The sequence below is a fragment of the Halomonas sp. DN3 genome (assembly GCF_024137905.1).
Lineage (GTDB): Bacteria > Pseudomonadota > Gammaproteobacteria > Pseudomonadales > Halomonadaceae > Halomonas > Halomonas litopenaei.
Genome location: NZ_CP099965.1, coordinates 1,553,925 through 1,669,267, shown reverse-complemented (window position 1 = coordinate 1,669,267; position 115,343 = coordinate 1,553,925). Strand labels below are relative to the sequence as shown.

At 62.5% G+C, this 115,343-nt stretch carries 96 protein-coding genes, 3 rRNA genes, 1 other RNA gene and 2 riboswitches (2 of these 102 cut by a window edge); of the genes, 32 read left to right on the top strand and 68 right to left on the bottom strand.

What is annotated here, in order from left to right; all coding sequences use genetic code 11:
- The 3 genes from NKF27_RS07385 to NKF27_RS07375 form a co-directional block, all read right to left on the bottom strand.
- Positions 1-734 carry the 5' portion of an acetyl-CoA carboxylase biotin carboxylase subunit gene (locus NKF27_RS07385; protein ID WP_253555925.1) on the bottom strand. 655 nt of this gene lie to the left of the window's left edge, so 734 of the gene's 1,389 nt are visible here — the first part of the coding sequence; the start codon lies at positions 732-734; its stop codon lies off the left edge, out of view.
- Positions 731-988, bottom strand: a complete 258-nt coding sequence (locus tag NKF27_RS07380) for an acetyl-CoA carboxylase (protein WP_045993215.1) — start codon at positions 986-988, stop codon at positions 731-733. Before NKF27_RS07380 ends, NKF27_RS07385 begins: the two co-directional genes overlap by 4 nt.
- Before the next feature lie 81 nt (positions 989-1,069).
- The gene (locus NKF27_RS07375; protein WP_253555924.1) at positions 1,070-1,825 is read right to left on the bottom strand and encodes a 5-oxoprolinase subunit PxpA; all 756 of its coding nucleotides are present in this window, start codon (positions 1,823-1,825) and stop codon (positions 1,070-1,072) included.
- 132 nt (positions 1,826-1,957) lie between these two features.
- On the opposite strand from NKF27_RS07375, the gene NKF27_RS07370 reads away from it, so the two are divergent.
- Complete coding sequence (locus NKF27_RS07370) at positions 1,958-2,866, top strand: LysR substrate-binding domain-containing protein (RefSeq protein WP_045993213.1); 909 nt, start codon at positions 1,958-1,960, stop codon at positions 2,864-2,866.
- A gap of 95 nt (positions 2,867-2,961) precedes the next feature.
- Here the strand turns inward: NKF27_RS07370 and NKF27_RS07365 are convergent, their stop codons facing one another.
- From NKF27_RS07365 to dnaX, 6 genes are all read right to left on the bottom strand, one after another.
- Positions 2,962-3,420: a YcgN family cysteine cluster protein gene (locus NKF27_RS07365; RefSeq protein ID WP_253555923.1), complete on the bottom strand. Its 459-nt coding sequence runs from the start codon at positions 3,418-3,420 to the stop codon at positions 2,962-2,964.
- A gap of 4 nt (positions 3,421-3,424) precedes the next feature.
- On the bottom strand, positions 3,425-3,718 hold the full coding sequence (locus tag NKF27_RS07360) for a YcgL domain-containing protein (RefSeq protein WP_045993267.1): 294 nt from the start codon (positions 3,716-3,718) through the stop codon (positions 3,425-3,427).
- 126 nt (positions 3,719-3,844) lie between these two features.
- Positions 3,845-4,978 carry a ribonuclease D gene (gene rnd, locus NKF27_RS07355; protein WP_045993211.1) on the bottom strand — a complete coding sequence of 378 codons (1,134 nt, stop codon included), beginning with the start codon at positions 4,976-4,978 and terminating at the stop codon, positions 3,845-3,847.
- 36 nt (positions 4,979-5,014) lie between these two features.
- Positions 5,015-5,620: a recombination mediator RecR gene (gene recR / locus NKF27_RS07350; RefSeq protein ID WP_045993210.1), complete on the bottom strand. Its 606-nt coding sequence runs from the start codon at positions 5,618-5,620 to the stop codon at positions 5,015-5,017.
- A 92-nt stretch (positions 5,621-5,712) separates the two neighbouring features.
- Positions 5,713-6,039, bottom strand: coding sequence for a YbaB/EbfC family nucleoid-associated protein (locus tag NKF27_RS07345; RefSeq protein ID WP_045993209.1), 327 nt, complete (start codon positions 6,037-6,039; stop codon positions 5,713-5,715).
- A gap of 39 nt (positions 6,040-6,078) precedes the next feature.
- Positions 6,079-8,406, bottom strand: a complete 2,328-nt coding sequence (dnaX, locus tag NKF27_RS07340) for a DNA polymerase III subunit gamma/tau (RefSeq protein ID WP_253555922.1) — start codon at positions 8,404-8,406, stop codon at positions 6,079-6,081.
- Positions 8,407-8,687: 281 nt separating this feature from the next.
- Here dnaX and NKF27_RS07335 point away from each other — a divergent pair, with 281 nt between their 5' ends.
- Entirely contained in the window at positions 8,688-9,965 is a 1,278-nt protein-coding gene (locus tag NKF27_RS07335; RefSeq protein ID WP_253555921.1) for a hypothetical protein, read from the top strand.
- Positions 9,966-9,983: 18 nt separating this feature from the next.
- Here NKF27_RS07335 and NKF27_RS07330 read toward each other — a convergent pair whose 3' ends face one another.
- From NKF27_RS07330 to NKF27_RS07315, 4 genes are all read right to left on the bottom strand, one after another.
- A complete protein-coding gene (locus NKF27_RS07330) occupies positions 9,984-11,015 on the bottom strand; it encodes a histone deacetylase family protein (RefSeq protein ID WP_253555920.1) in 1,032 nt (343 codons plus the stop codon).
- A 209-nt stretch (positions 11,016-11,224) separates the two neighbouring features.
- Positions 11,225-11,968 carry a tellurite resistance TerB family protein gene (locus NKF27_RS07325; protein ID WP_253555919.1) on the bottom strand — a complete coding sequence of 248 codons (744 nt, stop codon included), beginning with the start codon at positions 11,966-11,968 and terminating at the stop codon, positions 11,225-11,227.
- A gap of 249 nt (positions 11,969-12,217) precedes the next feature.
- On the bottom strand, positions 12,218-13,588 hold the full coding sequence (locus NKF27_RS07320) for an NAD-dependent succinate-semialdehyde dehydrogenase (protein ID WP_253555918.1): 1,371 nt from the start codon (positions 13,586-13,588) through the stop codon (positions 12,218-12,220).
- Between the two features lie 172 nt (positions 13,589-13,760).
- Complete coding sequence (locus NKF27_RS07315; protein ID WP_253555917.1) at positions 13,761-14,786, bottom strand: aldo/keto reductase; 1,026 nt, start codon at positions 14,784-14,786, stop codon at positions 13,761-13,763.
- A gap of 222 nt (positions 14,787-15,008) precedes the next feature.
- Between NKF27_RS07315 and NKF27_RS07310 the strand changes: the two genes are divergently transcribed.
- A complete protein-coding gene (locus NKF27_RS07310) occupies positions 15,009-15,971 on the top strand; it encodes a hypothetical protein (RefSeq protein ID WP_253555916.1) in 963 nt (320 codons plus the stop codon).
- A gap of 816 nt (positions 15,972-16,787) precedes the next feature.
- On the opposite strand, the gene NKF27_RS07305 is transcribed toward NKF27_RS07310, so the two are convergent.
- From NKF27_RS07305 to ffs, 5 genes are all read right to left on the bottom strand, one after another.
- Positions 16,788-17,258, bottom strand: coding sequence for a hypothetical protein (locus tag NKF27_RS07305; RefSeq protein WP_253555915.1), 471 nt, complete (start codon positions 17,256-17,258; stop codon positions 16,788-16,790).
- A 265-nt stretch (positions 17,259-17,523) separates the two neighbouring features.
- Positions 17,524-18,018 carry a hypothetical protein gene (locus NKF27_RS07300; RefSeq protein ID WP_253555913.1) on the bottom strand — a complete coding sequence of 165 codons (495 nt, stop codon included), beginning with the start codon at positions 18,016-18,018 and terminating at the stop codon, positions 17,524-17,526.
- A gap of 742 nt (positions 18,019-18,760) precedes the next feature.
- Positions 18,761-19,882: a PAAR domain-containing protein gene (locus NKF27_RS07295; protein ID WP_253555912.1), complete on the bottom strand. Its 1,122-nt coding sequence runs from the start codon at positions 19,880-19,882 to the stop codon at positions 18,761-18,763.
- A gap of 315 nt (positions 19,883-20,197) precedes the next feature.
- Positions 20,198-20,614: a DUF6538 domain-containing protein gene (locus NKF27_RS21235; RefSeq protein ID WP_367399256.1), complete on the bottom strand. Its 417-nt coding sequence runs from the start codon at positions 20,612-20,614 to the stop codon at positions 20,198-20,200.
- Between the two features lie 96 nt (positions 20,615-20,710).
- An RNA gene (gene ffs / locus NKF27_RS07290) (signal recognition particle sRNA small type) lies at positions 20,711-20,807 on the bottom strand.
- 324 nt (positions 20,808-21,131) lie between these two features.
- Between ffs and NKF27_RS07285 the strand changes: the two genes are divergently transcribed.
- Both NKF27_RS07285 and NKF27_RS07280 read left to right on the top strand, forming a co-directional pair.
- Positions 21,132-22,355 (top strand): acetyl-CoA carboxylase biotin carboxylase subunit family protein, encoded by a 1,224-nt coding sequence (locus NKF27_RS07285; RefSeq protein WP_253555910.1) that lies wholly within the window; start codon positions 21,132-21,134, stop codon positions 22,353-22,355.
- Between the two features lie 207 nt (positions 22,356-22,562).
- The gene (locus NKF27_RS07280) at positions 22,563-24,584 is read left to right on the top strand and encodes a hypothetical protein (protein ID WP_253555909.1); all 2,022 of its coding nucleotides are present in this window, start codon (positions 22,563-22,565) and stop codon (positions 24,582-24,584) included.
- 253 nt (positions 24,585-24,837) lie between these two features.
- Here the strand turns inward: NKF27_RS07280 and NKF27_RS07275 are convergent, their stop codons facing one another.
- The 9 genes from NKF27_RS07275 to NKF27_RS21230 form a co-directional block, all read right to left on the bottom strand.
- Positions 24,838-25,401: a GNAT family N-acetyltransferase gene (locus tag NKF27_RS07275; RefSeq protein ID WP_253555908.1), complete on the bottom strand. Its 564-nt coding sequence runs from the start codon at positions 25,399-25,401 to the stop codon at positions 24,838-24,840.
- A gap of 83 nt (positions 25,402-25,484) precedes the next feature.
- Positions 25,485-25,937, bottom strand: coding sequence for a VOC family protein (locus NKF27_RS07270; RefSeq protein ID WP_253555907.1), 453 nt, complete (start codon positions 25,935-25,937; stop codon positions 25,485-25,487).
- A gap of 882 nt (positions 25,938-26,819) precedes the next feature.
- A complete protein-coding gene (locus NKF27_RS07265) occupies positions 26,820-27,305 on the bottom strand; it encodes a GNAT family N-acetyltransferase (protein ID WP_253555906.1) in 486 nt (161 codons plus the stop codon).
- A gap of 540 nt (positions 27,306-27,845) precedes the next feature.
- Complete coding sequence (locus NKF27_RS07260; protein WP_253555905.1) at positions 27,846-28,256, bottom strand: VOC family protein; 411 nt, start codon at positions 28,254-28,256, stop codon at positions 27,846-27,848.
- 166 nt (positions 28,257-28,422) lie between these two features.
- Positions 28,423-28,815 (bottom strand): GFA family protein, encoded by a 393-nt coding sequence (locus tag NKF27_RS07255; protein WP_253555904.1) that lies wholly within the window; start codon positions 28,813-28,815, stop codon positions 28,423-28,425.
- Between the two features lie 119 nt (positions 28,816-28,934).
- Positions 28,935-29,342, bottom strand: coding sequence for a DMP19 family protein (locus NKF27_RS07250; RefSeq protein WP_253555903.1), 408 nt, complete (start codon positions 29,340-29,342; stop codon positions 28,935-28,937).
- Positions 29,343-29,402: 60 nt separating this feature from the next.
- Positions 29,403-30,008, bottom strand: coding sequence for a zinc ribbon domain-containing protein (locus NKF27_RS07245; RefSeq protein WP_253555901.1), 606 nt, complete (start codon positions 30,006-30,008; stop codon positions 29,403-29,405).
- Positions 30,009-30,104: 96 nt separating this feature from the next.
- Entirely contained in the window at positions 30,105-31,298 is a 1,194-nt protein-coding gene (locus NKF27_RS07240; RefSeq protein WP_253555900.1) for a hypothetical protein, read from the bottom strand.
- A 111-nt stretch (positions 31,299-31,409) separates the two neighbouring features.
- On the bottom strand, positions 31,410-31,715 hold the full coding sequence (locus NKF27_RS21230) for a GNAT family N-acetyltransferase (RefSeq protein WP_367399255.1): 306 nt from the start codon (positions 31,713-31,715) through the stop codon (positions 31,410-31,412).
- A 1,203-nt stretch (positions 31,716-32,918) separates the two neighbouring features.
- Here NKF27_RS21230 and NKF27_RS07235 point away from each other — a divergent pair.
- Entirely contained in the window at positions 32,919-33,677 is a 759-nt protein-coding gene (locus tag NKF27_RS07235) for a TlyA family RNA methyltransferase (RefSeq protein ID WP_222569277.1), read from the top strand.
- 130 nt (positions 33,678-33,807) lie between these two features.
- Here NKF27_RS07235 and mscK read toward each other — a convergent pair whose 3' ends face one another.
- Positions 33,808-37,212 (bottom strand): mechanosensitive channel MscK, encoded by a 3,405-nt coding sequence (gene mscK, locus NKF27_RS07230; RefSeq protein ID WP_253555899.1) that lies wholly within the window; start codon positions 37,210-37,212, stop codon positions 33,808-33,810.
- Positions 37,213-37,393: 181 nt separating this feature from the next.
- On the opposite strand from mscK, the gene NKF27_RS07225 reads away from it, so the two are divergent.
- The 5 genes from NKF27_RS07225 (at position 37,394) to NKF27_RS07205 (ending at position 40,724) form a co-directional block, all read left to right on the top strand.
- Complete coding sequence (locus NKF27_RS07225) at positions 37,394-38,518, top strand: phospholipase A (RefSeq protein ID WP_253555898.1); 1,125 nt, start codon at positions 37,394-37,396, stop codon at positions 38,516-38,518.
- Positions 38,519-38,654: 136 nt separating this feature from the next.
- Positions 38,655-39,044, top strand: coding sequence for a YqjD family protein (locus NKF27_RS07220; RefSeq protein WP_045993309.1), 390 nt, complete (start codon positions 38,655-38,657; stop codon positions 39,042-39,044).
- Entirely contained in the window at positions 39,044-39,460 is a 417-nt protein-coding gene (locus NKF27_RS07215) for a phage holin family protein (RefSeq protein WP_253555897.1), read from the top strand. Before NKF27_RS07220 ends, NKF27_RS07215 begins: the two co-directional genes overlap by 1 nt.
- A 38-nt stretch (positions 39,461-39,498) precedes the next feature.
- Positions 39,499-39,798, top strand: coding sequence for a YqjK-like family protein (locus NKF27_RS07210; RefSeq protein WP_045993311.1), 300 nt, complete (start codon positions 39,499-39,501; stop codon positions 39,796-39,798).
- 191 nt (positions 39,799-39,989) lie between these two features.
- Positions 39,990-40,724, top strand: a complete 735-nt coding sequence (locus NKF27_RS07205; protein ID WP_253555896.1) for a ParA family protein — start codon at positions 39,990-39,992, stop codon at positions 40,722-40,724.
- A 62-nt stretch (positions 40,725-40,786) separates the two neighbouring features.
- On the opposite strand, the gene NKF27_RS07200 is transcribed toward NKF27_RS07205, so the two are convergent.
- The 6 genes from NKF27_RS07200 to NKF27_RS07175 all read right to left on the bottom strand — a co-directional run bounded on the left by NKF27_RS07200 (position 40,787) and on the right by NKF27_RS07175 (position 49,315).
- Positions 40,787-41,803, bottom strand: a complete 1,017-nt coding sequence (locus tag NKF27_RS07200; protein ID WP_253555895.1) for a CHAD domain-containing protein — start codon at positions 41,801-41,803, stop codon at positions 40,787-40,789.
- Between the two features lie 53 nt (positions 41,804-41,856).
- On the bottom strand, positions 41,857-43,806 hold the full coding sequence (locus NKF27_RS07195) for a VWA domain-containing protein (RefSeq protein WP_253555894.1): 1,950 nt from the start codon (positions 43,804-43,806) through the stop codon (positions 41,857-41,859).
- A 206-nt stretch (positions 43,807-44,012) separates the two neighbouring features.
- Positions 44,013-44,576, bottom strand: coding sequence for an RNA polymerase sigma factor (locus tag NKF27_RS07190; protein ID WP_253555892.1), 564 nt, complete (start codon positions 44,574-44,576; stop codon positions 44,013-44,015).
- A gap of 224 nt (positions 44,577-44,800) precedes the next feature.
- Complete coding sequence (locus tag NKF27_RS07185) at positions 44,801-46,855, bottom strand: TRAP transporter fused permease subunit (RefSeq protein ID WP_253556428.1); 2,055 nt, start codon at positions 46,853-46,855, stop codon at positions 44,801-44,803.
- A gap of 229 nt (positions 46,856-47,084) precedes the next feature.
- On the bottom strand, positions 47,085-48,062 hold the full coding sequence (locus NKF27_RS07180) for a TAXI family TRAP transporter solute-binding subunit (protein WP_045993315.1): 978 nt from the start codon (positions 48,060-48,062) through the stop codon (positions 47,085-47,087).
- Between the two features lie 188 nt (positions 48,063-48,250).
- Positions 48,251-49,315, bottom strand: a complete 1,065-nt coding sequence (locus NKF27_RS07175; RefSeq protein ID WP_045993316.1) for a tartrate dehydrogenase — start codon at positions 49,313-49,315, stop codon at positions 48,251-48,253.
- A 124-nt stretch (positions 49,316-49,439) separates the two neighbouring features.
- Between NKF27_RS07175 and NKF27_RS07170 the strand changes: the two genes are divergently transcribed.
- The gene (locus NKF27_RS07170; protein WP_253555891.1) at positions 49,440-50,342 is read left to right on the top strand and encodes a LysR family transcriptional regulator; all 903 of its coding nucleotides are present in this window, start codon (positions 49,440-49,442) and stop codon (positions 50,340-50,342) included.
- Positions 50,343-50,361: 19 nt separating this feature from the next.
- Here the strand turns inward: NKF27_RS07170 and NKF27_RS07165 are convergent, their stop codons facing one another.
- On the bottom strand, positions 50,362-51,537 hold the full coding sequence (locus tag NKF27_RS07165) for an NAD(P)/FAD-dependent oxidoreductase (protein WP_253555889.1): 1,176 nt from the start codon (positions 51,535-51,537) through the stop codon (positions 50,362-50,364).
- 435 nt (positions 51,538-51,972) lie between these two features.
- On the opposite strand from NKF27_RS07165, the gene NKF27_RS07160 reads away from it, so the two are divergent.
- Positions 51,973-53,097 (top strand): efflux RND transporter periplasmic adaptor subunit, encoded by a 1,125-nt coding sequence (locus NKF27_RS07160; protein ID WP_253555887.1) that lies wholly within the window; start codon positions 51,973-51,975, stop codon positions 53,095-53,097.
- Positions 53,097-56,210 carry an efflux RND transporter permease subunit gene (locus NKF27_RS07155; protein ID WP_222569267.1) on the top strand — a complete coding sequence of 1,038 codons (3,114 nt, stop codon included), beginning with the start codon at positions 53,097-53,099 and terminating at the stop codon, positions 56,208-56,210. Before NKF27_RS07160 ends, NKF27_RS07155 begins: the two co-directional genes overlap by 1 nt.
- 24 nt (positions 56,211-56,234) lie before the next feature.
- On the opposite strand, the gene NKF27_RS07150 is transcribed toward NKF27_RS07155, so the two are convergent.
- The 5 genes from NKF27_RS07150 to NKF27_RS07130 all read right to left on the bottom strand — a co-directional run bounded on the left by NKF27_RS07150 (position 56,235) and on the right by NKF27_RS07130 (position 60,845).
- A complete protein-coding gene (locus tag NKF27_RS07150) occupies positions 56,235-57,242 on the bottom strand; it encodes an ArsA family ATPase (RefSeq protein ID WP_253555885.1) in 1,008 nt (335 codons plus the stop codon).
- 112 nt (positions 57,243-57,354) lie between these two features.
- Positions 57,355-57,621: a cory-CC-star protein gene (locus NKF27_RS07145; protein WP_253556426.1), complete on the bottom strand. Its 267-nt coding sequence runs from the start codon at positions 57,619-57,621 to the stop codon at positions 57,355-57,357.
- 17 nt (positions 57,622-57,638) lie between these two features.
- Complete coding sequence (locus tag NKF27_RS07140) at positions 57,639-59,312, bottom strand: carbon starvation protein A (RefSeq protein WP_253555884.1); 1,674 nt, start codon at positions 59,310-59,312, stop codon at positions 57,639-57,641.
- Between the two features lie 172 nt (positions 59,313-59,484).
- Positions 59,485-59,976: a VOC family protein gene (locus NKF27_RS07135; protein WP_253555883.1), complete on the bottom strand. Its 492-nt coding sequence runs from the start codon at positions 59,974-59,976 to the stop codon at positions 59,485-59,487.
- A 338-nt stretch (positions 59,977-60,314) separates the two neighbouring features.
- Positions 60,315-60,845 (bottom strand): hypothetical protein, encoded by a 531-nt coding sequence (locus NKF27_RS07130; protein ID WP_253555882.1) that lies wholly within the window; start codon positions 60,843-60,845, stop codon positions 60,315-60,317.
- A gap of 281 nt (positions 60,846-61,126) precedes the next feature.
- Between NKF27_RS07130 and NKF27_RS07125 the strand changes: the two genes are divergently transcribed.
- Complete coding sequence (locus tag NKF27_RS07125; protein WP_045993324.1) at positions 61,127-61,558, top strand: STAS/SEC14 domain-containing protein; 432 nt, start codon at positions 61,127-61,129, stop codon at positions 61,556-61,558.
- A gap of 21 nt (positions 61,559-61,579) precedes the next feature.
- On the opposite strand, the gene NKF27_RS07120 is transcribed toward NKF27_RS07125, so the two are convergent.
- The 7 genes from NKF27_RS07120 to NKF27_RS07090 all read right to left on the bottom strand — a co-directional run bounded on the left by NKF27_RS07120 (position 61,580) and on the right by NKF27_RS07090 (position 69,177).
- Positions 61,580-62,818: an alpha-hydroxy acid oxidase gene (locus tag NKF27_RS07120; RefSeq protein ID WP_253555881.1), complete on the bottom strand. Its 1,239-nt coding sequence runs from the start codon at positions 62,816-62,818 to the stop codon at positions 61,580-61,582.
- On the bottom strand, positions 62,815-63,837 hold the full coding sequence (locus NKF27_RS07115) for a D-glycerate dehydrogenase (RefSeq protein ID WP_253555880.1): 1,023 nt from the start codon (positions 63,835-63,837) through the stop codon (positions 62,815-62,817). The genes NKF27_RS07120 and NKF27_RS07115 overlap by 4 nt, the downstream gene beginning before the upstream one ends.
- Positions 63,830-64,771 (bottom strand): dihydrodipicolinate synthase family protein, encoded by a 942-nt coding sequence (locus NKF27_RS07110; RefSeq protein WP_253555879.1) that lies wholly within the window; start codon positions 64,769-64,771, stop codon positions 63,830-63,832. Before NKF27_RS07110 ends, NKF27_RS07115 begins: the two co-directional genes overlap by 8 nt.
- A 58-nt stretch (positions 64,772-64,829) precedes the next feature.
- Positions 64,830-65,951 carry a mandelate racemase/muconate lactonizing enzyme family protein gene (locus NKF27_RS07105; protein WP_253555878.1) on the bottom strand — a complete coding sequence of 374 codons (1,122 nt, stop codon included), beginning with the start codon at positions 65,949-65,951 and terminating at the stop codon, positions 64,830-64,832.
- Positions 65,952-66,050: 99 nt separating this feature from the next.
- A complete protein-coding gene (locus NKF27_RS07100) occupies positions 66,051-67,559 on the bottom strand; it encodes a tripartite tricarboxylate transporter permease (RefSeq protein ID WP_045993329.1) in 1,509 nt (502 codons plus the stop codon).
- 79 nt (positions 67,560-67,638) lie between these two features.
- Positions 67,639-68,148 (bottom strand): tripartite tricarboxylate transporter TctB family protein, encoded by a 510-nt coding sequence (locus NKF27_RS07095; protein ID WP_253555877.1) that lies wholly within the window; start codon positions 68,146-68,148, stop codon positions 67,639-67,641.
- Positions 68,149-68,205: 57 nt separating this feature from the next.
- A complete protein-coding gene (locus tag NKF27_RS07090; protein ID WP_108447593.1) occupies positions 68,206-69,177 on the bottom strand; it encodes a tripartite tricarboxylate transporter substrate binding protein in 972 nt (323 codons plus the stop codon).
- A gap of 290 nt (positions 69,178-69,467) precedes the next feature.
- On the opposite strand from NKF27_RS07090, the gene NKF27_RS07085 reads away from it, so the two are divergent.
- Together NKF27_RS07085 and NKF27_RS07080 are read left to right on the top strand one after the other, a co-directional pair.
- Positions 69,468-71,222 carry an IlvD/Edd family dehydratase gene (locus tag NKF27_RS07085; RefSeq protein WP_253555875.1) on the top strand — a complete coding sequence of 585 codons (1,755 nt, stop codon included), beginning with the start codon at positions 69,468-69,470 and terminating at the stop codon, positions 71,220-71,222.
- Between the two features lie 107 nt (positions 71,223-71,329).
- Positions 71,330-72,022 (top strand): GntR family transcriptional regulator, encoded by a 693-nt coding sequence (locus NKF27_RS07080; protein WP_253555874.1) that lies wholly within the window; start codon positions 71,330-71,332, stop codon positions 72,020-72,022.
- A gap of 146 nt (positions 72,023-72,168) precedes the next feature.
- Here NKF27_RS07080 and NKF27_RS07075 read toward each other — a convergent pair whose 3' ends face one another.
- Positions 72,169-72,846, bottom strand: coding sequence for a GntR family transcriptional regulator (locus NKF27_RS07075; RefSeq protein ID WP_045993333.1), 678 nt, complete (start codon positions 72,844-72,846; stop codon positions 72,169-72,171).
- Positions 72,847-73,103: 257 nt separating this feature from the next.
- On the opposite strand from NKF27_RS07075, the gene NKF27_RS07070 reads away from it, so the two are divergent.
- The 5 genes from NKF27_RS07070 to NKF27_RS07050 all read left to right on the top strand — a co-directional run bounded on the left by NKF27_RS07070 (position 73,104) and on the right by NKF27_RS07050 (position 78,462).
- A complete protein-coding gene (locus tag NKF27_RS07070; protein ID WP_253555873.1) occupies positions 73,104-74,558 on the top strand; it encodes a Na+/H+ antiporter NhaC family protein in 1,455 nt (484 codons plus the stop codon).
- A gap of 238 nt (positions 74,559-74,796) precedes the next feature.
- Positions 74,797-76,458, top strand: coding sequence for a gamma-glutamyltransferase family protein (locus NKF27_RS07065; protein WP_253555872.1), 1,662 nt, complete (start codon positions 74,797-74,799; stop codon positions 76,456-76,458).
- A 3-nt stretch (positions 76,459-76,461) separates the two neighbouring features.
- The gene (locus NKF27_RS07060; protein WP_253555871.1) at positions 76,462-77,028 is read left to right on the top strand and encodes a chromate transporter; all 567 of its coding nucleotides are present in this window, start codon (positions 76,462-76,464) and stop codon (positions 77,026-77,028) included.
- Positions 77,028-77,558, top strand: a complete 531-nt coding sequence (locus NKF27_RS07055; RefSeq protein WP_045993337.1) for a chromate transporter — start codon at positions 77,028-77,030, stop codon at positions 77,556-77,558. The genes NKF27_RS07060 and NKF27_RS07055 overlap by 1 nt, the downstream gene beginning before the upstream one ends.
- A gap of 94 nt (positions 77,559-77,652) precedes the next feature.
- Positions 77,653-78,462 (top strand): transporter substrate-binding domain-containing protein, encoded by an 810-nt coding sequence (locus tag NKF27_RS07050; RefSeq protein WP_253555870.1) that lies wholly within the window; start codon positions 77,653-77,655, stop codon positions 78,460-78,462.
- Positions 78,463-78,588: 126 nt separating this feature from the next.
- Here the strand turns inward: NKF27_RS07050 and NKF27_RS07045 are convergent, their stop codons facing one another.
- On the bottom strand, positions 78,589-79,554 hold the full coding sequence (locus tag NKF27_RS07045) for an oxidoreductase (RefSeq protein WP_253555869.1): 966 nt from the start codon (positions 79,552-79,554) through the stop codon (positions 78,589-78,591).
- Between the two features lie 380 nt (positions 79,555-79,934).
- Here NKF27_RS07045 and NKF27_RS07040 point away from each other — a divergent pair, with 380 nt between their 5' ends.
- Both NKF27_RS07040 and cysK read left to right on the top strand, forming a co-directional pair.
- The gene (locus NKF27_RS07040; RefSeq protein ID WP_045993340.1) at positions 79,935-80,882 is read left to right on the top strand and encodes an alpha/beta fold hydrolase; all 948 of its coding nucleotides are present in this window, start codon (positions 79,935-79,937) and stop codon (positions 80,880-80,882) included.
- Between the two features lie 279 nt (positions 80,883-81,161).
- Entirely contained in the window at positions 81,162-82,133 is a 972-nt protein-coding gene (cysK, locus tag NKF27_RS07035) for a cysteine synthase A (protein WP_045993341.1), read from the top strand.
- 113 nt (positions 82,134-82,246) lie between these two features.
- On the opposite strand, the gene NKF27_RS07030 is transcribed toward cysK, so the two are convergent.
- Positions 82,247-83,098 (bottom strand): SDR family oxidoreductase, encoded by an 852-nt coding sequence (locus NKF27_RS07030; protein ID WP_253555868.1) that lies wholly within the window; start codon positions 83,096-83,098, stop codon positions 82,247-82,249.
- Between the two features lie 308 nt (positions 83,099-83,406).
- Between NKF27_RS07030 and NKF27_RS07025 the strand changes: the two genes are divergently transcribed.
- The gene (locus tag NKF27_RS07025) at positions 83,407-85,380 is read left to right on the top strand and encodes an acyl CoA:acetate/3-ketoacid CoA transferase (RefSeq protein WP_253555867.1); all 1,974 of its coding nucleotides are present in this window, start codon (positions 83,407-83,409) and stop codon (positions 85,378-85,380) included.
- 100 nt (positions 85,381-85,480) lie between these two features.
- Here NKF27_RS07025 and NKF27_RS07020 read toward each other — a convergent pair whose 3' ends face one another.
- The 8 genes from NKF27_RS07020 to rhmD all read right to left on the bottom strand — a co-directional run bounded on the left by NKF27_RS07020 (position 85,481) and on the right by rhmD (position 93,561).
- On the bottom strand, positions 85,481-85,921 hold the full coding sequence (locus tag NKF27_RS07020) for a hemerythrin domain-containing protein (protein ID WP_253555865.1): 441 nt from the start codon (positions 85,919-85,921) through the stop codon (positions 85,481-85,483).
- A gap of 182 nt (positions 85,922-86,103) precedes the next feature.
- Positions 86,104-87,795, bottom strand: coding sequence for a hypothetical protein (locus NKF27_RS07015; protein ID WP_253555863.1), 1,692 nt, complete (start codon positions 87,793-87,795; stop codon positions 86,104-86,106).
- 125 nt (positions 87,796-87,920) lie between these two features.
- Complete coding sequence (gene aldA / locus NKF27_RS07010) at positions 87,921-89,357, bottom strand: aldehyde dehydrogenase (protein WP_253555862.1); 1,437 nt, start codon at positions 89,355-89,357, stop codon at positions 87,921-87,923.
- A gap of 52 nt (positions 89,358-89,409) precedes the next feature.
- The gene (locus NKF27_RS07005) at positions 89,410-90,219 is read right to left on the bottom strand and encodes an aldolase/citrate lyase family protein (protein ID WP_253555861.1); all 810 of its coding nucleotides are present in this window, start codon (positions 90,217-90,219) and stop codon (positions 89,410-89,412) included.
- A 63-nt stretch (positions 90,220-90,282) separates the two neighbouring features.
- Positions 90,283-91,053, bottom strand: a complete 771-nt coding sequence (locus NKF27_RS07000) for an SDR family NAD(P)-dependent oxidoreductase (RefSeq protein ID WP_253555860.1) — start codon at positions 91,051-91,053, stop codon at positions 90,283-90,285.
- A 66-nt stretch (positions 91,054-91,119) separates the two neighbouring features.
- The gene (locus NKF27_RS06995) at positions 91,120-92,016 is read right to left on the bottom strand and encodes an amidohydrolase (protein ID WP_253555859.1); all 897 of its coding nucleotides are present in this window, start codon (positions 92,014-92,016) and stop codon (positions 91,120-91,122) included.
- Positions 92,013-92,342: an L-rhamnose mutarotase gene (gene rhaM, locus NKF27_RS06990; protein ID WP_253555858.1), complete on the bottom strand. Its 330-nt coding sequence runs from the start codon at positions 92,340-92,342 to the stop codon at positions 92,013-92,015. The genes NKF27_RS06995 and rhaM overlap by 4 nt, the downstream gene beginning before the upstream one ends.
- Before the next feature lie 34 nt (positions 92,343-92,376).
- Positions 92,377-93,561 (bottom strand): L-rhamnonate dehydratase, encoded by a 1,185-nt coding sequence (gene rhmD / locus NKF27_RS06985; protein WP_213230559.1) that lies wholly within the window; start codon positions 93,559-93,561, stop codon positions 92,377-92,379.
- Between the two features lie 394 nt (positions 93,562-93,955).
- Between rhmD and NKF27_RS06980 the strand changes: the two genes are divergently transcribed.
- Together NKF27_RS06980 and NKF27_RS06975 are read left to right on the top strand one after the other, a co-directional pair.
- Positions 93,956-94,906 carry a LysR family transcriptional regulator gene (locus NKF27_RS06980; protein ID WP_108132574.1) on the top strand — a complete coding sequence of 317 codons (951 nt, stop codon included), beginning with the start codon at positions 93,956-93,958 and terminating at the stop codon, positions 94,904-94,906.
- 303 nt (positions 94,907-95,209) lie between these two features.
- Positions 95,210-96,289 (top strand): cytochrome c, encoded by a 1,080-nt coding sequence (locus tag NKF27_RS06975; RefSeq protein ID WP_253555857.1) that lies wholly within the window; start codon positions 95,210-95,212, stop codon positions 96,287-96,289.
- Here NKF27_RS06975 and NKF27_RS06970 read toward each other — a convergent pair.
- From NKF27_RS06970 to NKF27_RS06940, 7 genes are all read right to left on the bottom strand, one after another.
- Positions 96,276-96,764 carry a DUF2938 family protein gene (locus NKF27_RS06970; RefSeq protein WP_253555856.1) on the bottom strand — a complete coding sequence of 163 codons (489 nt, stop codon included), beginning with the start codon at positions 96,762-96,764 and terminating at the stop codon, positions 96,276-96,278. The two genes, NKF27_RS06975 and NKF27_RS06970, sit on opposite strands and share 14 nt — an antisense overlap.
- A 168-nt stretch (positions 96,765-96,932) precedes the next feature.
- Positions 96,933-98,111 (bottom strand): PLP-dependent aspartate aminotransferase family protein, encoded by a 1,179-nt coding sequence (locus tag NKF27_RS06965; protein WP_253555854.1) that lies wholly within the window; start codon positions 98,109-98,111, stop codon positions 96,933-96,935.
- Between the two features lie 240 nt (positions 98,112-98,351).
- Positions 98,352-99,230: an MBL fold metallo-hydrolase gene (locus NKF27_RS06960; protein WP_253555852.1), complete on the bottom strand. Its 879-nt coding sequence runs from the start codon at positions 99,228-99,230 to the stop codon at positions 98,352-98,354.
- A 419-nt stretch (positions 99,231-99,649) separates the two neighbouring features.
- Positions 99,650-99,765, bottom strand: a 5S ribosomal RNA gene (gene rrf, locus NKF27_RS06955).
- 95 nt (positions 99,766-99,860) lie between these two features.
- Positions 99,861-102,748, bottom strand: a 23S ribosomal RNA gene (locus tag NKF27_RS06950).
- A gap of 240 nt (positions 102,749-102,988) precedes the next feature.
- A 16S ribosomal RNA gene (locus NKF27_RS06945) occupies positions 102,989-104,526 on the bottom strand.
- The 16S, 23S and 5S rRNA genes sit together here, the layout of an rRNA operon.
- Before the next feature lie 767 nt (positions 104,527-105,293).
- On the bottom strand, positions 105,294-107,003 hold the full coding sequence (locus tag NKF27_RS06940; RefSeq protein ID WP_253555851.1) for a diguanylate cyclase: 1,710 nt from the start codon (positions 107,001-107,003) through the stop codon (positions 105,294-105,296).
- A 171-nt stretch (positions 107,004-107,174) separates the two neighbouring features.
- Between NKF27_RS06940 and NKF27_RS06935 the strand changes: the two genes are divergently transcribed.
- Positions 107,175-107,963 carry a hypothetical protein gene (locus NKF27_RS06935; protein ID WP_253555850.1) on the top strand — a complete coding sequence of 263 codons (789 nt, stop codon included), beginning with the start codon at positions 107,175-107,177 and terminating at the stop codon, positions 107,961-107,963.
- Between the two features lie 59 nt (positions 107,964-108,022).
- A riboswitch (TPP riboswitch) is annotated at positions 108,023-108,125 on the top strand.
- 80 nt (positions 108,126-108,205) lie between these two features.
- Positions 108,206-109,651 (top strand): sodium:solute symporter family protein, encoded by a 1,446-nt coding sequence (locus NKF27_RS06930; protein ID WP_108449909.1) that lies wholly within the window; start codon positions 108,206-108,208, stop codon positions 109,649-109,651.
- Between the two features lie 115 nt (positions 109,652-109,766).
- Here NKF27_RS06930 and NKF27_RS06925 read toward each other — a convergent pair whose 3' ends face one another.
- The 3 genes from NKF27_RS06925 to NKF27_RS06915 all read right to left on the bottom strand — a co-directional run bounded on the left by NKF27_RS06925 (position 109,767) and on the right by NKF27_RS06915 (position 112,784).
- The gene (locus NKF27_RS06925; RefSeq protein WP_253555849.1) at positions 109,767-111,047 is read right to left on the bottom strand and encodes an LLM class flavin-dependent oxidoreductase; all 1,281 of its coding nucleotides are present in this window, start codon (positions 111,045-111,047) and stop codon (positions 109,767-109,769) included.
- An 8-nt stretch (positions 111,048-111,055) separates the two neighbouring features.
- Positions 111,056-111,865: a 3-oxoacyl-ACP reductase gene (locus NKF27_RS06920; RefSeq protein ID WP_253555848.1), complete on the bottom strand. Its 810-nt coding sequence runs from the start codon at positions 111,863-111,865 to the stop codon at positions 111,056-111,058.
- A 47-nt stretch (positions 111,866-111,912) separates the two neighbouring features.
- A riboswitch (TPP riboswitch) is annotated at positions 111,913-112,011 on the bottom strand.
- A gap of 98 nt (positions 112,012-112,109) precedes the next feature.
- Positions 112,110-112,784: an SOS response-associated peptidase gene (locus NKF27_RS06915; protein ID WP_222569108.1), complete on the bottom strand. Its 675-nt coding sequence runs from the start codon at positions 112,782-112,784 to the stop codon at positions 112,110-112,112.
- 164 nt (positions 112,785-112,948) lie between these two features.
- On the opposite strand from NKF27_RS06915, the gene NKF27_RS06910 reads away from it, so the two are divergent.
- The 3 genes in view from NKF27_RS06910 to NKF27_RS06900 are tightly spaced (each overlapping or abutting the next) and all read left to right on the top strand, a layout consistent with a single transcriptional unit that may run on beyond the window.
- Positions 112,949-113,692: a thermostable hemolysin gene (locus NKF27_RS06910; RefSeq protein WP_222569109.1), complete on the top strand. Its 744-nt coding sequence runs from the start codon at positions 112,949-112,951 to the stop codon at positions 113,690-113,692.
- Positions 113,685-115,319 (top strand): AMP-binding protein, encoded by a 1,635-nt coding sequence (locus tag NKF27_RS06905; RefSeq protein WP_253555847.1) that lies wholly within the window; start codon positions 113,685-113,687, stop codon positions 115,317-115,319. The genes NKF27_RS06910 and NKF27_RS06905 overlap by 8 nt, the downstream gene beginning before the upstream one ends.
- Positions 115,316-115,343 carry the start of a TenA family transcriptional regulator gene (locus NKF27_RS06900; protein ID WP_108131729.1) on the top strand. The gene runs 743 nt beyond the window's last position, so 28 of the gene's 771 nt are visible here — the first part of the coding sequence; the start codon lies at positions 115,316-115,318; its stop codon lies beyond the right edge, outside the window. The genes NKF27_RS06905 and NKF27_RS06900 overlap by 4 nt, the downstream gene beginning before the upstream one ends.

Sequence of the window (115,343 nt, the reverse complement as noted above, 5' to 3'; positions counted from 1 at the left end):
GGCGATGGGCTTTCCTCGAACACCTTCTGGCGCCGTCGCTGCAACGAGCACTCGCGCTCGTACAGGTGCACCGCGCGCTCACCATCGGCCAGGATCTGCACCTCGATATGTCGTGCACGCTCGATAAAACGCTCGAGATAGACGCTGTCATCGCCGAAGGCGGCTCGCGCCTCGCTCTGGGCCAGCGGCAGCTGGGCGCGGAGTTCCGCCTCGTCGGCAGCGGTGCGAATGCCGCGCCCGCCACCGCCGGCGGCGGCCTTGATCAGCAGTGGATAGCCGACCTCGAGTGCGACCTTCACCGCCTCCTCCACGTCGGCCACCGCCGACGGCGACCCCGGCACCACCGGAACACCTGCGGCCAGTGCGGTGCGCCTGGCCTCGGCCTTGTTGCCCATGCGCTCGATCAGTTCGGCGTCGGGGCCGACGAAGATCATGCCGGCCTCGACCACATGGCGCGCGAAGTCGGCGCTCTCCGACAGGAAGCCGTAGCCGGGATGGACCGCCTCGGCACCGACTTCCCGGGCTGCCGCCAGGATCGCCTCGATGTTCAGATAGCTCTTGGCGGCCTGGGCCGGGCCGATACATACCGCCTCATCGGCCAGTTTGACCGCCAGGCTGTCGGCGTCGGCCTCACTGTGGGTGACGATGCTGGTCAGGCCGAGTTCGCGGGCGGCGCGCACCACCCGCACGGCGATCTCACCGCGATTGACGATCAACAGACGGGTCGCATTCATGCCTCGCCCTCCGAAACGTCGATGACCAGGATGTCCTGACCGGCTTCCAGCACATCGCCGTCATCCACCTCGATGGACGCGATCTGGCCTGTCACCTCGGCCTTGAGTTCGCAGAACTGCTTCATCACTTCGAGCAGGCCGATGGTGTCGCCGGCCTGGACGCTATCACCCGGGGACACGAAGGCCTCGGCCTCGGGCGAGGGACGGCGATAGAAGACGCCGGGAAAGGGGGCTTGCTGTGTTTGCTGGGACATGAGGTCTCTCGCTTGTCATTGGAATTGGTTTGCGCTGAACACGATCAAGGTGAAGATGGCTGTGGCCAGGCGGCCGCAGGCTCAGGGAGCCTTGAGCTCGATGCTGGCATCGGCCAGCCGGCGGCGGATGGCGTCGAGCATCTCCAGCGCCCCGGGGGAATCGCTGTGCAGACACACCGACTGAAAGCTGACCGGTACACGCTTGCCGCTGGCGGTCTCGACCACGCCCTCGCGGGCCGCCAGCAGCACCTTCTCGGCCACCGTTTCGGGGTCGAGGCGCTGCACCTGCCGGACAAAGACGATGGAACCCTGATCGTCGTAGTCACGATCGGCGTAGAACTCGTGGACGCGCTGGATGCCTTCGGCCTCGGCGACGCGATCGATCACCGACCCTGCCAGGCAGTAGATCGGCAGATTGGCGTCGATGGTCATCAGTGCGCGACATAGCGCCGTGGCGAAGCCCTCGTCCCTGGCCGCGTGCATGAACAGGGCCCCGTGAAGCTTCAGGTGATGAAGGCCTAGGCCCTCCCGGGCGGCCAGTTCGCGCAGGGCGCCGAGCTGATAGATGACGTCATTGACCAGCTCATCGGCGGCGGCGTGAATATGCCGGCGACCAAAGCCGACCAGGTCGCGAAATCCGGGATGGGCCCCCACCGCGACACCGTGCTTCGCCGCCTGCTGCAGGCTATGGGACATGATGGTGGGATCGCCGGCGTGGAAGCCGGTGGCGATATTGGCGGAACTGATGCCGGCCATGATGCGATCGTCGATGTCTCCGCCGATGCGCCAGGCGCCGAATCCCTCCCCCATGTCGGCATTGAGGTCCAGTGTTGTCATTGTGGGTCTCCTCGCGGGTGTTCCATCGTTGTATATGAGAGACGCCACTGATTGGAAATACCAATTCTTGTTTGGCATTATCAAAAAATCCGAATAACAGGCTCGAACAACAGAACTTGAGGGAGATGTCACATGGCGCGCAGTCCTTCCCTTCGCAAGCTGCGCTACTTCGTGGCGGTGGCGGAAAGCGGCAAGGTGACCCAGGCCGCGGTGGACCTGAACGTGTCCCAGTCGTCGATCACCACTGGGGTGCGGGAAATCGAGGACGAGCTGGGCGTCAAGCTGTTCGACCGACAGGCCCAGGGCATGGTGCTGACCCGCGAAGGCACCCGCTTTCTCGACCGGGTCAGACACGTCTTCCAGGCGGTGGACGAGGCCTTCGACTCGACCCGGGTGCACTCGCCGACGCTGGAGGGACGCCTCGATCTGGCCATGAGCTATACCGTGGCGGGTTACTTTCTTCCGCCGCTGCTGGCACAGTTTCAACGTCGCTATCCCGGTGTGACGGTACGCCTGCACGAGGCCTCGAGGCCGACGATCCAGGCCGGCCTGCTCGGCGGCCGCTTCGATCTGGCCATCATGCTGATCTCCAACCTTGAACCGGGTGCCCCGCTGGCCCAGCACCTGCTGATCCGATCGCCCCGCCGCCTGTGGGTCGCCAGCCACCACCCTCTTCACGGCAGGCGCGACGTTGGCCTGGCCGACGTCGCCCGCGAGCCCTATATCATGCTCAACGTCGACGAGGCCGAGCAGACCGCACTGCGCTACTGGGCACCATCGGGACTCGGTCCACAGACCCTGTTCAGCACATCCTCGGTGGAAGCGGTGCGCTCCCTTGTCGCCAGCGGCTCGGGCGTCAGCATCCTGTCGGACATGGTCTATCGGCCCTGGTCGCTGGAGGGCCGACGCATCGAGCACATCGACCTGGCCGACCCCATCCCGACCATGGACGTGGGCTTCGCCTGGGACCGCAAGAGAGCACTGTCGCCGCCGGCCCAAGCGTTTCGCGACGCCCTGATCGAGGCCATGGCGGCGGGCTGACGGCACGCCAGGTACCAGGGGCATGCCACAACGCAAGCGACCTCCCGAAGGAGGTCGCTATCAGAGATTGCAGGTGGCGTTGCCACAAGAGGCGTTCAGCCCTCGACCGGGATCACTGCGATGATGTGGTCCTCGAGGTCGGCCTCGTCCACCTCGGTCTCGGGGATGGCGAAGCTGCGCACGCTGATACCCTTGCGGTGGACCCGCTCGGGATCACCGCAGATCAGATGGTGCCAGCCGGCGAGCTTTCGTCCCTCGGCCAGCCGTCGGTAGGCGCAGGAGTGCGGCAACCACTTGAACTGGTGGGCGAGCTCGGGCGTCAGTTGGGTGCAGTCCGGCACCTTGGCGAGGCGATTGTCATAGTCGCTGCAGCGGCAGCTGTGGGTATCGAGCAGCCGGCAGGACAGGCCCAGCACCGCCAGATCGCCGGTGTCCTCGTCCTCGAGCTTGCGCAGGCAGCACTGGCCGCAGCCATCGCACAGCGCCTCCCATTCCTGCTGGGTCAGCTCATCGAGCGAGTAGCGCTCCCAGAAACGTTCTCTCAGCTCGGCCATGACGTCAGTAGCGGGCTTCGGTGGGGGTGCGATACAGGTCCAGCAGATACTCGTCCTTGGCCGGCGGCATCTGAAAATAGAACCCCTTTTCCTCGATCGCCGCCATCACCTCGGCGCCGCTGGCGCGCGCCAGCGCCTTGTCGGCGGTGAGGATCATGGTCATCACCGATACCGGCGTGCCGAAGCGCTCCATCAGCGCTTCGGGGACCCGCTTGAGCCCCTCGCGCTTGTCCACGTAGAGATACATCTCGTCCTTGCGCGAGCTCTTGAATATCTCGCACAGCATCTTGCCCTGCATCGTCGTCATGTCGGTCTCATCGGGCGCCACCTGGGCTGCCCTGTCGGTCTGGTGGGCGTCCTTTCGATTCATCGGACGCCTCGTCGTTGCTGTTAGTGTTTCGTCAGCCTGGTCGAGTCCTTCTTTCTAGCCGGCTTGGGCCAACTCCCCCAGGGCTCCTTCAAGGCGCTCATTAAGTCGTTCGCCACGCCAGCCACTGGGCAGCGGCAGCGGCTGGTTGCGCAGGCTGGCGGTGACCAGGGCTTCCAGCTCACGCCGGCGCAGCAGCACTTCGGGGGCGACGCCCAGCGACTCGGCGTCGAGATTGACCACCTTCTTGAGCGCCTTCATGCGCGCCTTGAACGGCGGCAAGGTTGGTGCCAGTGGCGCAGGTGCGAGCTCCGAGACCTCTCGGTGGGCGGCCTGCTTGACCATCGCCAAGAGGGTGTCGCCCTCTCGCTTGATCAGGGTCGGCTTGACGCCCTCCACCGCCGCCAGGTCATGACGGTTGGCCGGCATCTTCTCGGCGATGGCGTAGAGCACACGATCCTGAATCACCCAGTTGCGCGGCAGGTCCCTGGCCCGGGCCTCGCCCTCGCGCCAGGTGGTCATCAGGCGGTAGGCCTCGACCTGACGCGGGGCCAGCCGCCATAGCTGACGCTGGCGCAGGTACCACTGGCCGTCGCTTTCGCTGGAGCGCTGCGACTGGGCCACCAGGTCGGTACAGTCCTCCAGCACCCACTCGAGTCGACCGTGGCGCTCCAGCGACTCACGCTGGTGCTGCCACACCATCAGCAGGTAGACCACGTCCAGCGCCGCGTAGCTCAGCTGGGAATCGCTCAGGGGGCGCTCCAGCCAGTTCGAACGGGTCTCTTCCTTGGGCAGCGTCTCGCCCACCCAGAACTCCACCAGCCGCTGGTAGCCCATGGCGGCGTCTTCGCCCAAGAGCCCCTGGGCCACCTGGGTGTCGACCAGCGGCGTCGGCGCGACCCCGGCCCAGTGGCCGAATACCTCGAGGTCCTCGCTGCTGGCGTGCAGCAGCTTCAAGGCGTCATTGGTCAGCAGTTGCCGGCAACGCTCGGTGCAGGCGACCTCCAGCGGGTCGATCAGATAGGTGGCGTCGCCACCGTAGATCTGGATCAGTGCGGGAACCGGGTGAAAGGTCTTCTCGCGAAAGAACTCCGTGTCCAGCGCCAGTACCGGTGCCTGGGACAGCGCCTGGCAGGCGTCGTCGAGAGCGTCGGCGCTATCGATCCATCGAATATCAGGGATTACAGGCATTCAAGCATCCATTTGAGGCAACAACGTTCGCCCGACTTATTCACTGTCGAAGGGCAGGCGACCGGAAAAGGCGCGGCTCAAGGTCCCGCCGTCGACGTACTCGAGCTCACCCCCCATGGGAACACCATAGGCCAGACGCGACAGACGTGCACCGTGGCGCTGGATCTGGGTGGCGATATAGTGGGCGGTGGCTTCGCCTTCCACGGTGGGATTGGTCGCCAGCACCACCTCTTCGATCAGGCCCTCTTCCATCAGGGTCTCGAGCTGATCGAGACCGATGTCCTCGGGCCCGATACCGTCCAGAGGCGACAGGTGGCCGTGCAGCACGAAGTAACGTCCCTGAAAGCCGCCGGCCTCCTCGATGGCCAGCATATCCGCCGGCGACTCGACCACACACAGCAGGCTGTCGTCCCGACGCGCGCTCTGACATAGCCCGCACAGCGGCTCTTCGGTCAGGGTCCGGCAGCGCTGGCAGTAGCCTACCCTCTCGACCGCCTCACGCATCACCTCGGCCAGACGCTGGCCGCCTTCACGCTGGCGCTCCAGCAGGTGCATGGCCATGCGCTGGGCGGTCTTGGGCCCGACGCCCGGCAGCACGCGCAGTGCGTCCATCAATTGCTCGACCAGGGGAGAAAAACTCATGGGCAAACTCGTCCAGCGCCGGGCAAACACTGCGTCCGGCGGATACACTCTCGCCCAGGCCAGTCGCTGGCCCGGGTCGCGTCAGGGTCGGCTCAGAACGGCATCTTGAAGCCGGGCGGCAGGTTGAGGCCCGAGGTCACCTCTTCCATCTTGGCCTTGGAGCTGGTCTCGACCTTGCGCACGGCGTCGTTGACCGCAGCGGCCAGCAAGTCCTCGAGCAGTTCCTTGTCCTCTTCCATCACCGACGGGTCGATCTCGACCTTGCTGACGTCATGGCGGCCGTTCATGGTCACCTTGACCATGCCGGCGCCGGCTTCACCCAGCACCTCGGCCTTGGCGATTTCTTCCTGGACCCGCTGCATCTTGTCCTGCATTTCCTGGGCCTGCTTCATCAGGTTACCCATTCCACCTTTCATCATGGTCCGATCCTCTCGTTTTAAACTGTCAGGCACAGACGCTCAGCGTCTGGCCTTGCGGGTCTCGCCGGCGGGGGTCACGGTGGACTCCACCAGCCTGGCGCCGAATGTCTGCTGCAATTGTTGAATATGGGGATCACGCTTCAAGGCCTCAACCGCTTCGGCGTGGCGTTCCGCTGCCAGGCGTTCGGCCATCTGCCGCGGAGTCTCGACGCTGGTGTCGAGCTGACGCACCTCGATCTCGAGTCGACGGGGATACCCCAGGGCCTCGAGGGCATCGCGAATCCGGTTCTGGTGAACCTCGGCGTTCATCGCCGATTGCGACGGGTCCAGATGCAGATGTAGCCGTTCACCGTCGTCGGCGGCCACCACGCAGTGGGCGGCAAGGTTACGGGTCAGGCCCGACACGCCAAGATCATCGAAGTGGGCCAGCCAGGCGCTGTGAGTCAGCGCCCCTGTCGGCATCGCGGTAGTCTCGCCAGCGGCGGGCTCTGCGGCGTGCTGCTGGTGCTGCGAGGCCTCGTCGACCATCGCCTCGGCCGCCCTCTCCTCGACCTCGACGTCGGGCTCAAGGCTTGGCTCGGGGCTGGGCTCTGGGCTTGGCTCTGGGCTTGGCCCTGGGCTTGGCTCAGGGCTGGGCTCTTCGCTACTCGCTTCGCTCCCGGCGACCGCAGGCGTTTCGGCCAGGTGCGACTCAACCGGGTGCGGTTCGGTCGGGAGCGGCGGGTCCTGTGTGGACGCCATCGCTTGCCCGGCCTGGGCCTGGGCCTGGGCCTCGGCGGACGGCGTCTCGGCCGGGCCGACCGGCTCGTTCGAGGCGGTCGGTGCCGGCTCGCTGGCGACGGCGGTGGGCGCCTCAGCGCCCGGCGTAGGGTCCTCGGGAGCACCGCCCTCCCAGGGCGGCGGCACGTCACTGGCGTGGTTGTTCGCACGATAGTCGGCTTCGCCGCCACTATCATCGCGACTGTCTGGCACTTCACCCGGCATGGGCGCTGGCCCATCGACGGGCGCCGGCGCGGCATCGACACTGGCCTCGACCGGCGCCGCCGTCTGCGCCTGGGTCTCGGACGGGGATGGCGCCCCAGGCTCGGGCTGTGGTTCAGGCTGCGGTGCGGGCTGAACGTGAGACTGGGCTTGGGTCTGGCCTTGTGTCTTGACTTCGGGCTGCGGTTCGCTCCGAGAGTCGGGCTGCGCGGCAGACGGTGAACCTTCCTGCACCGCTGCCTCGCCGCGCATCGGCAACGGCGTCCGGGCGGGCCTGGGCACGCCCTGGGGACGAAACGCCAGCATCCGCAGCAGAGTCATTTCCAGGGCGGTACGCAGGTCCGGGGCGTGGGCCATGTCGGCACGCCCCTGCACCCCGATCTGATAGTAGAGCTGCACGTCCTCGGCGGCGAAGCGTCCGGCCAGTTCAAGCAGCGCCTGACGGTCGCCGTGGCCGTTGTCCAACGCCGACGGCACCATCTGTCCGATCGCCAGGCGGTGCAGCACCGCCGTCAGGTCATCGAGCACCGCACCGAAGTCAGGGCCCTGCTCGGCCAGACTCGCCACCTCCTGGAGCAGGCGCGCGGCGTCCACCTCGGCCAGCGCCTCGATCAGCGCCAGCACGTGGCGATGGTCGAGGGTACCGAGCATGGCGGCGACGTCGGCGTGGCGAACCTCACCCTGGCCGAAGGCGATCGACTGGTCGGTCAGACTCATGGCGTCACGCATGGAGCCGGCGGCGGCCTTGCCCAGCAGCCACAGCGCAGACTCCTCGAAGGGCACCTGCTCGGCCTCCAGCACCTTGGACAGGTGGCCGACGATACGCTCGGGCGGCATATGCTTGAGGGTAAACTGCAGGCAGCGCGACAGCACCGTCGGCGGCAGCTTCTGCGGATCGGTGGTCGCCAGCAGGAACTTCACATGGGGCGGCGGCTCTTCCAGGGTCTTCAGCAGCGCATTGAAACTGCTGGTGGAGAGCATGTGCACCTCATCGATGAGGTACACCTTGTAGCGGCCCTGGGTCGGCGCGTACTGGACGTTGTCGAGCAGCTCGCGGGTGTCTTCGACCTTGGTCCGAGAGGCGGCGTCGACCTCGATCAGGTCGACGAAGCGGCCCTGGTCGATGGACTGACAGCTATCGCAACGGCCACAGGGGGTCGAGGTCACGCCGTCGTCACCTTCCCCCTTGTCGGTGCAATTGAGGCACTTGGCCAGGATACGCGCCAGGGTCGTCTTGCCGACACCTCGGGTCCCGGTGAACAGGTAGGCATGGTGCAGGCGGCCCTGGTCCAGGGCATTGACCAACGCCCGCTGGACATGCTCCTGCCCCACCAGTTCATGGAAGGTGCGAGGCCGCCATTTGCGGGCCAGTACCTGATAGCTCATTGAACGTTCTTTCCTGCGGCTGGGCTTTGGGCCAGGCGACCCGCTGAGACAACGCGGCGGGAGCGAGGCGGCGTGGCGGTCACGCGACGGTGTTTCCCGCCCGATGGTCGTGGCATTCTACCGGGTGGGGCCTTGGGCGCAAAGGCCAAGGGGGTTCACGCCGTTGAAGCGGCACCTCACACCTGTGCGCCCGTCTGGCGTTGCTCGCATCCGCCACTGGTGAGAGGTACCCGCAGCCAACCGACGGTCGCGTCCCGCCTTCCATTGCCACAGGACCCTTCATGTCTGACTCCGCGCCCACCTCCTCTGAGACGCCCCCCACCTCGAAGCGACGGCTTTCGCCCTCACGGCGGCTGAAGGTGCTGCTGACGCTGGCCATCGTCGCGGTGATGGCGCTGTCCTGGCTCGATGTGCTCGACCATGCGACCCAGCGCCAGGTCGAGGGTGCCACTACCCAGGCGCTGCTCGCCTTCGCTGCCGCCCGCGGGCTCAATGCGGGCATCTCGGTGCTGCAGTCGACCGAGATGGGCGTTGGCGTGTCGACCCATCCCTTCGAGGCACTGGACCCCTTCAACGACCTGGTGGAGGACTACGCCAGCGTGATGAAGCTGGCCATCGGCTCGCTGATCGGCCAGACCCTGCTGCTGGAAATCACCGGCTCGCTGATGTTCAAGATCGCCCTTAGCCTGGCCGGTGCCTTGCTGATCCTGTGTCTGTGGCGAGACTGGCGGCTGACGCCACTGGCGTGGAAGGCTTTCGCACTGATCGGGCTCGGCCGGTTTCTGCTGCTGCTGACACTGGTGGCCAGCACCCTGGTGGATCAAGCCTTTCTCGATGAGCGTACCAGCGCCAGCATGGCCGAGGTCCAGGGCCTGTCCGAAGAGGTCCAGGCCACCGGCCTGGCAGAGGCCGGCGATGCCCTAACGCCACAGCAGCGCGAGCGGCTTGAGGCCGAGATGGCCGATACCGACCAGCGGCGCCAGCAATTGCGCGAATCGCTGATCGAGACCAATCGACAGATCGGCAAGGCCGAGGACGCGGTGGAACAGAGTCGCGGTCGGCTGTCGCTGTTGACCGCCCGGCTGAGTCTGACCGAGCGCCTCAACCCCTTCCACGACAACCCCGAGATCGAACGCCTCGAACAACAGCTTGGCCAACGGAGACAGCGGCTGGCCGAGCTCACCGACGAGCGCGAGAATCAGCTCGCCGAGCTTGCCGCCGTGGATCGAGAACGTGACACCCTGCGCCGCCGCCTGGCGGGCGAGGACCCGGACGAAGGTCTGTTCGACGGCCTGGCCGAGCGCATCGGAGCCCTCACCGACGGCCTCAGCATCAGCGCCATTCAGAGCCGGATCGAATCCGGCACCAACGCCATCCTCCAGTTGATGGCGCTGTTTGTGATGCGCACCCTGGTGATTCCGCTGCTGTTTCTATGGCTCGGGCTGAAGCTGTTCAAGGGGCTGTATTCGCGGCCCGGGGCATCGCTTCGCCTGCCGCCACCCAGGCAGGAGCGAGTGATCCATCCGCCGCCCCAGGCAGACGTCGAGTCGCGAGACTGAACGCCGACGCCTGGAAGCCTAGGCGCCCTGGAAGCCCTGGAGCACCTTGGCCACATTGACGCCGATCTCTTCCACCGCGTAGCCGCCCTCCATCAGGATGACGGTGGGCAGGCCCAGGCTTGCCAGCCGACGCCCCATGTCGAGGAAGTCATCGCTCTTGAGGCGGAAGCTCGAGATGGGGTCGCCTTCGAAGGTATCGACACCCAGCGACACCACCAGAAGGCTCGCCTGCTTGTCGCTGATCTCGGCCAGGGCAAGCTCCAGTCGCTCGCGCCAGGTGGGGTAGTCGGTACCAGGTGGCAGCGGATAGTTGACGTTGTAGCCAAGCCCCGGCCCCTCGCCCTTCTCGTCGGCGTGGCCGAGGTAGTAGGGAAAGCACTGATCCGGGTCGCCGTGGATCGACTGGGTCAGGACATCATCACGGCCATAGAAGATCTGCTGGGTGCCATTGCCGTGGTGGAAATCGACGTCGAGGATCGCCACCCGAGCGTGACCATCGTCGAGCGCACGCTGGGCCACGATGGCCGCATTGTTGAAAAAGCAGTAGCCGCCGAACTGATCACTGGCGGCGTGATGACCCGGCGGGCGGCACAGGCCAAAGCTCGGCTGGCCGCTGGAAGCGGTGTGCTCGTAGGCCGACAGCGCCACGTCCTTGCTGGCCATCGCCGCCTCGAAGGTACCGGGGGAAATCGAGGTGTCGCCACCGAGGGCATAGTAACCAAGCTTGCCCCCGACATGGCCGGGAATACGATCTTCGCGCATGGTACGCGTCGGCCAGATGGTAGGGATGGCCTCGCCGCCGTGACCGGCGGCCTGCCATTCGTCCCAGCAGGTCGAGAGAAACTCGACGTAGGCTGCATCATGCACCGCAAGCACCGGCGCCAGGCCGTGCTCCCTCGGTGCGGCCACTGGTCCGACACCGCTGTCACGGAGCTGTGCGAGCACCAGGTCGACCCGCTCGGGGCACTCGAAGGGGGTCATCAGCTGGCCATCGTGGAGTTCGGTCCTGGCACGACGCAGCTTGGTCGCTTCACTGTGGTACACCTGCATGCTTGCATTATTCCTTTTGTTGACCGGCGACGGGTTGACCGACAGCGCCTTCAGCGCAAATCGGGCGAACGTATTGTGCCGCCGGGCCCGTCAACAAGGGAAGCCCAGCGACTGGCGCCGGGCTTCATCATCAAAAGGCTTTTCTGTCAGTGCTCTTGTCAGAGCTTGCGTGTCCGAGAGCTTCTCAAGCGGCCGTGCGTGACGGTGGCTCAGCCCTGCCCCTCGAGCTGGCGTTCCAGTTCGCGACGCACGTTCTCGTCCAGCGACAGCGCGGTGCCTAGCTCGTCCAGCCAGGCACGCTCCATGGCATTCTGGTCGTCCATCACCGCGGCGCTGGCCAGGTACATCTCCCGCGCCGCCTGGGGCGAGTCGGCCTGACTGGCCAGGGCCTGGGCGTCCAGCGGCGCCTGGAGCTGACGCTCGACCCAGCCATGCAACTCATCATCGGCCCCGAGCTGCTGAATCTGCTCGCTGATCAGGGCGCGCTCCTGGGCGTCGATGTGGCCGTCGGCCCGGGCCGCCATGATCACCGCCTGCAATACCTCCAGGCTACGCCGCTCCTGGGCCTCGCCGCCGAGCTCCTCCAGCGGAGCCCCTTCACCGGATTGAGCCCCCTGAGACGCGGGGGTGGCCTCGTCACCGCCACGGGACTTCTGCCAGGCCTTCCAGGCCAGCATGCCGACGCCGGCGATGGCGCCATACTTGATCGCCTTGCCGCCCATGCTGCGGCCGCGCTTGGACCCCATCAGCATACCCAGCGCACCGCCGCCGAGCAGGCTCTTCATGTCCATGCCGCCGCCACCGCTGGACGACGACGATCCCCCGGAAAGCTGGGACGAGACACTGCTGATCAGCCCCTGCACGTCGAAGCCGCCCTTGCCGGAAGACGAACCGCCGGAAGATGAACCGCCGGCCTGTTTCATCAGTTGGTCGAGCAGGTACTTGGCATTCATATCGCACTCCTCCTTGGTCGATGGTCATTGGAAAGCTCGACGACGGCGAGGTTCCCCAGACACGAGCCGCCGTCTCGATTCAACCGCGGACAAGGGCCCATGGCGTCACCATAGACACTGGCACCAGCCTTGACCTCCTGTTTTGTCCTCGCGGATCGAGCCCTCCTGAACGCAAGAACCCGCCAAGCGAACTTGACGGGTCCTGGTTCAGCGGCGCATCACGCTGTCGGCTCAGATGTCGGCCCGGGGTCAGCGTGCCATCTTCACCATCTGGCGGTTGACGAACTCATCCATGCCATCCTTGCCAAGCTCACGGCCGAAGCCGGAGCGCTTGACGCCACCGAAGGGCAGCTCGGCTTCACTGCCGGGCGGCTCGTTGATGTGGACCATGCCCACCTCGAGACGATTGGCCAGCTCGAGCGCTCCCTCCGGGTTGGAGGTCTGGATCACCGCGCCCAGGCCATAGGGCGTATCGTTGGCCAGGTCGATCGCGTCCTCCAGATCGGCGGCGCGGTAGACCACGGCCACCGGTCCGAACAGCTCCTCCTGGAAGATCCGCATATCGCGGGTCACGCCGGTCAGCAGGGTCGGCGCGTACCAGGCGCCAGCGCGATCCAGGCGCTTGCCGCCGGTGACCAGGGTCGCGCTCTGGCGGATCGCGTCCTGGACCTGGGCATCCAGGTTGGTCAGCGCCTGCTCCGAGGACATCGGTCCCATCACGGTATCGTCCGCCATGGGATCACCGACCTTGATCTGCTCCACCGCCTCGCGGAAGGCCGCCAGGAAGTCATCGTAGACGGCGTCGTCGACGATGATCCGCTTGGCCGCGTTACAGGCCTGACCACAGTTACCGAAACGCCCCTGCACCGCCTGCTTGACCGCCTGTTCCAGATCGGCGTCGGGCAGCACGAGGAAGGGATCGGAACCGCCCAGCTCCAGCACCACCTTCTTGAGCTGGCGACCGGCCTGCTCGGCCACCGCCGCGCCGGCACGCTCTGAACCGGTCAGCGACACGCCCTGCACCCGCGGGTCGGCGATTAGCTCGCCGACCTGCTCATTGCTGGCGTACAGGTTGGTGTAAAGCCCCTTGGGCGCACCCGCCTCGGTGAAGATGTCCTCGATGGCCTTGGCCGATTCCGGACACTGGGGGGCGTGCTTGAGCAGGATGGTATTGCCGTTGAGCACGTTGGGACCGGCAAAGCGCGCCACCTGATAGTAGGGGAAGTTCCAGGGCATGATGCCCAGCAGCACGCCGAGTCCCTGCTTGCGCACCTCGGCCTTGGCGCCGCCGGTGACGATGGGCTCCGGCTCCAGCCAGGCCGGACCGTTATCGGCGTAGTAGCGGTAGATGTCCACCACCACCGACATTTCGCCCAGGGCCTGGGACTTCGGCTTGCCCATCTCGCGCACGATGATATCGGCGAGCTGGTCACGACGCTGTTCGTGCAGGTCGGCGACCCGATGCAGCAGCGCCGCACGCTCGGCGGGGGTAACGTCACGCCAGGCCAGATACGCCTGATGCGCCGACTCCACGGCCTTCAGAATCTCGCCGTCGCTGGCGTCGGGGTAGGTGGCTTCGACCTCTCCGGTCGCCGGGTTGGTAACCTTGTAATGGCTCATGGCTGTTTCTCCTTGCGGCATGGCTGTGCGACCAGCCTTCGCATGGCGAAGGCTCTCGGCAGATTCAGGGGCTAAACAGCATAGCGCCGGCCCGCCACGGTGGACAGGAGGATTCGACCAGAGTTCGGCGTGGCTGCCGAACAAATTTCTACTCCCTACGCCTGTCGACGCTTCAGTGATCCCCGTCGCCACGCGCCGTTGCAAACTCCTCGGTGTCGATATCCGCCTGCTGGGCCTCGCTGTAACGCGCACCGACCACCTGATCCGGCGTCATCATGGCGTTGATCAGCGCAAGCGTGCCGGCATCCAGCGTCAGCGCCTCGGCGGCCAGGTTCTCTTCCTGGTGGGACGCAGTTCGTGATCCGGGGATCGGTATCACGTCCGCGCCCTGCCCTCTCAGCCAGGCCAGCGCCAACTGGGCGGGAGTGCACTCGCGCTGGCGCGCCAGCACCTCGAACTCGGCCAGCAGGTCGAGATTGCGCGGGTAATTGTCGGCACTAAAGCGCGGCATGCCTCGACGCATGTCGGAATCCTCGAGCCTGGCGGGATCCCGCAATGTGCCGGTCAGAAAGGCGCGGCCCAGCGGGCTGAACGCCACCAGCACGGTATTCGACTCACGGCAGGCGTCGAGCAGCGCGATCTCGGGGTTGCGCGTCCACACCGAGTATTCCGACTGCACCGCCGCGATGGGATGCTCCTGCCGGGCCTGCCTGAGCGTCGCCGCCGATACCTCGGACAGCCCGACCCCACCGATCTTGCCTTCCTGCTCGAGTCGTCCCAGTTCTCCCACGCTCTCCTCGATCGGTACCCGGCGATCCCGTCGATGCAGATAGTAGAGATCCAGATGATCGGTCTTCAGCCGCGAAAGGCTCTGCTCGCATTGGCGGCGCAGCGTCTCAGGCCGCCCGTCGATGCGCTTGGCACCGATCTCCAGGTCGAAGGCCATGCCACACTTGCTGGCCAGGAAGACCTCTTCACGGCGACCGGCAAGCGCTTGCCCCACGACTCGCTCATTGGCCGTCTTGCCGTAGAGGGTGGCGGTATCGAAGTGGCGGTAGCCCACCTCGAAAGCGTGCTGCAACACCCTGACCGCCTCGGCTTCCGGCAACGGACTGCCATAGGCGTGGGACACGTTCATGCAGCCAAGGCCGATGGCTGGCGCCCGCAACCGCTCGAGCCGACGAAGGACGTCTGACATGCAATCTCCCGATCATGTTGATAAAAAAACTGACCACCCACATCGAAACGACGGGATTTCCCCTTCTAAGCGTCATCGGCAGCCACTACTATCGTATTAGCCTGATTCAGCATACCTGTTTAAGGCTACACCAGTTTGCCCGCAAGACGGCCATCGCTTCTGGTAACCCCGGAAGCGATCCTCGGCACATAACGATAACCCCTAAAAAGGATAGACAACGCAGTGGACAACCTATCGATCGGCGTGGACATCGCCACCAGCCTGGCGATCCTCGGTGCCTTCGTGTCCTGGACGCTGGACAATCACCGTCAGCGGCGCATGGCTCGCGAGGTCGGCATCAATGACCAGGCCCGCGCCATCGCCGTGACCAAGGTCCAGGAAACCACCATACAGCTGTCAAAAGACTTCAACAGCATGATCACCAACGCCGGCAAGATCGAACGACGCCTCAACCGGCTGTGGAAACAGGATGGTGTGGACGCGGTCCAGCGGCATATCGAGCAGAACGACGACTACCTCGAAGAGGTCGGCGAATACCTGCAGGCGTTCAAGGACGAGGTCTCGCGCTACTACGAGAGCTGCCACGTCCACAAGTACCTGCTGTTCCCTGTCCTCGGCAGCCTGCCCGAAGGCGACGGCATGGTCGCCAGCATCAAGAGCGACTTCGACGATATCGCCCGCTGCCATGACGAGATCAACTCAGGCTACGCCCACCTGCTGCGTGAGCTCGAAGGCGCGGTCAAGATTGCCGGCAAACTCAGCAAGGTCGACGAGCAGGATCCCGAGCACGCCGCCCTGAAAAAGAAGCTGGTCAACGCCGTCAGCAGCATCGCCTACGACCCCGACTACAAGGAGTTCATCCACTACTTCATCCCCGACGGTCAGGAAGAGGCCTTCTACCGTGAGTACGACAATCGGGAGATCCAGGACCAGGAGCTGAGCGGCGTGGTCATCGGTAACCTTTACGGCACCCTGATCAAGCGCCCTGCCCGCGCTCAGGCCATGTGCCTGCTGCTGGCACGCCAGTCGATCCAGCGCACCCGCACCGAATGCAAGGAGGTGCTGTGCTCGCTAAGCGCCGTCGCCAGCGTTCTGCTGTCGCGCAACGAAGAATCCACCCTCTCGGCGGAGATCGCCAAACTCAAGTCCGATGACTTCTTTGCCCTGGATCGTGAGATCCGCTAGGCAAGGCTGCATCCGCCTGGGTGAGGAAGAAGCAATACGAGAAAGACAGGAAGGGGCGCCGAGCAAGGCGCTCCGCTCTATGAACAGCAAGTTCCTGGTATCGCAGCGCAGGCGGCGCACCTGACGGACGACACACTGCTTGCCGCTGTTGCTGCGGCCAACCACCCTTGGGTCCCGGTCGATCTTGCGATAGCCCCCTACTCCTCCCCTCCCAGGTCTGACATCCTCGCCCCCCAACAGAACCTGATTGCCTCATTCCCGCTCAGGCGAAGCGTCACGGTGCCTTGGATATCAGCCAATGAGACACTTGAGCCACGGGTGTTCGAGACCATGCTGGGCGAAGTATTGCAAAGGCAATCAAGCGCCGGCTGATACACGCCAAGGCGTCCCACACGATGATGAAATGCGCCATATCCAGGCCATGATACAGAGCAAGCGCAATGGTGAAGATTGAGTAGTCAGTCTTGGCGCGTGAAGACGCATCCTGGATTGTTGAATATATCTTCAGGGACAACCCCGAGGCGACGCCACAACTCTTTCACCAGATCAAAGACAAGATAGATCACCTCCCCGACCACCCAAGACGGGAAGGGAACCAGGGACAGGCGAGATGGTCGCCACAGACCACTACGTTGCCGCATAGGGTCACGACCTTGGAAGATCATGGTATGTCTGACCGCACTACTTGTATGCAGTACTTGATGTTGCTGATTTTTCACTTCCCCAATGTCTTCTTTAGGAAGGGCATGTCCTCGATGTCGTAGGTGAGTGCTGTCAATATATCAGTTGCTTCCTTGTCTTGTTACATCTCTACAATCAATGATTATTTTCACAGTAGAACCAGTGTTCGGCCTCGGTTCTTTCGCAGAAGGCATAATTAACCTCAGTATTTTCCTCTATCGCCTTCTCCACGCTATCCACTATTATTTCTTCAAGCAGATCGCCTGAGTCATATTTGTAATACATGTAATTACGGAAAATATGTAAACCTCTAGCAATTGAGTAAACTGATAAACAGCTATGTTCTGAGCAACTTAATGACACACGACCAAGTCCAGCTTCACGCATTTCACTCCGAATCCATTTAACCCTTTCTTCATCAAGGCCATCAGGCTCCGCATTGTACGACCATATAAAAATTGTCTCACCATCATACATCTCTTCAAGCTTACCAAGTATCCCCTGCATCCTGTCCAAGACGTCATCGGGAGGTTGTCTTGGCCATAGAGACACCAACAGACTACTAACAAGCAGCAGTACGACACCCCCGATGACTCTCTTTTTCATTGTTTATATTCTCCGGCTTCTGGCTAATTCACAGTCGTGACGTACTTTTGAAGCCACCCTGGTTGGACAAGGCGCTGAGGCTACTTGATCTTATCCAGCATTGATGGCTACCAATGCAAGGGAAGATCAACTCTTAGGGTGTGATACCCAATCTTATGGACCTTCCACTTGGCCAATATCTTCTTGAGGGAGAGCATGTCCTCGATGTCGTAGGTGAGTGCTGTCAATATATCAGTTGTTTCCTTGTCTTGTTACATCGGCACAATCAGTGATTGTTCTCACAGTAGAACCAGTGTTCGACTTGGGTTCTCTCGCAGAAGGCGTAATGAACCGAAATGTTCTCTTCTTTTGCCTTTTCAATGCTTTCTTCTATGGCCTTCTCAACGTTATTTACTATTATTTCTTCGAGTATGTCGACAGAATCATATCTATAGTACATAGGATAACGAAAAATATATAAGCCTTTAGCAATAAAATAGGATGATGAACAGCCATGCTCTGAACAGCTTAAGGATACCCGGCTAAACCCTGTCTCTCGCATTTCTCTCCGAATCCATTTAACCCTTTCACTATCTAGGCCATCGGGTTCCGCTGTATATGGCCATATAAAAATCGTCTCACCTTCATACATCTCCTCAAGCTTACCAAGTATCCCCTGCATCCTGTCCAAGACGTCATCGGGAGGTTGTCTTGGCCATAGATGCACTAACAGGCTACTAACTAGCAGTAATGCAACACCCCCGATGACTCTCTTCTTCATTGTTTATATTCTCCGGCTTCTGGCCAACGCACAGTCATGGCGTACTTTTGAAGCCACCCTGATTGGACAAGGCGCTGAGGCTACTTGATCTTATCCAGCATTGGCGGATACCAATGCAGGGGAAGATCAACTCTTTGGGTGTGATACCAAACCTTATGGGTCTTCCACTTGTCCAATGTCTCCTTGAGAGAGGGCATGTCCTCGATATCGTAGGTGAGTGCTGTCAATATATCAGTTATTTCCTTCTCTTATTACATCCCTGCAATCAATGATTGTTCTCACAGTAGAACCAGTGTTCGGCCTCGGTTCTCTCACAGAAGGCGTAATGAACCTTAGTGTTTTCCTCAATCGCCTTCTCGACGTTATCTACTATTACCTCTTCAAGCAGGTCGCCTGAGTCATATAAGTAATACCTATAGTTTAGGAAAATATTAAAACTTCTGTTAATCGAGTATATTGATAAACACCTGCGTTCTGAGCAACTTAATGATGCACTGTTAATCCCAGCTTCACGTAGTTTTCTGCGAATCAACTTGACCTTTTCACCATTAAGACCATTATTAGGTTTAGTGAAAATTGGCATGACCCGTATGTATCGGCCATCATACATCTCTTCAAGTTCGCTTAATATTTCCTGCATCCTAACCAAGACGTCATCGGGGGGTTGTCTTGGCCATAGATACGCCAACAGACTACTAACAAGCAGCAGTACGACACCCCCGATGACTCTCTTTCTCATTGTTTATATTCTCCGGCTTCTGGCCAATGCACAGTCGTGGTGTATTTTTGAATCCTCCCTAATTGGGTAAGGAGCTGAGGCTACTTTCTGCATCACGATATCAGCAGTAAGCGCTGAAGGGTCAGGGTATTCGTGATATAGCTCGAACCCTAACCGTATTGAGAGATTATCTGTCACATCGTCAAACTTACGTAGACTAAGCCACCCACCAGGAATCTCCGATCTATAAGTGACGTCTTGGTCATCATGCAGAGTGTCGGAGCCCACCTGCTCAAGTCCTGCACCTTCCAACATCAGCCCTTCAGAAAAGCCACAGTACAGGCTGACATAGCCATAGTGGATATTCGCCCAGATATCGTAGTAGTACTCGTACTTGCCGTATTTGTGATGGTATCGATAGGAGGACTTACCTAGTGATGCAAAATGACCATTGCCATCCCTCCTTATTTCTCTTTTATGATCCCACGGGCCATCTTCCCTCACCATAAACGTCCACAGGGAAAAAGCAAATAGCCAACTAGGAGCTTTCGGCATCAGGAAGTTTCGGATGTTCGCTAGCCTGGGGTACTCCCCCCCCATGCTGTCCATCTCTTGCGTGAACACCTCGATGGAAAGCTCGCTACTCTGCCCGTTCCAAAGTGACATCATCCGGCCTGGCCGAGACACGACATTCCGCTGAATCTCATCCACGATATACGCAGCTAGGTCCAGTGCTTGGTCAGGATGGTTACAGGGAGACTCAGCCGGTTCCGTATTGGCGAAGGACTGCCGGATTCCAGCACCAGGGTACTGTCGTCGTTGTGACACCGCTGTGTCGTAGTAGGCCTGTGCGGAAGGCTGGCGATCATCCCCCAGTGCATGCACGCCATTCATGGAAGAAATCAGGGTCGCCCCACAGGCCGTGTGACAGCCATCAAAGGCAACAGATTTACCATTGACCGTAATGGTAGGGTGCCCCTCGACAATAGGGCAGACACCATGCCCCTTGACTGGACATGCGACCATATCACCAACAACAGCAACCTGCTTTCCGTGGACGATGTAATTCGCTTGACCGGAGACCACTCTTCCACCGTGCGAGCTGTAGTCTCCAACGAAAATTGCTCCATCCCCTGGATTGAACATATGCAGCGCTCCCTGCGCCATCGCTCAGACAAGGGATCATAGTACTGCCGGCAGCAACAACATGATGGCTGATTATATGCAGAACCAACCTGCAGAAACGTTCCTAAATTAAAGAAAAAGCGAACGCCACAATTACGCGGACACTTTGCATTTATTACCTTCGTCAAGTGCCTGCAGTTTATACCCGCCGAACGACGACGCGGCCCCTGGATATCCGACCAGGCGCTAGGCTCTAACTAGTCCCAGATGAGGCCTCATTTAATAGCCGGACAACACCTCCAGCGTCTTGAAGCTGACGCCTTCTCGTTGCTGATGTCAGCGGTAACTCTCGAGAAGCTGTGATAAGCCCGGATCGGCTGGCGCTGCTGGTCCTGCGCTGCGAATCGGTGTCGGCTTGGTCGTTGCCGCCAGAAGCACTACAGCGCCAGAAGCCTTGTCATCGCCCTCGTTGGCTGCGTGCCGGGTCAGCAGTTCATGGCTCTCCAGCAGTAGTGCAGCCACGGCGACCATGGCTTCTCGCCGACAGCGAGTCCTTAGCGAACGGCGTATCTCGGTCTTGCCGATGGCTTGCCGCGCCCTTTCCGGCACAACAACGCGAAAATACCAGATGCCGTGACGGGATCTGAACAGATAGGGAGCGCAGGGACGCCTGGCGCTGGAACGCTTGGAGGGTGTGCAGCTATTGCACGAAGAGAGGGTCTTGCGGGCCGCGGGACGCTCTGATCCAGGCATCTTTGTACCACCTCTTTGTACCACTGTTGTGTAACAGCGGGATCAATGAGGCAGAAGGTCCTGCAGGATCAAAGGCATGGCCTGAAATGGAGGCGGCCCCGACAGCCACATCCCGGCACACGCGTCCACCACTACCGTTGCTCCCTTCCGGGCCTGGCGGGGTTTGCGGTCTAGCGTTGCGGGAGGACCGACAGGGCCACCACAGCAAGGCGAGCTCGACAACAAGGAAATGTCGACTGCCTGAAAACGTCACCGGGCAAGGCCTGAAAAATCAGCCTCTTGCTCAGGACGCGGGCACTATACCAAGGTCATGCCCGGGCCACAAGGGCAAACCCAGTAGACTTTGCCTCAACAGTCATGCAGCGCTCGAAATGTGAGACTTCTACACTGAAGCTGTATGGTGGAAGCACCTTAACGCCTGGGAGCTCATACTCACCAGGCGTCACTTTTTGAGGATGACGACCACGAACAACCAGCACCACTACGCCCACCAACGCCCATTCCAAGGAGGCGCTGCATGAACAAGGATCCCAACAAAGGCTACATCGCACTACTCGGCTGGAGCCTGAACGCTATCGAGGCCGCCGAGAACTTCGACCGTCGCTATGTTGTGGTGGCCCCGGACTGGGCCGAGGACTACTGCAAGCAGCACGATATCCCCTACGTCTCCTGGAACTTCGAACGGCTCAACGATCGCTCGCTGGAGATCGCCGAGACCCTGCGTGACATGGGCGTGGACGTGTCCATTCCGCTGTTCGAGGAAACCGTGGAGTGGGCCGGTGCAATCAACTCGGTGTTGATGGACAACCCGCGCCTCTATGGCCAGTCGCTGCTGCTGCGTGACAAGGCCCTGATGAAGCGGCGTGCGCAACTCGGCGGCATTCGTGTCGGCATCTTCGAGGAAGCCCACGACCATCAGGACGTCATCCGCTTCCTCAAGCGGGTCAACCAGACCCTGCTCAAGCTCGACGGTGACCCCAACGACCCGATCCACCTCAAGGCCTTCGACAAGGCAGGCTGCCTTGGCCACCGGGTGATCCGTACCCCCGACGAGGTCGATACCATCCCGGAAGAGGAATTTCCGGTGCTGATGGAATCCCACCTGGACGGATGGGAGTTCGCGGTGGAGGCCTGGATCCATGACGGCAAGATCGCCTTTCTCAATATCTCCGAGTACGTGACCCTGGGTTATTCGGTGTTCGTGCCGGCCTCGCCAGAGCTCGAGCGCTACCGCGAGCAGATCCGCGTACAGATCGAGAAGCTGATCAAGGCCTTCGACATCGACTTCGGCCTGATCCACCCCGAGTACTTCGTCACCAGCGATGGCGAGATGTACTTCGGCGAAGTGGCCTATCGTCCGCCCGGCTTCAAGGTGTTTGAGTTACTTGAACGGGTCTATGGCTTCAACGCCTACCAGGCCAGCATGCTGGTGTTCGACCCCAAGACCACGCCCGAGGAGGTCGCCGAGTTCTTCCCCCGCGAAGTGGTCGACGCCAACGGCTTCGCCGGTTGTTTCGGGGTCTATCCGCGCCGCCGCGTGGTCAGCCGCCTGGAAATCCCGGAGTCGGTGGAAGATCACCCCTACTTCGAGTCCCACGAACTGACCGCGCCGCTGGAAGAGACCGTCACCAAGCGTACCGCCTTCGGTACCCACTGGGGCCTGGTCTACTTCAAGGGCGACGACGCCCATACCTTGCGCGACCTGTTGAAGGCACAGGAAGACGAGGACTATTACATCTAGCCCTGCCAGGTAAGCGCTGCCCCGTCGGGGGCAGCGCCGCCGGAGCGTCCCTCGCAAAGGGTCCGGTTGAACCGGATTGGCGACGCCACCGTCTGCGCATGCGTATACTGGCATCGTCCGCTCGACGTGACACGACTCGACCGCCTGATGTCGGGACTGCTGCCGGGACGCCTCCGGGAGCCAATTTCAGGACGACAAGGAGCCGGTGTGACCACCCCAGACACTCCATCCCCCGCAGATAATGACAAGCTTCGGGGCCTGCTGACCAAGCTGGACGACGCGATCGCCAGCCTTGGCGAGTCCCGGGAGTTCGCCAAACCGGCCAAGCTGCCTCGGGTCATCGATACCTGTCGCCGGGTGCTGATGCAGCCGGGAGGCTGCGCGGAAATCGAACAGCGCGCCGAAACCCTCGAACAGGCTGGCCTGTTTCTGGGATCGGACTGGGCCAGCCCGCATATTCTGATCCCCTCCCTGACCACCCAGTCGCTCAAGAGCGCCGACAGTTCGCTGGTGGTCATCGAGGCCTTGAGCGAGTTGCGCATGCTGGCAGTCGCCAAGGGACGCTATCGCCACCACCTCATTTCCGATGAGGGGGCCCACCACTACCTCACCCAGGTCATGGCGATCAATCTGCCGCTGCTGTTTTCCGCCCCGTCGGAAGCCGAGCGTGAGACCCAGGGCCGCCTGGCCGAGATTCCCCGTCAGCTGTTTCAGTACCTGGCCGAGCGCATCGGCTATGAACACGTCATCGACGAGCTGATCAGCGAGATCTGGCGGATCCTGCAGCAGCGCCCGATCCAGGTCGATCCGGTCAAGCAGATGATCACCCAGATCGCCTTGTGTCAGGCCAACCCCGAGATCGACCTGGGCGCCAGCGGCCAGGGCGCGGACCGTCTTGTCAGCTCGCTGTTCGGCCCGACCCAGGGCTGCCGCGAGGACCCGGGCATCGAAGTCTACCGCGAACGGCTAGCCAGCATGGACGCGAGAGGCCTGCAGTACGAAGCCAGCGGTTTTGCCCGGGCGATGCACGACACCGGCCTGGTGTCGCCCTATCACCCGGTGCTGCTGCGCCACCTGCTCGACTTTGGCGACAACCTGCTGTCCGAGGCGCTGGGCCTTTCGTCCACCGGCCGCGATTGCCTGCTGTGCTACTGCGATCTGGTCCACACCATGGTGCGCACCGCCATCTATCCCGAGACCGCCCAGGCCGTCTATGGACTGGCGCTGACCCTGGAACGTGGCATCCTTTACCAGCCACCGGTGGCGCCGGCACTGTGGCGCCAGCTTGGCCTGAAGCTATCCGACTGGTCCGAGGCGCGCCTCCACGCCGCCTTCGGTGATGGCGTGTCCTATCGGGCCCGCCTGATGGAAGGTGTGCTGTGCATGCTGGGCCTTCCATTGGGGGTCGGCCAGGGCAACAACCCGACCTGCCAGTCGGCGCGGGCGCTGTCCATGTGGGCCTACAACGACCCGGACTATCTTTTGCAGATGGTGGCCTGGGCCGCCCGCGACGATGAGATTCTGATGCACTTCGAAGGCCAGCCGATCTCGTCCCAGGAGAGCATCTCCGGCGTCGCCCAGACCCTGCCGCTGGACCTTGACCCAGTGTCGCTGCTGGTCGTGCCGCATCTGGATCGTATCTATGCCGAGATGGGGCGTCGCTGCCTGGGCCGTGAGGGAGACCCCCACCGCTGGGTCAACCCGGAATTCCATGGCTGGTGGGCAGGACGCGGGTTTCGTATCAATGTCGACGTGGCCACCGGCCAGCTCACTGACCTGGACACCTTCCTGCGCCATTTCTATGCGAGCTACCACCCCTACTACAACGGCAACCAGCCGCTGATTCACCCCCAACCCGCCGGCATCGCCGTCACCGACAGCGCCGGGCGCTTCATCGGCTGGCATGCCATCACCGTGTTGCGGGCCTCGCTGGATCCGTCGGGTCAGATGCGCATCTACTTCTTCAACCCCAACAACGATAGCGGCCAGGACTGGGGCATGGGCGTGAAGGTCAGCACCTCCAGCCACGGCGAGCGCTTTGGCGAGGCCTCCCTGCCCTTCGAGCAGTTCGCCTCACGTCTGTATATCTATCACTACGACCCGCTGGAGCACGGCGAGCTGGCCCAGGTCGACCAGCAGCAACTCGACCACGTCGTCGCCATGATTCAGGAAAGCTGGGGCGCCGACCGCATCCCGGCAGGTGGCCTACAGGCCGACGAGGGCCTCTAAAACGCCACTGGCCCGGACTTGGGGGAAGAGTGCTTCCTTCCGCCAAGCCCGGGCCAGTGCCCTTCCCTTTGCCTGTGTAAACCTTTTTGAGACGTCGTCCAGACACAACAGACACCGACCACACGGTGTCAGAGGGACTGCTACCCTCGCCGCCACCCGACTCGGCTTGCCAGGAATGCCGGTGCATGAATGTCTGGATTCAAGGTCGTTTAGCTCATTGACGTCGCCATCATGCGCTTGCCACGTGCAATTCTCAGCTAGCCATTGCTGAAGGGTCGCTTGCCAGTCGACCATACATTGCCGAGTCAGAGACAATGCCGTTGACTTCCCAACGCTGCCTCAACAAGCCTTCTCGGGAAAACCCGAGTCTCTCAAGCGCTTTTGCAGAAGCCTGGTTGTCCGGGTCGATCTCTGCCTCAATTCGCCGTAGCCCCAATGAATTGAAACCATACTGAATCAATGCCTCGCCTGCCTCACCAATGTACCCCTTTCCCCAAGCAGAACGACCCAACCCAAATCCGATCTCGGCACGCCTGGATTCCTTGTCATAGCTGAACAACATACATTTACCAGCCAGTTCACCCGTAGACTTCAGATATACGCCAAGAACGACCGATGTTTGACGTCCCATCGAATCATTACTCGCATTGATGAAGTCAATGGCGTCCTGAATGGTTTCCCAAGGGGCAGTATTCCAATACCGCATAACCTCAGGATCAGAGAAAATTCCCAGCAGGCTTTCCGCGTCCTCACTCACTATAGGCCTAAGTACCAATCGTTCAGTTTCCACAACTGGAAAAAATAACTCTTTCGACATTCACCTCTCCACTTTTGCGTATAACGCTGAGCAAAGCGACGCCACTTCAGTGGCAGCCAACGGCCCTGTACTGACGCGATTCGTTATGCAGTGATCTGTTGCACAAAGCCGGACTCATCCCGAACTCCAACTCGGTTGCCATCAGGATCACTGATATTGATGGTTCTTCCCCATGCACTCTCGGTGATGGAAGCTTCGATGCCCCATGACCTAATTTCCCTCAGCGCATCTTCCAGGTCATCAACGTTGAACCGCAACTTGAAACTGCACTCTTTTGGGGACTTGATTCCCTTCTTCGCCTTGCCACCCTGTTCAACCATCAGGTAACCGCTTCCATACTCGAAACAGGATAATTTAAAGTCATCCTCATTTTTTTCGAACAGTAGAGGAAGACCAAATAGGTCGCGATAAAAAGCAACGCAATCCGAATAGTTTTCGGAGTTCAGGATGATTCCGTAACGGGACACATTCGCGTACACAATTCCCCCTACTGCTTGACGTTTAGCGTACCGGCGAAATATGGAGCGCAGCGACAAAGCTTGCCCGCGTTCACGCGGTGGTTAGGCGAGTTTACTCCATATCGAAAAGATAACCGACATGTCGACCACAACATGGAAGGAATGGGAAGTGCTCAACCTTCTTGCGGCTTCAGCCACTTGTCACACCGCAACTAAGCCTCATTAAATGCGTGCTCGCAGCTCAAACACTTAAAATTATCAAGAATATTCTCGTCTACTGCCCTACCCGTCATCGCTCCAGCCGTGGCACCTACTGTACCTCCTGCCAAGGCACCAGCGATAGCTCCCGCCACTGTACCAATCGAGGCTCCCGCTGCCGCACCAAGAGGGCCAGCAATCAAGCCAACTGCCGCACCTGCCTTTCCTCCTGCAGCAGCGCCAGCAACGGCGGTTGCCGCCCCACCGGCTGCTCCCCCCATCCCCCCGATGGTAGCGCCGGCTCGTTTTCCATAGTTCCGCTTGTCAATCTTTAAAGATCCACACTTTGGACACTGCATTGTCACTCTCCTTCTGCATAACGCCCGCCAGCAGGCGAGCGGTTTTTTGCACGCCTGCCTGGCCTTGTTGGGTGTGAGTTTTCTGCTATTAACAGTTAATGGCAATGAACCGTTCCAACACTATTATCCATATGGCAACACTGCCCGGGTGGAGAGCTTTTCCGGCACCCGCCCCCGTGGGCCAGAGCAGTGCCGCTAACCAAAGTAAGAACGATTGCAACAACAATTCTCATATTCTCCCCTGCCTCTGATTGGATTTATTCTTGGGACCTGAAACTACACACCTAACGCCACGTTAAGTAGTAAACAACGACGCCACCTTACCTTTACCATTGTTTCGCAAACACTAAACTCAAGGAAAACCTAAAATTCCGATCGCTGGAAATCTATCCTAAACGCTTTGTCATGTTCGTAGCCATTTGTACATGACGTAGCTATCAACCAACCCTAGTTGAGCATGATTATATGCCTTAGGGATTCTACCTATGATATGAAACCCTAATTTCTCCCAAAGCTTCACCGCAACTTCATTGGTAGAAACCACGCTGTTAAATTGCATTGCGTCAAAACCGAGACTTAGAGCCGTTTCCTGCGAATGTTCACACATAAGTCGTGCAATGCCCTTACCTCTCGCTTCGCTTGAGACCATGTATCCACAGTTACATATATGACCACTCGGCCCCATTGCATTTGGTTTAATGTAGTAAGAGCCCAAAACGACGTCATTTTCTACGAACACAAAAGCTTTCAGTGGATATTCGCACCAAAGAACAAATGCTTGTTCCAATGTCATATCGGGGTCAAAGGCATAGGTTTGTTGAGCCTGAATAACCGCTGAAAATGTTGGCCAAAACGACTCGAAATCGGCTTTAGTGATTTCCCTAATCATGATTTTTCTCTTAGAACATAAGGCCGCCATCACAGGCCGAGGTAGTTTTCGACATTCATGTGAATGCATAAAAGGCGTGAGTTACCGAAAGTCGTGTATACGGCCTGGCTATGTGTTTATTCCTGATTTATACGTATAGTCTTTGTATTTGATCACGAATTCTTTTTCCTGATCCAAAGTGTCTGGGTAAGGAATCACATCATGATGCTCCGGTCCAATTCTTATTTTTTGAAACCTAAAACCATGATCAAATAGAAAGTCTACTTTTTCCCATTGTTTGAGATCAGATTTTTTTGGTGCTTTGAAATGTCGACCGAAATTGTGTGCTTCTCCATCACAATCAGGACAAGTGAGTCCACTTGGACATTGTGCAGACAAATCAAACCTACGTTTGAAAGACTTCCTGCAATTCAATCAAGCAAATGCCATATTATAGGGAGTGGGCACAATCTCTCCTCTTACACATAACGCCCAGCGCAACCGGTTGGCTTTGCAGCGTCAGCGGAAAAGTCAGTCCGCGTTGATGCTATGGTTAGGCTCTTATTCATGAAGCCATGGCGCATAACTCAGACCTATCAACACTCCCTCGGGGCTCATAAACCGTGCAACTGTCTGCCCCCAGGGTTCAGCCCGGGATTCATGAACGAACTCCTGCCCCCTTTCCTTCAATTCTTTCACTGCCGCTTCCACTGCAGCTGCGTCCGCCAACTCAAATTCAATTGTAGCTGTCGGCTCAGGAACATGGTCAGGCCATTCCTTCTGCCCAAAACAAGATTGGGCCGCCATCGCGAGGGGCCATACCCCGAAATGATTCGCTCCTGGGAATTTATCCATGAAACGATAATCGTCCATCTTTTCTAGCGGTAGACCTAGCGCATCCTCATACAAGGGCGTACTTGCCGCAGGGTCTTTGGTAATTGATGCAAAGCCTGCAATACACTTGATTTCCACTCAATTCCTCCGTGGCTCATGGAGCCTAACACCTGAACTCAGGGGCATTTGCGCTTTGCGATAGCAAAGCAGGTGACGGGTCAAACGTCCCCTGCAGCAACTGGTTAGGCCACACTGGCTCAACCTTTGATGATTGTGAAAAGAAGCGCGACGATTCGTCGGCGGCCTATTCTTCAACACGGCTCGTGGGGTCACGATCTTGGGTGTAGTGCCGGACAGATGGAAACGCCGGCAACCAAGACTCTCGACGGCTCGACCAGAGTTCGTAGGTCGGGGTTAGTTGATCAGGAAAGTCCAGCGAACCTAGATTGACCTCGATTTCATCTGCGCTGCACGAATAGACCGATGAGCCACATTGTGGGCAGAAACGACGCTCCTCATAGTTTCTGGTCTCGCCATCGATCATGACTGCGTCTCTGGGAAAAACGGCGGAAGCGTGAAAGAGGGCACCATGGTGCTTGCGGCAGTCAAGACAATGGCACAGGCCGACCCGATAGGGCAGGCCTGATGCCGTAATTCGAACGGCACCACATAGGCAACCACCGTTGTATGTGGTCATTCATTGCCTCCAGCGAGCAGTACGCATCCGTTCGGCCTAACGCCCGCGCTCAGCGGCCGAGCGTAGCGAGGTCCAGCCCCGAAGGGGCGATGCTGCTTAGCCTTGTTACATGTTGTTGGCTAGAAATTGGATTGAACATAGGCAAACAGTAGTTTCTGTATGTTATCTGGGTACTCTGTAAACTCATAATCGAGCTTATTTAAGTACTCTTCATATTTTTCGGATATTTCTTCTAATGCATTAACTCTCTCATCGCGGTTTTTGGGTGGGCTATCCTCACCAAATAAATCTAGCGCTTTCTGGGCAATGCCAGCCATTTTATGTGCCCCAATGGAGTCGAGGGCTTTTGCAGCATAAAAAGCGATATCACCAGCTGTGTTATAGAAAAGTTGATCGAAGCCACCGTTATTCACTTCAGCTTCCACAAACCATATTGTTGCCAGTACGCGCTCTGGCTCACGTATACCATCGAATCCTTTCGATTCAAGTTCGATCAGTGATTTTTCAAATGCTTGCTCTATATTCATTATGAAGTTTAACGCCCAAAGCAGCGGTGCGTAGCATCCGCTGCCTTTGCTTGTTAAATTTCAATCTAGAACCGTTGGATCAAAGCTCCAAATATGGTCACCATTTCGAGAGCAACGAACAAACGTTTTACTACTATGTTGAGATACTTTTAGATCTACGAGCTGTAGAGTTCCATCACACTTAGGGCAGCTGCCAGCGACTTTTGTAAGAAAAACTTCGCCATCCTTATTTGATTCCAGATTGAACCACTTTAGTCTTGAAAATCTAGTTCTCCATAAAATGATGCCGTTCATGAAAAGGAATATACTTAAACCGAGAACGACCAAAAATAGAAACTGCCATGAGCTACCAAACATACTAAATATAGATGCCCAGCTCCCAACGAAGCCAACCAACCCAGAAGTTATTAACCATGAGGTTTTTACGGGACTACCAGCCAGAGTAACAGGCTTAACATAAGTTCTATCAATGTATGCTCGCTTTTCTTGGCTTTCCGTCTGGTATACATCACCAACGTGAAGATGGCTATTAGAAATTGTGTTGCTGCCAGCTATATTTACGCTGCCATCTCCTTCCGTAGAATTTGTGGAGGATAGCGATATTCCACAATTTCCACAGAAGTTATCATTGTCAGAAACTTCACTTCCGCATTTAGTACAGTTCACGATGACTCCTTGTGAAATTTAACGCCTCAAGCAGAGGCGCAGCTTTGCTGCGTCCTTCTGACTTGACTTGTTATGCATTTTCTAGGCAGTGACAAGTTAGTGCCATCCTCCTGGCTTCTTAGCTAGGAATAACCCGGGGTATAGGCAATGTTTTACTTCCGCTTCGAGACAGCGTTTAAATAATGGAGTAAAACTCGAAATCGCCGCCGCTATGTTAGATGTAACAATGCCAATGACTGCACTAGTAAGCGCAGACCGTTTCGCACACACAGTGGCTATACTTAGAACAAACCTCCCTACATCTTGCGGTATTTTGAAGTATGCATAAAAAACCAACTTGCTTATACGGATCTGTAGCACGGGGTAGCTAATTGTGATTCTAGAGCACCCAATTTTTATACGTTTTTTTCTCCATACGATACGAAATTCAGGCCATTCAGCTACGGTCAACAATTTTATTTCCTTGCGTGCCATATCGCCGCAGGTAGAAGGAATTATATCTCGCATTAGGTCATCAATAGCATTTTCAACTTCTGCAACGCTATCTGGGTTAGATATAGTTTCATTAACGTTCGGATCAGATGGTGGATTGCTGTCATCCACTACGATATTAGTTGAGATGAGTTTTAAGTAGCTTTTCCGCTCGTATGACCACTGGGGTAAGCCCATATCCATATTATCAATGTCAATTTGCCCATCATTGTCCGAAGGGCTGTCATTGCAGTCCAGTAGATCAAATAACTTTACTCTTTGTGATATATCTTTTTCAGTTGGTAGCAGAGTCTCTTTTTCAATATTTAAAGATGTTTCAAGTTCGAAATCACTTTCGTTCAATCTTCCATTTAAGTTACTTCGCATGTAGCTATCTACATCACCTCCATGTGTGGATGGATCGTAGTTATGAAAAACCTGACTTGCATATTCCTTTGTTTCTTCGGTTAATGAGTCACGAAGAAAAAGCCAAAAGTCAGAATAAATATTCACAGAGTGCTCTAAGGCAACGAAGACTCGATGTAGTCCTACAGCCGAACCTCCATCGAATTCACCATTTGGTTGTCTACTCCCGCCCTCAAACAATTGATAAAGCTCTTCCTGAAGAAAAACTACTAATTCGTTGTGCTCAGCACGATTAAGATCAGGATTTAGGCTGTGTCGCCGATTATCTACATGATGAGAAAATCCAGTTAGTGCTTCAGGTTCAACCTTGTAAGTTGACTCGGTATCAGAAATCAAGAATTTCTTTATATTCGGGTTGTCGAAAGAAAATTTCGTATCAAAATTAATACTCATAGGTTACTCCCTTTTTTATATATATGCATAACGCCGCTCAGCACGCGCGGTTTTAGAATGAAGGCGAAGCCGCAATGTAAAAACCGTCGCCGTGCCTGGCATTGTTGGGAATCATACAAGCTCACGTGCCATGATGATGGAGCGCTCGTCCCCATGGTAACTGTCACTCTTGGCTATGTACCCAAGCCCAGTATAGAAAGCCTCCGCAGTAACCGATGATGGGACCGATAAGACGTTCACCCCTTCGTCACGAGCTACTCGCTCAACGGCCTCCATGAGTTTTCTGCCAATACCTTGCCTTTGATTTGAAGGCGAAACGAAAACTGTTCGAACAACTCGCCCATCAAGACTGGCCGTGCCCACGATACCGTCGCTTGTTACAGCGACGTAAACCTTTCGCCGGCTGATAAGATCCAAGACAGCGGCGGGACTGAAACTTTTTTTCTACACGCTCAACAATTCCGGGGGAATAATCTTGGGAATTTGTACTCCGGAGCGCCGCAATAATTACGCGGCTGACGTCACCAGAATCCTCTCCCTGAGCCACCCTTATCTCACAGGCCATCTCAAGCTCCCTATGATGCCCAACATTTTTAATCGTATGCATGCTCGAATTTTCCGCGACTGATCCCGCAAAATCTTTGTTTATCCACTTGAAAACTCACGGTTCGATTTGTGGACCTATCGGGTCTTGAAATCAAAAAGTGTGCATGCTCATTTTGCCCGGTAACCGCGCTGCATATCGCTTCGACGCTTTTCTCTAACATCTTGTTTTTTCATCCAACACCTTGATGCCGCGCGAAATAAGTGAGCACTCACTTTTGTCATTCCATGCAGGATCTCAGCGTGCGGACAGATATACTGTATATAAATCCATTTTTTGGGTGCGAGCACTGCGGCACCATCAGGAGGCCCTTGTTGGCCTCCCCCCGCAGGGCAATCAGTCGTTGTGGATCAGGTGGCGGAGAGATAGCGGTGGGGAACGGCGAGACAAACCGTTCGAGCACCCTACCGGGGGGACATGCCATCCGTGCAAGTCCCTCCCCTTAACTTCAAGGTGGCGACGTCATCACTCTCTGGCGGGAAGAAGTCACAAGTTCGGTAGGGACTGGGTGCTGCGCGTGGTGTGACATGACATAGAGACCGCCGACTCGTGGTTATGCCTTGTCACCTGATGCTGTCTTTCGAACAGCACGCCCGTGCCGTACTGCTTGTCGCACCGTACTGCTTGTCTCGCCGCCACTTGTCGCAATTCCGCACAGAACCTGTCGCCTTGTGCGATCCTAATTAAACTTGCTGATTTTCAGCATAGTCTGTGATCCTGGACATTTCGACCGGGAGGTGGCGCTAAAAATGGTTAGTCCCCGACGTAGTGAGAGCCTAGGCGGTATCGAAACTAGTCGGTGTCGAAAGGAGACGAGTGCTAGCCAGAGGCGAACAACAGGTTAGCGAGTAGAAACTGACAGAATATGATGGAAAGCTGCGGGGACGGCTGTGGTTGACGGCTCATAGCGCTTGAGACTGGTGTGCGCGCCCACGGGGGCCTCGCCGTGGCATAATGCGCCGGCATTTTCTGCCTGAACTCCAGACAGCCCGACCAAGGCGCCACAGGAACACCCCATGCCACGTCTCGACCAACTCCTCGTCAGCCAAGGCCTGGTTCGCTCTCGCACCCGCGCCCAGCGGTTGATCCGCCACGGCCGTGTCTCCCGCCGGGATGACGGCAAGGTTTTGACACGCCCCGGGGAGAAGTGCCCCGACGACCTCGCTCTGGTGGTCGCAGAAGACCCGGAGGAGCGCTATGTGTCCCGCGCCGGACTCAAGCTGGAGGCGGTGCTCTCGGCGTTGGAACTGTCACTGGATGGTCGCCTGGTGCTGGACGTGGGCCAATCCACCGGGGGCTTTACCGACTGCGCCCTGGCCGCCGGCGCGCGTCACGTCATCGGCATCGAGGTGGGACACGGTCAGCTCGATGATAGCCTGCGGGGCGACGCCCGCGTCAGTTGTCTGGAGGGGCTCAACGCACGCCACTTGAGTGACAGCCGCGAACTCATGACGCTGATGGAGAAAATCGGTCGGCCGGAGGTGGCGGTGATGGATGTGTCCTTTATCTCGCAGACGCTGATTCTGCCCGAGCTGGCGACGCTGCTGGCACGGGACGCCCTGCTGCTGTCGCTGGTGAAGCCCCAGTTTGAGCTGGGGCCTGGTGCGGTGGATCAGCGAGGCGTGGTCAGCGACCCCCGCCGCTACGCCGAGGTCGAGCAGCGCACCCGCGACTGCTGCGCCTCGGTCGGCTTCGAGATCCTGCACTGGCAGGAAAGCCCAATCCTCGGCGGCGACGGCAATCGCGAGTTTCTGCTGCAGGCCCGCCGGCGCTAGCGATAGGCTGTGCGACGTGTCATGCGACGAGCTATGCGACATGCCATGCAACGTGCCATGCAGCATGGCTATGCAACGGGCCATGCAGCAGACCATGTAGCCTTTCGCCAGCGACCGCGGTCGGTCGCCCTCAGCGCCCGCCGGCGTCACCGCCCCCATCGCTGCCGCCGCCATCCCCGATACTGACGTCACCCGGGTCACCCTTGGCCCCGGGGGGCGGGTGGCCTTCCTGAGGGTCGCTCTTGACCCGATGCACGCCCTTCCACACGTCGCGCTGCCCCGAGCGGCGGATGTGCACATCGAGCTGGTCGAAGGCGATACGGATGCCATGCTCGGAGAACATGTCGCCGATGCGGCCATTGAGCTCGTCGGTGGCCAGCAGCCGATCCCCCAGGGCATTCACGTAGATGCGCAACTCGTACTCCATGGTGCTGGCGGTGTAGGCCATGAAGTAGATCTCCGGGGGCGGATCGGACAGCACCCGCTCGTTCTCCTCGGCGGCCTGCTCCAGCAGGCGATGCACCAGGCTGCGATCGGCGTCGTGGCTGACCCCATACTTCAACGTCACCCGCGTCACGCTGTCCGACAGTGACCAGTTGATCAGCTGGTCGGTGACGAAGGTCTTGTTGGGGATGATGATCTCCTTGCGATCGAAGTCGGTGACCGTGGTCGCGCGGATGCGAATCCGGCTCACCGTGCCGGTGAGGTTGCCCAGGGTAATGGTGTCGCCGATGCGTACAGGCCGCTCGAACAGGATGATCAGACCCGAGATGAAGTTGGCAAAGATCTCCTGAAGACCGAAACCGAGACCCACGCCAAGCGCCGCCACCAGCCACTGCAACTTGGCCCATGACACCCCGAGTGCGCCCAGGGTCATCACCGTACCGGTGCCGACGATGGTGTAGGACAACAGCGAACTGATGGCGTAGGCGCTGCCCTGCTTGAGCTCCAGGCGCGACAGCACCATCACCTCGAGCAGACCCGGCAGGTTGCGCGCCAGCATCATGGTCACCCCGGCGATGAACAAGGCCACCAGCACGTCGCCGACACTCAGGTTGTCCTCCAGCGCCTCGCCACCCTCTCCGGTGGCGCCTTCCACCAGGGTGACGTTATCGAGGTAGCCGATGACCCCGAGAAAGTCGGTCCAGACCAGATACAGCAAGGCGGCGAAGCCGATGGTCAGCAGCAGCTTGGACAGCCTCAGCGACTGCTGGTTGACCTGCTCCATGTCCAGCGGCGGCTCTTCGACGATATCGAGGCCACGGTCGTTGTCGTCCTGGGCCAGGGCTCGCCGGCGAGCCAGCGCACGACGATAGGCCAGACGCCGGGCCGCCACCGCCAGTCCGCGGACCACCGCTGCCTCGACCAGGATCCACACGCCCAGCAGGTACAACGAGATCACGAAGCGGCTGACCAGACTCAACGCCGAGTAGACGTAGCCATAAAGCACGGCACCACCCAGCACCACCGGCACCATCGCCAGCGCCAGCCCCAGCACCAGACGAAAGAGCTTCACCCCGAAGAAGGGGGTGTGGGCCATGATCAGCTTGCTGAGCGCCACGCTCATGCCGATCAGCCCCAGCAGCAACAGCCCGAGCCCCAGCGGGCGCTGGTTGAAGGTCACCGCAGCGTCCCTGGCAAGCGGCGCGATCAGCAGCACCGGCGCCATGCTGACGCCAAGCCACAAAAGCCACCAGCGCAGCTTGCCCACGTACTTGACCGGCCAGTGGAAATGACGTGTCGCCACGCCGTCGCTGACCAGCAGGCGACGCGACCAGGCGACCACGCCCCAGGCCAGTGAAAGCTGCAGTACCGAGTAGCCGACATCCGCTGCCACCTCGGAGCCACCGAGGGTCAACAGCAGGCCGAAGGCCACCAGGCACAGCGGTCCCGGTGCGGCCACCAGGGCGTTCAATGCCACCGCCTTGGGCGTATGCAGCTGAGAATCGAAGCGAAGTCGACCGATCTGGTCGTGCAGGGTGACCAGTCGACGCATGATCGCGCGCCTGAGCGCCAGCAGCAGCAACACCACCAGCAGTACCGGGACCGCTACCCAGGCACCAGGCCCCGGCCAGCGCCAGTTGTGAGGCAGGATCTGGCGCCACTCGCCTTCCCGCCACTCCATCATCAGGTTCTGGGGGATCTTCATCAGCCAGCCGAGATCGATGGGCCTGGCGTTAGCCACCCAGAACAGCTGTTCGTCGATGCTGGTGCGCAACTGCGCACTGATGTCGAGCAACTGCTGCTGGTTGAGCTGCATATCGATGGCAGCCGTGAGGATCTGACCGTAGGTGGGCTCTAGCTGGCTGATCAGCTCACGCCGAGAATTGAACAGCTGCACCAGCGGCTCCACCAGGGGCTCGGGCTCGTCCACCTCGGCCTGCGCCAACACCTCCCTTGCCAGTGCCTCCGGGGAGCGCAAGGCGTCGCGTTCGCTGTCGAGTTCGAACTGCGCCAGGCGTACATCGGCGATCTCGTCACGCAGGCCCGGCCGTGGCTGCACTTCGGGCAGCGATCCTCGCTGCTCACGCAGGATGCGCGACAACAGTACACTGCCGCGCACCGCCTCGATGTTCTGGGTCAGCCCCTGCTGCAGGCGACGCACCCGTTCGAGCTGGCGACGCACTTCGAGTCCGTCACGCACCAGATCGTTGGCTCGCGAGGTGGCGTTGAGCAAGTCCTTGGAGAGCTGACGGTTGGTGGTCTGGGCCGCCTGAATCACCGGATGCCGTGAGATGGCCTCTGGCTCATCGCGTACTGCCTCGGCGATGGCCCGCTCGGTCTGCTCGCGGCGCAGTCGATCGAGCCGACCCTGCAGCGCGGAGACCCAGGCCTCCTCGCTTGCCGCCTCCAGTTTCAACAGCGCGAGGCGCTGCTGCAGCACCTCACGCATACGTGTATTGGTATTGAGCTGACGCTGGTGCAGCTCGAGCTGAGCCTCGGCCAGAGCCTGGCGCGCCCGCGCCGCCACCCGCAAGGGGGCATCTTCCGGCACGTCACGACGATTGAGGTCTTCGAGCTTGACCCTCGCCTCATCCATCTCCCGATTGGCCTCGGTGATGGCCTGTTGCGCCCGCTCCGGCAGCGTCTGGGCCCCCAGCAACTGGCTCTGCACACTGGTCAGGGTATCCTGGGTCGACTGCAGCACTCGGGTGGCGTCGCTCAGGCGCTGCTCGACGGCCGGCATCTTCAGCCCCTCGAGCTCAGCCAGATTGTGCGACTCGCCTTCTTCACTCTGGCGCAGCGCTTCCTCCAGCGCCGCCAGCCGTTCGGGTGCCTCCTCGATACGTCGCTCGAGACTCTCCAGGTCTCGCTCGACCTCGGCCAGCTTCTCCACCGCGTCGATCGCCTCGGACAGCGCATCGATCTCTTCCTGCGCCGTGGCGCTTGGGGGATCGCTGGCATTGGCGACGCGCTCGTCAAGGCGCGACTGCAGCTCTTGCTTGTCCGGCAGCCTCTTCTCGGGCGCTTCCTGGGCCACCACCGCAGATACCGACAGCAGAGACAGCAGCAACACCAGCAAGAGGGGGAGCATTCGGAAAAACGAAGAAGGCGAGCTGGGCATCTTAAGAGAACTTCCTGTCGCAGCGTGGAGGAGGCGAGATTCTCAACCCAGTGTGTCAGTATGGCAATCCAGTGCAAGATTCTTCCACGAAGTTGACTCGCTGCGCCGCCATGGTAGAACAACGCCTCCACCTGTCGAATGGATTCACCCTATGACCCGCCCCGCCGTCCGTTCCTCCCTGTTCCCTTCCCTGTTGGCGCTTGCCATCAGTGGACAGGCCGTCGCCGACGGCGGCCTGACCGACGCCGAGCGCGCGGCCAAGGAGGCGCGTATCGAGGCCCTGAAGGCTGAGCTCGCCAAGCTGGAAAATGAACTCGACGATGACGAGGCCCAGCGCGAGGGTGCACAGGCCGTGGCCGTCAGTGGCGCCGGCACTTCATCGACGGTCAACGCCGAAGCCCCCGACACCACCGGTCTGCCCGCCTCCGAGGAGATCGTTGCACGTGCCTCGGGCAAGCCCATCGAGGAGACCGTCGAGGAGCGTCGTCAGCTGGAGCAGGAGTCCGAGAGCAATCCGTTCTCGATCACTACCCACCGGCGCAACTACATCCTGCCGATCAGCTACAACACCAACCCGAATTCCGACGCCTTTCGTGCCGGTGAAGACGATGCCGACATGGACAACACTGAACTCAAGTTTCAGTTCAGTGCCAAGTTCAACATCGCCGAGGACGTGCTGTTCGACAACGCCGACCTCTACTTCGCCTACACCCAGAAGAGCTGGTGGCAGGCCTACAACAGCGACGAGTCCTCGCCGTTTCGCGAGACCAATTACGAGCCTGAGTTCTTCATCGACTTCCAGAACGACACCACCCTGTGGGGCTGGACCAACGTCAACAACCGCATCTCGCTCAATCACCAGTCCAATGGTCGCTCGGACCCGCTGTCACGCAGCTGGAACCGCGTCATCGGCACCACTGCCTGGGTCAACGACGAGTGGGCGCTGGCAGTCTCGCCGTTCTGGCGCATCCCGGAAGACGATAGTGATGACGACAACCCCGACATCGAGGACTACGTGGGTTATGCCGACGTCACCGTGGCCCGGCAGATGTTCGACACCCACGAAGCCAGCCTGCTGATGCGCGGCAATCCCGACGAAGGCAACTACGGCACCCAGCTAGACTACTCCTGGCCGCTGTTCGGCAAGGTGCGTGGGCACGTGCAGTACTACTATGGCTACGGCGAGAGCCTTATCGACTACGACGAGCGGGTGAACCGCCTGGGTATCGGCTTCAGCCTTAACCCGCTGTTCTCGGCAGGCAGCTTCAATCCGTGATGCCGGCGGCGGCCAATTGTGCTTCTTTGCACAGTCGGCCGCCGGCCATTGCCGTGACTGCTATTCTGATGCGAGCATGAACGGGTAAAGATTCATCTTTGGTACCGTTAATCCACCTGCGTCAAAGGAAGACACGATGGCTACACGAAGCTCCAGCACCACCGCCAGCAAGTCCAACGCCAAGAGCGCTGCAAGCGACGCGGACACCAGCAGCTCCAGCGCCTCCACCGAGCAGCTCAGGGACGACCTCAAGCAGCTGTCGAGCACCCTCGAGGACCTGCTCAGCGCCACCGCCGACGACTCCAGCGAGACCGTCAAGGAATGGCGCAGCAAGGCAGAGGCGCGACTGAAGGATACCCGTGCACGCCTCGAAGCCACTGGCGAGCGCGTCTACCGCCAGACCCGTGACAGCGTCACCGACCAGGTCGATGCCTGCGATCGCTACGTCCACGACAACCCCTGGAAGAGCATCGGCATCGGTGCTGCCGTCGGCTGTATCGTCGGTATGCTGATCGGGCGGCGCTGATGGCAGACAGCCAAGGACCGGCACAACGGCTGTTTGGGGCGGGCAAGCGGGTCCTCTCGACCCTGATCGCCACCGGCGAGACGCGCCTGCGTCTCGCCGTTCTGGAACTCGAGGAAGAGCGCGCCCGTCTGGTGACCCTGGCCCTGTTGCTGGGGCTGAGCATGGTGCTGTTGATGCTCGGCGTCGCCACCCTGACGGCCTTCATCGTGGTGCTGTTCTGGAACTCCTTCCGGCTTACCGCCATCGCCGTATGCGCAGCAGTACTGCTGGCAGGAGGCGTCGGGCTGGCCCTGGCGGCGATGCGCCTGGCGCGCCGTCGCACGCTGCTGGTCAGCACCTTGAAGCACCTGGCCCTGGATCGAGAGCTTGCCGAAGAATCGATGCGGCCGGACGTCGATGAGCCCCATCGTCGATGAGCCGCCATCTTTCTGCCGACACGTCCGGGAGAGTAGCCATGAGCCGTGATGACCGCCGTGCGAGCCCCTCTCGCGCCGAGCGCAAGGCCGAACTCGAGGCCACCATCGAACAGCAGCGCCTGGACATCCTGCTGGCCTCGCGCCGCTTCCACCTTGCCGGAGAGCGCATCGACGCCGGCTGGCAAGCCCTCAGCCGCTATCGCACTCCGGCCCTGCTCGCCGCCGGCACAGCACTGATTCCCGTGCTGCGCCACCCCGGCCGACTGGCCCGCTGGGGTCGCAAGCTGGTGGTAACCGGGCTCGCCATCCAGCGTGTCAGGCGTCTGGTCAAACGCTGACAGAACGCCTCCTCCTCACGGTCCAGACCTTCAGTCCCCAGGCCTTCAGTGACGAAAGGTTGGTCGTCGCTGCGACTACCAAGACCGTATACAAAACAACATCAGTATCCCCCGGCCAACAACGCCATTCACTGCACAAAGCTGTGCTAAAGTCGTTGTTCTAGTTCATCAAATTCACGGGGCGAATTGCGATGCGGATGTTGTCGCTTTACAGCATCAAGGGGGGCGTGGGCAAGACGGCGTCGGCGGTCAATCTAGCCTGCGAAGCCGCGGCCTGTGGCCACAGGGTGCTGCTGTGGGACCTGGATCCCCAGGCGGCAACGACGTTCTATCTAAAGATCAAGCCCAAGATCCGCGGTGGGGTCGAGAAGCTGGTCAAGGGCAAGGCGGCCTTCAACAAGGTCATCCGCTCGACCAACGTGGAAGGCCTCGATGTACTGCCGGCCTCGCTGGACTCCCGCGAGATGGACCAGCTGCTCGAGCATCAGGGCTCCAGCCATCTGCGTCAGATCCTCGGCAAGGTGCGCGACGAGTACGATCTGGTCATCCTGGACTGCCCGCCGACACTCTCCCACATGTCCGAGAACATGTTCACCAGCGTCGACGCCCTGCTGGTGCCGGTGGTGCCTTCCACCCTTTCACTACGCACCCTGGAGCAGCTCGAGACCTTCCTCGACGACCAGGATCTGGTCTGCCCGTTGTGGCCCTTCATCACCCTGGCCGATCGTCGCCGCACCATGCATCGCGAGGTGATGGAAAGCTTCGGCAAGCGCTGGCCGCTGCGGCTGTCCAGCGTCATTCCGGCGGCCAGTGCGGTCGAGCGCATGGGGCTGGAGCGCGCCCCGCTGCGTCACTTCGCCCCCTATACCCCAGCGTGCCGCGCCTACGCCAGCCTGTGGAAGGAGATCGAACAGCGCCTGGCCTGATTGAACGGCCCGAGGCTTGTTCTCGGGCGCGCCCTCAGGGCCGCCCTGGGTCTTTTTCAGCGCTATTGCGGAGCCTTCATCCGTGCAACGGCCTCATTGAGACGGGCCTCGAGACGTTCCAGGCGCGGCTTGCGACATAGCGCTTGCACCCGCTTGAGGTTCTGCTCGGTCTGCGCCTCGTGGTACGCGTGCAGCAGCATGAAGCCGCGCAGATGGCGAGGCGCGGTGGCCCTGGGTGAGGCCTGCTCGAGTGCTGCCTCCAGGCGATCCAGTGTTTCTTCCTCGGTATGCAAGAGCGCCGCCGTGGTCAGCACGTCGCCCCTGACCAGGTCGTCGTGGAGATCGCCAAAGGCGTCCTGAAAGGTCTTCAGCTCTTCCTCGAGCTCGGCGAAGACCTCGCCCTGTTCCCGCCAGGGTCGCAGCAGGTAGCGCAGTCGCTTGCCGGTGATACGCGGCCGGTGCAGCGTCTCTTCTTCCTCGCGCCCTTTTACCGCGGCGAGCTCCTCAAGCCAGCACTCACCAAGCCGAGCCAGTACCTGCGCCGAGGCGTCACCGAAACGCGGCTCCTTGCCGGCCTTGTTACTGCCTTTTTTCTTGTCCTTCTTCTTGCTGTCTTTGCCCTTGTCCTTGCGAGCGGCCTTGCCGGCAGCCTCGCGCAGGCGGGTGTCGAGCAGTGGAAAGCCCGCCACACTGGCGTCGATGGAGGCGTACTCCTGTTCCACCTGCGCCGCCAGTCGCTCCCGCCACCAGCCGATGGCGCCCCGCTCCGGCGCTCCCGTCGACTCGGCCACGCTATCGAGCCAGGCCAGCATCACCTCACCGTCGCGAGCGTCGTTGGTGGCTCGCGCCAGCGCCGTCAACTGCCGCAACAGCGCCTTGTCGATCGCAAATCCTTGCTGATCGCCAAACTCCTTGATGGTGCTGCGCAGGCGCCTCAAGGCCACCCGAAAGTCGTGCAGCCCTTCGCTGTCCTCGGGATCCTGGATACGCGGATAGGCCTGACGAGCCTCATCGAGCATCTCAAGGATCACGGCTTCTAGCACGGCCCCCAGCCGCCGTTGTCCCAGCGCCTTGGCCATACACTCTCTCCTGAACAAGAAATAGATGATGCATCCAAGAGTAGCGCAGAAACTCAGCGGGCCGACAGTCCGCCGGCCAGGCGCATCAGGCGCACCGCCTCGGCGCGATAGCCGTAGGGGTCATTGCCCTTGCTGGCCTCGGCCAGCGCAATGGCCTCATCCCACCCCCAGTCACCCAGGTAGCGGTCGTCACCCAGCAGCTGGCCGAAGCCGGCGATGGCGGCGGCGAAGGACGCCTCGCTGTCGGCTGCCGTCACGCCTGGCGAGATCGGCGTCTCGATCAAGCGGCTTTGCGACTCCCCCGGCACCTTGTAGCGCAGCGATAGATGCCCCAGCTCGTCATGCTGGCCCCCCGTCACTTGCTGCCCCTGCTGATAGCGAGATGGCTGGGTCAGGGCAGCCCTCGAGCCCACCGGGGCAATCTCGTAGAGCGCCGTCACCTGATGACCCGCGCCGATGTCTCCCGCATCGACGCGGTCGTTGCGGAAGTCCTCTCGCCTGAGCTCGCGGGTCTCGTAACCGATCAAGCGGTACTCCTGCACCAGCGCCGGATTGAATTCGACCTGCACCTTGACGTCGTTGGCGATGGGCTCGAGCGACGCCGCCAGTTGGTCCACCAGCACCTTCTGCGCCTCGGCCAGACTGTCGATATAGGCGGCCTGGCCGTTGCCATGCTGGGCCAGCGACTGCATCACGGCGTCGTCGAGATTGCCTCGGCCAAAGCCCAGCACCGACAGATACACGCCGCCCTCACGCCTGTCGGCAATAAAGCGCTCGAGCGCCTCGGGATCACTCAGCCCCAGATTGAAGTCGCCATCGGTGGCCAGCAGCACCCGAGTCGTCTCGTCCTCGCCGTTCATCTGTCCCGCCAGCCGATAGGCCTGGCTCAAGCCGGCTTCGCCGGCGGTACCACCACCGGGCGCCAGGGTCTCGAGCGCTTGCATGATCTCCTCTGTCTTCGATGCCGCGGTCGGCGCCAGTGCCACCCCGGCGCTGCCGGCGTAGGTGACAATGGCGACCTCGTCGTCGTCATTCAGCTCACCCAGCAACAGCGCCATGGAGCGCTTGAGCAAGGGCAGCTTGTCTGGCGAGCGCATCGAGCCGGAGGTGTCGATCAGCAGCACCAGGTTGACCGGCGAACGTGGGCCAGGCGTGGCCGCCCTGCCCTGCAGCGCCACACGCACCAACTGGCGCTCGGAATTCCACGGCGAGGCAAAGACGTCGACCATCGGGAGAAACACCTCGGCGTCCGGCTGGGGGTAGTCGTAGCCGAAGTAGTTGATCATCTCCTCGATACGCACCGCCTGGGGCGGCGGCAACTGTCCCTGCATCAGCGAGGAACGCACCACCGCGTAGCTTGCCGTGTCCACGTCCACCGAGAAGGTCGACACCGGCGCCTCGGCGGTCACCCTGACACTCGAGGCGTCGAACTCCGGATAGGCTTCCGAGGTGGCGGTGGGCATCTGGACGGAAGGTCCCGGGCTCGGTAATGGCGCGCCCCGTGCAATATCCTGACTCGGCATCAGGCCGCGCATCTCCATCGATGTCGAAGAAGAGAGCGACGTCGATGGTGAAGAAGAAAGCGACGAAGATCGCGACCCAGAGAGCCTCGGTGCCTCGGCCAACTGAGTGACCTGCCCCGCAGACTTGCTTTCCGTCTCGACAGCCGTCTCTACGGCCATATCAAGGGGCGTGTCACCGGTCATCTGGTCTGTCACCGGTCCTGTCTTGCTCGCCACAATCGCCAGACGTTCGCCCTCGGTCGACTCAGGGGCAGACTCGGGCTTGCTGGCAGTTCGAGGTGGCGAGACGGCCATCTCGGCATCCTGGCTCGGCTCGGGCCCTGTCATGGCGTCGAAGTCCTGGCCCTGGGGCCACAGCAGGTAAAGCCCCAGTGACAACGCCGCCAGCGAGGCGGCGGCAGCCACTGATGGTCGACGATGCAATGGGCGACGATGCAATGGGCGACGGTGTGACGGGCTGTGGCTAAGCGATCGGTTCATGCTGGCATCCCTCCGGGGTGAACGCGGCCGCGACCTGATGTTGTCGCGACCTTCCCCCGAGAGACGTGGCTCGGCCCTGGACTCTTGGTCGGCGGCCTGACGTTGATCGAACCGGTCAAGCGCCGCCTTTAGATGCCCGGACTTCACCTCCGCCTGCGGCGCGGGTGCCGATGACAGGGCCCGTTCGAGGCGCTTCAGCTCATCACTCATCTTTCCTCCTCCGCCTGGGCCAGCGCGCTCAATTGTCGTTTCACCTCGCTCATGCGCCAGGCCACGGTACCTTCTGAAACCTCCAGCACCTCGGCCACCTGCGCCTGGGTCATGCCTTCGCCCAGCGACAGCGCCACGGTGTCACGCAGATCAGTCGACAGCGTCGCCATCGCCCTGGCGAGCCAGCGCTGTTCATCGTCGCGCTGTCGATTGCGCCGATGTCGATCCTGCTCCCAGGCCTCCCAGCCCTCGGCAGCCTTGCGCCGCGTGGCTTGCTGCCGGCGACGATCGTGGGCGGCGTTGACCGCGACCCGATAGAGCCAGGTAGTAAAGGCGGCGCGCCCATCGAAGCGGATTAGCTTGTCGGGCAACGCAAGACAGATGTCCTGGGTCAGATCCTCGGCCTCGGCGCGGCTGCCGGTCAGCCGCCAGGCCAGCGCAAACAGCCGGTCGTAGTGGCGAGACAGCAGGCACGCAAAGGCCTCACGCTCGCCTCCGGCGGCGCCCTTCACCAGTTCTACATCCGTTGGCGCCCGGGTTTCGGGCTCTTGAATCGACAAGTGGCCGCTCCTCGCGGTCGGGCTCTCGGAAATACACATCAGCCCACAGGGGGGCATCTACATGTAAAGACGTCGCTGGTAGCCGATTCCTTGGGCGACTGAGAAAAAAAGTCGCGGACAGGCATCGCTTGAACAGGAAGCCTCCATATCCGTGAAAGGTAGTAGCACAAAAAGAGGCGGCCCGTAGGCCGCCTCCGCGTGATTTCCCCCTGGGCTTGCGCTCCTCAGGAGGGCAGCGTACCGGCGCTCTTGTGGCGCCAGCGTTGTACGCCCCAGATCGCCGCGCCCAGTCCCAGGCCGATCAGATCGGTGACAAGACCACCGGAGATCATCGCCAGGGCGGCCGCCCCCAGCACCAGACGCTGGAGCAGATTCGCCGGGGCCGCCAGGAAGTAGCCCTGAAGCGCCGCCGCCAGCAGATAAATGCCGATGCCGGCGGTGATCGCCACCCTCAGGATCGCCCACCAGGCCCCCTGCATCAGAAGCTCGGGGCTGTAGAAGAACATGAAGGGCACGATGAACGCCGCCAGGCCGAACTTGAACGAGGTGGCCGCGGTCTTCAGCGCATTGGTGTTGGAGATCGCCGCCGCCGCGTAGCCGGCCAGCGCCACCGGTGGCGTGATCGCCGACAGCACCGCGTAATAGAACACGAAGAAGTGCGACACCAGCGGCGAGATACCGATCTGCTGAAGCCCAGGCGCCACCACCGACGCTGCCACCGCGTAGGCCGCCGTGGTCGGCATGCCCATGCCAAGCAGAATCGAGATGCACATGGCGAAAAACAGCGCCAGGAAGTGGCTGGTGTCGGCCAGCCCCAGCAGCATGGAGGCAAAACGCGCACCGACGCCGGTCAGCGAGATCACGCCGACGATGATGCCGGCACAGGCGCACACCGCGATCAAGGGCACCGACATTCGGGCCCCCAGTTCCAGCGCCCGCAGCAAGGCCTTGGGCCCCATCCAGTGCGGCGTCAACCAGGACACCACGGCGGCACTGGCCATCGCCAGGGTACCGGCGCGGATCACCGAATAGCCCATGAAAAGGGTGGTGATCAGGATGATGATCGGCAGGAACAGATAGACCCGCTTGAGCATCTCGGTGACCAGCGGCAACTGGTCCTTGGGCAGACCCTGCATGCCGTCGCGTCGGGCTTCCAGGTCCACCATCAGATAGATGGCGAGGAAGTACAGCGCCGCCGGAATCAGCGCGGCGAAGGCGATCTCGGTATAGGGGATGCCGGTGATCTCGGCCATGATAAAGGCGCCGGCGCCCATGATCGGTGGCACGATCTGGCCACCGGTGGAGGCTGCCGCTTCGATGCCGCCCGCGCTGAGCGGATGGTAGCCCACCCGCTTCATCAACGGGATGGTCAGCGAGCCGGTGGCCACCACATTGCCCGCCGAGGTGCCGTTGATCATGCCCATCAGCCCCGAGGCGAATACCGCCACCTTGGCCGGGCCACCGCGCGAACGCCCGGCCACGGCGAAGGCGAAGTTGACGAAGTAGTCCCCGACCTTGGAGGCCTGCAGAAAGGCGGCGAAGGTGATGAACAGGATGATGTAGGTGGACGACACCGCGGTGGTCGGCCCCAGCACCCCGCTGTCGGTGTACAGGTAGGTGAAGAAGCGCTTGGCCGTGTAGCCGTCATGTTCGAGGATGCCCGGCAGGTAGGGCCCGGCAAAGGCGTAGAGCAGGAAGACACTGGTGATGGCGATCAGCGCCAGACCGGCGATACGCCGGGTCAGCTCCATGATCAACAGCACCCCACTGGCCGAGACCAGCAGCTCAGGCGTGCCCACCAGCGGAGTGCCCGCCGCCATGCGCCAGCGTCCCAGTACGAAGATCAGAAAGGCCGCCACCACCAGCGCCGATACCATCAGCGCCAGATCCGGCCAGTGAATGCGATCACCACGACTGGGAAAGCACCAGCTCGATACCACCCCCGCCACGCTGGCGATCGCCAGCGCCACCGCCAGATGCAGCGGCAGCCAGTTGGTCACCGCCACACCAGGGCCTTCACTCAGCCCCCACAGGGCCAGCGCGCAGGCACCCGCGTAGCCACTGGCGAGTGCCGTGATCAGCGCAGCGAGACGTTCGAGTCCTGCTGGCCTTGAGCCCTTGCCGGCCCCGCCTTCAGGGTCCACCGACATCGCTGCGGTGATGGCGAAGCCGACCATCAGTCCACCGGCGATGTGCAGAATGCGAAAGGTCCAGGTCTCGATCGGCGCGATATTCAGCGCGTAGAGGTGCATCGCGGTAAACAGCACGCAGCCGAGCATCACTGTCCTGCCGACCAGCCCGCCGAGGACGCGCTCGTTGTGGGCACGGGGCAGCTCGTCGGCGCCATCCGCCACCACCGTCTGAAGCGGAGCCACCTCGTCGGCGGGCTCCGGTTGTCTTGTCGTTGTCATCTCGCTGTACCTCAGGTCACGAGGGCCGAGGCCCTGGCGGACCCCGGCTCACGAGCTTCAAGGGCCGACCGTCTCAGACGGCCGGCGCCATAGCACTTCAGCCTTCCAGATCGTCCGGGATGTCGTAGCCGTTCTCCTCGAACCAGCGCACGGCGCCCGGATGCCAGGGCATGAAGCTGTTCTGGGAGAAGTTTTCCGGCAGCGTCTCCTTGGCCGAGCCATGGACCTTGAGCATGCGCTCATGCTCTTCCATCACGGCCTTGGTGACCTCGTAGACCAGTCCCTCCGGCATGTCCTTGTGGGTGATGGCGAAGTTCCAGATCGACACCGCCGGTGTCGGCTCGTCCAGCGACTGATAGGCGCTGGCCGGGATCGACGAGGCGCTGAGTGCCGGGAAGTCCTCGAGGAACTGCTCACTCTCCTCCGGCGAGAACGAGAAGATGTTGACGTCGGCCTGGGCTTCCAGCTGACTGAACGCCGATACCGGAATCCCCGAGGCGAAGGCGAACGCATCGAGCAGGCCATCCTGGACCTGACCGGCCTGGTCGGCAGCGCCGCCGTTGCGGGTATCTGCCTCGATCCCGAGCTTGTCGAAGATCTGCGGGAAATACAGATCGCCGGTACCACCGGCCGGCCCGATACCGACGGTCTTGCCGTCGAGGTCATCGATGGAGTCGATGCCCGAGTCCTCGAGCGCGATCACCTGCAGCGCCGTCTGGTACATCGGGAAGACTGCGCGCACGTCGGTGTGCTCGACCCCCGGAGCCAGCTTGCTGTTGCCCTGCCAGGCCTGGTAGGCCGGTCCCATGGTGACCATGCCGAACTCGTGCTCGCCCATCTGCACCATGGTGACGTTCTGTACCGGGCCACCGGTGACCTCGGCGCCGAACGAGATGCCGGTGCGCTCACCGACCAGGTTGCCCCAGCCGCTGCCGTAGATGTAGTAGGTAGCGCCCTGGCTACCGGTGCCGATGGTGACACTCTGGGGCCAGTCACTCTGGTCGTCGGCGGCCATGCTCGGACTCGCCGCCACCGCGGCGATCACTGCACTGAAAAGAAGGGTTTGGGATTTCATGGCGTTGCTCCTTGGCGTTGTGATTGTTACTGCCAAGCCTCTCGATGGGCTCGTGGAGCGGGGAGTCTCTGCTCGAAAGCCGAGCCTCCCCGAATCCCGCGTCGGTATTTCGGCATCGATGCCATCCGACGGGGACAAGGTCATCGCCTCCTGCCCGCAGGGGGCAGGAAACGACGGGGATCTCAGACTCAGCCCTGGGCCTCGATGTCGGCGCAGATGGCCGCCGTCACGTCGCGGGTCATGGCGTCGCCGCCCAGGTCCTTGGTCTGCATGCCGGACTCGGTCAGGCGCTCGATGGCTGCCATCAGGCGCTCGGCGGCGGTGTTCTCGCCGAGGTATTCGAGCATCATCGCCGCGGTCCAGAACGAGCCCACCGGATTGGCGATCCCCTGGCCCGCGATATCGAAGGCAGAGCCATGGATCGGCTCGAACATGGAGGGGAAGCTGCGCTCGGGGTTGAGGTTGGCGGTAGGCGCAATACCCAGGCTGCCGGAAAGCGCTGCCGCAAGATCCGAGAGGATGTCGGCGTGCAGGTTGGTGGCGACCACCACATCCAGGGTCTCGGGCTTGAGCACCATGCGGGTGGTCACCGCATCGACCAGCTCACGATCGATCTCGACCTCGGGGAAGTCCTTGGCCACCTCGAAGAACACCTCGTCCCACAGCACCATGCCGTGACGCTGGGCATTGGACTTGGTCACCAGGGTCAGCTTCTTGCGCGGGCGGCTCTGGGCCATCTCGAAGGCAAAGCGATGGATCCGCTCGATGCCCTTGCGCGAGAAGATGGAAAGCTCGGTGCCGATCTCGTCGGGCAGCCCCTGGTGCACGCGCCCGCCGTTGCCGGAGTACTCACCCTCGCTGTTCTCGCGGATGATCACCCAGTCGATCTTGTCGGCGCCCTCGAGACGACTCTTCACGCCCGGCAGCACCCGAGCGGGGCGCACATTGGCGTACTGATCGAAGCCCTGGCAGATGGCCAGGCGCAGATCCCACAGCGACACATGGTCGGGCACGTCCTGGCTGCCCACGGCGCCAAAGTAGATGGCGTCGAACTTCGCGAGCTTCGCAAGGCCACCCTCGGGGATGTACTCGCCCTGTTCCAGATAGCGCTTCGAGCTCCAGTCGAAGTCCTCGAATTCGAAGTTGAAGTCGCCGCTCTTCTTGGCCAGCGCCTCGATGACCTGCTTGCCTGCCTCGATGACCTCAAGGCCGATACCGTCACCGGGAATCACCGCCACCTTATGCGTTCTCATCTGCTTTCACCTCACTGAAGATTCTGTAAACCGGAGGTCTTGCCGGGTTCACGAAGGCTAGGTGACAGGGACAATTGGCGGCAATAGACTGGCGGTTGAAGCTACCATGACGCCTGGGTTAACCATGAAATCGCTTGCCGACCTCGAATTCTTTGTCATCCTGTGTGAAGCGGGCAGCCTGTCGCGCACCGCAAAGGATCTCGACATCACCCCGGCTGCTGCCAGCAAGCGCTTGGCAAATCTGGAAAAATCCCTGGACGCCCAGCTTTTTTACCGCACCCCGAGAGCCATGAGTCTGACCCCGGACGGGGTCGTCATGTTGCGCTACGCGAAGCGCATGTTGGCCGACATGGAAGCGCTTCACCATGCACTAAAGGTGAACGCCGACGAAGCCTCGGGACAGATAAGAATCAACGCCCCCTTCGGATTCGGTCGACGTCATATTGCTCCTTTCGTCGCATCTTTCGTCGAACAATTCCCCGATATCGACTGTCAGCTTCACCTCTCGGATCACCCGCTTAATCTGGTGGCAAATGCCTTCGATATCGGTATCCGATTCGGCACCCTTCCCGACTCGGGACTGCATGCCAGAAAGATCGCCTCCCACCGACGTCTGCTTTGCGCATCACCCGAATATCTGAAGCAACACGGGCATCCCGACACCCCGGAAGCATTGAGCGAACACAACTGCATCGTGCTCAGACAGAACGACGACACCTACGGCAACTGGCGCTTCACCCGGGGAGAGCGTCACCATCAGGTCAAGGTCCGTGGCAACCTGTCGGCCAACGACGGCGAGAGCGTGCTGACCTGGGCCATTCGCGGCCACGGCATCGCCGTGCGCGCCGAGTGGGACGTGCACGAACATCTGGAGCAGGGACGCCTGGTACGGGTGCTGCCGGACTACCAGCTACCCAACGCCGACATTTACGCGGTCTACCCCTACGCCGATCACCTGCCGATCCGCATCCGCCGCTTTATCGACCACCTGGTCAGCGAGATGGAGGCCTTGCCGTCGCACGAGTAGGCAGGGGGGGACGAAGCGTCTACACCGACTGGCCGCAGGCCACGGCCGACGCCCAGGCCCACTGGAAGTTGTAGCCGCCGAGTTCGCCGGTGACATCGAGCACCTCGCCGATAAAGCGAAGCTGGGGCAGGCCCTGGACTTCGAAGGTCTTCGACGAGATGGCGTCGACGCAGACGCCGCCCATGGTCACCTCGGCGGTGCGCCAGCCTTCGGTGCCGGAGGGCTTGATGTGAAAGCGGTTGAGGAAGTCCGCCCAGGCCGCAAGGCTTGCGTTGGAGCGCTCGGCGAGAACGCCGTCATCGCCCTGCCACTCCACCAGGGACTGCGCCAGGCGCTTGGGGTAGTGCTCGGACAGCCAGGTGGACAGGCGACGCTTGGGGGTATCGCGGCGGGCCTGACACAGCGCCTCGAAGGCGTCCTTGCCGGGCATCAGGTCGATCTCGAGGTCGTCGCCGGACTGCCAGTAGCTGGAGATCTGCAGCATGGCGGGACCAGACAGCCCACGGTGGGTAAACAGCAAGGGTTCACGATACTCGCCCCCGCGACAGCGGGCGACGACGTCGGTGGACACCCCGGCAAGCGCGGCCGCCCGCTCCTTCCACTGCGAGGTCAGGGTAAAGGGCACCAGCGCCGCCCGGGTCTCGGTGACCTCCAGGCCGAACTGACGGGCGATATCGTAGCCAAAGCCGGTGGCGCCCATGCTGGGGATCGACAGCCCACCGGTGGCGACGACCACTGCACCGGCATCGATGCGCCCGGCGGAGGTGGCCAGGCGCATGCCCTCGCCCTGGCGTTCGATGCGCTCGACACTGGTCTTCAGGCGTAGCTCGACGCCGGCCCAGTCGCATTCGGTCAGCAGCACCTGAAGCAGGTCCTTGGCGGAGTCGGCGCAGAACAACTGTCCCGGCGCCTTCTCGACGTACTCGAGGCCGTGGCGTTCGACCAGCTCGACGAAGTGCTCCGGGCGATAGCGCTTGAGCGCCGAGATGCAGAAGTGGGGATTGGCGGAGAAGAAGTTGGCCGGGGTCGTCGCCATATTGGTGAAATTGCAGCGCCCGCCGCCGGACATCAGGATCTTCTTGCCCGGCTTGTTGGCGTGATCGATCACCAGCACCGAGCGTCCGGCGTAGCCCGCCGTCAGCGCACACATCAGACCGGCGGCTCCGGCACCAATCACTACCACGTCAACCTTCATGGACCACTCCCCTCACCGCCCGTTGTTCGCATCACGCCCTGGCGCCCTCGTCGGCCGCGCCTCACTCTTGGCTGGTCGCCATGTGCAAGCGCGTTGCCGAAACCCTTGGCGCAACAAAAGCCCGCCATACTAGCAGAGCCGTCCACTCGATTCGCCCTGAAACACCGTGGCATGCAACGGCCTGTTGTTACTCGGCGAACGACTTGCGAAAAGATTGTGCAACCCGCACCTTGCTCAAGCCAGCGAGGCCATGTCTCAGGCATGCTGTCGCTATCCTCGGACACTTGTGTACGACCATCGTATCCGATCGTTTACGCTGTGCGTCGGCCACGCCTCGAGCGCCGTCCACCGTAGAATGCCCAACGCAGGAAGCTTGCCATGCCGTCAGTTCGTTGCCCCAGGACCCTATCGCATCGCACGTCGAGACCAGGGAGGATGGGGGTTCGCCTGGCCCTGGCTCTGGTATTGGCCCCGGTGCTGGCGGGTGTGGTGTCGCCCAGCCTGGCGCAGCAGCGCGGTGCCGGCACCCAGGGGCCTCCCCCCACCCCGGTGATCGCCGCCGAGGTGACCCAGGAGGCCTGGTCCGATCCGCTGGAGTCGCTGGGGACGCTGTCGGCCAACGAGAGCGTGACCCTGTCGGCCACGGTGACCGACACCGTCTCGGCGCTCAACTTCGAGGGCGGCGAAGAGGTCAGCCAAGGCGATGTGCTGGTGGAGCTGTCCGACATCGAGGAACGCGCCGCCCTGCGCGAGGCCCAGGCACTGCGCACCGAGCGACAGAACGCGGTCAATCGCTTCGCCCAACTCGAAAGCCGCAATCTGGCGCCCCGCGCCGACGTCGAGGACAGTCGTGCCCAGCTTCAGCAGGTGGACGCGACCATCGCCGGGCTCGAGGCGATGCTCGAGAACTACAGGGTCAAGGCGCCCTTCGACGGCGTGGTCGGGGTGCGTGACATCAGCGTCGGCACCCTGGTCACTCCAGGCACCGAGCTGACCACCCTGGACGACGTCTCCCACATGAAGCTCGACTTCGACGTGCCCGAGGTCCAGCTCGGTTCGCTGTCACGGGGGCTCACGCTTACCGCCACCACCGCGGCCTACCCGGACCGGGTGTTCGAGGGAGAGATCGCCACCATCGACTCGCGCATCGACCCGATCAGCCGCAGCATCTCGGTGCGTGCCCTGCTCGACAACGAAGAAAGGCTGCTGCGTCCCGGCATGCTGATGCGGGTGACCATCGCCAGAAGCCCGCGTCAGGCGCTGGTGATTCCCGAATCCGCGCTGGTCCCGGAAGGCCAGCGCCAGCGGGTCTGGGTACTGACCACGCGTGAGCCGACGTCGACCGAGGCCGGTGAGGTGGTTCGCCGGGATATCGAGGTGGGCTCGCGGCGCGAAGGCGACGTGGAAGTCGTCAAGGGACTCGAGGCCGGCGAGCTAGTGGTCACCCACGGCAATGACCGCCTGCATGAAGCCTCCCGGATCACGCTGATCGGCATCGAGGACGACACCACCAGCGTCAGTGACATCCTGCTCGAGCAGCGCCAGGGAGACGACACCTGATGCGCCTGTCCGACGTTTCCGTCCAGCGCCCGGTGCTGGCCACCGTGCTCGCCGCCCTGATCGTCGCCTTCGGCCTGCTGGCGCTGACCCGTCTGCCGCTGCAGGAATACCCGACCATCGATCCGCCCATCGTCAGCATCCGCACCGCTTACCCCGGGGCGTCCGCCGACGTGGTCGAGACCCGTATCACCCAGGTACTCGAAGAGCGCATCGCCGGCATCGCCGGCATCGAGGTGATCTCCTCCACCTCCACCGACGGCAGCTCCAATATCAACGTCGAGTTCAGCCTGTCCACCGACATCGACGCCGCCGCCAATGACATGCGCGACCGAATTTCCGGTGCCGCCGACAATCTGCCGGACGAGGCCGACCCACCGGAGGTGCGCAAGGAGGACACCAGCTCCGAGGTGGTGATGTGGCTGATGCTGTCCGGCGAGGGCTATACCACGGCGGAGCTGACCGACTACGCCGAGCGCTACCTGGTGGACAGCTTCTCGGTGCAGGAAGGCGTTTCCGGGGTGTTCGTCGGCGGCGCCAAGGAATACGCCATGCGGGTGTGGCTCGACAATGACGCCCTGGCCGCCCGCGGCCTGACCGTCAGCGACGTGGAGTCCGCACTCAGGGCTGAAAACGTCGAGTTGCCCGGCGGCGCGGTGGAGTCACAGGATCGTCAGTTCATGGTGCGCCTGCCACGAAGCTTCTCGACCCCGGAGGACTTCCGCGCCCTGGTGCTCGATCGCGGCGAAGGCGGCTATCTGGTGCGGCTGGCCGACGTGGCCCGGGTGGAACTCGGCACCGTGGAGGAGCGCTCGCTGTTTCGCGGCAACGGCCAGACGGTGGTGGGCCTTGGCATGGTCAAGCAGTCCACCGCCAACGTCATGGCGCTGTCCAAGGCGGTGCGCGCCGAAATGCAACGGCTGTCCCCTCGCCTGCCGGACGGCATGAGCCTGTCACTCAACTACGACGCCTCCACCTTCGTGTCCGGCGCCATCCGCGAGGTGGTCAGCACCCTGCTCATCGCCATCGGTCTGGTGGTGGTGGCGATCTTCGTGTTCCTCGGTAACCTGCGCACCACCCTGGTGCCGGCGGTCACCGTACCGGTCACCCTGATCGGCACCTTCGCCGCCCTGGCGGCCATGGGCTTCACCATCAACCTGCTGACCCTGCTGGCACTGGTGCTGGCCATCGGCCTGGTGGTGGACGACGCCATCGTGGTGCTGGAGAACATCCATCGACGCATGCACCTGTACGGCGAGACACCGCTGGTGGCTGCCTTCCGCGGCGCCCGCCAGCTGGCCTTCGCGGTCATCGCCACCAGCCTTGTGCTGATCGCGGTGTTTGTGCCCCTGAGCTTTATCCAGGGCGACGTCGGCAAGCTGTTCACCGAGTTTGCCCTGACCCTGTCGGCGGCGGTGGCCATCTCCACCCTGCTGGCGCTGACCCTGACCCCGATGATGGCCTCCAAGATCCTGTCGCCGAGTCTTCACGAGGGACGCCTGGCCCACTGGGTCGACGAAGGGCTGAACTGGGCCCAGGGCGTCTACCGGGCTTGCCTGGAGGTCGTGCTCAAGGCGCGCTGGCTGGTGGTAGCCTGCTTTGTGGCGATGCTGGCCGGGATCGCCTGGCTGTATCCTCAACTGCCGGCCGAGTACACCCCGCGGGAAGACCGCGGCACCTTCTTCGTCATCATCAGCGGCCCGCCCGGCGCCACCTTCTCCTATATGGAGGACTACATGGACGAGGTCGAGGCACGGCTGCTGCCCCTGCGCGAGACCGGCGAGGTCGAACGGGTGCTGATCATCGCTCCCCAGGGGCGCGGCAACACCGAGAACTTCAACTCCGGTTTCGCCATCGTCGGCCTGTCGGACTGGGCCGAGCGTCGACCCGCCTGGCCGATCATGAACGAGGTGCGCCAGTCACTGGCCGACCTGCCCGGCATCCGCGCCTTCCCGGTGATGCGCCAGGGCTTCGGCGGCGGCACCGAACAGGGCGTGCAGTTCGTGCTTGGCGGGGGCAGCTACGAGCAGCTGGTGACCTGGCGCGACGCCCTGATGGACCATATTCGCCAGACCAATCCGAGACTGTTGAACCTCGAGAGCGACTACGAGGAAAACCAGCCCCAGCTCAACGTCAATATCGACTACACCCGCGCCGCGGATCTCGGCGTCACCGTCAGCGAGATCGGCCGCACCCTGGAGACACTGCTGGGTGGCCGCACCGTGACCCGCTTCACCGACCAGGGCGAAGAATACGACGTCATCCTCGAAGGCGAGCGCGGCTCCACCCCCACGCCGAGTTCCCTGGACAACGTGCGGGTGCGCTCGGACCGCACCGGTGAGCTGATCCCGCTGTCGAGCCTGGTCACCGTCGAGGCCTTCGCCGGGCCCAGCCAGCTCAACCGCTACAACCGCCTGCGCGCGATCACCCTGCAGGCCGATCTGGCCGACGGCTACTCCATGGGCGAAGCGCTGGACTACCTCGAGAACGCCGTCAGTGAGGTGCTGCCGGCGGGCGTGCAGACCGACGTCAAGGGCGCGGCCCGGGACTATCGCGAGTCCACCGGCGCCACTACCTTCCTGCTGGTACTCGGCACCCTGGTGGTCTTCCTGGTGCTGGCGGCCCAGTTCGAGAGCTTCGTCCATCCGCTGGTGATCATGCTGACGGTGCCCCTGGCCATCGGCGGCGCCCTGCTGGGCCTGTGGCTGACCGGTCAGTCGCTGAATATCTATAGCCAGGTGGGCCTGGTCATGCTGGTGGGGCTCGCCGCCAAGAACGGCATTCTGATCGTCGAGTTCGCCAACCAGCTCAGGGACGAAGGCACCGAGTTCCGCGAGGCGCTGATGCGTGCAGCCATGACCCGCCTGCGTCCCATCGTGATGACCTCGGTCACCACCATCGCCGGCAGCGTGCCCTTGATCCTGTCCAGCGGCGCCGGCGCCGAGACGCGCATCGTCATCGGCACCGTGATCTTCACCGGCGTCGCCGCCGCCACCTTCTTTACGCTGTTCGTGGTACCGGTGGCCTACGATCTGATGGCACGGCGCACCGGCTCGCCCGGCGACGTGGCGCGCAAGCTGGAGCGAGAGATGGAACAGTCGCCGGACGCCCACTGAACCGTTGTCCTGAAAACCAGCGTTCTAAAAACCTGCGTTCTCCAGGCAGTCGGCCAGGGTCTCCAGCGCCGGGACACCCTGGACGTCGGTGGCGAGCCAGGGCACCCGCGGACGCGGCAGGTGGGCGAAGGTCGCATCGATACGCGCAAGGTAGGTCTCTTCCTGCACGCGACGGGCGGCAAGAAAGCCGCCGTCCGCCTCTACCGGCAGTACGCGGTTGACCAGGGTGGCGGCAACGGGAATCCCCGCCTCTTCCAGTGACGCCACGGCACGGGCGGTCTCGAGGATCGGCAGGCGCTCCGGCGTCAGCACGAACAGGAAGCCATTGTGGCTTGCGTCCTGGATGCGCCGGCGGGCCTGGTGAAACAGCCGTCGTCGCGCCAGCAGGGTCTCGGCGATATCCCGGGTGCGCGGGTCCTGATCCCGGGACGCTGCCTCGTCTTCCGACTCGAACGGCGAGGTCACGTCGCGCCGAGAGCCAGGCGTCAGATGGGCCAGCACCTTGCCCAGATGCTCGGACTTGCGGCTATGGGCGAGCAAGCCGTCGGTCCAGGCGGCCATGGCCTCGGGCAGGCTCAACAAGCGCAGCGTATGACCGGTGGGCGCGGTGTCGAACAGCACCAGATCGTAGGGCAGGCTGTCATCGGTCATCAGTCGCGACAGCCGCTCCAGCAGCGCCGCCTCCTGGGTTCCCGGCGACTGCCGCGACAGGCGCATCTGACGTTCCAGCTCGTCCATCATGGCCGGCGCCGCATAGCGCCGCATCTGGGCGGTCACCCGCGCCAGATGCGCCTCGACCTCGCGATCAGGATCGATCTCCATGGCGTCCAGGCCGGGCAATAGCCGCCGCTGGGTATCCCCGAGTTCGCTGGCAAAGACGTCGCCCAGGCTATGGGCGGGGTCGGTGGAGGCCACCAGCACGCGCTTGCCTCGGCGTGCCGCCAGCACGCCCAGCGCCGCCGACATCGAGGTCTTGCCGACGCCGCCCTTGCCGCCGACCCACAGTCGGCGACGATCCAGCAGTTCCTTCATGGTCTTCCCTTGTCCATTCTGGTCCCTTGTAGGCCCTGGTCCAGCACTCCCGTCGTGCGCAAGATGGTCCGGCGCATGATGTGCTGGCAGGTAACAGTCCGGCGCCCCCGGTTCAGCAGCAGCGCAAGTCATCCAGCGGTGAGCGCTCCATGCCCATGCGCTGGTGCCAGTCATGGAACCGTTCCATCAACAGTGGCTGAAGCTCCAGGGTGTAGTAGCCCACCGGATTGGGCATGCCCATCAGCTCCGAGAACACCAGCAGCATGAACAGGTCGTCCTCGTCGCGCCGGGCGCGGGCGATGGCGCCGCGGTACGGCGCCGAGTAGGACTCCTCGGCGAAGTGGCGCGCCGACGATAGCCAGCGACGCCACTTGGCCAGACCCTCGTCGTGATCGCTCACGGCGCCTCCCCGCGCACTTCATGACGCAGCCGCTTGAGCGCCGAGGCGCACTCCATCGCCACCAGCACCGAGGCGATCAGCACCACGATATCGAGCGCCAGCAGGAAGTAATTGCCTGCGACGAAGAAGCTCTTGAGCTGGGCCAGCAGCGCCAGCACAGTGACGATCAGCAGGAACACCAGAGGAATCAGGGTGTAATAGACCGGGCGATGGTTGCGCATCAGCATCACCGTGACCACCAGCAGGGTCAGGCCGGCCAGCAGCTGGTTGGTGGTACCGAACAGCGGCCAGATGATCAGGCCACCGGAACCGTCTGCCCCGGCACCGAAGGCCAGCACCAGGCACGACAGCACCGCCAGCAGGGTCGCCACCGCCGGCTTCTTCATCCACGGCTGGTCGTAGATCTCACCCCACTCCTGGAAGATGTAGCGCTGCAGGCGCAGGCCGGTATCCATGGTGGTGCCGGCGAACAGTGCCGCCATCACCGTGAGCAGGGTCGCGGCGGTGGCCTGGGGCAGGCCGATGCCGTTGTGGATGATGAAGGCACCGCCCTCGACGAAGGCGTTGACCCCACCCTTGCCGAAGGCGTCGTACATGGCCTGCCAGTCGCCGAGGGCGGCGAAGCCAGCGGTGGCCGCCAGGATCGACCCCAGCGCCAGCATGCCCTCGCCCACCGCGCCGAAGTAGCCGACGAAGCGCACGTCGGTCTCGCGATCCAGCTGCTTGGAGGTGGTGCCGGAAGACACCAGACCATGGAAACCGGAAATCGCGCCGCAGGCGATGGTCACGAACAACAGCGGGAACAGCGACGGCGTGCCCTCGGGTACATCGCTGTTGAAGCCAGGCGCCACGATGTCCGGGTTCAACAGCGCCAGGGCGCCATAGAGGATGATCAGGCCGATGAACAGCTGCAGGCCGTTGATGTAGTCGCGCGGCTGCAGCAGCATCCACACCGGCAGCAGCGAGGCGATGGCGGCATAGCCGAACAGCAGGAGGATCCACACCGCCTGACCGGACAGCACGCCGACCTCGGTGGGCATCTGGATCGGCACCGCCGGCCCGATGCCGATCAGGGCGTAGAGCGCCACCACACCGATCACCGATACCAGGCCAAGGCCGATGATCCGGCGATAGATCAACTGACCGATGACCAGCGCCACCAGGATGGCGCCCCACACCGGGATGACCGCCGAGGGGAACTTCATCATCAGGCCGGCGATGACCACGGCAAAGACCGCGTTGACCATCAGCAGCAGCAGGAAGATCACGATCATGAAGATGCTGCGGGCACGGGTGCCGACCACTTCCCCGGTGAGCGCGCCCACCGACTTGGCCTTGTTGCGCACGCTGGCCCAGATCGCGCCGGCGTCATGGACCCCGGCGAAGAAGATGGTGCCGAAGATGACCCACAGGAAGGCCGGTACCCAGCCCCAGATGACCGCGATGGCCGGGCCGACGATGGGTGCCGCTCCAGCCACCGAGGTGAAGTGGTGGCCCCACAGCACGTAGCGGTTGGTCGGCACGAAGTCGACGCCATCTTCGAACTCGTGGGCGGGGGTGACGAAGTCCCTGGACAGCTTCAACACCTTCTCGGCGATGAACTTCGAGTAGATGAAGTACCCGAGGGCCATGGCGGCCAACCCCAGGACCAACACGATGACTGCACTCATGAGCGACTCCCTTGCGGCAGGTTATTGGTAACGGCCTTGCGTCGAGGGTCCCTTCCTGAAAGCACAGCACCCGTAGCCACCAGGCACTCCTCGACGTCCTACCCCCTGCTTAACAGCTTTGTTTTTATTGAAAAAACAGCATCCTGGATATCCGCCAGAACGTGGACCGAGATCAATTGTCGTTGCTGGACCTGGCGCTGCTGGATCTGGCGTTGCTGGACCTGGCCTGGGGTTCGCCCGGCCCAGGCCAGAAGAAGGGATTGTGGGCCACCTCCCAGAGGTGCCCGTCTGGGTCGGCAAAGTAGCCGGAATAGCCGCCCCAGAAGGCCTTCTGCCCAGGCTTGAGCAAATTGCCGCCCGCTCGCCGGGCCTGGAGCAGTACCGCGTCCACTTCTTCGGGGTCCTCGGCCATGTAGGCCAGGGTGACGCCGCGAAAGCCCTCGCCTCCGGCGTTGACCATCAGGTCATCGGCCAGGTCGTGCCAGCCGTACAAGGCAAGCCAGGTCCCCTGCAGGGAGAAAAAAGCGATCCTGGGGGCGCTGTCCTCCAGACGCGGCCAGCCAAGTCCCTGTTGATAGAAGTCGATGGCCCGTTCGAGCGAGTGGACACCGAGGGTGATCATTCCGATACGCGGCTTGGGCGCGCGGGGTTCGACCTTTGCCATCTGGCCCTCCTGACGCTTTGGCGTACGACAGCTATTGCTGAGAGCCTAGACGGGAAAACTCTGATGCTGGAGATACAAAAAACCCGCCGTGTCGAAACGACACAGCGGGTATCAAGGTGGTTAAGCTTTTTCGTCGGCGGCGTAGGCGATCGTCAGGTGTCGCGATCCTGTGGGTCTGAGGCACGCGCGCACTGACCGGGGTCTAGTCTAGCCTGGCTAGAATTGACCTGGCCTCGCCTCGCACCCGCCGTCGACAATCGCAGGCACCTTTCAGACAAGCCTCAGGCTTTCTTCGGAAGGTCGGCGAGCACCGGCACTTTTCGCGCAAGCCTTCCGCTTTATCCTTGGCCTTCGACAACCAGCTTATAGTCCAGGGTCGGATTCAGCGGACAGGAGTAGACGTATTCACCGGGTTCCAGGCTGACGGCGAAATCCCCGGTCTGACCGGTGCCGAGGCCACCGCCGGACACGCTGGGTAGCCGAGCGCGGTTGAGCAGGCCGTCGCCACGCAGCCAGAAACCAAGGTTATAGGGCACGCCCTCGTTCTTGACCCGGAACACATAGTCTCCGGCGGGCACTTTCAGCACCCTGGCCTCTGCCAGCCGCGCCTCACCGGTGTCGTCGTTGAAGGCCTCGCAGTCAGCCTTGCTCTGCGGGTGAATGCCGTGATCGGTGCCGTTCTCGCTTTCCAGGAACTGACAGCCGACCTGGGTCAACTCGATGACGGTTGCCTGACCGGAGGACGTGTTGGCGGCCTGGGACTGCTGTGAATGGGCCGGCGCAATCCAACCGAGCGCCCCCACCAGGCCGAAGGCCAGGGCCCAGCTCGCCCATCCCACCGTCTGGCCTTTATTTCCATCCGCTTGCATGTTCGCCACCCTCCTTTGCATGATGATGCCTGGTCTGGTCATGGCGCCGACATTGCTGCGTTCACACCTGCTTCTATCGCTACGTTCGAGGCAAGGTCGGGGCCTACCTGTCGTTGTCGCCAGCAGGACGTCAGGCCTTACGACCACATATCAGGACTGCAAAGCATTGGCGTCGAACACAGCAGATCGACCGCCATGGATGCCACAGCGACTATGCTGAGAAAATCCCGTCACGCTGCATCGCGACGTGAGTCCCGCCGTCCCCGACAAGGAGATTCAAGATGCTCGAGCAGATTCCCCACCCGGCCGAACACGTGGTCGCTATCCGCGCCGGCGGTACCGTGACCGCGCAGGAACTCCAGCAAGCCATCGATCTGATCGAAATGACCAAGAAGCGCTGCCCCAAGGTCAGCCTGGTGGCGGAACTCGATAACCTGCGATGGATGACCCTGACCGCGCTGCTACGTGACCTGGGCTATGGACTGACCCAGATCGGCGAGCTTGACCACTACCATCGCGCCGCGGTGATCACCGACAAGGAGTGGATCAAGCACATCGCCCATCTCGAGGACAAGCTGGTCAGGAAGATCGAGATCCGCACCTTCTCCCACAAGGAGCACAGCGCGGCCATGGAGTGGGTGGCCGAACTGCCCGAAGCAGCCACCGATGACGCCGATGAAGAGCCCGAGCAAAAGGGCTACCACGGGGCCTGACGCACATCAGGCGCGAGCGGCTCAGTCGGATGCCTTGTCGCCGGTCTCGACGCCTGCCCCGACACCCGTATCGGCGGCTGTCGTGGCACCCGCCGTGCCACCTTCCCTGCGGCGCAGCAGGTGGGGGCCGAGCTGGTCGATGGCGGTTACCCCGAGCAGCGCCATGTTGCGCTCGATCTCCTCGCTCATCAGACGAATGGCGTGGGCGACCCCCGCCCCTCCGGCGACGCTCGCCGCATAGTTGAAGGGCCGGCCGACGAACACGAAGTCGGCCCCCAGCGCCAGCGCCTTGAGCACCTGGCCGCCGCGGCGAAAGCCGCCATCGATCATCACCGGAACCTTGCCCTCCACCGCCTTCACCACCTCGGGCAGCATGGTCATAGGCGCCACCGTAGCGTCGAGCTGGCGACCGCCGTGGTTGGACACGATCAGACCGTCGGCGCCCGCCTCGCAGGCCCGGCGTGCGTCGTCGGGATGCAGGATCCCCTTGACCACCAGCTGGCCGGGAAAGCGCGAGCGCACGTGCTCGAGGGTCGACCAGTCAAGATGACGCCGGCCGGCGAAGTCGCGGGCGGCGTGCTTCGCCAGCACCGGCACCCCTCGCGTCGCCGCGTTGTTCTCGAAGTGGGGAACGCCATGACGCAGCAGGGTGCGCAGGAAGGTGCCGGTCAGCCAGCGCGGACGTGTCAGTCCATCCCAGGCCAGTCGCGCGCTCGGCTTCAAGGGGCTCGAAAAGCCCGAGCGACGATGGTTTTCCGGGTTGGGCGGCACCGGGTAGTCGACGGTGATGACCAGACGCTTGTAGCCGGCCTGGATGACCCGCTCAAGCAGGGCGTCGATGCCCTCCAGGGTGCCCGGCAGGTAGGCCTGAAACCAGTCCGCGCCGGTGGTCTCGGCGAGTTCCTCCATGGGTATCAACGAGGAGGCGCTGACGATCATCGGGATCTCGGCACGTTGGGCCTGTTCGGCCAGCACCATGTCGCCCCGGTAGGCGGTCAGCGCGCTGATGCCCATGGGGGCGATACCGAAGGGCTGCGAAAACCGCTGCCCCAGCAGCTCTACCTCGGTGGAAATCGACGACACGTTGACCAGCGCCCTGGGCAGCCAGTGCACCTCATTGAAGGCCTCACGACCGGCCCTTGCCGTCTCCCCCTCCTCGGCCACGCTGGCGACATAGCCAAACAACGGCCGCGGCAGATGGCGGCGCGCCGCCCGCTCGAAGTCGTCAAGACTCAGGATGCGCTCGAGACGTCGCTTCATGATGCCCTCCCCGCTCGCCAGGACGCCTGGTTGACGGCATTGACCGGACCCTCGCCGACCAGCGCGCCGATCAGGTTGTCCACCGCGCGCCGCGCCATGGCCGCACGGGTCTCGTGGGTGGCCGAACCGATATGCGGCAGCACCACCACGTTGTCCATGCGCGCGAGCGGCGAGTCGGCGTCCAGCGGCTCCTGGGTGAAGACGTCGAGCCCGGCGGCGCGGAGGGTGCCCTGTTCCAGCGCCTCGATCAGCGCCTTCTCGTCGACGACCTTGCCCCGGGCGATGTTGATCAGCGCGGCGGAGGGCTTCATCCGGGCAAGGGCATCGGCGTCGATCAGGTGATGGGTGTCATCGCTGTAGGGCACCGCCAGACAGACGATGTCGGCACGCGCGAGCAGCTCGTCCAGGGTGCAGTGTTCAGCGCCGAGGCTTTGCTCGAGCTCAGGCTTCGGCGCCCGGGCGGTGTACAGCACCGACATGCCGAAGCCCAGGGCGCCGCGCCTGGCGATCGCCGCGCCGATGCGCCCGGCGCCGACGATGCCCAGTGTCTTGCCGTGCACGTCGTGACCAAACTGGTCGGGCCCGACATGAGACGTCCAGCGCCCTTCCCGCACCATGCAGGACAGCTCCACCAGCCGCCGCTGGGTCGCCATGATCAGGGCAAAGGCGGTGTCTGCGGTGGTCTCGGTAAGCACGTCCGGGGTATTGCACAGCAGGATGCCCCGACGATTCATCGCCTCGAGCGGCAGTTGGTCGTAGCCGACAGAGATGGTCGACACCACCTCGAGATTGGGCGAGCGCTCGAGCATCGCCTCATCGAGTTCGAGCTTGCCGCCGATCAGACCGTGGGCGCTGGCCATCGCTGCCTCGAAGGCCTCGCGATTGCCCTCGTTCAGATCCTCGAAATAGTCCACCTGGCCCACCTCGTTCAAGGCCGCGAGTTCATCCTCGCCCAGCCGCCTCAGGGCGACGATACGAGGCGCCTTACCACGATCGCGGGCAGCGGGTGCTTTATCCATGTTGTTCCTCCTTGAGTCCCGGCATGGCGAAGTCTCGCTCTTCCAGCGCCGCGATCAGCTCCTGGCGGCGCCCTGACGCCAGTTCAATCAAGGGCGGGCGTAGCGTCGCCCAGGACGCCTGTCCCGAAAAATGTGCGGTAGCCGCCTTCATCGCCGGTATCAGCGGATAGCGCTCGAACAGATCGCGCATGGCGTTCAACCCTGCCTGGCGTTCATCGGCCTCGGCTGTCTGCCAGTCAGCGGCGAGCCCGGCGATGGCCGCCGGATTGACGTTGGCGGTGGCACTGATGCAGCCCGCTCCCCCGCCGCGCAGCGTATCCAGCAGAAAACGCTCGCTGCCGGCGTACACCGCAAAGCCGTCGGCGCCGAAGGCGTCGATCAGTGCCTGGGTGTTGGCGAAGTCGCCACCGCTGTCCTTGATCCCCGCGACCATCTCGGGGAAGGCCTCGCGCAGACGTGCGATCAGCTCGATCGACAGCGGCACCTGGGCCACCGGCGGAATATGGTAGAGATACAGCCGCAGGCGCGCATCGCCTACCCGCTCGATGACCTCGGAATAGTAGCGATAGAGGCCCTCGTCGCTGACGCCCTTGTAGTAGAACGGCGGCAGCATCAGCACTCCGGCCGCGCCCATGTCTACCGCGTCGCGGGTCAGCGCGACCGTATCGTCGATGGCGCAGTGGCCGGTGCCCGGCATCAGCCGGGAGGGATCGATGCCCGCCTGTCCCAGCTGTGAGAGCAATTCGCGCTTCTCGCCAAGGGTCAGCGAGTTGGCCTCGGAGTTGGTGCCGAACACCGCGAGTCCGACCCCGTGGGAATCGAGCCAGCGGCAGTGGGCAATGAAGCGTTCGGTATCGACGGCGAGATCCGACGTGAAGGGGGTGATCACCGGCGACCAGGCGTCGCCGGCATGGGCCAGGTTGGTGGCTGTCATGATGCGATTTCCTTAAATGGGGTGGAGCGCCGCCCGACCAGCGGCCGATGACGACGGGTCACGACCAGGGCTCGCTGGCGTAGCGCTCCAGCGCCTCGCTGTCGAAGTTGAAGCCAAGGCCCGGGGCGCTCGGCAGCAGCAGGTTGCCGTCGGAGAACTGAAGCTGGGTGTCGATCAGCCGGCGGAAGTTGAGGACCTGGTCATCGGCGAAGAACTCCACCATGCGCGCGTTGGGCGCCGAGGCCACCAGGTGCACGTGCAGGTCGTGGAACCAGTGGGGATAGACCTCGACCCCGTAGCTCGCCGCCGTGGCGGTGATGCGGCGAAACTCGGTGATGCCGCCGCACACCGCGGCGTCGGTCTGCAGGATCATCGCCGCCTCCTTGTCCAGCAGCTCCTTGAAGCGCCAGCGTCCAGCCTCGATCTCGCCGGTGGCGACCGGCACCGGGGTACGCTCGGCCAGTCGGCGGTGGTTGTCGATGTCGTCGGGGCTGAACGGCTCCTCGATCCAGAACGGCGAGTACGCTTCGGCCATGCGCATGAACGCGAGCGCCGAAGGCAGGTCGCGCCAGGCGTTGTTAGCATCCATCATCACCGCCACATGGGGGCCGACCGCCTCGCGCACCGCCGCCAGTCGCGCCTCTTCCCCGGCCAGGTCCTCGCGGCCCACCTTCAGCTTCACCGCCTTGAAGCCCTGCGCGACGTAGCCGGCCATTTCCTCGCCCAGCATCTCAGGCGTCTTGCCGTCGAGGTAGTAGCCGCCGCTGGCGTAGGCCGGGACGCTGTCGCTATCACTCGCCCCCAGGTACTTGTACAAAGGCAGCCCTGCCGCCCGGGCGTTGCGATCCCACAGGGCGGTGTCGAGAATGCTGATGGCCCGCATCACCGAGCCGCAGCGACCATGCAGCAGCGACTCCTGATACATGGCCTGCCACAGGCCTTCAGCGGCGTGGGCGTCGGCCCCCAGCAGTACTGGCCTCAGCAGCTCGCGAACCGCCTGTGATACCAGCAGACCGGCATTGTTGCCGCCGTAGCAGAAGCCGATCCCGACCACGCCGTCGTCGCCTTCGACCTCGACCAGGGCGTAGTCGCGCTTGAACACCTGGCGATTGGAGAAGCTGGTGGGATGATCCAGCGGAACACTGATGGTGCGGGCACGGACGTCGCTGATACGCGTCATGGTGGGCTCCTTTCAAGACATTGTTGTGGTTGTCGCTAGCGTTGCTGCTGGCGTGGTCGAGGCGCTGTCGCCGCTATCGACGCGGTGACAGCGCCGCGATCAGCCGGTGCGTGCACCGCGCCGCAACGAGGACCGCAGCCAGCGGAAGACCGGCGTGGCCTGGAGGATCGACAGCACCGCGATGCCGAGCAGCACCATGGCGATGGGGCTTTCGACGAAGATCATCGGGCTGTTCTGGCCGATCAGCATCGACTGCTGGAAGCTGGTTTCCATCACCGGCCCCAGGATCAGACCGATGACCATCGGCGCCGGTGAGATGCCGGCCTTGTTCATCCAGTAGCCGAACAGGCCGAAGCCGAGCATCAGCCCCACCTCGAACAGACTGTTGTTGATGGCGAAGGCGCCGATCACGCACAGGGTGATGATGGCGCAGGCGACGAAGCTGTCCGGCACCTTGGTCACCCCGACGCACAGCCGGGTGAACATCAGCCCCACCGCCAGCAGGCCGACATTGGCGAAGATCACCGCCCAGATCAGGGTGTAGGTGACGTCGCCATAGTCGGTGAGCAGGTTGGGGCCTGGCAGGATGCCCTGGACCATCAGCGCCCCCAGCAGGATGGCGGTGGACGAACTGCCGGGAATACCGAGGGCGATGGTTGGAATCAATGCACCACCGACCACCGCGTTGTTGGCGGCTTCGGGGGCGGCGACGCCAGCGATGTCGCCCTTGCCGAACCGGCTCTTGTCCTTGGCAAAGCGCTTGGCCTCGTTGTAGGCAAACCAGCTCGCGGTATCGCCGCCGGTCCCGGGAATCAGGCCGGTGACGATACCGATGCCGCCGGAGCGCAGGATGTTGGGCATCAGCGTGCGCAGCTCTTTCAGCCGAGGAACCAGCCGATCGGTGATCTTGCTGGCCACCTTGTCGCTGTCGTGGGCGTTTTCGATCAGGATCAACGCCTGGGGAATCGAGAACAGCCCGATCAGCGCCACCGTGAATTCGATGCCGGAAAACAGGTTGATGTTGCCAAAGGTCATGCGCGGCGTGCCGGTGATCAGGTCCATGCCCACGGTACTGAGCAATAGTCCCATGATGCCGGACAACAGCCCGCTGACGATGGAGCCCTGGGACAGCGAGCCGATGATGGTGATGCCCAGCACGGCGATGGCGAACAGCTCCACCGGGCCGAACTTCAACACCAGCACCCCCAGCAGCGGCGCGGCGGTCAGCAGGGCGATACCGCTCATCAGGCCGCCAAAGAAGGAAGCGAACAGCGACACCCCCAGCGCCTTGCCCGCCTGGCCCTGCTGGGACAGCGGAAAGCCGTCGAGCACCGTGGCCGCCGCCGAGGGCGTGCCCGGGGTCCGCAGCAGGATGGCGGCGATGGAGCCGCCGTAGGAGGCGCCGACGTACAGCGAGGCCAGCATGCTGAGCCCGGTCGCCGGGTCCATGGTAAAGGTCAGCGGCAACAAGAGCGCCAGCGCCATGGTGGCGGACAGCCCCGGCATGGCGCCGACGAACAGCCCCAGCAGGGTGCCGCCGAGGATCAGCGCAATATTGGTGAAGGTGAGCACGTTGCTCAGCCCCACCATCACAAGCGAGTCGTTCATAGGGTCAGGCTCCAGGTTCGCGCGGGTGCAATGACGACCTCAGCGAAGCCGATCGATGTGGCGAAGCGCACGACAGGACTTAAAACAGCGGTGGCAGCAGCGGCACGGGCAGGCCCAGAAAGCCGATGAACACCAGGCAGACCACGGTGATCAAACCGGCGATGCCGATCAGGCTGAAGCGCAGCGACACATGGCGCACCAGCCACAGTGACAGGCCCATGAAGGCCGCCGTGGCGACCACGTAGCCGAGCCAGGAGATGCTGTAGATGTAGACAGCAGCGAACGCGAACACCGCCATCGCCTTGAGCGGCCTGGCGGGCGGCGCGGGTGCGCCATCGCCTTCGGCAAGTTCCCCCTCAGCCAGCTGACTGCCCTCGAGGGTAGGCTCGGCACTCGCCGAGGCCTGGGCCAGCGCACGCGATCGTGCGGTCAGCTCCTGAGCGATCATGGCAATGGCGAACAGTCCCACCACCACCGCGTAGATCAGCGGCATCCGCGCCGCGGCGTCGGGATAGCCCAGCGAGGTGACCCCGAACAGCGTGGCCACCCCCAGGGCGCAAAGACCAAACAGCAGGCGACTGAGTTTCATCAGTATGACTCCCTCGGTCGCTTGCCGACGGGCCAGGCCCGTCGGCAAGCGCACCGATCAACCGTTGATCTCGTCCTTGACGCTGGCCCAGATCTCCTCGAACTGGCCTTCCATGTCCTCGATCATCTGGCGATAGTCGTCGCCGGTCTGGATATCGAGGTTCATGGCCCGCTCCTCGGCGACCTTCTTGAACTCCTCGTTGGTCTTGAGTGCCTCGAAGGCGTCGATCAACTGCTGACGCGCCTCCTCGGGGATGCCGGCCGGCGCGCTGTAGCCGCGTGAGGAACCGGCCACCACCTCGATGCCCTTCTCGCTCAGCGTCGGCACGTCGGGCAGCATCGACAGACGCTCGCGGGCAAACACCGCCAGCGGCCTCAGGCTGCCGGACTGAATGTGCCCGTAGACGTTGCCCAGGTTGTTGAAACTGGCATCGATCTGCCCGCCCATGGCGGCGGTGGCCGAAGGCCCGTCACCCTGGAACGGCACCTTCTGGAAGCTGATGCCCGAGGCCTGCTCGATCAGGATGGTGGAGAAGAAGTCGTCACCACCCACGCCGGAATTGCCCACGGTGATGGTGCCCGGGTTCTCTTCGGCGGCGGCCAGGAATTCCTCCACCGTCTCGTAGGGGCTCTCCGCCGGGACCACGATGATGCCCGGGTCGGTCACCACATTGGCGATCGGGGTCAGCTCGTCCACCGAGTAGGTGATGGTGTCGTTCATGATGTAGTTGGTCATCAGCATCGGCGTATTGGTGATGCTGATGGTGGTGCCGTCGGCCTCGGTCTGCTTGGCCAGGCGCGTCCAGGCGATGGCACCGGTGGCCCCCGGCAGGTACTCGTTGACGAAATCCACCCCCAGCGACTCGCGCAGGAACGGCTGGGTCAGCTGGGCCAGGGCGTCACTGCCCCCACCGGCCTTGAATCCCTGCAGCACCTTGATCTCGTCGCCGGCGGAATACTCCGCCATGGCGGCGCCGGGCAGAAGCAGGGTCGACAGAAGGATGGCGGCGTAAGCTCCACGGTGTTTCATGGCTGCACCTCTTGTGCGGTTGTCGTTGTCTTTATCGTTGTCTTGCACTGGAACGTGCGACGGGCGCGGTCATTGCGCCCCTGGTCAGGCGCTGTTGTCGGGCGCTGGGTCGGGGCGAAGGCGCCGGGCACGTCGTGACTGCCAGTTTCAACGTAGTCGGTCGCCAACAAAATTGTCAATAATCTTGTTAACCATCTTTTCTCGTCCTAACCTAGCTAGCGAACCACGCCGCAACGCCCTCCCACCAAGGGGCTGTTCGGCGCCAGCGCTAAAGATACGAGGACCGATCGATGAGCCAGGACTCAGACAACAACCACAACAACGTCACCCGGGGCATGTCCAACCGCCTGACCAACTACGGTGACGCCGACTTTTCGCTGTTTCTGCGCAAGGCGTTCATCAAGGGCATGGGTTACACCGACGATGCGCTGTCACGGCCGGTTATCGGCATCGCCAATACCTACAGCGGCTACAACGCCTGTCACGGCAACGTGCCGGGGCTGGTCGAGAGCGTGAAGCGAGGGGTGATGCTGGCCGGCGGGCTGCCGGTGGAGTTCCCCACCATCACGCTGCATGAGTCCTTCGCCCACCCGACCAGCATGTACCTGAGAAACCTGATGGCGCTGGACACCGAGGAGATGATCCGCGCCCAGCCGATGGACGCTGTGGTGGTGATCGGCGGCTGCGACAAGACGGTGCCGGCCCAGCTGATGGCGGCGGCCAGCGCCGATATACCCACCGTCCAGCTGGTCACCGGACCCATGCTGTCGGGTTCCCATCGCGGCACCCGAGTCGGCGCCTGCACCGACTGCCGTCGCTACTGGGCGGCCTACCGCGGCCAGGACATCGACGACGCCGAGATCAGCGAGGTGAACGACAAGCTGGTGCCGACCGTGGGTACCTGTTCGGTGATGGGCACCGCCAGCACCATGGCCTGCCTGGCCGAGACCCTGGGCATCATGCTGCCCAACAGCGCCACCGCACCGGCGGTCTACGCCGACCGCCAGCGCATCGCCGAGCAGTCCGGGACCGAGGCGGTGCGGCTGGCTCGTGACGGGGTCACGCCCTCCCAGATCCTGACCCCCAAGGCCTTCGAAAATGCCCTGCGGGTGCTGCTGTCACTGGGTGGGTCGACCAACGGTCTGATCCACCTGACCGCCATCGCCGGTCGTCTGGGCATCGACATCGACCTGGACGCCTTCGATCGCATGAGCCGCGAGACGCCGGTGCTGGTAGACCTCAAGCCCTCCGGCGAGGGCTATATGGAGGATCTGCATCGCGCCGGCGGCCTGCCGACGCTGCTGCGGGAGCTGAAGCCTCTGCTGCATCTGGACACCATGACGATCAATGGTCGCACCCTGGGCGAGAACATCGACGCGGCGGTGCATCTGGTCGAGCAGCCGGTGGTGCGCCCACGCTCCAACCCCGTCTACGCCCAAGGGGGGATGGCGGTGCTGCGCGGCAACCTGGCGCCGGCCGGCGCCATCATCAAGCAGTCGGCGGCGTCTGCGGAGCTGATGCAGCATCGCGGACGCGCAGTGGTCTTTCATTCGCTGGAGGATCTGGCGACGCGCATCGACGATCCGGATCTGGACGTCAACGCCGACGACGTCCTGGTGTTGGCCAACATCGGCCCCAAGGGCGCCCCGGGCATGCCCGAAGCCGGGTACATTCCGATCCCGAAGAAGCTCGCCACCCAGGGCGTCAAGGACATGGTGCGCATCTCGGACGGACGCATGAGCGGCACCGCCGCCGGTACCATCGTGCTGCACGTATCGCCGGAGGCCGCCGAAGGGGGAACGCTGGGGCTGGTGCGCGACGGCGACATCATCGAACTCGACGTCTCCGCCAACCGCATCTCGCTGGAGGTGGACGAGCAGACCCTGGAGAGCCGCCGCCAGGAAACCACGGCCCCGGCGCGTGAGCAGCCACCGATGCTTGGCTATCGTCGGCTGTTCATGGAACAGATCCTGCAGGCCGACCAGGGCTGTGACTTCAAGGTATGCCGTCCCGAGCCCCACTGTCGTGTACCGACCCAGGAGTGAGGAAAGTCATTCAGGCCGATGAAGGCGGTGAGCGCTATTGATAGACTGGAGTCGGCGACGGGACCGTCTCGTCGCCGCTTCACCATCGTGATCGCAGAGGATGCGAGATGAGCCAGGTCAGCGTGCAGGACCCTACCAACAGCACCCGTCGTCCCAGCGCCACCAGCGTGGCGGAGGACATTGTCGGCAGTGTCGAGGAGGACATCGTGCTGGGGCGCCTGCACCCCAGGGAGCGGCTGGTCGAGGAAGACCTGATCGAGCGCTTCGACTGCAAGCGCCATGTGGTGCGCCAGGCGCTGTTCCAGCTCGAGAGCATCGGCCTGGTCGAACGCATCAGGAACCGCGGCGCCTTCGTCAAGGCCTATACGCCCGAAGAGGTCGAGCAGCTCTACGCCATGCGTGAGATTCTCGAACTCGCCGGCGTCGACGCCCTCCCCCTGCCGGCGCCGGAGCAGTGGCTGAACAAGCTCGAGGACATCCACCAGCGCTACAGTGCTGCCGTGGACGCCCATGATCTGCGACGGGTATTCCACCTCAATATCGCCTTTCACCGCACCCTGTTCGCGGCGACCGGCAATCCCTACCTCTACGAGACCATCAACGAGTTCGCCCAGAAGGCCCACGGCATTCGTTTTATCGCCATCGCCGACAGCCACAGCCTGTCCCGGGCGCGCCACGAGCATCAGGCGATGATCGAGGCGATCCGGCAGCAGGACCGCCACGCACTGCGCGAGCTGTGCCGTCAGCACCTGCTGCCCTCCAAGAATCGCTACCTCGAACTGCATCCTTCCAATCGCTAGGCTATGACATCCATCGCAGGCGCCCCTGGCAGGCGCCCCTGGCGACCTCCGGGAACTGACGCGCCACTAGACTCTTCCAGCGCGTCCTCCAGCGCCTCTTCCAGCGCGTCTTCCAGCAGCCGACAGGCCAGACCGTCAGCAAGATGTCAGCCTTGCTCGCAGGCGCCCTTGGCGACCTCCCAGGACTGACGGATATGATCTTCGAGAAGGTAGCGGGCATCGTGGATACGCCGGTCCAGCGCCAGCTCGACCAGCTCGCCGTGCTGGGCATCGAGGCGGTCACGAATCTCCGGGTTGCCCGGGGCCAGCCGGCGATAGCGATCGAACTGATCGTGCAACTGCTCGATGAAGCGTAACAGCCAGTGCGAACCACAGGGCGCCAACAGGGTGCGGTGAAAACGCTGGTGGGCCTGCTCCCACTGTTCGATCTCGCCCTGGGCCTTGTTGGCCCGCGACAGACGATGGCTGGCGGCCAGCAACTGCGACTCCCACTCGGCGTCACCCTCCTGGAAGGCCTGGGTCAGCGCCATGCACTCCAGCTGCATACGTAGCCGAGAGATATCCTCGAGTTCTTCCGCCGACAGCGGCGGCACCCGGAAGCCGCGCTGATTGTGCTGCTCCAGCAGGCCGTAGGCGGCCAACCGGTTGAGCGCCTCACGCAGCGGGCTCAGCCCCACCTCGTAGCGCTCTTTCAGCGCGCTGATGGCGAGCTTCTCCCCCGCCGCGAAACGCCCACGGATCAGGTCCTGCTTCAGCGCACTGAACACCTGGCTCGCCGCCGTTTCGCCGCTCGCCGCCACCTCGGCTGGTTGGGAATTGATCATGACAACACTCGCAAATAACAGGCTTGCAGAGTACGTCGGCAATTGACGTTCGCCAAGCGCTGGGCCATAGTTTTTCCAAAATATCGATATTAAATACAGTAGACGATATTTCTTACAACGATCGAGATATTTCTTCCACAAGGGTCGATATCTCTGACAAAACAGGCCCTGGCACAGAATGCCCCGACACAGAAAGCCCTGACCCAACAGGGCGGAGCCTGTCCCCTTCACCACAACAACAGCAACGGAACACGCCCATGTCCCAAGACGCTTCCCCTTCGACAGCGCCCGCTGTCTCGCTGTCTGGCCCTCGCCATCTGATTCTGCTCATCGCCGCCATCGGCAGCCTGCTGGTCGGCATCATGGGTCTTGGCATTCCCACCGCGGTGGCGCTGATCGTTGCCGGCGCCATCGCCATGACGCTATGCCTGGCCTGGGATATCGCCTGGTCCCGCCTTGAAAGTGATCTGCTCAAGGGCATCCAGGCCATGCTGGTGCCCATTCTGATCCTGATGAGCGTCGGCATGATGGTGGGGGTATGGATGCTTTCCGGCACCATTCCTGCCATGGTCACCCTGGGCCTCGAGTCGCTGACGCCGGGGCTCTTTCTGGTCGTGGCCTGCCTGTCATGCTCGCTGATGTCGGTCATGGCCGGGACCTCCTGGGGCACCCTCAGCACCATCGGCGTGGCACTGATGGGGGTCGCGCTGGGACTCGGCATTCCCCCGGCCTACGCCGCCGGTGCCATCGTCACCGGCACCTTCTTCGGCGACAAGCTGTCGCCGCTGTCGGATACCACGGTGATGGCCTCGGCGGTATGCGAGGTCAATATCATCACCCACATCCGCCATATGCTGTATTCGACCCTGCCGGCCTACCTGATCGCCCTGGTGGTCTACGCCTGGCTCGGCAGCGACGTCGCCGCCTCCGGGGCGACGCTCGCCGGTGACGGCATGTCGACCCAGACCCAGGCGATCATCGACACCCTGGCCGCCACCTTCAGCGACAATCTGCTGACCCTGTTGCCGCCCCTGGTGGTGTTCGGCTGCATCCTGGCCAAGAAGCCGGTGATGCCCGCCTTCATGCTCGGCATCGTTAGCGCGGCGCTGATCGCGGTGGTGCTCCAGGGCGCGAGCCTTTCTGAGATCGGTTCCGCCATGAACGCAGGCTTCGTCGCCGATACCGGGGTCGCCATGGTCGACAAGATGCTGTCCCGGGGTGGCCTGCAGGGCATGATGTCCACCGTGGCGGTGCTGATCGCCGCCGCCGTATTGGGGGCCCCGTTCAAGAGTGCCGGCACCCTGGACGCCGCCATCGCCTACCTGGCCCGACGCCACGCCGGACGGCGCCAGGTGCTCGGTGGCTCCATGGCGCTGCATAGCCTGGCCTTTCTGCTGACCGGCAGCTACTACGTGACCTTCTCGCTGCTTGGCCCGCTGCTGCGCCCGCTGGTCGCCAGCAGTGGCAGCCCGACCAGGAACCTGTCACGTATCCTCGAGGACACCGGCACAACCCTGTCGCCGCTGGTGCCCTGGGGCGTCACCGGAGCCTTCACCGCCGCCACTCTGGGGGTCGCTACCGCCGACTTCTTCGTCTACGCCATCCTTTGTTACGGCGCCATCGCCTTCTCGTTGCTCTATGTACTCACCGGCCTGACCCTGGGTCATGGCAGCGACGAGCGCCAGCCGGCCGGCTCCGCCTCCGGGGCCTGATATTCCGCCAGGGCCTGCGCCGCCGCTGGATCGCGGCCACGATGAACATCAAACCCGCCATCATTCTCGGGGCCCGCCTTGCCGGGCCCCGAACCGTTGGATCGCTCTTCAGGGGATTGACGGCCTTTCGAGGGCGCGGCATAGTCGGGTCATAAAATCGATTTTTAACACCAATAACGATTGACCCGATCCAGCTTGGATCAGCGACCTCGAGTCAGCCACCTTGAAGAGAGACGCCATGTCTTCCCAGCGCGCGAACCCCAGCTCCCTGTCCACTCCCTACCCCGATGCCACGCCCTACCCGTCCCGGCGCAGCCCGACCTATTCTCGCGATGGCATGGTGGCGGCGTCCCAGCCCCAGGCCGCGCAGATCGGCCGCGATATGCTCGCCCGCGGCGGCAACGCGGTGGACGCCGCCATCGCCACCGCCGCCGCGCTGACGGTGGTCGAGCCCACCGGCTGCGGCATCGGCGGCGATGCCTTCGCGCTGGTGTGGATCGCCAACGATGATCAGGGCAACGGCGAACTGCACGGGCTCAACGCCAGCGGCGTGGCGCCCCAGGCGCTGAACCGGGAAGCGCTGGTCGAGGCCGGCCACGACAAGGTCCCGCTCTACGGCTGGACCCCGGTGACGGTGCCCGGCACGCCATCGGCCTGGGCCGAACTGTCGCGCCGCTTCGGCAAGCTGGATTTCAAGACCCTGCTCGAACCCGCCATTCGCCTGGCCCGCGACGGTTTTCCGGTGTCACCGGTCATCGCCAGCCTGTGGCAGCGCGACACCGCGACCTTCCACAAGCATCTCGAAGGCGAAGCCACCCACCCCTGGTTCGACACCTTTACCTTCGATGGCCGCGCTCCCGACGCCGGTGAGTGGTTTCGCAATGAAGACCAGGCCAGGACCCTGGAGGCCATCGCCGAGAGTCAGGCGGAGAGCTTCTACCGGGGCGAGCTGGCCGAGGCCATCGACGCCTTCTCGCGTCGCACCGGCGGCTATCTGCGCAAGGACGACCTGGCGGCCTATCAGCCCGAGTGGGTCACCCCGATCTCGGCCCGCTACCGCGACGTCGACGTCTGGGAGATCCCGCCCAATGGCCAGGGCCTGGTGGCGCTGATGGCGCTGCGCCTGCTCGATGGCTATCCGGCGTCCCACCGCGACGACCCGGAACTGCTGCATCGTCAGCTCGAGGCGATGAAGCTCGCCTACACCGACGGCAAGACCCATATCAGCGAGCCACAGGCCATGACCTACACGGTCGAGGAGCTGTTGTCCGACGCCTACACCGAGGCCCGTCGCGAGCTGATCCAGGACGCGGCCATCGACCCGCAGCCGGGCAAGCCCAGGGCCGGTGGCACCGTCTATCTGGCCACCGCCGACGCGGACGGCAACATGGTGTCCTTCATCCAGAGCAACTATCACGGCTTCGGCTCCGGCATCGTGGTGCCGGGAACCGGCATCGCTCTGCAGAACCGCGGTCACGACTTCAGCCTCGACGAGAGCCACGACAATGTGCTCAAGCCCGGCAAGAAGACCTTCCACACCATCATCCCGGGCTTCCTGACCCGAAACGGCAAGGCGCTGGGGCCCTTCGGCGTGATGGGCGGGTTCATGCAGCCCCAGGGCCACGTCCAGGTGGTGATGAACCTGGTCGACTTCGGCCTCAACCCCCAATCGGCGCTGGACGCACCGCGCTGGCAGTGGATGGGCGGTCGCACCATCGGTATCGAGCACGGCTATCCGGCACCGCTGGTACGTGCCATGGCCGCACGTGGTCATCGCATGCAGGTAGATACCGACAGCCGCAGCTACGGCCGTGGCCAGGTGATCCTGCGTGACCCCGAGACCGGCATCTACTGTGGCGGCACCGAGCCCCGCACCGACGCCACCATCGCGGTGCTCTGACCCATGAGCGTACAAGCTTCGCTATTTGCCGCCTTCTTTCGCATCGGCATCTTCGGCTTCGGCGGCGGTCCGTCGATGATTCCGCTGGTCCACCAGGAGGTGGTCAAGCGCCACGCCTGGATGGACGACGACGCCTTCGCCGATGTCCTGGCCATCGGCAATACCCTGCCGGGGCCCATCGCCACCAAGATGGCCGGCTACATCGGCTATCGGGTCGGCGGGGTGTTCGGCGCCATCAATGCGGTGGTGGCGGTGATCGTGCCGGTAATCTTCGCCATGATCGCGCTGCTCGGCCTTTACAGTCGCTACGGCGACCAACGCTGGGTGCAGGGCATGGGGCTGGGCGTGGTGCCGGTGGTGATGGTGATGATGGCCCAGTTGACCTTCGATTTCTTCCTGAAGTCCCGGGCCGGGCTCGGCGTGGTCGCCACCCTGGTCATGGGAGTGGCCGCCGGTGGCCTGATCTATGGTCTTGGCGTACACCCTGGGCTGATCATCGGCGCCATCCTGATCGCCGCTCTGCTCAGGCCCGAGAAGCCCCGCAACGCCCCTGAAGGAGGTCGCTTGTGATGATCTACTGGCAGCTGTTTCTGGCCTTTTTCATCCCCAATATCGTCGGCTACGGCGGTGGGCCCGCGATCATTCCGCTGATCGAGAACGAGGTGGTCGGCACCTACGGCTGGATGACCCATCAGGGCTTCGCCGAGACGCTGGCGCTGGGCAATGCCCTGCCGAGCCCCATCGCCACCAAGATGGCCGGCTACATCGGCTATGAAGTAGCCGGCGCCGGCGGTGCCATGGTGGCGGTACTGGCCACCGTCGGACCCTCGCTGCTGCTGATGCTGGCGGCCCTGGGCACCCTCTATCGCTACCGTGACTCGATCAAGGTCAAGTCCATGAGTCAGTGGGTCCGTCCTGTCGTCATGGTGCTGATGGCCTACCTGACCGTCAGCTTCCTCAAGGAGGGCATGGCGACCTCGGGCCTGGTGCACACCCTGATCATCGCCGCTGTGGCAGCACTGCTGCTGCTCAAGACCCGCGTACACCCGGCCCTGGTGGTGTGCTTCGGGCTCGGCTACGGCGCCCTGCTGCTGGGCTGAGAGTCGAGGCTCCTGGGCTAACCGCTGGCACACCTGACGGACCCTCGACATAACGATAACCCCTCCCCCTTCTTCCCTGACGACAAGGTACCCCATGCGCTCTTTCTCCCAGCGTCTGCTGTCCCCCCTGGCCATCGCCTGCGCGACGATGCTGACGATGCCCGCCGCCTTCGCCGACGAGGCTCGCCAGGTGCGTATCGCCGTCGATGTGCCTTATCCACCGTTCGAATACCGCGACGCCAACGGCGAACTCGCGGGCTTCGAGATCGATCTGGGCAACGAGTTGTGCAAACGCGCCGAACTGGACTGCGAGTGGATCGTCCAGGGCTGGGATGGCATCATCCCCGGCCTGCTGGCACGCAAGTACGACGCCATCCTGTCGTCAATGCGCATCACCGAAGCGCGTGAACGCCAGGTTCGCTTCAGCGAGCCCTACGCCATGTCGCCCAAGGTCTGGGTGGCCCGTCGCGGCGAAGCCGTCGACCCGGAAGACCTGGCAAGCCTCGAGGGCATGACCGTCGGCGTCCAGCGTGGTACCACCCAGGACACCTACATCACCGGGCGCTATCGCGACACCCTCGATATCCGCCGCTACGCCACCGCCGACGAGGTCGCCCTCGACATGGAAAGCGATCGCCTGGACCTGGCCTTCATCAACTACCCGGTGGCTATCGAGGCGCTGGATATCAAGGCCGAGGACGGCGACTTCACCCAGGTCGGCGAGCGTATCAATTCGCCAGAATCGATCTTCGGGCGCGGCAACGCCATCGCCGTGCGCCCCCGCGATGAAGCCCTGGCCGAGACCTTCAACCAGGCTCTCAACGAGGTCTACGCCGACGGCACCTTCCAGCGCCTGATGGAGCAGTACTTCGACTACGACCTGCGCCCCGCCAGCCGCCTGTAACCGGCATGGCAATCACAAGGGCCCGCCTGAGCATGGCGGGCCCTTGTCGTTTCCTTCGTGGTTTCCCTTGTAGCTTCCCTCGATGCTTCCCTTGATGCTTTCCACGTTGTTCTGACCGGCGTCGGCTCAGCTTTCCGCCTCACCCCGCTTTTCGCCGTCGCGTGGATTACCGCTTTCGTTGCTGTTTTCCGGGCCGCTGTCAGGGCCGGCCTCGTCTCCGTCGACACTAGCACCGCCGCCGTTGTCGTCACTCGCTTTGCGGGCATAGCGTGCCAGCAACCACCTGACGCCTCTCTCCCACGCCCAGGTGGGTAAAAGCCAGTGCAGGAAGATCAATATCCTGGCGTCCCGAGGCCGCGCGTAGCGTCGACGCGGGCGACTGGCGGTCAGGGCATGGACCACCGCCTCGGCGATCATCTCGGGGGTGCCGGCCCGGGAGTGATCGGCGAGGATCTCGGCCATGCCGCGCTTGATCCGCGCATAGGGCGCCTCGGGAGGGTTCTCGCACAAGGGCTTGCGGGCAATCGCCGCCCATTCGCTGCGAATCACCCCGGGCTGGATCAGGCTGACGGACAGGCCAAAGGGGCGCGTCTCGACCCTCAGGGCATCACTCAGCGCTTCCAACGCGTACTTGGTGGCGTGGTACCAGCCACCCACCGGAAACCAGATACGGCCGGCCATGGAGCCAATATTGACGATGCGACCGCGCCGTCGACGTCGCATGCCGGGCAAGACCTCCCGAGTCAACGCCATCAGCCCGAACACGTTGACCTCGAACTGACGCCTGGCCTCCTCGATCGGGACTTCCTCCAGCACGCCATAGCTGCCGTAGCCTGCGTTGTTGACCAACCCATCGAGCTCGACGCCGTCGCGCTCGATACGTGTCAGCACCGCGGCAATGCTGTCGGCGTCGGTGATATCCAGCGCCAGCACCCGGGCGCCCTTGTCAGCCAGGTGGCTCATGCGCTCGACCCGCCGAGCGCCTGCGTAGACGATAAACCCCTGCTCGAGCAGCGCGGTGACGATCGCCTCGCCGATCCCTGACGACGCCCCTGTCACCAGCACGCACCTTTCAGTCCCTTGATGGTTCAACGGCCAAGCTCCCTATTTCATGGATTCGGTTACCACGCTAGCGCGTTTGAATTCGAAGATGGCACTCACCTTTCGAGGTAGGTGCTCGATCTTGTGCTCTTTTAGCCCCGACCATGGTTAAGAGGCACAGGCCTCGGAGAGAAGGCACAGACTCGAGCTTTCATCACGTTATGCTCAAACATGCTTGGACAATCCAGGGGGGCTTCTTATCGGGTAACGCTGATCTAGAGTATGAAGTGCCTTTGAAGCGACTGGCCTCGGCCCTCGGCCGGCCACCGTCTCCCATGTCAGCACCGCCGTTGACACTCGTGCCTGCGCCACCGCCATCACGACCGTGCTCATCGGCGCCAGTGCTATCGATAACCGTCCCAGGAGCCGCCATGCCCATCCGCACGATCAACGCCCTTGCCCTGTCGCTCGCCCTTGCCATCACACCGCTTGCCGTCACACCACTTGCGGCCTTTGCCGACGAGATGCCCGGCCGTCAGTTTGCTGATGTAGGAGACTTTCGCGTCGCCTATCGCGAGTGGGGCGAGCCTGGTGACCCGGCGGTCATGCTGATCCATGGCATTCCGCTCAACAGCGTGCTGTTCTCCCGGGTGGGCCCGCTGCTGGCGGAACAGGGCTATCACGTCTTCGCGCCCGGCCAACTCGGGCTCAGCTACACTGACGGCCCCATGGATGCCGACCACTCGCTCAAGGGCCAGGCCGAAATCATGACCGACTTCGCCAATCAGGTGATGCCCGGCCCCTACATCCTGTTCGGCCACGACCTGGGAGGCGGCATCGCCCAGATCATGGTGACCGATTCCGAGCTCAAGGAGCAGAACCAGGTCCGCAAGATCGTGATCGGCAACTCCGCCGTGCTCGACATGTGGCCGGTCCCTGAGGCCAACGCCGCCATCGCCAAGGCCAAGTCCGCCGAGGCCAGCCAGATCTTCAGTGCCGACAACGTCCGCGAGATCGTCAAGAACTTCGCCTCGGCAGGTCTCATGCAGCCGGAGGAGACCCTGACCGACGAGATCCTCGAGGACCTCTACGGCAACTATGCCGAGAACGAGTCGACCCGCAACCATTTCATCGAGTACCTCAAGGCCATGGATAACCGCCTTACCCTTGAGGCCTCACCGCAGATGGTGATGTGGAACAAGCCTGCGATGCTGCTGTGGGGCGTGCATGACCCCTTCCAGCCGCCCTACGTCTCCGGCGTGGCACTGGCCCGCATCATGCCCCACGCCACCTGGGAATATCTGGACGCCAGCCACTTCTATCCGCTGGAGCGTCCACAGGAGGTGGTCGACGCCTTCGTTGCGTGGGACCAGCAGTAGGAGGTTCTGCCCTTTTCAGCGCTGCTCGTCGGGAGATCCGACCTTGGGTCCTGAACGGCGACGGCGTTCACCATGCCGATCACGCGCCCGCTTGATGCGGGCGCGTGCTGTTTCGCCAGCCGCTTTAATTCCCTTGGCGGTAAGCGAGCCCTCGCTCTCTCGTGGCGGGCGTCAACCTGAGGCATAGTGGACGCTCGATAGATTTCTTTCGCATCCATCATTTGCCCCTGGTCGACTCGCCTGTACTGGCTACCCGGGGCCCTGCAACGGAGGTCAGACATGGCTCGCATCCACGACGACAATGCCCAGGCAATCGGCAACACCCCGCTGGTGCGGCTGAACCGGGTCAATGAAGGCGCCACGATCTGGGCCAAGATCGAGGGGCGCAATCCGGCCTACAGCGTCAAGTGCCGGATCGGTGCGGCCATGATCTGGGATGCCGAGGAACGCGGCGTGCTCAAGCCGGGCATGACCATCATCGAACCCACCAGCGGCAATACCGGCATCGCCCTCGCCTTCGTTGCCGCCGCCAAGGGCTACCCGCTGACCCTGACCATGCCGGCCTCCATGAGCCTGGAGCGGCGCAAGGTACTGAAGGCCCTGGGCGCCGAACTGGTGCTGACCGAACCGGCCAAGGGCATGCCCGGCGCCATCGCCAAGGCCGAAGAGATGGCCAAGTCCGATCCGTCGACCTACTTCCTGCCCCAGCAGTTCTCCAACCCGGCCAACCCGCGCATTCACGAGACCACCACCGGCCCCGAGATCTGGAACGATACCGACGGCGAGGTCGATGTCTTCGTAGCCGGCGTCGGCACCGGGGGCACCCTGACCGGGGTCTCGCGCTACATCAAGAAGACCCAGGGCAAGGCGATCACCACAGTGGCGGTGGAGCCCACCGACTCCCCCATCCTGACCCAGGCCAGGGAAGGCAAGGAACTCAAGCCCGCTCCCCACAAGATCCAGGGCATCGGTGCCGGCTTCGTGCCGGACAATCTGGACATGGATCTGGTCGATCGCGTCGAGACGGTCACCAACGAGGACGCCATGGCCATGGCCCATCGACTGATGCGTGAGGAAGGCATCCTCTGCGGCATTTCCTGCGGGGCAGCGGTCGAGGCTGCGGTGCGTGTCAGCAAGCTGCCCGAGTTCGCCGGCAAGAATATCGTGGTGGTACTGCCAGACAGCGCTGAGCGCTATTTGAGCTCGGCGCTGTTCGCCGACCTGTTCACCGAGCAGGAACTCAACCAGTAACGTCGCCCAGACGGTCAACAGGCGAGCCGGCCCGTGACGGCTCGCCTGTCATTTCGATCCCGCCTTTCATCGCTGCCGCTGGAGAGGCGAGTCGCGTAACCAGCTGCGGCATCTCAGGTATTGAGCACCACGCCGCCATTGAGGTGCAGCGTCTGGCCACTCATGTAGGACGACTCTTCGCTGGCCAGATAGACATAGGCGGGCCCCATCTCACTGGGTTGGCCTGCCCGATTCATCGGCACCTGACCACCGAACTCGGCGACCTTTTGTTCGTCGAAGCTCGCCGGGATCAACGGCGTCCATACCGGCCCCGGGGCCACTGCGTTGACGCGAATCTCGCGATCCATCAGGGTCGCCGCCAGCGAACGTACCAGTGCCTGCACCGCCCCCTTGGTTGCGGTGTAGTCGAGCAGGGTGTCATTGCCCTTGAAGGCATTGATCGAGGAGGTAGCAATGATGGTATCGCCGGCCTCGAGGTGGGGCACCGCCGCCTTGGACAGATAGAAGTGGCTGTAGACATTGGTGCGGAAGGTCCGCTCCAGCTGCGTCTCATCCACCTCGGTAATATCGGACCAGTCATACTGTTCGGCGGCGTTGTTGACCAGGATATTGAGCCGTCCAAAGCGCTCGATGGTGCTGGCCACGGCCTGACGACAGAAGTCGGCATCACCGACATCCCCCTTGAGCACCAGGCACTCACCGCCTTCCTTCTCGACCATCTGGCGGGTGGTCTCGGCATCCTGATCTTCTTCCAGATGCACGATGGCGCAGTGCGCGCCCTCACGGGCATAGTGCACCGCCACGGAGCGACCGATACCGCTGTCGCCGCCGCTGATCAGCGCCACCTTGCCGTCCAGCTTGCCACTGCCACGGTAGCTGTCCCGGATCACCTCCGGCTCGGGCTGCATGGCCGACTCGCTGCCGGGCTGACGATGCTGTTGCTGAGGGGGTTGCTGTGTAGACATGGATCCACTCCTTCGGCTCATCGACATGGCGAACGTCATGGCCCCCGCCACCACGGGCATCCCTGGGGGCCGGCGGTACGCAACAGACGTCTGTGGCAGAAGCCCTTCTCTGCACGTGACGTGAAAGTTGTGTACCACTTTTGTACAGATTGGGGCAGTCAGCGACTGACTTCAAGGGCCAAGCAACGACTCTCTCCTTTGCACCGTCAAGCATCTCGACCTCTCGCCGCCTTCATGTCGCTCACACTGGTCCATAGGCTCTGCGTGCCGACGTGCCCCCTATCCCCATGGCTTGAAAAGGAACACCCATGCCCCATCGCACTCCTCCCAGCGTCAGTCGCCAACGCAACAAGGTGGTCAGTGCCGAGGAGTCGGTACAGCTGATCCGTGACGGCGACAGCCTTGCCACCGGCGGCTTCGTCGGGGTGGCCTTTCCCGAGGCACTGGCGGTAGCGCTGGAGCAACGCTTCGTGGAGTCCGGCCATCCTCGTGACCTGACGCTGATCTACGCCGCCGGCCAGGGCGACGGCAAGGGGCGTGGCGTCGATCACTTCGGTCACCCGGGACTGCTCAAGCGCGTCATCGGAGGCCACTGGGGGCTGGTACCGCGCTTGCAGAAGCTGGCCATCGACAACCAGATCGAGGCCTACAACCTGCCACAGGGCGTGATCTCCCATCTATTTCGCGACACCGCCGCCGGCAAGCCGGGCACCCTGACCAAGGTGGGGCTCGATACCTTTGTCGACCCACGCCAGGGGGGCGGCAAGATCAACGAGCGCACCACCGAGGATCGCGTGCGGCTGATGCCCATCGATGGCGAGGAGTACCTGTTCTACCAGGCTCAGCCGATTCAGGTCGCGCTATTGCGCGGGACCACCGCCGACGCCGACGGCAATGTGACGATGGAGCGTGAGGCGCTGTTTCTGGAGATGCAGGCCATTGCCATGGCGGTGCACAACTCCGGAGGCATCGTCATCGTCCAGGTCGAGAGTCTGGCCGAACGAGGCACCCTCAAGGCCAAGGACGTGAAGATCCCCGGCGTGCTGGTCGACGCCGTGGTGCTGGCACAGCCCGAGCATCACTGGCAGACCTTCGCCACCCAATACAGTCGCGCCTTCGCCGGCGAACTGAAGGTGCCGATGAATGACATCGCCAGCCTCTCGCTGACCGAGCGCAAGGTCATCGCCCGTCGCGCCGCCTTCGAGCTTCGGCCCAACAGCATCGTCAATCTGGGCATCGGTATGCCCGAGGGCATCGCCAACGTGGCCAACGAGGAAGGACTGCTCGAATACCTGACGCTGACCGCCGAGCCCGGCGTCATCGGCGGCCTGCCGGCGGGCGGGCTCGACTTCGGCGCCGCCATCAATACCCAGGCGATCATCGACCAGCCCAGTCAGTTCGACTTCTACGACGGCGGCGGACTGGATATCGCCTTTCTCGGTCTTGCCCAGGTCGACCAGCAGGGCAGCGTCAACGTCAGCCGTTTCGGCCCCAGGCTTGCCGGCGCCGGCGGCTTTATCAACATCAGCCAGAACGACAAGCGACTGGTGTTCGTCGGCACCTTCACCGCAGGTGCCCAGCTTTCCATCGACGCGGGAAGGCTCAAGATCGACACCGACGGCAGCCAGCGCAAGTTTGTCGAGCGCGTCGAACACCGCACCTTCAGCGGCCCGCTGGCGGCGAAGCGCGGCCAGCCGGTGCTCTATGTCACCGAGCGCTGCGTATTCGAACTGCGCGCGCAAGGGCTGACGCTGATCGAGATCGCCCCGGGTGTAGAGCTGGAGCGCGACATCCTGGCGCTGATGGACTTTCGGCCACATATCGACGATCACCTTGCCACCATGGATCCGCGCCTGTTCGACAGCGCCTCCATGGACCTGCTCGAGACCCTGCTGGAGCGCCCGATCGCCGAGCGCTTGAGCGTCGATCTCGACACCCACCAGTTCTTCATCAACTTCGAGGGACTGGCGGTCAACGACGATGACACCATCGCCACCATCGAACGGGAGGTTGAACGCCTGCTTGCACCACTCGACCGCCCCGTCTACGCCATCGTCAACTACGACAACTTCACCATCGCGCCGCACCTGGTCGAGCGCTACACCGAAATGATCTGCGGATTGTCCGAGCGCTTCTACGAGCGCGTCACTCGCTACACCACCAGTGCCTTCCTGCGCCTCAAGCTCGGCGACGCGCTGGAGCGCCGTGCCGATGCACCGCACATCTACGAAAACCGCAAGGACGCCCTGAGCCACCTGCTCGACGAGCAGCAAGACAGCTGACCATTCTGCGACCATATGGCTGTCTGATGGCTCTCCATGAAAAAGGCGCTGGAGTTCCCTCCAGCGCCTTTTGTGCAAGCGGCTTGGAAAGCGTCTGCCTTCAGCCGGCTTCCCGATCCTGCATGTCCTGCAGGTACTCTTCGGCGAGGTTGGCCTTGGTGGCATCGTCAAAGGCACGCCCAGCCAGCTGGAACACCTCCTGCTCTTCCTCGTCGAGGTGATGAGTGACCAGATGCTGCAGCTTCCTGGCGCTGGCAAGCCAGCCCGGTGAACTGTAGTCGGTCGTCTCGAGGGCCTCGATCAGCTCATCGATCTCGTGGTGCTCGGCCACGCTGTGCCGCGCCTTCTCCTGGGTCATGTCATGCTCCATCATCGGCATGTACAGGGCCCGCTCTTCTGCGCCAGCGTGGTTCTCGAGCTCCTCCTTGACGCGCTTGAACAGCTCATCGCGCCCGTCACTGTCACCTTCGGTCTCCACCAGCAGTTGGAGCAGGCGGCGCTGCTTGTCGTGGCTCTCACGCAGGGCTTCAAAGATGGTCACGGATTTCTTCCTCCTTGTCGAAGCGGTGCCAGGGTCGCGCCGTCAACGGCGTCTATTCCATGGCGATGTCACGGCCTTCCATATACCAAACTTATACAAGGATGGTTTTATTGTTCAAGATTCGCAACCCGAAGCCTACGATCGCCTAAGTCTACCGAGTCTGTCCCCGACTCCTTCTCCGCCTAGACAGAGACTTGCTGCCGGTCCGGCTGACGCCGGGTACGCAACCAGAGCATGGCACTGACGAAGTACACCAGGGTTGGCGGCACGATCCACCACTGATAGGTCTCGAGGAAATCGGCCGGCGCGCCGGCCCCCAGCCAGGGCCACAGCGACATGGCCAGAATCACCGCCAGGCATGCCACCGCGATCACGAAGCTCGGCTGTCTGGTCGACACCGGAGCAGGCAGCGCGACCGGTTCGCTCTCGCTGACCTCGATGGGACCATAGGCCTCCTCCCAGGGGTCTTGCGTGGAGCAACGAAGGCTCCCCATGACACGACACAGCAACGGATAGGCGATAAACGAAAGCGCCCACACCGGGATGAAGATGGTGAAAAGGTGCAGCGATCCTTGAAGCAGCAGTCCCAGTGCCAGCAACAATGCCCCGGCCCAGGTCAGTATCGCCGGCAGATTGTCCACACGCTGTTGCCGGTGGCGCCAGAACGGCGCTATTCCGAGGCGTGGCAGGACGAAGTGTTCAGCGGCGATGATCGCGCCGACCGGCGCCATCAGGATGATGAAATAGGACAGCACGTTGAGGAGTTGGGTAAACGCAAAGGGAAAGCAGGCTACTACCGTGGTGACCACGCCCACCGCCAGAGTGACACGGTCAGGATCGTGACGCGTGAACAGCGCCTGAAACGCGAGCCCCGCGCGATACAGACTTGGAATGGAGGTGGTCCAGCCGGCCACTACCACCGCCAGCAGCCCCATCGCCCCCAGTACGCGGAAGGCAACCGCGCCAGGATCCAGCTCTACCAGCGTCGACTTCAGCAACAGTGCCGCTGCCGCCCCCATCAAGCCCGCGCACAGCCAGGCCATGAAGTGACCGATGAACATGCCCGAGGCAGAAAAGTAGCCGTAGGATGCCTTGCGCGCGAACCGCAAGGTGCTCATGTCACTCATGCCCAGGTGCAGGGGCAGATTGACGCTCCAGGCCCAGGCCGCGATCACCCACACCGACAGGCCCGGATCACCCTCAGGCGTCACCCCGGTCCACACCAGCGCATCGAGCACATCGCCGAGACCGGTCAGGCCGTTTGCCGCGCCATGATCAAGCAACACCGGCAGGCACAGAATACCGCTGGCGAGAAAGAGCACGATCATCCAGGGCGCGCAGACACTGGCGAAGTTGGCGATCAGCTTGAAGCCTTTCATCACCATCCAGACCGTGACCGCCCCTACCGCCAGGGCCAGTGCGACGAAGCTCAAGCTCTGTGGGTACCAGGCGGTCTGCGGCGGAATATCGGTCAGCACCCGAAAGGCCGAGGCCGACACCGTGATCATGGCGCCGCCGAGTATCATGAAGAACAAACCGTTGACCAGATTGAAGGCCGCCGAAAAGCGTCGACCGGCCACCCGCCCTAGGTAGTCGTACACGGTCATGCGAGCCCGCACCGCCACCGGTGCACAGACCCAGGCCCAGGAAAGCACCGCCATCAGGTTACCCAGGATCAGCCCCCAGATCAGGTCGCTGGTCCCTACCCCCAGCGACACCAGCGCGGCGCCGATGACGAACTCGGTACCGGCGATATGCTCACCGGAATACGCCGCCAGAAAGTACTTGCCGCTCAACTGCTGGCTGGGCGGCACTCGCTCAAGGCCGGCCGCTCCCGCCGAGCCGCGCGGCTCGGTCGATGTAGAATCGGTCATGATCTTGTTCTCTTCGGGGAATGTTGGCTGCCATCGGGAGTGAATGGCGATCCTGTCGCTGATGACGCGACAGGTGGCCTCTCGCACACCGTCACTCCCGACCCTTTGCCGTCACTGCCTGCCGCTCAGGCCTCCAGGTAGACGACCTGGGTGTGGGTGTACTCGTAGAGTCCGTGCTTGCCGTCGGCGCCGCCGATGCCGGACTTGCGCACCCCAGCGTGGAAGCCCTGCAGGGCCTCGAAGTTTTCGCGGTTGATGTAGGTCTCGCCGTAGTCGATCTCGCGGCAGGCACGCATGGCGTTGGCCAGGCTGCGGGTATAGATCGAAGAGGTCAGGCCGTACTCGGAGTCGTTGGCCAGGGCGATAGCCTCGTCCATGTCCTCCACCACCTGAATGGGCAGCACCGGGCCGAAGATCTCCTGACGCATGATGGCCATGTCGTCGCGGCAACCGGCCAGCACCGTGGGTCGATAGTGATGCCCCTTGCCCAGATCGGCGACGCTGCCTCCGCTGACCAATTCGGCCCCCTCTCCTACCGCCTGCTTCACCATCGCATCGACCTTGGTCAGGCCTGCCTGATTGATCAGCGGCCCCATTTCCACGTCGGGCTGGGCCAGAGGATCGCCATAGGTGGTGGCGTCCATCGCCCGAGACATTCGCTCGATAAACTCGTCGGCCACGCTGCGCTCGACATAGACCCGTTCGGCGCAGTTGCAGACCTGGCCGGTATTGATAATGCGCGAGGCGCGGATGGCCTTCACCGCCAGCTCAAGATCGGCGTCACCGAGGACGATGGCCGGCGCCTTGCCACCAAGCTCCAGATTGAGCTTGGTCAGGTGGCGCGAGGCACTCTGCATGATCCGTGAACCGGTGGCGACGCTGCCGGTAAAGCTGATCAGGTCGACCCGTGAACTGTCACTGAGCGCCTGCCCGACGCTGCCACCGGTACCACTGACCACGTTGAATACGCCCCTGGGCAGCCCCACCTCCTCGACGATGCGGGCAAAGGCGAAGCAGTTGTTGGGCGTCTCTTCGCTGGGCTTGATGACGATGGTATTGCCGGTCACAAGGGCCGGCGCCATCTTGCGGGCGATCAGGAAAAACGGGAAGTTCCAGGGCAGTATTCCTGCCACCACCCCCAGAGGCTTTCGCAGCATCAGGATGGTCTCGTTGGGCCGATCGCTCTCGATCACCTCGCCTTCGATGCGCCGCGCCCACTCGGCCATGTAATCCAGGTAGTCGGCGGTGAAGTTCACCTCCACCTCGGCCAGACCGCTCACCTTGCCCTGCTCCTCGGTGATCATGCGCGAAAGCCGTGGTACGTCCTGACGAATACGCTCGGCGATTCGGCGCAGGTAGCCGGCCCGCTCGATCGCCGGCAACGCCGCCCAGGCTTTCTGGGCATCACGTGCCGCACCGATGGCTCGCTCCACCTGCTCACCGTCGGATTCGGGAATGCGTGACAGCAGATCGCCATTGGCCGGGTTGAACACCTCCAGGTGGTCGGGCGAGTCGACGAAGGCGCCGTCGATAAAGTTCTGGTGAGTCGGAATCTGGCTCATGTCTGTGTTCCTGTCTTGTCGTTGTCGGATGGTGTGGTGGGACGAGTCTGCGTCAGTAGGTGCGCGAAGCGCCCGCGGTAGCGCTGCCCCCCGCCGCCTCGTCAAACCTCGCCAGTGACGCCCTCGCCGCCTGGCGCAGCAGGCTGACATCGATCGACACGGCGACGAAGTCGCAGCCAAGGCCGATGTAGCGGCGGGCATCGTCTTCCTGCGGAGCGAGAATCCCCACCGCCTTGCCCGCCGCTTTGACGGTCTCGATGGTGGCAGCGATCGCCTGCTGCACCTCGGGATGGCCCGGATCACCGGGGTGTCCCAGCGCCGACGAAAGATCCGCCGGGCCGATGAACACCGCATCCACGCCCTCCACCGCAGCGATGGCGGCGGCATTGTCGACGCCGGAGGCGGATTCGACCTGTACGATCAGACACAGCTCCCGATGGGCCAACGTCAGATAGTCCTCGACATCGTCCCACCGCGTGGCCCGCACCAGCCCGCCACCGACACCCCGCTTGCCATGAGGCGGATAGCGCATGGCCGCCACCAACGCGCGCGCCTGGGCCTCTGTTTCCACCATGGGCACCATCAGCGTCTGGGTTCCGATGTCGAGCAACTGCTTGATCAACGACGGGTCGTGATTGACGCAGCGCACCACCGGCGCCACCGGATACCCCGCCACCGCCTGCAGCTGGGCCAGAATCTGGGGCACCGTATTAGGCGCATGCTCGCCGTCGATCAGCATCCAGTCGTAGCCAAGGCCCGCCTCGATTTCGGCGCAGTAGCCGCTGGCAAAGCCGGACCACAGTCCGAACTGGACGGCATCGCACTCAAGACCGGCGCGAAAACGGTTGTCGGGAAGTTGCATGGTCAAGCTCCAGGTCAAGGTCGTGTGTCCATTACTATCAAGGCCGCTGTGGTGTCGCCGTCGCTACTGCAGGTTGACGAACATGCCACCATCTACCAGCAGCGAGGCGCCGGTGACGTAGCGGGCCATGTCGGAGGCCAGAAAGACGATGGGTCCGGCCAGATCATCCGGGTTTCCGAGACGTCCCAGCGGCGTCCGCGACTCCATGTACTGGCGTTTTCCGTCGTCGCTGAGATCGTCTCGATTGATGTCGGTCTCGATGGTGCCGGGCAGCACCGCGTTGCAGCGAATGCCGTAGGGCCCCAGCGCCACCGCGCAGGACTGCATCAGCGACAACAGGCCAGCTTTCGTCGGCGTGTAGTGGGTCTGCATGGCGCCGCCCACCAGGGCGCTGATCGAACTGACCGCGATGATCGCCCCGCCTCGGCCCTGCTCCTTCATTTGCTTGGCCGCCGCCTGAACCGCGAAGTAGGCACCATTGAGGTTGGTATCCACGGTCTTCAGATAGGTCTCGCGGGGCATGTCGAGAAAGCTGTGGAAGGGGCAGATGCCGGCATTGTTGACGAACACGTCAACGCCGCCGAAGTGCTCCACCGCCGCTGCCACCAGCGCCTCGCCGGTGTCAGGATCTTCTGCCGGGGCACCCACGGCCACGGCCTTTCGCCCCAGCGCTTCAATCTGTTGAATCAATTCATCGACCTGGCCCTTGCTGGAAGGACTACCGCTGTAGCTGATGACCAGATCAGCACCCTGGCGGGCACACTCCAGCGCCGCTGCGGCACCGATGCCGCGCGAGGCACCGGTGATGATGACGGTCTTGTCGTTGAGCAACATGGCGTTCTCCTGAAATAGAGGGGTCAAAGCATCCAGATGGGCCGGAGGCGGCGAGCGAGATACCGCTCACAGTCGATAGCAGCGTCTGGCGTTGTCGCGGAACAGGGCATCGCGCTCGCTGTCTGAGACGCCCGTCACGATCTCGAGGTAGGTCCGCCAGATGTCTTCATAGCCGGCGTACAGGCCGTCCACCGGGAAGTTGGAGGCGAACATGGCCCGCTCGATACCGAAGGCATCGATGGCCTCCCACACCAGTGGCACTACCGCGTCTCGCGTCCACCGATGGTCGAGCATGCCGAAGCCACTGAGCTTGATCATGACGTTGTCGCAGGCCGCCAGCTCACGTAGTCCATCCCGCCAGGCACGCCAGCCATCGAGATGCTGTCGGTCCACGTACATGCCCGCGTGATTGAGCACGAAAAGGATGTCGTCGCATTCACGTGCCAGCGCAGCCGCCTGGGCCATCTGGCTCGGGTAGATCTGCAGGTCGAAGGACAGCCCCCGCGATGCCAGCATGCGTAGATTGCTTCGCCAGCCTGGCTCGCTGACGTAGTCACGCCCGACGTAGTCGAACAGTGGATCGTCATGAACGTTCAGGATCTGACGTACGCCACATACCCGATCGCTCAGCTCGCGCTGAGCATCGAGCTGCTCTTCGGCATCCCCACGTGACAGGTCGACCCCGACCACCAGAGCATCGGGCGCCAGCCGTGCTCCGCTGGCGATCACCTCGGCCAACCAGCGGGTTTCCGCCACCGCATCGACCGCATCGGCCTCCACGTGGACACAGGCCTGGATATCGACCTCACCTCGCGCGCGCTCAAGATCCTCCGGCAGATGATCCTGCGCCATCGGCGAGTAGTCCCCCAGCAGATTGGGTACCGGGTTTTCCAGCCAGGGCTGGTTACCGCTGGCCAGTGACCAATAGTGGAGATGGGGATCGACAATCGAGATGGCGCTCATGAGGTGGCTCCTGGAACGAAGGCAAAGACTTCCTCGAGACCCACCACAACAGGCGAATCGTCTGGATGGGTGTCCATGATATCGGCCATGTGCGCCCACCAGCGACGCATGACGGGGAGCTCCGGCAAGTCATCGACGGAGTGGCCCTCGGCCAGCTGCATCACCGCAAACAGGGTGTGGCGATCGCTGTCCAGAAAGATCCGGTAGTCAATCACCCCGGCGTCGGCCAGCGCCTGGCCCAACTCCGGCCACAACGCGTCGTGGCGACGGCGGTACTCCTGATGCTGGCCGGGGAACAGGTTCATGCGAAAGGCTTTCAATTCCATGGGGCCTCCCTGACGTCACCATCGACGCCGCTGCTCAATGGGTATAGGGACGACTGAGCTCGCATTCGGGATTCAGGCGAACCCCGAAACCCGGCTTGTCCAGCGCCGACACCGACATGCGGCCCTGGCTCGGTACTGGCTCATCGAGCAGCAGCGGATGGAACATCGGCACCACCTCATCGGCCTTGGGCGCCATCATCAGGAACTCGGCAAAGGGACTGTTGTGGCGGGTGATAACGAAGTGATAGCTGTACACCGAGGAGCCATGCGGCACGACCAGCTTGTTGTGGGCATCGGCCAGCGCCGAGATCTTGATCAGTTCGGTTACCCCACCGCACCAGCCCACGTCAGGCTGAATGACATCGCAGCAGTCCATTTCCATCAGCAGACGGAAGCCCCAACGGGTGGCCTCGTGCTCACCGGTGTTGACCAGCATCCCCTTGGGCACATTACGCTTGAGCTCGGCATAGCCCCAGTAATCGTCCGGCGGCAGGGCCTCCTCGATCCACTTGAGCCCCAGCTCGCTCGCTCCATGAGCCAGTCGTGTAGCGTAGTTCACATCCAGGCTCATCCAGCAGTCGTACATCAGCCAGAAGTCGTCACCGACACGCGAGCGCATCTCGGCCAGATGCTCAAGGTTGCGGGTCAGCCCCTCATTGCCTTCGGCAGGGCCATGTGCAAGCGGCATCTTGCCACCGATGAAACCCATGTCCCTGGCCAGATCCGGGCGCGCGCCAGTGGCGTAGAACTGCAGCTCGTCGCGCACGGCGCCCCCCAGCAGTTCGTGTACCGGCTCGCCGCGCACCTTGCCGAGCAGGTCCCAGAGGGCCAGGTCGACCCCGGAGATGGTGTTGATCACGACGCCCTTGCGACCATAGAACAGGGTGGCGTTGAACATCTGATCCCACATCTTCTCGATCTCGGTGATCTTGCGACCCTCAAGAAATCTTGCCAGGTGCCGCTCGACGATAAAGGCGCCGATCTCGCCGGCGGTGGTCACCGCAAAGCCCACGGTGCCATCGCTGGCCTCCACCTCCACCACCAGGGTGCCCAGCACATTGAGCCCGAAGCTGCGGCGATTCATCCGGTATTCCGGATACTTGCTCATCGGTGTCGATATCTGCCCGTCGATCCAGTGCCCTTCGGCCTGGTCATGATAGTCGGCACCGCCCCCGCGAACGGTGTAGGCGCGAACCTGCTTGATGGTGACATCGGTCATGGGATTCTCCCTCGGATAATGCGCTTGGAATGACTCCTTTCTAGCCAACTCGTGGTCGTCGACACCAATCGAAAAGTCGGCTCTTCCGATACCTTTTTGTTATCGACCGAGGGCAATGCCCGTGCCTAGGCGCTGTCCGAAAAGTCGACGAGCGAAGGTTAGACAAGGCAAAAATCGGTGAGAAAGCGCAGTTTACGGGGTGTAAATGAGCATTTTGATCCGATTTTTAACGCCGTATTACCGAGCGCAGGCACTTTTCAGACAAGCCCTAGGCGGCCTTCGGCAACCTCCCGCTTATCGCTCTCCAATAATGATTTCGACCAATGTCTAAGGCATCAGCACGCGCTACCTGATCATAATCTTTAGGTATCACTTCCCACTCCAAGGAGATTCGATGGAGGCCTATCAGGCCCTGCTGGCACGCCTGCGCTACAAGCATCTCTTGATGATCGCGACCCTCGGTCGCCGCAAGAACCTTCACCAGACCGCCGACGCCATGCACATGTCCCAGCCGGCCGCCACGCGCATGCTGGGTGAAATCGAACGGGCTTTCGGCTGCCAGCTGTTCAAGCGCACGTCGCGGGGCATGTTGCCTACCAGTGTCGGGGAGATGCTGATCGACTTTGCCGACAACGCCCTGGCGCGCCTCGACCGCTGTGCCGAGGAGGTTCGTCGTCACCAGTTGGGCGGCCAGGGGCAACTGGTGTTGGGCGCCATCATGGGCGCAGCGCCGGATCTGGTCGCCGATGCCATCATCGCGCTAAAGCGCGACCGACCGCTGCTGCAGATACGACTGATGGGCGAAACCAGCGACCAACTGGCCGAGCTGCTTGATCAGGGCAAGATAGAGTTGGCCATTGCCCGCTACACCACTGCCTCGCAACACAACGCCTTCGACTTCGAGGCGCTCGGCGAAGAAACCCTGCTGACGGTCGTGCGGCGCGGACACCCCTTGCTTGAGCCAGAGCTCCCTCCACTATCCGCATTGCTGGACGACTGGCCCTGGCTGCTGCAACCGCTGAGCACACCGGCTCGCCAGGCAGTAGAAAAGGCGTTCGAGGTTCAAGGCCTGGTCTCCCCCCGCGACGTGATCGAGTGCGGCTCGATTTTCGCCGCCTTGCAGTTGGTACAGCGCAGCGACTGCCTGATGGTGATGTCGGAGAGCGTGCTGAGTGAACACCTGGCCATGGGCCATATTCAGGCCCTGCCGCTGTCGCTAGGACGCACCCTGGCGCCCTACGGCCTGATGACCCGCAAGGGAAGCTTGCTTAGTGAACCAGCGAGAGCGCTTTGCGAACGCTTGAGGACGCTAGCCGGTCGGGCTCGTCCAGGAGACGCCAGGTAGCGACCGCCAGCATTGGGACGGACGTCATTTTCGGGCGGACCCAATTGGCAAATTCTTGTTCGGTACGTGCCAAATCGGGCCGCTTCGGGAACACCTCGAGTCGCACCGACAGGTTGTCGGTTAGCATCCGACAGAGGCTACGTCGACTGACTACAAACTCGGCCGTCGGCCGCCCTGAGTCGGCAATTCCGGCTACAGTGTGTGGGCACCAAGGAGCCGGGGGGTGGACGATGGTAGCTTGCCCAGTCACTCGGAAGCTGCGTTACTGTACATGGACACGCAATAGCGGGAGGACACCCTGCCTTGAGAGCCAGCATTCGACTTGCCGTCATGGCCTCATGCATCGTGCTTTCCGCCCGAGCCGCCGACTCCCCTCCTCTGACGTCAGGACAGACCCTCTACCAGCAGGGAACCCACGGCGAGTCGCCTCATACCTCCTGTGCAAGCTGCCACGGTGTCGATGGCCTGGGGATCGATGGCACTGCACCTGCTGTCCATTGGACGGCATTGACCAGCGAAGACCACCAGCCTGGCTATGATCGAACGAGTCTGCTGAAGGCACTGAGTCAGGGCATCGCTCCCGATCAACGCCGACTGTCTGCGCAGATGCCACGTTATGCACTGGACGACGACGTTCTAGACTCGCTGATCGACCACCTGCAACAGCTCTCGGCGGCGACGGACACCGGCATCGAACCCACACGTGTGCTGGTGGGCATCTCCGGAAATTCGGACCTGGATATCGGCTTCAGCGCGGCCATTGCTGCCTTCAATAGCCAGGGCGGCGCTTTTGGTCGACGTATCGAGGTGACGACGCGGCCTGACGTGTTGACGACCCTGACCGAGATCGACGACCGGCTGGAAGAGCGCTTGCAGACGGCCTGCCTGGTGGCCGCCGTCAAGGCAGTGCGCAATACCAGCGCACAGCGCGTGGGCCTGCTCGGCCGCCCTGGCGACGAATTTCGCTTTCGGCTGATGACCATGAGTCTTCCGCTCTCGGCGGCAGCCGATGTGACCCTGGTCGCCAGCGACAATATTGTCGACGAACTGGAAAATGGTGAACTGCTGGACACCCCCAGAACCCTGGTCGGTTGTCTGGATCATCTCGGCGAACACGCCGCTGCCCTGGCAGAAGCCGGCCACGAGGTGATCCTCGCCATACCGCACCAGGACGCCCTGAGCTGGGCCGCCCTCCACGATCAGGGGCCCGAAGCCCTGCGCGGCTACGCCCTTGGCGCCCTGCTCGGAGAAGCCCTGGCTGCAGCGGGGGCCGATCTGACACCGGGGCGATTGAACAAGGCACTCGAGAGCATTGCTCTGACGGCCCAGACCGTCTATCTGGAACCTCGCTTCACCCCAAGGTATCTGCTCAGCCCGCCGTGATCAGACGTGCCGCCAGATACATGCCCAGGGCGAAGACGATATGGCCCACCACGTTGTTCATGCGGGCGAGGCTCGGGTTGGGAGCGCCCGAGCAGGCAACCCCCACTCCCATGCCAGGCTGCAGGATGAACCAGCCCGCGCCTACCGTCACCAGGCCCACGATCAAGGCCGGGCCAAAGGTCGGTGCCAACGCCCAGCCATCTCCCCACACCAACAACAACGCCAGGGCAAAGCTCACGCCCACGACGTAGTGCATGATCCAGCCGATGGCGAGCTCCCCGACGATCGCAGGCGAGGAAGCGATCCCCTGCCGATGGACCAGTCTCCCCTTGGGCAAGCCCGAAAACCAGCGGCCGACCAGATGCCAGGGTGGCAGTGGTTGCCTTATCAACTTGTTCAACAGCCAATTCCACAGATCAAGCAGGGCAGTCCCCCCGACACCGATCACCAGGGCAAGACCAAGCGTATCGAACATCCCTTTCTCCTGACACTGGACTCCATCAATCGCCCTGGAGCCGAAGGCATAAGCGCCCGCCACACGATCGGCGTCACCACCGACGCGCGCAGGCCAAGCTGAAAAATACAGGCAAGACGATCGCCCTGCCGAGATAGCGTCGACCTGCCCCACCTTCTTCATGCTGCTTCAAGCAAGCCTCAGCGCCTGATCGAGATCCTCGAGCAGGTCTTCCACGTCCTCGAGCCCTATCGACAATCTCAACATGCTGTCCGTAATACCTCTGCGCTGGCGTTCCTCGTCGCTCAAGTCCACGTGGGTGGTCGTGCGGGGCTGAGTCACCAGACTTTCGGCGCCACCCAGGCTTGGTGCCAAGGCAAACCAGCGAAGCGATTCCGCGATCTTCTCCGTCAACGAAAGGTCCGCCTCCAGTTCGAGCGTCAGCATGCCACCGAACCCACGCATCTGCCGCCTGGCCACCTCGTGCCCGGGGTGACTCGCCAGGCCAGGATAGTGGACACGACGTACCGCCGCATGCGATTGCAGCGTTTCGGCGATCGTCTGGGCCGAACGGTTGTGCTGCGCCACTCGAACCGACAGGGTCTTGAGGCTTCGCGACAACATTGACGCTGTCTGCGGCGATGGTGCGCTGCCCAGCGACTGACGCCACCAATCGATAGACTCCAGCAACGCCCGAGAGCCCATCACCGCCCCCGCGGTGAGATCACTGTGCCCTCCCAGATACTTGGTGGCACTGTGCACTACCAGATCCGCGCCGAGTGGCAGCGGCAACTGATTGACCGGCGTAGCAAAGGTATTGTCCACCACCACCAGTGCGCCATGGGTGTGCGCCTGCCTCGCCAGCTTTTCAATATCGGTGATGGCAAGGGTCGGGTTGCTCGGTGTCTCCACGAAGACCAGACCAATGCCCTCGCGTAGCCTCCGCTCGAGTGCGTCATCTTCATTGTCCAACACCAGGTCGACGGGATAACCGAGGCTTGGCAACCCCTTCGCCATCAGCCCCAGAGTGCCACCGTAGATCTCACCGTAGCCCACCACCCCTTTTTTACCGTGGGCCAGCAGCAAGGCGCTGATGGCCCCCATCCCTGCACTGAAACTCAGGGCGGCCTCGGCGCCCTCCAGTCCTGCCAACACGTCCTCGAGGGCGTACAACGTCGGATTCATGCCATAGCGCGAATAGAATCCTCCACGCTTCTTCCCTTCTCCGACCTCTCGCAGAGAGGCCGTATCATCGAAGGCGAAGGTCGTGGTGTCGTAGATCGGCATATGGGGACTGCCGAAGGGATCACGCTGTTGCTGGCCATGGATGGTGCGCGTCGCCAGTCCATAGCGGTCGAGACGGGGCATGCTGCCTCCTTTGTGAGCTTGCAAGCCAATCACCGTCTGACCAACCTAGCGTGAAAGCAGACACTTCACCAGAGACGCATGCCCAAGCGCCCGCGCTCGATAACGACGTCGATAACGAAAGGGCAAGGCCCGAGGAACCATCACTGGATGATATTCACCGGACCCTATCGGCAAGCGCCCGCCGCAGAAATATTCATGGACTCCGCTCTCGGAGGCCGCTCTCAGCAGCCGTCACGGCGCTTAAAAGGCGTTGAGTGGGATCTTGAGGTAGCGACGACCGTTGGACTCTGCCTTGGGCAAACGCCCTCCCAGAATATTCACCTGGAGTGACGGCAGCATCAGCGCAGGCATCGGCAAGTCCTGGTCGCGTCCATTGCGCATGGCGATGTAGCCGGCCTCGTGCTGACCCTGGAGATGGATGTTGTCACGGCGCTGCTCAGCCACCGTGCTCTCCCACCGGGGCTCTCGGCCTCCAGGGCGATAGTCGTGCCCGGTAAATATGCGGGTATCTTCCGGCAAGGCAAGCAGGTCCTGTATCGACTGCCACAACGCCTGAGCGTCGCCACCGGGAAAGTCTGCCCGGGCCGTGCCGAAGTCAGGCTGAAACAGGGTGTCGTGGACGAAGGCCGCATCACCGACGTGGTAGGTCACCGACGCCAGGGTATGCCCGGGAGAGAACATCACCTCGACCTCGAGACTACCGATGAAAAAGCGATCCCCCTCGGCCCACAGCCTGTCCCACTGACTACCGTCGCAGGCCAGCTCCGGCCAATGATAGATATCCTTCCACAGCGCCTGTACCTCGGTGATCTTCTGCCCAATCGCCGCCGGCGCCCCCGTCTGCTGCTTGAGATACTGCGCCGCCGACAGATGATCGGCATGGGGATGGGTATCCAGCACCCACTCCGCTTCGAGGCCGTGCTCCTTCACGTAGCCAAGCAGTTCATCCGCGCTGGCGGTGGACGTCGCACCGGAGGCCGCATCGAAATCAAGCACCGGATCGATGATGGCACACCGTCTGGTATCGGGGTCCGTGACCACGTACTGGACGCTAGATGTCGCGGTATCGAAGAACCCCGTCACCTGTGGCCGTCCCTCGGAATGACGAATTCGTTGCATCTGGCACCTCCTTCGCTCTGTGTACGATGAATATGCCATTTCGATCTTTCTTTAGCACCTTTGTTCCATCCAGAGCAGCATTCCGCATGGGAAGCAGAAACGAAAGAAGCCCAACTCCTCTCGGAATTGGGCTTCTTCTAAATAAATGCCTGACGGACGGGCCGGCCTATCGTTCTGTAGTCCAGGCCACCTCTTTTCCCCAGAAGACTCTCGGATGACGCCACCAAGATAACAATGTTTCTCGCATGGGGGTGAGTCACCCCGAGCTTTTGCGGCAACGCCGCAAGGGGAGACGAACGACGCGAGCCTGCGAGCGGCCGGACCGCACGCAGTGCGGCCCCACATATAAAAAGCGGGGTCTGCCCCATGCAAGCGAAAAAGCCCAACTCCTCTCGGAATTGGGCTTCTTCTGAATAAATGCCTGACGATGACCTACTCTCGCATGGGGAGACCCCACACTACCATCGGCGCTGAGCGGTTTCACTTCTGAGTTCGGCAAGGGATCAGGTGGTTCCCACTCGCTATGGTCGTCAGGCGGAAAAAAGACAATATATATCATGCTGACGATACGCTTCATCGTATCCGTCAATTGATTCGAGACATCATCGACCAAAACCCTTTGGGTGTTATATGGTCAAGCCTCACGGACCATTAGTACCGGTTAGCTCAACGCCTTGCAGCGCTTCCACACCCGGCCTATCAACCAGCTGGTCTTGCTGGGTCCTTTAGGAGGCTCAAGGCCTCAGGGAGATCTCATCTTGAAGGGGGCTTCCCGCTTAGATGCTTTCAGCGGTTATCCCGTCCGTACATAGCTACCCGGCAATGCCACTGGCGTGACAACCGGAACACCAGAGGTACGTCCACTCCGGTCCTCTCGTACTAGGAGCAGCGCTTCTCAAATCTCCAACGCCCACGGCAGATAGGGACCGAACTGTCTCACGACGTTCTAAACCCAGCTCGCGTACCACTTTAAATGGCGAACAGCCATACCCTTGGGACCGACTTCAGCCCCAGGATGTGATGAGCCGACATCGAGGTGCCAAACACCGCCGTCGATGTGAACTCTTGGGCGGTATCAGCCTGTTATCCCCGGAGTACCTTTTATCCGTTGAGCGATGGCCCTTCCATACAGAACCACCGGATCACTAGAACCTACTTTCGTATCTGCTCGACGTGTCTGTCTCGCAGTTAAGCACCCTTATGCTCTTGCACTCACTGCACGATTTCCAACCGTGCTGAGGGTACCTTCGTGCTCCTCCGTTACTCTTTGGGAGGAGACCGCCCCAGTCAAACTACCCACCACACACGGTCCTCGAACCGGATTACGGTCCTGAGTTAGAACGCCAATGATGCCAGGCTGGTATTTCAAGGTTGGCTCCACCCTATCTGGCGACAGGGTTTCAAAGCCTCCCAGCTATCCTACACAAGCAACATCAGCGTCCAGTGTGAAGCTGTAGTAAAGGTTCACGGGGTCTTTCCGTCTAGCCGCGGGTACACAGCATCTTCACTGCGATTTCAATTTCACTGAGTCTCGGGTGGAGACAGCGTGGCCATCATTACGCCATTCGTGCAGGTCGGAACTTACCCGACAAGGAATTTCGCTACCTTAGGACCGTTATAGTTACGGCCGCCGTTTACCGGGGCTTCGATCAGGAGCTTCGCGTGAGCTAACACCATCACTTAACCTTCCGGCACCGGGCAGGCGTCACACCCTATACGTCCGCTTGCGCGTTTGCAGAGTGCTGTGTTTTTAATAAACAGTTGCAGCCACCTGGTATCTTCGACCGCGTCAGGCTCCGGTCGCGAGGACCTTCACCCTAATGCGGCGTGCCTTCTCCCGAAGTTACGGCACCATTTTGCCTAGTTCCTTCACCCGAGTTCTCTCAAGCGCCTTGGTATTCTCTACCTGACCACCTGTGTCGGTTTGGGGTACGGTCTCACAGTATCTGAAGCTTAGAGGCTTTTCCTGGAAGCGTGGCATCGATGACTTCCTGACCGTAGTCAGTTCGTCTCGCCTCTCGGCCTTAAGGATCCGGATTTACCTGAATCCTCAGCCTACCGGCTTTCACCAGGACAACCAACGCCTGGCTCACCTAGCCTTCTTCGTCCCCCCATCGCAATACTGTGAGGTACGGGAATATTGACCCGTTTCCCATCGACTACGCCTTTCGGCCTCGCCTTAGGGGCCGACTCACTCTGCTCCGATTAGCGTCGAACAGAAACCCTTGGTCTTCCGGCGGGGGAGTTTTTCACTCCCCTTGTCGTTACTCATGTCAGCATTCGCACTCGTGATACCTCCAGCATGCTTCTCAACACACCTTCATCGGCTTACACGACGCTCCTCTACCGCTCGCCATTCGGCGAACCCGTAGCTTCGGTACCTGGTTTGAGCCCCGTTACATCTTCCGCGCAGGCCGACTCGACTAGTGAGCTATTACGCTTTCTTTAAAGGATGGCTGCTTCTAAGCCAACCTCCTAGCTGTCTAAGCCTTCCCACATCGTTTCCCACTTAACCAGGATTTCGGGACCTTAGCTGACGGTCTGGGTTGTTTCCCTTTTCACAACGGACGTTAGCACCCGCTGTGTGTCTCCCACGCTTGCACTCACCGGTATTCGGAGTTTGCCTCGGGTTGGTAAGTCGGGATGACCCCCTAGCCGAAACAGTGCTCTACCCCCGGCGGTGATACGTGAGGCGCTACCTAAATAGCTTTCGAGGAGAACCAGCTATCTCCGGGCTTGATTAGCCTTTCACTCCGATCCACAAGTCATCCAAATCTTTTTCAACAGATCCTGGTTCGGTCCTCCAGTTGATGTTACTCAACCTTCAACCTGCTCATGGATAGATCGCCCGGTTTCGGGTCTATTTCCAGCGACTGGTCGCCCAGTTAAGACTCGATTTCTCTACGCCTCCCCTATACGGTTAAGCTCGCCACTGAAAATAAGTCGCTGACCCATTATACAAAAGGTACGCGGTCACCAAACAAGTTGGCTCCCACTGCTTGTACGCATACGGTTTCAGGATCTATTTCACTCCCCTCTCCGGGGTTCTTTTCGCCTTTCCCTCACGGTACTGGTTCACTATCGGTCAGTCAGGAGTATTTAGCCTTGGAGGATGGTCCCCCCGTCTTCAGTCAAGGTTTCACGTGCCTCGACCTACTCGATTTCACAACACTCAGGTTTCGGTTACGGGGCTATCACCCACTATGGCCAGATTTCCCAATCTGTTCACCTACCAGTTGTGTTGCTTAAGGGCTGGTCCCCGTTCGCTCGCCGCTACTAGGGGAATCTCGGTTGATTTCTTTTCCTCGGGGTACTTAGATGTTTCAGTTCCCCCGGTTCGCCTCTCATGTCTATATATTCAACATGAGATACCCAAGTTACCTTGGGTGGGTTTCCCCATTCAGAGATGTCCGGGTCGCAGGTCGTTTGCCACCTCGCCGAACCTTATCGCAGGCTTCCACGTCTTTCATCGCCTCTGACTGCCTAGGCATCCACCGTATGCGCTTCATCGCTTGACCATATAACCCCAAAGGGTCTGTCAATCGATGATGTCACGACAATTGCCAGATACGCTTGAAACGTATCTTACTTTGTCAGCATGATATACATTGTTAAAGAGCATTAGAGCACAAAACTCTAAGCTGGCGGCTTGTGGCTTGCTAATGAAGCACAAACGTCCAACTTAAAGTTCCGTTAACCGCTCTATCGATCAGGTAATTCATTGTGAGCACTTACCGACAGTCAGATGACGTGTCGTTTAAGGAGGTGATCCAGCCGCAGGTTCCCCTACGGCTACCTTGTTACGACTTCACCCCAGTCATGAACCACACCGTGGTGATCGCCCTCCGAAGTTAGGCTAACCACTTCTGGTGCAGTCCACTCCCATGGTGTGACGGGCGGTGTGTACAAGGCCCGGGAACGTATTCACCGTGACATTCTGATTCACGATTACTAGCGATTCCGACTTCACGGAGTCGAGTTGCAGACTCCGATCCGGACTGAGACCGGCTTTATGGGATTAGCTCCACCTCGCGGATTCGCAACCCATTGTACCGGCCATTGTAGCACGTGTGTAGCCCTACCCGTAAGGGCCATGATGACTTGACGTCGTCCCCACCTTCCTCCGGTTTGTCACCGGCAGTCTCCCTAGAGTTCCCGACCGAATCGCTGGCAAATAGGGACAAGGGTTGCGCTCGTTACGGGACTTAACCCAACATTTCACAACACGAGCTGACGACAGCCATGCAGCACCTGTCTGAGAGCTCCCGAAGGCACCAATCCATCTCTGGAAAGTTCTCTCGATGTCAAGGGTAGGTAAGGTTCTTCGCGTTGCATCGAATTAAACCACATGCTCCACCGCTTGTGCGGGCCCCCGTCAATTCATTTGAGTTTTAACCTTGCGGCCGTACTCCCCAGGCGGTCGACTTATCGCGTTAACTGCGCCACAAAGCTCTCAAGGAGCCCAACGGCTAGTCGACATCGTTTACGGCGTGGACTACCAGGGTATCTAATCCTGTTTGCTACCCACGCTTTCGCACCTCAGCGTCAGTGTCAGTCCAGAAGGCCGCCTTCGCCACTGGTATTCCTCCCGATCTCTACGCATTTCACCGCTACACCGGGAATTCTACCTTCCTCTCCTGCACTCTAGCCTGACAGTTCCGGATGCCGTTCCCAGGTTGAGCCCGGGGCTTTCACAACCGGCTTATCAAGCCGCCTACGCGCGCTTTACGCCCAGTAATTCCGATTAACGCTCGCACCCTCCGTATTACCGCGGCTGCTGGCACGGAGTTAGCCGGTGCTTCTTCTGTGAGTGATGTCCTCCCTCGAGGGTATTAACCTCAAGGCTTTCTTCCTCACTGAAAGTGCTTTACAACCCGAAGGCCTTCTTCACACACGCGGCATGGCTGGATCAGGCTTTCGCCCATTGTCCAATATTCCCCACTGCTGCCTCCCGTAGGAGTTCGGGCCGTGTCTCAGTCCCGATGTGGCTGATCATCCTCTCAGACCAGCTACGGATCGCAGCCTTGGTGAGCCGTTACCTCACCAACTAGCTAATCCGACATAGGCTCATCCGATAGCGCAAGGTCCGAAGATCCCCTGCTTTCCCCCGTAGGGCGTATGCGGTATTAGCCTGGGTTTCCCCAGGTTATCCCCCACTACCGGGCAGATTCCTATGCATTACTCACCCGTCCGCCGCTCGACGCCTCCTAGCAAGCTAGGATCGTTTCCGCTCGACTTGCATGTGTTAGGCCTGCCGCCAGCGTTCAATCTGAGCCATGATCAAACTCTTCAGTTTAAAGTCTGATAGTCCGTTAAGCGGACCAAACTTGGCTCAAGGTTCAAACGTCTCGTTTGACGAGTCGCTTGCCTTGATATTTCAGTGACAGTGTCACTGACTCATCGGCAAGCGCCCACATGAATTACCTGATCAATTTTTAAAGAGCTTGCCCTCGGCCAAACCGGCCGGAAGAGCGTCTCGCTTTGCAGCGCCGCAGCCCCGAATCTTTAACCCGAGCCCTTATCACAGCGCCTTGCGAGGAAGGCGTATTCTACAGAATCGAAGCGTTCCGTCAAGGCTTTCTTTTTTCGCCGTGCAAGCGATGCCTGCAGGACTCAAGAAAGCGAAGCGAGCCTGACGCGCATCCTGCGATGCCGTCTTGGCGACTCCGATCGAGTGGCGAGCATTCTACCGATTTCTCGTTGCCCGTCAAGTGGAGAATTTTTTCAAAGACTTGAAAAAGCCTTTTCAAAACAATCACTTTTACCACCCTCTACCGCCTGTGACGTTTGCTCGTCGCCGGCAGCGGATGCGTACTTTACGGATCGGGGCCGGGCTTGGCAAGCACTTCGTGTAAAAAAATTTCACGCCACCGTCATCTGAATGACATCAGCCACACTGCGAGATTCTTCTCGATTCCGCAGGTGCAGGATTCAGCATGTCGAACAGCGGCTACCAAGCTTCTCTTGCAATCTCTCGAGGCCATCCTCGATCCGCCCGCCGTGGCATTCACTTCAGCACCGCACCGCCTTGCTCAGTAGAGGTCTCTTTTAATGTTTCAGCGACTAGACGCGGGAGGCCTCTTGCGACGACTCTCCGTCCGTCGCGGCGCACACGCGGTTGCGACCACTGCGCTTGGCGCTGTACAGGCGCCGGTCGGCGCGCTCGAACAGCGGTGCAAACCCCTCCCCCTTGCGATACTGGCTGACGCCGATGCTGATGGTGATGCGAATCGTCTGTCCATCCGACAGGCGGATTTCGCCCCCTTCCACCGCACGGCGCACCCGCTCGGCCGCCTTGATCGCCTCGGGCAAGGCGGTGCGCCGCATGACCACCACGAATTCCTCGCCGCCGGTGCGCGCCACCAGATCGCCATCACGCAGGCAGTTGGCTACTGTTTGCGCCAGCCAGGTGAGCACCTGGTCACCGGCCGAATGACCGAAACCATCATTGACCTGCTTGAAGAAGTCGATATCGACCGCGGCCAGCGAGAACACCATCCCGCCACTGTCGCATTCCTCGATCAGGCGGGTGACGTGGCGATCCAGCTGGCTTCGATTGGGGAGTCCGGTCAAGGCATCGGTCATCGCCTGGTCTTCCAGTTGATCACGTTCGAGGCGAATACGCTCGACCTCCATCTCGTTGGAAATGACACGTTCGACGGCCCCGACCAGTAGTCGGACCAACTCGATATCGACCTCGCTGAAGGCGTGCCGCCGCGCCGACGGACTGGAGAAGTTCAGGGTTCCCCAGACCTTGCCCTGGATCCGCAGCGGTGCACCGATATAGGTTTCCAGCTGAAAGTTCTCGTAGCAGGGGTGGCCCTTGACTCGCTCGTCCTGCCTGGCGCGGTGGGTATGGAAGACGTCATCGGCGTCGAGGGACAGCCGACAGTAGGTGTCACCCAGTGCAAAGCTGTCGCCGGAGGCGACTGGCGCATTATCCGAGGCCGCCCAGCGAACCGTGTAACACTCCCCCTCGACCTGACTGACCAGCGCGATATCCAGCCTCAGGTAGCTCAAGGCGTCACGCAGCAGCATGTCGACGATCTCTGATACTCCGATATCGGTGCGATTTACCCCGGTATGGACATCCCGTAACAGCTGGATCATCGAGCGATACTCGGAGACGTCCTGGATGATGGCGTAGAAGCCCATCACCTCATCTTCCACCAGGTCCGGCAGATAGTGGACCTTGAAGTAGATCTGGCGACCGTCCTGGAGCACCAGGGAATCCTCGTAGCTGACCTCCTGCCCCGCCAGCGCCAGATCGAAACGTGGCCGGATCTTGGCGTAGGAGTCTGCATCAAGCACCGAAGACACCGGCTGCCCCATCAGCGCCTCGGCAGGCTGGCCGATGAAGTCGAGGTAGGCACGATTGTTGAAACGGAAGCAGAAGTCGCGGTCGACGTAGGCCACCATCACCGGCAGGTGGTCGGCCATCCGCGCGATGACACCGCGGCTTGCCTTCTGCCGAGCCGACAGTCGCAGCACCAGCCCACCATCGGCCAGGCGACAGCAGCTACCATCGCCCAGTTCCAGCGGCATCGAAGGCTTGGCAGCGTGAGCGACACCCCGGGAGACCCAGGCTTCGGCGACCCTGGCGACCTCGCCAGGCAGCTCTGCCAGCCCCCGCCCGATCCAGACCTCTCCAGGCTCGCCCAGCACGCGCACGGCATCACCGACCACGTCGTGCACCTGCAACTCCGGCGTCAGGCGTACCAGCACCGTTCCGGACGACACCAATGCCTCTTCCACCCAGGCAAAACGCTCCATGAGGACAACTCCTTGCGTAAGCCCTGCCCTGGACCGGCAGCAGGTCAATACCCTGGCGGCTCGCGTGCCGTCTTCTCTAGCCTATGAAAAGATGCTTATAGATGCCGGATTATTTCGCTTGCCCGCTTCCACGTTATGCTGGCGTCGCCGACACCGCCGCGGGAGCTGCCCATGAACCACCAGGACCTTGTCGCCATCGAACACGCCCTGACGCTGGCCAATCGCGGGGATACCAGCTGGCTTTGCACGCGTCTGGACACCCCTGCTCCCGCCTTCCCCCACCTGAGCGTCACCAGCGATGCCGATGGCCCCGGGTACGCCGGACAGCCCATCTTGCTGTCCCAGGCGCGGGACGGCGGCGCCTGCCTGGTCAATATCGACAACAACGCTAACGATGGCACCCCCTGCCTGGTCGAGCGCCTGTCACCGAGCAGCGAGACCCTGGTGCACCTGGAGGTCATCCATGCAACGCTCGCCGGCCAGCCATCGCTGATTCGCCGCGTCAGCCTGGGCAGCACGTCCATGAACCTGCAGCGACCCACGCCAACCAGTCCGCTGGTCCAGATCGGCGACGACGTCGTCGAGGTGCTGATCCAGCCGGCCTTGCGTCTGGTGCTGACCGGCCACGCCCCGGTCAATGCCGACTTGGCGCGCCAGGGACAACGGCTCGGCTTCGAGGTCATCCTGTGCGCCCCAGACCACCCCGACACGCATCACTCGACAGCGCCCCTGCCGGCAGGCGTCGAGTTCCAGCGCGCTCCCGCGGCCCCCTTCCTGCGCGGCGGCGGCGGGCACCGACGCACCCTGGTGATGGACGCCACCGACGCCTCGACCATTGTGCGAGCGAGCCGCGAGGCCTGCTGTCATGGCTATCTGGCGATGGCTGACATCGATCCAAGCCGAGCGGCAAACTGGCTTTACGATGGCTGGCACAGCCTGCGCACCTCGCCCACCGTCTGACGCCCCGTCGCTGCGGCCAAAGCGCCAATTGACAGCCATCGGAGGCGGTCCTACGCTGTGCGCATTCCTGGGGGAGCCTGACGGCTGAGATTCCGCATCACGCGGTAACCCTTTGAACCTGATCCGGGTCATGCCGGCGAAGGGAAGGATGGTTGCGTTATCTCCTCTTTCTTCCTGTCCGCCGCTCGTCCCCCCTGTCCACCGGTCCCTGCGGACAACGACAAGAAAGAGGTCTTCTTTCGATGATGCTCGATCCCACCTGGACGGCGCTGTGGCTTCTGCTGTGCGCCGCCATCTTTGCCATCCCCGGCCTGATCTATGCCCGACGTCGTCAGGGCGGCCTGGATGACTACATCTCGGCTCGCAACAGCCAGAACACCCGCGCCACGGTGTTGACCCTGGTGGCCACCACCCTGGGCACCTGGATCCTGTTCGGCCCCGCCCAGGCGGCCACCTGGGGCGGCATCGGCGCGGTACTGGGCTATGCGCTGGGTTCCATGGTCCCGCGCCTGGTGATGATCCCGCTGGGACGACGCATGCGTGAGCTGATCCCCGAAGGCCACGGCCTCACCGAGTTCGTGATCCATCGCTACGGGCGCACCATGTACGCCTTCACCCTGACGATCATGCTGTTCTATCTGTTCATCTCGCTGGCGGCAGGCCTCACCGCGATCGCCCATATGGTCACCCTGCTGGCGCCGATCCCACTGTGGCTGACCGCCTGCGTGGTGATGATCGCGACCCTGCTCTACACCTTCTACGGCGGCCTGCGCACCACCATCTTCACCGACAAGGTACAGATGCTGGTGATCCTGCCGTTGCTGGCGCTGCTGCTGGTGTTCGGCTGGCAGGCCGCCGGCGGCGTCGCGCCGACGCTCGAGGGCCTGCAGGAACGTGCGCCCCAGTTGCTGGATGTCACCGATGCCGGTGGCCTGCGTGCCGGTCTGACGTTCTTTATCGCGGTGATGCTGACCGGCCTGTTCTACCAGGGCACCTGGCAGCGCATCTACGCCGCCCGGGACAGCAAGGTGCTGCGGCGGGGCTTCTGGATCGCAGGGCTGTTCAACTTTCCGGTGATCGTGCTGATGGGCCTGTTCGGCCTGGCCTTCGTCGGCCTCGGGCTCGAGGGAGACGGTTCGGTGGCGCTGTTCAGCGTGCTGCTGTCCGAGGTGCCGCTGTGGTTCGCCCTGGCCTTGATTCCGCTGGGTCTGGCCCTGGTGATGAGCAGCGCCGACACTACCGTCAACGCCACCTCCAGCATCATCGCCGTCGACATGCACCGGCTGCTGCCCCAGGCCAGCGAAGCCACCCTGATGCGCCTGGCACGCTGGCTGATCGTCGCCGCAGCGGTGCCGGTGACCTGGGTGGCGGCCCAGGGCTACAGCGTGCTCTATCTGTTCCTGCTGGCGGACCTGCTGTGCTCGGCGGCGGCCTTCCCAGTGTTTTTCGGTCTGTTCAATCGCCGCTACGACGGGCGCAACGCGGTCCTCAGCACCGCTGCGGGCCTGGTCGCCGGGCTGGCGATGTTCCCGTCCCCCAGCGGCGGTACCGCCACCCTGCTGGAATCCTTCCTGCTGGCGGCCTTCGTGCCGGTGCTGGTCTCGCTGGTGCTGATGAAGCTGCTGCCATCCCGCCAGGACTATGACTTCACCCGCATGGGCAGTCTGGTGCGGCGTTTCCAGAGCTGACACCGCCACGCTGACAGCCTGGCAAGGCGTGATAAAAAACAGCGGGACGTGCTGACGCGTCCCGCTGTTGTCGTTTCAAGGCCTGGCGATCAGGGGCCCTGGCAGTTCCGGCTCATCAGCGACCAGGCCGCGCCAGCCCCAGGTGGTCGCGCAGGGTGCGGCCCTGGTACTCGCGTCGAAGCAGCCCGCGGCGCTGCAGTTCGGGCACGACCTGTTCGACCACGTCCTCGATGCTGTCCGGCAGCGATGGCGGCATCAGGTTGAAGCCGTCCGCCCCGCCCTGCTCGACCCAGCGCTGCATCTCGTCGGCGATACGCTCCGGGGTGCCGACCATGGTGCAGTGGCCGCCACCGGCGGCGAGCCGTCCCAGCAACTGGCGCAGCGTCGGTCGTTCGCTCTCGATGATCCGCAGAATCGTGGCGTAGCGCCCCTTGGGCCCGCTGAAGGCCTCCAGTGGCGGCAACTCGGGCACCGGGGCATCCAATTCCCAGTCGCCCACGTCCTGACCGATGAACTGACTCAACTGGCGCCGGGAGCTGTCCACCGGCAACAGTTCGTCGAGCTCCCTCTGCTTGCGTCTGGCCTCCTCTTCGGTGGAGCCGACGTAGGTGACGAGCCCCGGCATGATCGCGACCTTCGGTCTGCCCGCGGCCTTCACCCGAGCCTGAAGATCGCTGTAGTAGGCCTGGGCGGAGGGCAGATCGTAGGCCACCGCGTAGATGGCCTCGGCGTAGCGCGCGGCCAGGTCACGGCCCTGATCCGAGGCGCCGGCCTGAAACAGCACCGGGTGGCCCTGGGGCGGACGCGGCACCGTCAGCGGGCCATCCACCAGAAAGTGCTCGCCGTGATGGTGAACGGGTCTGACCCGGCTGGCGTCGACGTAATCGCCCTGGCGATCCCTCACCAGGGCGTCGTCACTCCAGGAGTCCCACAGCGCCAGCATGGTATTGGCGAATTCCTCCGCCCGGGCATAGCGCTCGGCGTGGCTCGGCATGGCCTCGAGCCCATGGTTGCGCGCCTCGCTGTCGAACATCGAGGTCACCAGGTTCCAGCCCAGGCGTCCGCCGGAGATATGGTCCAGCGAGGCCAGCATGCGCGCAGCGTGAAACGGCGTATAGAAGGTGCTGGAGACGGTCGAGATAAGCCCGATGTGTTCGGTGGCCCGCGCCATGGCCGCCAGCATGGTCAGCGGTTCCAGGGTCCACAGCGGACCGTCGGCGACGTTGCCCGCGGCGTGACCATCGGCGAAGAACACCGCATCGAAGCGGCCCCGCTCGGCGAGCCGCGCCAGCTCCTCGTAGTAGCGGATATCGGCCAGGCGCTCGACGCTGGAACGGGGATGACGCCAGGCCGCCTTGTGGTGGCCGCAGCCCATGATGAACAGATTAAGGTGCATGCTGGCCATCAGTCCTTCACCAGTCCGCCGTCGACCACCAGGTTCTGGCCGGTGACCGCTCGCGACCAGGGCGAGGCGAACAGCAGCGCGGCGTCGGCAAACTCTTGCGGCGTGGTCACCCGTCGCAACGGTGTGCTGGCGGCGATCAGGTCGAACACCGCCTCCGGCGTGGCGCGGGAGGCATCGGTGGTGCGCAACAGGCCGCCGGAGATCATGTTCACGGTGATATTGTCCGGGCCCAGATCGTGGCCCAGGGTGCGCGTCAGCGACAGCAGCGCCGCCTTGGCGGCGGTGTAGTCGTGGTAGGGCACCACCGGGTTCTGGAACAGGTTGGTACCGATATTGACGATGCGACCAAAGCCGGCCTCACGCATGCCGGCAAGCGACGCCTGCACCGTGTTCAGTGCTCCCCGGGCGACGCCCTGAAGCTGATGATCGAGATGCTCCCAGGTCAGCTCGTCGGGACCGGGACGGGCGTCGCCGTTGAAAGCGAAGTCCGGCAGCGCATTGTTGATCAAGGTGGTGACCGGTGCGCCGAAGTGCTCGCGGGCACGCGCGAACATGGCATCGACGGCGCTGCGATCACAGACGTCGGCGGCCACCGCCAGGGCTTGCTCGGGATAGTCGGCTACCAGCGCGTTGGCGCCCTCTTCGCTGCGTCGATAGTTGACCACCACCCGCGCGCCCTGCTCGAGGAAACTGCGCGCCAGGCTGACACCGAGGCCACGTCCAGCGCCGGTGACGACGACCAGCTGGCGGGAAATAGGAAGCGCAGGCGGACTTACGGAAGCTGAAGGTAAGGCGTCGGAAAGGGTCATCTGGCGGGTCCTTGGTCGAGGCGAGGAACGCACGCCGACCCCTGGACTGACGACTGCGCTGACATCCCTTCGCCGGTATGAACTGGATCAGGTTCGACGGGTGTTTCTCAGCCCCGCTATCGTGCGGGACACCCCGTGCCATGCGCCTTCGACCTTAGCCCATCGGCGCGGGGCGGACAAGCCGCGCAGCACCTGGAACATCACCGCAGCCAGGGCATGCAGACGGGCGCTTCAGACCCGACGGTCAGCCCGGTGCCTGGACGGCTTCCATCAAGTCACTTCCTTCCTCTCCCGCCCGATTGACCCTGGTCGAGACCGGCCATGCCTCGAAGGCGCCAGCGGGTAGATGCCGCACCGTCTGGCGCATGACGTCGCGATCACTCAGCTCAGGATCGAGCCAGGGTTCAAGGCTGGCGTCGTCCAGCGCCAGCGGCATCCGGGCGTGCACCTGACTCGCGCAGCCCCGGGCGGGTTCGGTGAGGATGGCAAGGCCCGGCCTGCCGTCGTCCCTTTCACTGAAGATCGCCGCCAGCCACAGCGGCGCGCGATCTTCACGACACAAGAAATAAGGCTGCTTGCCGGTCTCGCCCGGCAGCCACTCGTACCAGCCGTCCGCCGGCACCAGGCAGCGATGGCGAGCAAAGGCCCCACGAAAATAGCGCGAGGTGGCGACCTTCTCCACGGTGGCGTTGATCGGCTCCGGCGCCCCGGCCTGGGCCCAGTGGGGTCGATAGCCCCACCACATCGAGGTAAAGGAAGGTACAACCTCCCCGTCCATGGCGAGTGACGTGATCCAGGTGCCCGGCGCGACATTGTAGCGAGGTGGCGGCTCCTGCTCGGGCAGGCGCGGCGCCACCGGCAAGCGCATCAGCGCCGCAAGCTGAGCAAAAGGTGTGTAACAGGCGAAACGGCCGCACATGGATACCTCCTTTACCGGACCCTGCAGGATCAGCCTAGCACCATCTCTTGCGTCCACTCAGGCCACCTGTGCGCGCTACAGGTTAGTCATCTGCGAACGTTAAGTTTTCGCTAAGCTAGGCAGCCTAGCCTTGCCATCAACTCCTCTTTCAAGGACGCGATGACATGGCCCCGGCAATCGCAGCATCGGCCTCGAAGACGACAGCCCACACGGATGCTCCCGAGCCGGACGTGACCTCCGGCCTGTGCTGGGCGTCCCCGGAGCGGCTGGGCGAGGCAAACGCCTTCATCTCCGACGTCTATCGTCTCCATCACAATGCCTCCATCAGCAATCCCTACCAACGCTTGCTGACACTGCGAGACCCCCATGGCGCGCTCGTCGCCACCACAGGACTCAGGCGTGCCGATGAAGGCCCTCTCATGGTGGAACACTACCTCGAGGCACCTGTCGAGATGGTGCTCGCCACTCGTGGCCTCTGCGACCTTGCGCCGCCGCGCCACCAGGTCATGGAGGTCGGCGCCCTGGCCAGCGCATCGCCAGGCGCCGGCCGACGGCTGATGCTGTCGCTGGTGGTGGTGCTCGAGCGACTGGGCATCGACTGGCTGGTGGTGACGGCGTCCAGGGACGTGCGCAACGGCCTCGCCCGGCTCGGCATCGATATGCACACGATCGGTCGCGCCCATCGCCACTGCCTGGACAATCCTGTGGACTGGGGACGGTATTACGAGCGGGACCCCAGGGTCGTGGTGATTCGCCCCCTCGAGGTGGCCAACAGCATGCGCGCCACCCCGCTCGGCGCTTTGCTTCTCGCCGGCGCAGCACAGCTTGCCCCGGAGGCGGCAGATCCCGTACCGGCGCTACCCCATGTCCACGCCTGCTCGGCGGCCGGGGACATGCCCCATGGATAGGCTACACCAGCGCCTGCGCCAAAGGGCGAGGCTGTCGCCGGATGCGGAGAGCCTGCTCGGGCAAACCTCGGATGGCGCCGACATCCGACTTACCGCCCGGCAACTGGAGGCCGCCACCGACGCTGTCGCGCACCAACTCGAGCAGTCGGGCGTTTCTCACCTGGGCCTGCTGGGTCACAACTCTCCTGGCTGGCTGGTCGCCCAGCTCGCTGCCTGGCGGGCTGGCCTGCCGATCACCCCGATACCTGCATTTTTCAGCGAACAACAGCTCAACCACCTGCTCGATACCACCGGGCTGGACGGGCTTCTGATCGCGCAGGACAGCCCGCTGGACGCCTGGCTGCCATCTGCCCGCGCAAACGACTTCAAGCGCCAGCCACTCGACGCTCCGGTCGGCCTGTCCATCGCCTTGTTCCGGCGCCCCTCGACGCCCGCACCACTACCGGACGGAACGCGACTGATCACCTTTACCTCCGGCACCACCGGCACCCCCAAAGGGGTCTGCCTGTCCGGGCCTCATCTCGAGTCGGTCATTGAAGGACTGGAACAGCGCCTTGCAGGTGTTCCCCTCCATCGTCACGGCGTGGTGCTGCCCATAGCGGTGCTGCTCGAACATCTGGCCGGCGCACTCTTCGCCCTCTGGCGAGGAGCCACGATCGTTATCGATACGCCCGATCTTACCGGGCTACATGGCAGCGGTACGCTAGCCCCCGACCAGTGGCAGCGCTGGCTGGCCAAGCGGCGACCCGACAGCCTGATTCTGGTACCGGGGCTGCTCAAGGCGCTAACTCACCTGGCCTCACATCATTCTGCGGCAAACGGGTGGCAACAGGTGTTGTCGCTAGTCGCCGTGGGCGGGGGCCAGGTGCCCCGCCGCCTGCTCGAACAGGCAACCCAGCAGGGGCTCCCTGTCGCCCAGGGCTACGGCATGTCCGAGATGGGCTCGGTGGTCTGTCTGAGCCGCCCAGACGAGCCCCAGGATGGCCGTGTCGGGTGCCCCCTCAAGGGATTGCGCCTGAGCACCGATGAGCAGGGGCAACTGCTGGTCCACGGTCGTCGCATGCTCGGCTACCTAGGGTCCGATCATCACCTTCCGTCAACCGAGATGCCCTGGCCCAGCGGAGATCTCGGTCACCGCCTGGCGGACGGTCACTGGCGCCTGGACGGGCGTCAGCGCAACGTCATCATCCTGTCGAACGGACGCAATCTCTGTCCCGAGTGGCTCGAGGCGGAGCTCGAGCTTATCGACGGTATCGATCGTGCCTTCGTCTTCGGCGAAGGCTTGCCGGGGGTGCTGGCGCTCCTTAGTCCTTCAGCCGCTATCCAGCCCCCCCGCCTGGAAGCCCACATCACCGCGCTCAATCAGCGCCTGCCCGACTACGCCAGGGTCCGCGGCTGGCAGTCGTTGCTACGGCAACTGCCAGGCGTCGCCGAGCCGCTGTCGATCGCCAGCAACGAACTGACCGCCAACGGACGCCTGCGCCGGGCCAGCATTCAGCTCCGCCGCCGCTGCGACATCGAGCGGCTTGTCGCCAGAACCTTCCCCGGCCATGAGCAGGTGTCAGCAGCGCTTTCCTCCGCCGCCGACGGCCTCCCTTCATACCCACAGGAACCCCCACCCCCATGAACACGCTGACCGATACCCCGATCG

What these genes read in the sequence shown, in the direction of transcription:
- NKF27_RS07380 (WP_045993215.1), bottom strand. Translation starts at nt 988, where the DNA reads ATGTCCCAGCAAACACAGCAAGCCCCCTTTCCCGGCGTCTTCTATCGC.
- NKF27_RS07375 (WP_253555924.1), bottom strand. Translation starts at nt 1,825, where the DNA reads ATGACAACACTGGACCTCAATGCCGACATGGGGGAGGGATTCGGCGCC.
- NKF27_RS07370 (WP_045993213.1), top strand. Translation starts at nt 1,958, where the DNA reads ATGGCGCGCAGTCCTTCCCTTCGCAAGCTGCGCTACTTCGTGGCGGTG.
- NKF27_RS07365 (WP_253555923.1), bottom strand. Translation starts at nt 3,420, where the DNA reads ATGGCCGAGCTGAGAGAACGTTTCTGGGAGCGCTACTCGCTCGATGAG.
- NKF27_RS07360 (WP_045993267.1), bottom strand. Translation starts at nt 3,718, where the DNA reads ATGCAGGGCAAGATGCTGTGCGAGATATTCAAGAGCTCGCGCAAGGAC.
- rnd (WP_045993211.1), bottom strand. Translation starts at nt 4,978, where the DNA reads ATGCCTGTAATCCCTGATATTCGATGGATCGATAGCGCCGACGCTCTC.
- recR (WP_045993210.1), bottom strand. Translation starts at nt 5,620, where the DNA reads ATGAGTTTTTCTCCCCTGGTCGAGCAATTGATGGACGCACTGCGCGTG.
- NKF27_RS07345 (WP_045993209.1), bottom strand. Translation starts at nt 6,039, where the DNA reads ATGATGAAAGGTGGAATGGGTAACCTGATGAAGCAGGCCCAGGAAATG.
- dnaX (WP_253555922.1), bottom strand. Translation starts at nt 8,406, where the DNA reads ATGAGCTATCAGGTACTGGCCCGCAAATGGCGGCCTCGCACCTTCCAT.
- NKF27_RS07335 (WP_253555921.1), top strand. Translation starts at nt 8,688, where the DNA reads ATGTCTGACTCCGCGCCCACCTCCTCTGAGACGCCCCCCACCTCGAAG.
- NKF27_RS07330 (WP_253555920.1), bottom strand. Translation starts at nt 11,015, where the DNA reads ATGCAGGTGTACCACAGTGAAGCGACCAAGCTGCGTCGTGCCAGGACC.
- NKF27_RS07325 (WP_253555919.1), bottom strand. Translation starts at nt 11,968, where the DNA reads ATGAATGCCAAGTACCTGCTCGACCAACTGATGAAACAGGCCGGCGGT.
- NKF27_RS07320 (WP_253555918.1), bottom strand. Translation starts at nt 13,588, where the DNA reads ATGAGCCATTACAAGGTTACCAACCCGGCGACCGGAGAGGTCGAAGCC.
- NKF27_RS07315 (WP_253555917.1), bottom strand. Translation starts at nt 14,786, where the DNA reads ATGTCAGACGTCCTTCGTCGGCTCGAGCGGTTGCGGGCGCCAGCCATC.
- NKF27_RS07305 (WP_253555915.1), bottom strand. Translation starts at nt 17,258, where the DNA reads ATGAAAAAGAGAGTCATCGGGGGTGTCGTACTGCTGCTTGTTAGTAGT.
- NKF27_RS07300 (WP_253555913.1), bottom strand. Translation starts at nt 18,018, where the DNA reads ATGAAGAAGAGAGTCATCGGGGGTGTTGCATTACTGCTAGTTAGTAGC.
- NKF27_RS07295 (WP_253555912.1), bottom strand. Translation starts at nt 19,882, where the DNA reads ATGTTCAATCCAGGGGATGGAGCAATTTTCGTTGGAGACTACAGCTCG.
- NKF27_RS21235 (WP_367399256.1), bottom strand. Translation starts at nt 20,614, where the DNA reads ATGCCTGGATCAGAGCGTCCCGCGGCCCGCAAGACCCTCTCTTCGTGC.
- NKF27_RS07285 (WP_253555910.1), top strand. Translation starts at nt 21,132, where the DNA reads ATGAACAAGGATCCCAACAAAGGCTACATCGCACTACTCGGCTGGAGC.
- NKF27_RS07275 (WP_253555908.1), bottom strand. Translation starts at nt 25,401, where the DNA reads ATGTCGAAAGAGTTATTTTTTCCAGTTGTGGAAACTGAACGATTGGTA.
- NKF27_RS07265 (WP_253555906.1), bottom strand. Translation starts at nt 27,305, where the DNA reads ATGATTAGGGAAATCACTAAAGCCGATTTCGAGTCGTTTTGGCCAACA.
- NKF27_RS07255 (WP_253555904.1), bottom strand. Translation starts at nt 28,815, where the DNA reads ATGACCACATACAACGGTGGTTGCCTATGTGGTGCCGTTCGAATTACG.
- NKF27_RS07250 (WP_253555903.1), bottom strand. Translation starts at nt 29,342, where the DNA reads ATGAATATAGAGCAAGCATTTGAAAAATCACTGATCGAACTTGAATCG.
- NKF27_RS07240 (WP_253555900.1), bottom strand. Translation starts at nt 31,298, where the DNA reads ATGAGTATTAATTTTGATACGAAATTTTCTTTCGACAACCCGAATATA.
- NKF27_RS07235 (WP_222569277.1), top strand. Translation starts at nt 32,919, where the DNA reads ATGCCACGTCTCGACCAACTCCTCGTCAGCCAAGGCCTGGTTCGCTCT.
- mscK (WP_253555899.1), bottom strand. Translation starts at nt 37,212, where the DNA reads ATGCTCCCCCTCTTGCTGGTGTTGCTGCTGTCTCTGCTGTCGGTATCT.
- NKF27_RS07225 (WP_253555898.1), top strand. Translation starts at nt 37,394, where the DNA reads ATGACCCGCCCCGCCGTCCGTTCCTCCCTGTTCCCTTCCCTGTTGGCG.
- NKF27_RS07220 (WP_045993309.1), top strand. Translation starts at nt 38,655, where the DNA reads ATGGCTACACGAAGCTCCAGCACCACCGCCAGCAAGTCCAACGCCAAG.
- NKF27_RS07215 (WP_253555897.1), top strand. Translation starts at nt 39,044, where the DNA reads ATGGCAGACAGCCAAGGACCGGCACAACGGCTGTTTGGGGCGGGCAAG.
- NKF27_RS07210 (WP_045993311.1), top strand. Translation starts at nt 39,499, where the DNA reads ATGAGCCGTGATGACCGCCGTGCGAGCCCCTCTCGCGCCGAGCGCAAG.
- NKF27_RS07205 (WP_253555896.1), top strand. Translation starts at nt 39,990, where the DNA reads ATGCGGATGTTGTCGCTTTACAGCATCAAGGGGGGCGTGGGCAAGACG.
- NKF27_RS07200 (WP_253555895.1), bottom strand. Translation starts at nt 41,803, where the DNA reads ATGGCCAAGGCGCTGGGACAACGGCGGCTGGGGGCCGTGCTAGAAGCC.
- NKF27_RS07195 (WP_253555894.1), bottom strand. Translation starts at nt 43,806, where the DNA reads ATGAACCGATCGCTTAGCCACAGCCCGTCACACCGTCGCCCATTGCAT.
- NKF27_RS07185 (WP_253556428.1), bottom strand. Translation starts at nt 46,855, where the DNA reads ATGCTCGGCTGCGTGCTGTTTACCGCGATGCACCTCTACGCGCTGAAT.
- NKF27_RS07180 (WP_045993315.1), bottom strand. Translation starts at nt 48,062, where the DNA reads ATGAAATCCCAAACCCTTCTTTTCAGTGCAGTGATCGCCGCGGTGGCG.
- NKF27_RS07175 (WP_045993316.1), bottom strand. Translation starts at nt 49,315, where the DNA reads ATGAGAACGCATAAGGTGGCGGTGATTCCCGGTGACGGTATCGGCCTT.
- NKF27_RS07170 (WP_253555891.1), top strand. Translation starts at nt 49,440, where the DNA reads ATGAAATCGCTTGCCGACCTCGAATTCTTTGTCATCCTGTGTGAAGCG.
- NKF27_RS07165 (WP_253555889.1), bottom strand. Translation starts at nt 51,537, where the DNA reads ATGAAGGTTGACGTGGTAGTGATTGGTGCCGGAGCCGCCGGTCTGATG.
- NKF27_RS07160 (WP_253555887.1), top strand. Translation starts at nt 51,973, where the DNA reads ATGGGGGTTCGCCTGGCCCTGGCTCTGGTATTGGCCCCGGTGCTGGCG.
- NKF27_RS07155 (WP_222569267.1), top strand. Translation starts at nt 53,097, where the DNA reads ATGCGCCTGTCCGACGTTTCCGTCCAGCGCCCGGTGCTGGCCACCGTG.
- NKF27_RS07150 (WP_253555885.1), bottom strand. Translation starts at nt 57,242, where the DNA reads ATGAAGGAACTGCTGGATCGTCGCCGACTGTGGGTCGGCGGCAAGGGC.
- NKF27_RS07140 (WP_253555884.1), bottom strand. Translation starts at nt 59,312, where the DNA reads ATGAGTGCAGTCATCGTGTTGGTCCTGGGGTTGGCCGCCATGGCCCTC.
- NKF27_RS07135 (WP_253555883.1), bottom strand. Translation starts at nt 59,976, where the DNA reads ATGGCAAAGGTCGAACCCCGCGCGCCCAAGCCGCGTATCGGAATGATC.
- NKF27_RS07130 (WP_253555882.1), bottom strand. Translation starts at nt 60,845, where the DNA reads ATGCAAGCGGATGGAAATAAAGGCCAGACGGTGGGATGGGCGAGCTGG.
- NKF27_RS07125 (WP_045993324.1), top strand. Translation starts at nt 61,127, where the DNA reads ATGCTCGAGCAGATTCCCCACCCGGCCGAACACGTGGTCGCTATCCGC.
- NKF27_RS07120 (WP_253555881.1), bottom strand. Translation starts at nt 62,818, where the DNA reads ATGAAGCGACGTCTCGAGCGCATCCTGAGTCTTGACGACTTCGAGCGG.
- NKF27_RS07115 (WP_253555880.1), bottom strand. Translation starts at nt 63,837, where the DNA reads ATGGATAAAGCACCCGCTGCCCGCGATCGTGGTAAGGCGCCTCGTATC.
- NKF27_RS07110 (WP_253555879.1), bottom strand. Translation starts at nt 64,771, where the DNA reads ATGACAGCCACCAACCTGGCCCATGCCGGCGACGCCTGGTCGCCGGTG.
- NKF27_RS07105 (WP_253555878.1), bottom strand. Translation starts at nt 65,951, where the DNA reads ATGACGCGTATCAGCGACGTCCGTGCCCGCACCATCAGTGTTCCGCTG.
- NKF27_RS07100 (WP_045993329.1), bottom strand. Translation starts at nt 67,559, where the DNA reads ATGAACGACTCGCTTGTGATGGTGGGGCTGAGCAACGTGCTCACCTTC.
- NKF27_RS07095 (WP_253555877.1), bottom strand. Translation starts at nt 68,148, where the DNA reads ATGAAACTCAGTCGCCTGCTGTTTGGTCTTTGCGCCCTGGGGGTGGCC.
- NKF27_RS07090 (WP_108447593.1), bottom strand. Translation starts at nt 69,177, where the DNA reads ATGAAACACCGTGGAGCTTACGCCGCCATCCTTCTGTCGACCCTGCTT.
- NKF27_RS07085 (WP_253555875.1), top strand. Translation starts at nt 69,468, where the DNA reads ATGAGCCAGGACTCAGACAACAACCACAACAACGTCACCCGGGGCATG.
- NKF27_RS07080 (WP_253555874.1), top strand. Translation starts at nt 71,330, where the DNA reads ATGAGCCAGGTCAGCGTGCAGGACCCTACCAACAGCACCCGTCGTCCC.
- NKF27_RS07075 (WP_045993333.1), bottom strand. Translation starts at nt 72,846, where the DNA reads ATGATCAATTCCCAACCAGCCGAGGTGGCGGCGAGCGGCGAAACGGCG.
- NKF27_RS07070 (WP_253555873.1), top strand. Translation starts at nt 73,104, where the DNA reads ATGTCCCAAGACGCTTCCCCTTCGACAGCGCCCGCTGTCTCGCTGTCT.
- NKF27_RS07065 (WP_253555872.1), top strand. Translation starts at nt 74,797, where the DNA reads ATGTCTTCCCAGCGCGCGAACCCCAGCTCCCTGTCCACTCCCTACCCC.
- NKF27_RS07060 (WP_253555871.1), top strand. Translation starts at nt 76,462, where the DNA reads ATGAGCGTACAAGCTTCGCTATTTGCCGCCTTCTTTCGCATCGGCATC.
- NKF27_RS07055 (WP_045993337.1), top strand. Translation starts at nt 77,028, where the DNA reads ATGATCTACTGGCAGCTGTTTCTGGCCTTTTTCATCCCCAATATCGTC.
- NKF27_RS07050 (WP_253555870.1), top strand. Translation starts at nt 77,653, where the DNA reads ATGCGCTCTTTCTCCCAGCGTCTGCTGTCCCCCCTGGCCATCGCCTGC.
- NKF27_RS07040 (WP_045993340.1), top strand. Translation starts at nt 79,935, where the DNA reads ATGCCCATCCGCACGATCAACGCCCTTGCCCTGTCGCTCGCCCTTGCC.
- cysK (WP_045993341.1), top strand. Translation starts at nt 81,162, where the DNA reads ATGGCTCGCATCCACGACGACAATGCCCAGGCAATCGGCAACACCCCG.
- NKF27_RS07030 (WP_253555868.1), bottom strand. Translation starts at nt 83,098, where the DNA reads ATGTCTACACAGCAACCCCCTCAGCAACAGCATCGTCAGCCCGGCAGC.
- NKF27_RS07025 (WP_253555867.1), top strand. Translation starts at nt 83,407, where the DNA reads ATGCCCCATCGCACTCCTCCCAGCGTCAGTCGCCAACGCAACAAGGTG.
- NKF27_RS07015 (WP_253555863.1), bottom strand. Translation starts at nt 87,795, where the DNA reads ATGACCGATTCTACATCGACCGAGCCGCGCGGCTCGGCGGGAGCGGCC.
- aldA (WP_253555862.1), bottom strand. Translation starts at nt 89,357, where the DNA reads ATGAGCCAGATTCCGACTCACCAGAACTTTATCGACGGCGCCTTCGTC.
- NKF27_RS07005 (WP_253555861.1), bottom strand. Translation starts at nt 90,219, where the DNA reads ATGCAACTTCCCGACAACCGTTTTCGCGCCGGTCTTGAGTGCGATGCC.
- NKF27_RS07000 (WP_253555860.1), bottom strand. Translation starts at nt 91,053, where the DNA reads ATGTTGCTCAACGACAAGACCGTCATCATCACCGGTGCCTCGCGCGGC.
- NKF27_RS06995 (WP_253555859.1), bottom strand. Translation starts at nt 92,016, where the DNA reads ATGAGCGCCATCTCGATTGTCGATCCCCATCTCCACTATTGGTCACTG.
- rhaM (WP_253555858.1), bottom strand. Translation starts at nt 92,342, where the DNA reads ATGGAATTGAAAGCCTTTCGCATGAACCTGTTCCCCGGCCAGCATCAG.
- rhmD (WP_213230559.1), bottom strand. Translation starts at nt 93,561, where the DNA reads ATGACCGATGTCACCATCAAGCAGGTTCGCGCCTACACCGTTCGCGGG.
- NKF27_RS06980 (WP_108132574.1), top strand. Translation starts at nt 93,956, where the DNA reads ATGGAGGCCTATCAGGCCCTGCTGGCACGCCTGCGCTACAAGCATCTC.
- NKF27_RS06970 (WP_253555856.1), bottom strand. Translation starts at nt 96,764, where the DNA reads ATGTTCGATACGCTTGGTCTTGCCCTGGTGATCGGTGTCGGGGGGACT.
- NKF27_RS06965 (WP_253555854.1), bottom strand. Translation starts at nt 98,111, where the DNA reads ATGCCCCGTCTCGACCGCTATGGACTGGCGACGCGCACCATCCATGGC.
- NKF27_RS06960 (WP_253555852.1), bottom strand. Translation starts at nt 99,230, where the DNA reads ATGCAACGAATTCGTCATTCCGAGGGACGGCCACAGGTGACGGGGTTC.
- NKF27_RS06940 (WP_253555851.1), bottom strand. Translation starts at nt 107,003, where the DNA reads ATGGAGCGTTTTGCCTGGGTGGAAGAGGCATTGGTGTCGTCCGGAACG.
- NKF27_RS06935 (WP_253555850.1), top strand. Translation starts at nt 107,175, where the DNA reads ATGAACCACCAGGACCTTGTCGCCATCGAACACGCCCTGACGCTGGCC.
- NKF27_RS06930 (WP_108449909.1), top strand. Translation starts at nt 108,206, where the DNA reads ATGATGCTCGATCCCACCTGGACGGCGCTGTGGCTTCTGCTGTGCGCC.
- NKF27_RS06925 (WP_253555849.1), bottom strand. Translation starts at nt 111,047, where the DNA reads ATGCACCTTAATCTGTTCATCATGGGCTGCGGCCACCACAAGGCGGCC.
- NKF27_RS06920 (WP_253555848.1), bottom strand. Translation starts at nt 111,865, where the DNA reads ATGACCCTTTCCGACGCCTTACCTTCAGCTTCCGTAAGTCCGCCTGCG.
- NKF27_RS06915 (WP_222569108.1), bottom strand. Translation starts at nt 112,784, where the DNA reads ATGTGCGGCCGTTTCGCCTGTTACACACCTTTTGCTCAGCTTGCGGCG.
- NKF27_RS06910 (WP_222569109.1), top strand. Translation starts at nt 112,949, where the DNA reads ATGGCCCCGGCAATCGCAGCATCGGCCTCGAAGACGACAGCCCACACG.
- NKF27_RS06905 (WP_253555847.1), top strand. Translation starts at nt 113,685, where the DNA reads ATGGATAGGCTACACCAGCGCCTGCGCCAAAGGGCGAGGCTGTCGCCG.